This window comes from Novosphingobium cyanobacteriorum (genome assembly GCF_029436685.1).
GTDB lineage: Bacteria > Pseudomonadota > Alphaproteobacteria > Sphingomonadales > Sphingomonadaceae > Novosphingobium > Novosphingobium cyanobacteriorum.
Map to the genome: position 1 here is coordinate 113075 of NZ_JAROCY010000002.1, position 113413 is coordinate 226487.

The following is a 113413-nucleotide window of genomic DNA, read 5'->3' on the forward strand; positions in this document are numbered from 1 at the left end:
CCGCCTGCAGCGAACTGCCCAACAATGGTGCGGCATGGCCATAATCGATCAGCAGTGCTGCACCGCCCTGCGCCGCCAGCCGGCCGCACACTTCATACATCACCGCGGCCGACGCCGGACTGGTCTCGAGGATCGCGCCTTCGGGCGCATCGGCCAGATGGGCGGGGACGGCCGCATCCATCGGCCGGTCTCCCACCACCGGCAGCAGTCGCGCCGCCTCGCCCTGTCCTTCCACGCCCACCATCCGCTCGCGCCAGCCGCTTGCGGTGCGCACCAGCTGGCGCACGGGAAGGGCGTCAAGGAACTCGTTGCCCACGATCAGCACCGGCCCGTCGTGCGGCACGGTGGAAAGGTCGGCATGCCACTGCGCGCGCGGCAGGCGCTCCGCCTGCACCACCTTCAGCGCGGTGCTCGCTTCCACCAGGTGGATGCGCGGCTCCAGGCCATAGCGGCGCGCGGCGCGCAGCGCATCATGCGCCAGCGTGCCTCGGCCCGGACCCAACTCGACATAGTGGACCGGGGCAGGGCGGCCTGCGCGGATCCAGATGTCGGCCAGCCACAGGCCGATCAGTTCGCCGAACATCTGGCTGATCTCTGGCGCAGTGATGAAATCGCCCGCGCCGCCCAGCGGATCACGCGTGTTGTAGTAATGCGCGTTCGATTCCGCCATGAACTGGGCGATCGAGATCGGCCCGGTCGCCGCGATCAGCCGCGCGAAGGTGGCGCGCAGGTCCTTTTCCTCCATCGCCCCGGTCCGGTCCATTGCCTCAGGCGGGCATCGCCTTGACCGATACGGACTCGGGCGGCCGGGTCAGCGCGCGGATGATCAGGCCCAGTCCGATCGCCATCATCGGCAGGGTCAGCCACTGGCCCATCGACAGGCCTGAGCGGTGGGCAAAGTCCTGCAGCTGCGCATCGGGCTCGCGGAAGAATTCCACCGTGAAGCGCGAGATCGCATAGCCCAGCGTGAACACGCCGACGATCAGGCCTGTGCGCCACCGGGCCCTCGTCTTCCAGAACAGCAGCAGCAGCACCGTGCCCAGCACGATCCCTTCCAGCACCGCTTCATAGAGCTGGCTGGGGTGGCGCGGCATCGGGCCTGCGCCGGGAAACACCATCGCCCACGGCACGCCGGAATCGGTCACCCGGCCCCACAGCTCCCCGTTCACGAAGTTGGCGCAACGGCCGAAGAACAGGCCGAAGGGAACGCACGGTGCGATGTAGTCGCACACGCGCAGGAACTTCAGGCGGCCCTGCCACGATACCCAGGCGATGGCGATCACCGTGCCGATCAGCCCGCCGTGGAAGCTCATGCCCCCTTCCCACAGCTTCACCAGGTTCTGCGGGTGGGTCAGCAGTTCGGGCGCATAGAACACCGCATAGCCCAGTCGCCCCCCCAGGATGATGCCCAGCGTGGCATAGAAGAACAGGTCGTCGGCATGGCGTTGCGCCATCGGCGCGCCTGGCTGCTTCAGCATCTTGGTCAGGTGCCAGTATCCCAGCAGGATTCCGGCGAGATAGGCCAGCGAGTACCACTTGATGGTGAAGAAGCCGAGGTCGAGAGCGATCGGCGAGAGGTGGAGATCGGTCCAGCTAAGCGGTTGATGGATCGCCGCGGAAGCCGTAGCCAAGAGGGACAACAAAGTGCCGAACTCCCTGAAAGTTGCGGGATGATCTGATTTGACGCTACCGTGGCGGGGCGGCGTCATTGCGGGCCTTCTGGCACAGGGCGCACGTGCAAAGAAGCCCCAAAAGGGGCATGATGGAGAGAGACGCCACGATGCAGACCCAGCTCGACCGGGACCTAGCGCGGATCATGGATGGCCTCACCGGCCCGGACGGCATGTTCGCGCTGTCCAGCCAGCGCCGCTACGATCGCGACCTGCCGGTTATCGCCGCCGCACCGCCCAGCCTGCCCGCCTATTTCGCGCATTTCTGCGAACAGCACGGAGATCGCGAATTCGTCGTCGATGGCGCCTGCCGCCTCACCTTCCGCGATGCCTACCGGCAGGCGCGGATGGTCGCGGGCGGGCTTGTCGAAGGCCATGGCCTGCAGAAGGGGGAACGCGTCGGCATCGCGGCCCGCAATTCCGCCAGCTGGGTCATCGCCTACATGGCCGTGCTCATGGCCGGCGGCTGCGCCGTGCTGCTCAACGGCTTCTGGTCTGGCGAGGAACTGGTCCATGGCATCGACCTTGTCGGCTGCCGCTATGTGCTGGCGGACCGGGCCCGGGCCGATCGCATCGCCGGCCATCCGCATGGCGCGCAGATCCTGCCGCTGCTCCACGATTGCCCCCCGCTCGAAGGGCTGGCCTCGCTCCTTGCCAACGGCGGCGGCGCGGATACGCCACTGCCCGACATCGCGGGTGACGACATCGCTAACGTGCTGTTCACTTCGGGCTCCACCGGCGTGTCCAAGGGGGCATGGTCCGATCACCGCGCCGTGGTGCAGGGCACCTTCAACTATCTCGCGCAGAGCGTCATGGTGCTCACCCTGCTGACCATGCGGGGTGAAGGCCCGGCGGAAGGCTCGCAGCCGATCGCCCTCGTCAATGTGCCCCTGTTCCACGTCACGGGCGAGATTCCGGTCCTGCTCCAGTCCTTCGCTCTGGGGCGCAGGCTGGTGATCATGGGCAAATGGGACGCTGTCGAGGCGATGAGGCTCATCGAGCGCGAGAAGGTGACCTACTTCGTCGGCGTCCCGCTGATGAGCTTCGAGATCGCCACGCATCCCGATCGCGACAAGTTTGACCTGTCCAGCTGCGTCACTTTCGCCGCGGGCGGCGCGCCCCGTCCGGTGGAACATGTCGACCGCATCCGCAAGGCGCTGCCCCATGCCTTCCCCGTGCTCGGCTATGGGCTGACCGAAACGAATGCCGTCGGCTGCGGCAACTTCAATGAAAACTACCTTGCCAAGCCAGGCAGCACCGGCGCGCCTTCGCGCCCGCTGGTGGACATGGCCATTCTCGATGACGCCGGAAACCCGCTGCCCCAGGGGCAGGTGGGTGAAGTGGCGATCCGCTCTATCGCCAATTTCCAGGGATACTGGGACAATCCCGAAGCCACCGCCGCCGCGGTCACCCCGGATGGCTACTTCCGCACTGGTGATCTCGGCTATCTCGATCCCGAGAACTACCTGTTCATCGTCGATCGCAAGAAGGACATCATCATCCGCGGCGGCGAGAACATCTCGTGCATCGAGGTGGAGGACGCGATCTACACCCACCCCTGCGTGGCCGAGGCCAGCGTCTTCGGCCTGCCGCACGAACTCTATGGCGAAGTGCCCGTGGCGGTCTATCTCGCCAAGCCCGGCTGCAGCGCCACCGAGGACGAACTGCGCGCCTTTCTCAAGGAGCACATTGCCGCCTTCAAGGTGCCGGTGAAGCTGTGGGAAGTTGCCGATCCGCTGCCCCGCCTCGGCACCGAGAAGGTGGACAAGCGCAGTTTGCGCGAACGCTACGGCAAGCAGTGGCCGGCTGCGACCTGACAGCAAGCAGATAAACGCAGACGTTTGGAAACTGACGCGCAGGATTTCGTGTTGTAAGGGCCGCATCATGACTCTGCCCCGCATCACAAATCAGCGCGCCATCGTCGACCGTCGCGCCCTGTCAGACGCCATCGCCGCCGCCCATGCCGCGGGCGGCGAAAAGTCGCGCCCGCAGGTGGTTGAACTGCTGCGCGCCGCGCTGGCGCAGGGGCGGGCGGAGATCGCCCGGCGTCTGTCGGAAAAGCCGTCGCACGGCACCGATTGCGCGCAGGCGCAGTCTTTCCTGGTCGATCAGCTGGTCCGCGTGATCCACGATCACGTCGTCGGCCACGTCTATCGCGCCAGCAACCGCTCCACGGGCGAACGCATCGCCATCCTTGCCGTCGGCGGCTACGGCCGGGGTGAGATGGCCCCGCATTCCGACGTGGACATCGCCTTCGTCACCCCCACGCGCCCCACCTCCTGGTGCGAACAGGTGATCGAATCGATGCTCTATTTCCTGTGGGACCTGGGGCTGAAGGTCGGCCACTCCAGCCGCTCGCTCGATGATCTCGTGCGCATGGCCAAAAGCGACCTCACCATCCGCACCGCCCTGCTCGAAGGGCGCTTCGTCTGGGGTGACCAGCCGCTTTACGAGGAAGGCTCCCGCCGTTTCTGGGCCGAAGTCGCGGCCGGCACCGAACGCCAGTTCGTCGCCGAAAAGCTGGCCGAGCGCAACGAACGGCACAAGCGGCTGGGTGACAGCCGCTATGTCGTCGAACCCAATGTGAAGGAGGGCAAGGGCGGCCTGCGCGATCTGCACACCCTCTACTGGATCGGCAAGTATATCCACAAGGTGCGCGATGCCAGCGAACTGGTCGATGTCGGCCTGCTAACAGCCGCAGAATACCGCGCGTTCCGCCGCGCCGAAAACTTCTTCTGGGCGGTGCGCTGCCATCTCCACGCGCTGACCAACCGCGCCGAGGACCGCCTCACCTTCGACATGCAGCGCGAAGTCGCCATGCGCATGAACTTCGCCGATCGCCCGGGCAAGAGCGCGGTCGAACGCTTCATGCAGTTCTTCTTCCTCCAGGCGAAGCAGGTCGGCTCGCTCACCGGCGTGTTCCTTGCCCAGCTCGATGAACAGTTCGCCCGGCAGAAGACCGGCTTCTTCGCCAAGCTCAAGGCCCGGCGCAAGCGCCGCATCGGCGGCTTCCCCATCGTGGCGGAAAAGATCGGCGTGGATGGAGATGATTTCTTCACCGCCGATCCGGTGCGTCTGGTGGAAATCTTCACGCTGGCCGATCGCGAAGGACTGGAAATCCATCCTGACGCGCTGCGCCTCGCCCGCCGCGATTCCGGCCTTATCGATGCCGCCGTGCGCAAGGACCCGCGCGCCAACGCCCTGTTCATGGATCTGCTCACCAGCCGCCACGATCCCGAAACCGCGCTGCGCTGGATGGGCGAGGCCGGCGTCTTCGGCCGCTTCGTTCCCGATTTCGGCCGTGTCGTGGCGCAGATGCAGTTCGACATGTACCATCACTACACGGTGGACGAACACACCATCCGCGCCATCGGCCTGCTCGCGCGGATCGAGCGTGGCGAGGAGCGTGACCAGCACCCGCTGTCGAGCGATGTCTTCTCCAAGATCGCCTCGCGCCGCGTGCTCTATGTCGCCACCATGCTCCACGATATCGCCAAGGGGCGGCGAGGCGATCATTCGGTGCTCGGCGCGGAAGTGGCGATGAAGCTGTGCCCCCGTCTTGGCATGTCCGCGGCCGAGACCGAAGCCGTTGCCTGGCTGGTGCGCTGGCACCTCTTGATGAGCGACACCGCCTTCAAGCGCGACCTTGCCGATTACAAGACCATCGCCGATTTCGCCGCCAAGGTGCAGAGCGTCGAGCGCCTGCGCCTGCTGCTGATCCTCACCATCGTCGATATCCGCGCCGTCGGCCCCGGCATCTGGAACTCGTGGAAGCGCCAGCTGCTGGGCGATCTCTACCTCGCCACCGAAGAGGTGCTGCGTCTTGGCCACAAGCAGCATGGCCGCGCTGAACGCATCGCCGCCAAGAAGAAGGCGGTGGCGGAGATCCTGCGCGAACGCGACAGCCTGATCGGCACCGTCGGCCGCCAGCTTGGCGATGCCTACTGGATCGCCGAACCGGAAGACATCATCGCCCTCAACCTGCAGCAGATGGACAGCGCGTTGGGTGAACCGCTGGCGGTCGAGGCGCATTACTATCCCGCGCGCGGCGCCACGCTCCTCACCGTGCTCGCGGCAGACCATCCGGGGCTGTTCTACCGCATCGCCGGCGGCATCCACCTGGCCGGCGGCAACATCATCGACGCGCGCATCCACACCGCGCGCAATGGCACCGCGGTCGACAATTTCCTGGTGCAGGATCCATTGGGCCGCCCGCTGAATGAAGAAGCGCAGATTGCCCGGCTCAAGAACGCCATCGCCGATGCGCTGGCCAACCGGGTCAAGCTGCTGCCCCAGCTCGTCGCCCGTCCGCTTTCGCGCCCGCGCGCCGATGCGTTCGAAGTGCAGCCCGTGGTGATCTTCGACAACAAGGCCTCGAACCGCTTCACCGTGATCGAGGTGGGCGCGCGCGATCGCCCGGCGCTGCTCAACCGGCTGGCGCGCGCGCTGTTCGAAGCGCGGCTGATCGTCCATTCCGCCCACATCGCCACTTATGGCGAACGCGCGGTCGATACCTTCTACGTCACCGATCCGCTGGGTGAGAAGATCACCTCTGAAACCCGCATGCGCAGCATCGAGAAACGGCTGGTCGAAGCCTCGGAGGAAATGGCCGCGCCCGTCGCCGCCTGATGGTCCTCGCCTGACGGACCATGCCTGATGAACGGTGAACGGCCCCCAAGGGCAAAGCCGCTGCTTTCCCCGGCGCGCGCAAGCGCGTAGGCTGCATGGAATGACCGAAGCGCAATACCTCTCGGGCCGCCTGCTCCTTGCCATGCCGGGCATGGGGGATGATCGTTTCGACCATGCCGTCATCGCCATGTGCGTGCATGATGAACATGGCGCGCTCGGCATCGGCATCGGCGCCGTGCGTGAAGGCATCACCTTCCACGGCCTGCTGCAGGATGTCGGCATCGATCCCGGCGTCGCGCCCGATGTGCCCGTCCTGTCCGGCGGTCCGGTGGAAACGTCGCGTGGCTTCGTGCTCCATTCCACCGATTGGGGTGGCACCGGCACGCTGCAGGTCACCGGCCTCTGCGCGCTCTCCGCCTCGATGGACGTGCTGCGCGCCATTGCCGACGGGAAGGGCCCGTCGAAGTGGCTGATCGCGCTTGGCTATGCCGGGTGGGGTGCCGGCCAGTTGGAAGGTGAGATGCGCCGCCACGGCTGGTTCGCCGCGCAGGGGAGCCCGGCCATCCTCTTCGAAACCCCCGTGACCGCCCGCTGGGCTGCCACCTGGCGCGGCGAAGGCATCGATCCCTCGCACCTCGTCGCCCAGACCGGCAGCGCCTGACGTGACCTAAGCTCAGGTCCCTGCCACCGTTCGTGTCGAGCGAAGTCGAGACTCCGCGCGCCGATCAACGCATTCCATCGAGTCCCAGCCGCCGCACCGCCTCATCCTTGGCGATCAACGGCAGCAAGGCCTTCATGTCCGGCCCATGGTCCATGCCGGTCAGCGCCTGGCGCAGCGGCAGGAACAGCGCCTTGCCCTTGCGCCCGGTCGCATCCTTCAGTGCCGCCGTCAGCGCGCCCCAGGGGTCGGTGGTCCAATCAAGCAATGCCGCAACCGTGGCGGCCTGATCCAGATACTCCCGCGTCTCCGCATCGAACTCTGGCCCGGCAACCGGTCCGGTCACCACCTGCCACCACTGCGCTGCTTCGCCCACATGGTTCAGGTTGGGCCTGATCGCTTCCCATGCCGCTTCGCCCATCCCGCCGGGCAGGCGGTCTGCCACCTCGGCAAAGGGCAGGGCGTGCACTACCGCAGCGTTCACCCGCTCCAGTTCCGCCTCGTCGAACCGCGCCGGCGCCCGGCCAAAGCGCGACAGGTCGAAGCTTGCAGCCAGCGCCGCCGCATCCAGCGAGGCGTCCACCGGGTCTGCCGTGCCCAGCCGCGCCAGCAGCGCCACCAGCGCCTGCGGCTCGATCCCGCTATCGCGCAGGTCCGCCACGCCCAGCGAACCCAGCCGCTTGCTCAGCTTGCCCTCGGTCCCGGTCAGCAGCGCCTCGTGCGCAAAGCGCGGGGCCTGCGCGCCCAGTGCTGCGAACATCTGCACCTGCGTGGCGGTGTTGGAAACGTGGTCCTCCCCGCGCAGCACATCGGTCACGCCCATGTCCACGTCGTCGATCGCCGAGGGCAGCATATACAGCCACGATCCGTCCGCCCGCCGCACCACCGGGTCCGACATCTGCTTCGGGTCGAAGTGCTGTGGCCCGCGAATGCCATCCACCCATTCGATTGGCGTGTCGTGGTCCAGCAGGAAGCGCCAGTGCGGCTGCTCCCCCGCCGCTGCCTTCGCCGCGTGGTCCTCGTCGGTCAGCTTCAACGCGCTGCGGTCATAGATCGGCGGCAGTCCCCGGCCCAGCAGCACCTTGCGCTTCAGCTCCAGCTCCTGCGCGGTTTCATAGCAGCGATAGAGCCTGCCGGCCGCCACCAGCCGTTCGAACGCCGCTTCATATATGGCAAAGCGCGCCGATTGCCGTTCCTCGCGTTCAGGCGTCAGGCCCAGCCATTGCAGGTCCGCGCGGATCGCCTCGACATGCTCCTCGCGGCTGCGCGCGGCGTCGGTATCGTCGATCCGCAGCAGGAACCGCCCTCCGCTGCGCCTGGCCAGCAGCCAGTTGTGCAGCGCCGTGCGGATATTGCCGACATGCAGGCGGCCGGTGGGCGAGGGCGCAAAGCGGGTAACAACCGTCATGCAGGCCCTATAGCGCGCCCGGTATGTCCGGCAAGCGGGGGTTGATGTGGACCATTCAATGGTCCATATCTGGCATTGGAGGTTCTCCGATGCAGATATCCCTCACTGAGGCAAAAGCGCAACTGACTGAACTTGTCCGCCGCGCCATGGCGGGTGACGAAGTCGTGTTGACCCGGCACGGACATGCTACCGTGCGCCTCGTGCCGGTACGGCAACCCGTCAGCGCAGATTCGCGCGCTGCGCTGATTGCAAGTGTGCGAGCCAGTGCCGCAGCGAAGGCTTCGGAAGGGCCGGATGCAGCCCGGAGCCAGGACTTTCTCTACGATGACGCGGACGGCCTGCCCAAGTGACCGTCGTCGATACATCGGCATTGATGGCGATACTTTTGGGTGAGGCAGCTGCGGATGCATGTGCCGCCGCAATCGAGGCGGATGAAGATCTGCTCATATCTGCCGCCACAGTTGCCGAAGCTTCGATCGTGGCGCGCAGACGCGGGCTTGGCGAACAAATGGGGTGCCTTCTCGATGGCCTTGGCATGGAAGTCGCGCCCGTGACCCCGGCTGATGCCCACGCCGTCGCCAGTGCCTACGAACGTTGGGGCAAAGGCATCCACCCAGCGGGTTTGAACTTTGGCGATTGCTTTGCCTATGCGCTGGCAAAGCGGGAAGGTGCACCGCTTCTGTTCGTAGGCGACGATTTTGCGCGCACGGATATCGTACCCCGCCTGGCTGGTTGACGTGCCACTAACCGAGCAAGGCCACCGCATGCACGCAGGCGTTCCACAGCGCCTCGTGCCGGTCCGCGCGGACGAAGCCCTGCAGCACCGCGCCAAAGCCCTTGCGGTCTCGCCCGCGCGCGGTGCGCACCATTGCCGCCAGCGTCGCCTCGTCCGGGGTCAGCCGCAGGCAGCAGGCGCGGCCCACCATGAACGGTTCGGGCCAGGTCCGCGTCACCGTGCGCACCATGTCCTGCAGCGCAAAGGCGGCTTCCAGGTTGCGGTGCCGCCGCGCCAGCTCGGGCACCGCGTCAATCCCGTCGCGCCCCGCCACCGCGCACAGCCGGATTGCGGATACCACCTGCACCCCCGCCAATGACAGCGATCGCAGGTCGCGCAGCTCGGCCAGCGCGGCAATCACGGCTTCGGCATTCGATGTGGTGGCAGGCATCGCAGGCGCTCCTTTAATTGCGAACGATTCGCAACTTACCCAAACACACGCCGCCGTCAATGCGAATGGTTCGCAATAAGATCGCTCAGGTCACGCCGTCCGGAATCCGTGCGTAATCGGATACCGCCGATCGCGGCCAAAGTTCCGCATGCCCAGCTTCACCCCCGGCGGGGCCTGCCGCCGCTTGTATTCGGCCAGGTGCAACAGCCGCTCGACCCGTTCCACGGTGGCCCGGTCATGCCCCTCGGCCACCACCTGGTTTACGCTCTTCTCGTTCTCGACCAGGCCCGTCAGGATCGCGTCGAGCACCGGATAGTCGGGCAGGCTGTCCGAATCCTTCTGGTCCGGGCGCAGTTCCGCGCTAGGCGGCTTGGTGATGATCCGCTGCGGCATCACCGGCCCCTGCGGCCCCAGCCCGATCTTGGGCCGCGCCCCATTGCGCCATTCGGAAATCGCGAAGACCGTGGTCTTGTAAGCATCCTTCAGCGGATTGTACCCGCCGTTCATGTCACCATAGATCGTGGCATAGCCAACGCTCATCTCGCTCTTGTTGCCCGTGGTCACCAGCATCGGGCCAAACTTGTTGGACAGCGCCATCAGCGTCGTGCCGCGGATGCGCGATTGCAGGTTCTCTTCGGTCAGGTCCGGCTCGCGCCCGGTAAAGGCGGGGGCCAGCATCTCGGCAAAGGCATCCACCGCCGGCGCGATGGGAATCGTGTCCAGCCGTACCCCCAGCATCCGCGCGCAGCCCTCTGCATCCTCAAGGCTCTCGTTGCTGGTATAGCGGCTGGGCATCATCACGCACCACACCCGCTCCGCGCCCAGCGCATCCACCGCGATCGCGGCGCAGATCGCGCTGTCGATCCCGCCCGAAAGGCCCAGCATCACGCCGGGAAAGCGGTTCTTGTTCACATAATCGCGCAGGGCGAGCACCATCGCGCAATATATGTCCTCGGGGTGCTCGGCCAGGTCCGCCACGTCGCCCGCGTCGCAGCGCCAGCGGTGCCCGGTGCCCGAAGCCACGCGGTTCCACGTGGTGTGGACCACTGCCTCTTCCCAGTCCGGCATCTGCACCCACAGTGCGCCTTCGGGGCCAACGACGAAGCTCGCCCCGTCGAACACCACCTCGTCCTGCCCGCCCACGCGGTTGACATAGGCCAGCGGGATGCCCGTATCGATCGCCCGGCGCTTTGCCACGCCGTCGATGCGCAGCACGTCCTTGTCGATCTCATAGGGGCTGCCGTTCACGCAGATGAAGATCTCCGCGCCCAGCTCGGCCAGATGGCGGCACACGTCCGGGTGCCAGATGTCCTCGCAGATCGGCAGGCCCAGCATCGCGCCCTTGAACAGCACCGGTTCGGGCAGGGGGCCGGGCAGGAAATAGCGTTTCTCGTCGAAGGTGCCATAGTTCGGCAGCTCGTACTTGAAGCGCACCGCCGCGATCTTGCCCCCTTCCAGCAGCGCCACCCCGTTGTGCAGCGCTCCGTCACGCACGAACACGCTGCCCACCAGCATCGCCGGCCCACCGTCGCGCGTCTTCGCCGCCAGCTTCTCCAGCTCCACCGCCGCCCGCTCGATCAGCGCGGGCTTCTGGATCAGGTCCTCGGGTGGATACCCGATCAGCTGCATTTCCGGGAAAACGATCAGGTCGCTCTGCGGCGATTGGGCGCGCACCGCCAGCATCGCCTCCACGTTCGCGGCAAGATCGCCCACCTTCTGGTTAAGCTGGGCGAGGGTGATGATCAGTGTGTCTGCCATATCCTCTCCCTAGGGGCCAACTCTCCCCGCGCGCAAGAGTTGCGGATAGCCACCGTAGAATCGTTGCAATAGTGTCATCATGGGCTAAGGGCGCGCCAAGGGATAAGAGCAGAGGGACTCGCCATCCGATGAAGATCATGTCCGGCAACGGCAATCTGCCGCTCGCGCGCGCGATTGCCGCCTACCTCGAACTGCCGCTGACTGACGCCAGCGTGCGCCGTTTCGCGGACGAGGAAGTCTTCGTCGAAATTCACGAGAACGTGCGTGGCGAGGACGTCTTCCTCGTCCAGTCTACCAGCTACCCGGCGAACGACAACCTGATGGAACTGCTGATCTGCATCGATGCGCTGCGCCGCGCCTCGGCCAAGCGGATCACCGCGGTGGTGCCCTATTTCGGCTATGCCCGGCAGGATCGCAAGCCTGGCCCGCGCACGCCGATCTCGGCAAAGCTGGTGGCGAACCTGATCACCCAGGCCGGGGCTGACCGTGTGCTCTCGGTCGATCTCCACGCCGGGCAGATCCAGGGCTTCTTCGATATCCCCACCGACAACCTCTTCGCTGCGCCGGTCATGGCGGCAGACATCCAGACGCGCTACGGCGGGCAGTCGCTGATGGTCGTTTCGCCCGACGTGGGCGGCGTGGTCCGCGCCCGTGCGCTGGCCAAGCGGCTCGACAACGCCCCGCTCGCCATCGTGGACAAGCGGCGTGACAAGCCCGGCCAGTCCGAAGTGATGAACATCATCGGTGACGTGAAGGGCCGCATGTGCATCCTGATCGACGATATCATCGATTCCGGTGGCACCCTGTGCAACGCGGCGCAGGCGCTGATGGATGCCGGCGCTTCCGGCGTCGCCGCCTACATCACCCACGGCGTGCTCTCGGGCGGCGCGGTCGCCCGCGTCGGCAATTCGGCGCTCAAGGAGCTGGTGATCACCGACACCATCCTGCCGACCGACGCCACCAAGGAATGCAACCGCATCCGCGTCCTCACCATCGCGCCGCTGATCGGTGAGGCGGTGCGCCGCATCGCCGATGAAAGTTCGGTCAGCTCGCTGTTCGACTGAACCCTCGCGCTGCGGTTTTCCGCAGGGTGCGATGGTTACCCTGCCGTTACCTTTCGCGGGCCTAGGCAAAGGCCCGTGGCTGCGGCTTAACGCCAAATTGCTCCCGGTTGCGGCTCATGAGGCCGCAGCCTCACGGAGCAATCGATGTTCGCCGCGTTCTTCGGGTCCTTCTTCCCGTCCCCCGAATCCCGCCTGTCCGATCGCTGGGTCGCGCCGGTCGTCGCTTCCCAGCCCGATCCCGATGATCTCGATCATGATGGCCGCCCTGACGATATCCTCGTCGGCACCTCGGCCTCGGATGTCTGGCACGCCGGCCTCGGCAACGATCAGCTGCGCGGGCGTGATGGCAATGACAGGATCTTTGGCGATGACGGCAATGATGTGATCGCCGGCGACGAAGGCAATGATCAGCTCGAAGGCGGCGCCGGGAACGATACCGTGCTTGGCGGCAGCGGCAACGATATCGTGCGCGGCGATGATGGCACCGATCGCCTCTCGGGCGAATCCGGCAACGACATCGTCGATGGCGGCGCGGGCAACGATCGCATCAGCGGCGGATCGGGCAACGACATCATCACCGGCGGCGCGGGGCGCGATGTCGTCTCTGGCGAGGCCGGGGCCGACATCTTCGTCTTCAATGAAGGCGATTTCGCCTCCGCCAGCCCCGACCGGGCCGATTGCATCACCGATTTCAACCACGGCCAGGCCGATACCATCGATCTCACCGATATCGACGCCAACACGCGCGCTGCGGGCGAACAGTGGTTCACCTTCCTCGGTGACAAGGCCTTTACCGGCCGCCCCGGCCAGCTCCGCTATGAAGCGTTCGGCAACGGCGTGGTCGTGCTGGCTGACACGAATGGCGACCGCCTGGCCGATTTCGCCATCCGGCTCGACAACGTCACCAAGCTCGTGGAAACCGACTTCATCCTCTGATCGCAGGAAGCTGCGACTCGCTCGGCCGGGCGCGCTCACGCAGCGTGCAATGCCCGCAGCTGCGCACGGCTTGAGGTGACTGCCGTAAATTGCCTTTCCGGCCACCACATTGCGGCAATCAAGGCGGTACAACAGCCACGCTGGTTAACAGCTTGGTGATCCCGCGCCGTATAGGTGCGTTTTCACCTTCGCCTTAACCCGTCCTTCACTCCCTGCCTCCTTGCTTTTCCGGGGACTAGCAAAAGGCAGGGTCATGACGCTTCATCACACATTCCACGCGATCGATTCGAATGATCAGGGTCAGGATACCGACGGTGACGACCTGATCTCCGGCGGCATTGGCGACGATATCGAAAACGGCGGCCTCGGCAACGACGACATCAGCGGCGGTGACGGCAACGACGATCTCAACGGCGACGATGGCGACGACAATCTCGACGGCGGCACCGGTGACGACACGCTCGATGGCGGCAAGGGCAGCGACACCATGTTCGGTGGCATCGGGCACGATACTCTCCACGGCGGCGGCGGCATCGATCACCTTCACGGCGATGATGGTGACGATGACCTCAACGGCGGCGGCAACGACGACGATCTTGACGGCGGCACCGGCAACGACCACCTCGCCGGTGGTGGCGGGCATGATGTCCTCCACGGCGATGGCGGTGACGACAATCTTGCCGGTGGCAGCGGCGATGACGACCTGAACGGCGATGACGGCACCGACAAGCTTTCGGGTGGCACTGGCGACGACGATCTCAACGGCGGCGCCGGCAACGATGTGGTCAGGGGCGGCGATGGCGCCGACACTGTCGATGGCGGCACCGGCAAGGACAAGCTGGCCGGTGGTCTCGGTGCCGATACATTCGTCTTCGTCGATGGCGATTTTTCGGGGGCGACCCGTGGCGGCGCGGATCGCATCCAGGATTTCAGCCACGCCGATGGTGACAGGATCGATCTCACCGGCGTCGATGCCGACACCCTCACCGACGGGCACCAAGGCTTCACCTTCATCGGTGCAGATGCCTTCGGCAACCATGCGGGCGAACTGCGCTTCGAAGTGATCAAGGGAGATGGCGTGGTCTTTGGCGACACCGATGGCGATGGCGTGGCCGACTTCGCCATCCGCCTCGATGACGTCACCACGCTGGATGCGACCGACTTCATCCTCTGATCGACCAGTGCCCTGATCGCGCGCCTCGCGCTTTGGCTGGTTGACGGCCGGAGCCCAGGCGCGGACCTTGCCGTCCTTTCGCGGCAAGGGAGAGGCTGGCGATGCACTATCTGACGGTTGCCGAGGCGCAGGCCCTGCCGGGTCTGCGCCTCGTGCTCACGGCCGGCGTGCCTGGTCCCTGGGGCGAGGCGGCCAAGGCCGTGCTGGCCTTTCGCAAAGTCCCTTTCACGCCCGTGGCGCAGCAGGCCATGGCCCCGAACGAAGACCTGCTGGCCTGGACCGGCCACCGCAACGCCCCGATCGTGTGCCTCGATGATGAACCGCCGCTCACCGGCTGGCACGATATCCTGCTTCTGGCCGAACGGCTGGGGCAGGGGCCTTCGCTGCTCCCGGCCGATCCCGTGCAGCGCGCGCTCTGCCTCGGCCTCTGCCTTGAGATCGCCGGGCGCGACGGGCTGGGCTGGAACCGCCGGCATCAGATCATGGCCGCCTCCCTTTCGGCCGGCCCCGATCCCGCGCTCGATGCATTGGCTCGCACCTACCATGTCACGCCCGCCACCATCGCCGCCGCGCCCGCGCGCCTTGCGCAGATCCTCTCGGGCCTCGCTGCACAGTTGCGGCAACAGGCGGATCGGGGGTCCGGCTATCTCGTCGGCGATATGGTCAGCGCGGCAGACCTTTTCTGGGCCTGCTTCTCGATGATGCTCGCGCCCCTGCCGCAGGATGTGAACCCGATGCCGGACTGGCTGCGCGGGCCCTATGCCGATTGCGATCCGGTCACCATGGCCGCGCTCGATCCGCTGCTGATCGCGCACCGCGATCGCATCTATGCCCGCCACATCGGCCTGCCACTGGATTACTGATGATCGACTTCCACTTCTTCCCGTCGCCCAACACCTGGAAGGTGGCGATCATGCTGGAGGAATGCGGCCTCCCCTATCGCCTCGTGCCCGTGGACATCACCGCCGATGCCCAGTTCGCGCCCGAATTCCTGCGCATCAGCCCCAACAACCGCGTCCCCGCCATCGTCGATCACACTGCGCCGGATGGTTCGCAGCCGGTCTTCGAATCCGGCGCCATCCTGCTCTACCTTGCCGAAAAGACCGGGCGTTTCCTCAGTCCCTCCGGCCCGGCGCGCGTCGCCGCGCAGGAATGGCTGATGTGGCAGATGGGCGGGTTGGGGCCAATGGCCGGGCAGGCGCACCATTTCCGCCGCTATGCCCCGGCGGGCAACGATTACGCCGTCGATCGCTACACGCGGGAATGCGCGCGGCTCTATCGCGTGCTTGATGCGCGACTCGCCGGGCGAAGCTGGATCGCGGATGATTATTCCGTTGCCGACATGGCCTGCTGGGGCTGGGTCTGGTTCCACCGCCTCCACGGGCAGGACCTCGGCGATTTCCCCCAGATCGGCCGCTGGTTCACCGCGATGTCCGCCCGCCCCGCGGTGCAGCGCGCGCAGGCCCTCGGCCACGATCTCGTCAGCCCCGCCTTCGCCCGCGTGCTGCAGCAGCCCGCCTATGATGAAGACCCCCTGTTTGCGGCGGACACGACAAGGGTGAAATGACCCGCGGCCACGCGGCAATCCGGCACCATCCCTTGCCAGCAGCCCTGTGCGCGTTAGACCGTTGCCAGAGTCACTCGAACCCGGAAGATCCGCCGATGCCGTCAGCACCTCCACCCCGCGGCAAATGGCGCCCCTTCACCGGCACCCCGCGTTCGCGCCAACAGGACCGCGCCGCCACCAGCCTGCCCGGCCTGCTGCTCTTCGTGCTGATCATCGGCCTCGGCCTCAGCGCCCTCTTCACAGCCTTCACCCATGCGCGTGCCGTCCACGCCTTCACCGGCGCAGACCGCCCCCTGGCCCTGGCCGGCGCGGCGATGGTCCTGATCGGCCTGCTCCAGGCCCGCAAGCTGATCCGGGGGTAGCTCAGCACTGCCTGATTTCGCCTGGCGAATTTGAATGGAGCTATCCGTTGCCGGCTTGGCCCGACAGCGGGCAATTGCCCGGAATCGTTGGCAAATGGCTGCCCCTCATGGATGCCTTGCCTCGTGAAGGGGCGGGGCGCTTACCCCGTCACAGCACGAAGTCCGCCGCCTGCAGCACCGCGTCGGCACGTACCGAGATCACCATGTCGGCCAGCTTGTCGCCATCGGCGTCGATCTGCACGATCTGCCCGCCGGCCGCGCCGGTAACGCGCACCTCGCCCGCCGTGCCGGCAAACGCCGTGCTGCCGATGAAGCTCAGCGCATTGTCCACGCCGCCGGGCACGGGATCGAAGGCGGAAAGGTCGATGCGGTCGCCCTGCGCATGGCGGAAATCCAGCACGCGGTCGGCGGTGGCGGCGCTGGCGCCGCTCTCTCCGGCGGCGAACACAAAGGTGTCGGCCCCGGCGCCGCCGCTCAGCTTGTCGATACCCGCGCCGCCGGAAACGACATCGTTGCCGCCGTTGCCCACCAGCGTATTGTCCAGCGCGTTGCCGATCAGCACGTTATCCAGCGCATTGCCCTTGCCCGCCTTGGCCGCGCCCACCAGGATCAGGTTCTCGAGGTTCGCGCCCAGCACGTAGTTGATGCTGCTGACCACCGTATCCGTGCCCTGGTCGGCCTTCTCCACCACCACGTCGGCCAGGTTGTCCACGCCAAAGGCGTCGTCGCCCGATCCGCCTTCCATGCGGTCTGCGCCCTTGCCCCCGTCGATCAGGTCCTTGCCCGCGCCGCCAAGCAGCACGTCGTCGCCCGCGCCGCCGTCAAGGCTGTCGTCGTCGTTGCCGCCGTCCATCGTGTCATTGCCGATGCCGCCTTCCAGCAGATCGCGCCCTGCCCCGCCGGCCAGGCTGTCGTTGCCGCCCAGCCCGCGCAGGGTGTCGTCGCCGCGCCCGCCGTCCAGCGCGTTGGCGGCCTCGTTGCCGATCAGCAGGTTGGCCCCATCGTTACCATTGCCGCCGATCGCCGCATTGCCGCCGATCTGCAGGATCTCCACGTTCGCGGCCAAGGTATAGCCCTTCAGCGTGGAGATCACCTTGTCCACCCCGCTGGTGGCGATTTCGATGATCACATCTCCGGCGTTGTCGATGGTATAGGTGTCGTCGCCATAGCCGCCGGTCATGCGGTCGGCCCCGGTCCCACCGTCCAGCCTGTCGTCATACAGGCTGCCGGTCAGGCTGTCGTCGCCGCCCTTGCCCAGCAGGGTCCAGTTGGCCGTGGTCGGCGCGGTCAGGGTGTTGGCCGTGGCATTGCCGGCCAGCTGGTGCACCGTGTTGTCGATCGAGACGACGGCGGAATAGACGCCCCACGAATTGCCGTCGGCGCCGCTCACGTCGCTCCACGTCACGATGAAGCCGCCATCGGTCGCCGGCACCACGGTCGCCGCCCCGGCGCTCTGGCCTTGCGGGCTCAGCGTCATCATCCCGCCGAACTTCGTGCCATCGGGGTTGAACACCTGGGCCACAACCCGGTTCGATCCGTCCTGCGCCACGATCACGAACTTGCCCGATTTCAGCAGGGCGATGGAGGGTTCGTAATAGTTGTCGTACTTGTCGTTGTACTGAATGTCGGGCGTCACAGCTTCGCCGTTCTTGTCGAAGATGCGCACCTGGATGCCGCGCACCGGGGTGTCGCGCGCTTCATAGGCCGCCACGAAGCCGCCGCCCGGCAGGCCCAGCACATCCGCCTGCCCGCCGCTGGCGATATGCTCGGCAATGTCGATCGGCAGGGCAAAGGCCTTGGTCCCGTCGCTCGATATGATCTGCGCCCCGGTGCCCGCACCGTCTCGACTGTTGACCCAGGTCACCAGCACGCGCCCGTCGCTCAGCGCGGTGATTTCCGGCTGCTCGTCGGCCGAACGGTCCGGGTGGTCATACACCGCGATGTCGGCGCTCGTCGGCTTGCCCTTCGCATCGAAGAACTGCACGTGCAGGCGCGGATAGAAGACCCCCTTGAACTCCGCATTGCTCAGCCACACCGCCGCAAAGCCGCCGTTGGACAACGCCGTCAGCTGTGACTGGTACTGGTTGTATTCGGGCGCGGTGTTCAGCGTCAGCTCGGCCCGGATCGCCTCGCCCGCGGCGTTGAACATCTGCGCGCGCACTTCCACCGCCGGGCTGGTCTTGGCACCGCCCGCGTCGGTCCACGAGATCACGAACTCGCCCGATTTCAGCACCGCGATCGCCGGCTGCACCTGGTCGCCCGCCAGCGAGGTGTTGACCTGGATCTCGCCGCCCACTTTCGCGCCCTTGGCATCGAACACCTGCGCCATGATGCCGGCGCCGCTGTTGTCGCCATTCAGGCCGCTGGCGTCCACCCACGCCACCACATAGCCGCCATCGGCAAGCCGTCCGATCGCCGATTGGAACTGCTTGCCCGTCGTGGTGGTGTTCACCAGAACCGGGTCTTTCGCCACAAACGCCGTCATGTCTGCTCCTGCCTTTGGTGCGGGCAGGTTAAGGCACTGATGTGAAACGGTTCAACTGGGCATCGCCCCGTCTTTCCGTGATTGAATCCGTTTCCGCACTGTCCCGATCATCAGCAGCAATAATGGATCGTGATCGGAGGCAGTTGCGGAGCGCGCTTCGCCTCAATTGGCTTGCCAAACCTGCTTGCTTTGCTTTGCCCGCCACCGGATTTCTGAAGAACATTACTTTGCCTGCATGCCTCCGGCATCCAGCGCTGTTCTTGTTCTGCCAGCAGCGGAAGAACAGCGGAAGAACAGCCTGCTTCTCAGCAGGGCGGGGCCATTCGGCGGCACACGCCTGCGCCTGAATCCAACACAATAAATAACATACGCGTCTGTTATTATAATTATCCCTTTCCTACATGTCGAAAGGGACGTAAATTCGGCCACGATGGCTCCCTGAAATCGTCAACGCTTCCGCCAAGTGCCGGGTATCGCGGCGTTTTTCCGCCTCGCCACGGGACTCGCTCCGAGCGCCAAAGGGCCGGCGCGGCGCGAATTTGGATTCACCCCATTGGACAGTGTCAACTGTGTCAACCTCGCGCCCAGTGAGCCTGCGTCGCCACCGGCAACTTGGCGGGCCGGATCACTCCCAGGGGCGGATCTCGCCCGGGGCTATGCGGGCCATCATTTCCAGCCGGCGGGCCTGCCGCGTTTCCAGCGCTAGCGTCATCAGCGGCTGTGGCGTTTCCACGAACTGGCGCGGGCTCATCCCGAACAGTTCGGAGAACTCGCGGATCAGGTGGCTCTGGTCGTAATACCGCAGCGCCAGCGCCTCGGCCTCGTCCTTGTCGGCCACGCCGCGCAGGTGGCTGGCCATGTCGAGCGCGCGGGCGCGGCGCAGCACCTGCTTGGGCGGCATGCCGAAGTCGCGCCGGATGATCCGCTCCAGCCGCCGCTGCTCGATCGCGGCGCGTTCGGCAAACTGCTTGATGCTGATCGTCGGGTCGGCAAAAGCCGCGGCTTCGAACCGGGTGGTCGCCGGATCAGGCTCCGGCGCATCCAGAACGGCAATCCGTGTGCGCAGCCGGTCCTCCATCGCCAGGCACCAGGCTTCGGGCTCGGCATCGGGCGCGAACAGGCTGAACCATTCGTCCGGGTTGCCGCCGGCGTCCGCCATCGGCACGATCCAGTCCACGATCTCGGGCACTTTCGGCCCTTTCAGCACGTGGCACGCGCCGGGGCGCAGCATCGCTCCCACGCTGATGAAGCTGCCGGTCACGCTGATCGGCATGCGCCGAGATTGCGGGCCGAAGAACAGCGCGGACTTGCCCATTTCCATGCGCCCGTCCGCGGTATCGGCCGTCCATTGCCCGCGCAGCTGGATGCGGATGCAGGCGGCATCGTTGAACAGCCCGCAGTTCAGGCGGTATTCCGCCGGCATGTCCACCTTCGTTACATAAAGCCGGGCGATCCACGGGGCGAGGTCGTCGGCAGGCGCGCGGTTATAGCTGATCGGCTGGCCGTCGCGGGTCACCCCCCCGCCCGATGCGATCGACCTGTCCACCGCCGGTCGCTGCTTGCGCGTCACGTCATGCCCCCGTTGCCACACCTTGCCATGCCGCTCCCCTTAGCGGCCACCTTGCGGCGCGGCTGTGCCATATGTCACGCCCCATACAGCTTTGTGACGAACACGGCCAATACCCTGTATGCGGTAGACCCAACCCTTCTTGACCCGGGGTGGCGCATCGGGCCAAGGCTGCGGGCATGACCAGCACCGCACAGCTCGATGCCGATATCGCCCTTGCCCTGCGCCTTGCCGATGCGGCGGGCGAGGCGATCCGCCCCCATTTCCGCACCGTGACCGCCGAGCGCAAGGGCGATTCGACGCCCGTCACCCTGGCCGATACCGCGGCCGAAGAAGCCATGCGGGCCATCCTGCGGGCAGAGGTTCCGGCCGACACCATCATCGGCGAGGAGTTCGGCTCCACCGCAGGCACTTCCCGCCGCAGCTGGGTGCTCGATCCCATCGACGGCACTGCCGGTTTCCTTGCCGGGCGGCCGCTGTTCGGCACGCTGATCGCGCTGGTGGTGGAAGGCTTTCCGGTGCTGGGCGTGATCGACCAGCCGATCCTGGGCGAACGCTGGATCGGCGCGATCGGGCGGCCAACCACGCTGAACGGCCAGCCGGTGCGCACCCGCCCTTGCCGCGAACTGGCCAATGCCACCATCGCCACCACCGGTCCGCACTATTTCGACGATCACGAAGGCGCCCACTTCATGGCCCTGGCCGCCAAGACCGACCACAAGCGCATGGTCATGGGTGGAGACTGCTACAACTACGCCATGCTGGCCACGGGGCAGCTCGACATCGTGTGCGAGGCGAACCTGAAGCTGCATGACTGGGCCGCGCTGGTCCCGGTGGTGGAAGGCGCGGGCGGCACCATGGCGGACTGGAACGGTGAGCCGCTCCACGCCGGGTCCGATGGCCACGTGCTGGCGCTGGGTGATCCGGCGCGGCTGGATGACGTGGTGGAAGCGCTGGCCTGCGGGCACTGATCTTGCATCGCCCCGGCCCGCGTTCTACCATCTAACAAATGGTAGAATGGAGAGGCGGGCATGAAAGTGGCAGTTTTGGGCGCCAGCGGTCGCGCCGGGTCGGAAATCACACGGGAAGTGGCGGCGCGCGGGCATGAGGTGATCGCCATCGCGCGCAAGCCGGAGGCGATCCCGGCCGCACCGGGGGTCAGCGCCGTGGCGGGCGACGCCACCGATCCGCAGGCGCTGGCCGGGCTGATCCGGGGCGCAGACGCGGTGATCAGCGCGCTGCACTTTGACGTGAAGGCCGAGACGCTGCTGTCCGCGCTCAAGGCGGCGGGCGTGCCGCGCCTGCTGGTGACGGGCGGCGCGGCCAGCCTGGAAGTGGCGCCGGGCAAGAAGCTGTGGGACGTGATGGGCGCGACCCTGCCCGAGGAATGGAAGCCCGCGATCCTGGGCGGCATGGCGTTCCTGGACGACATTCGCAAGGAGCAGGAGATCGACTGGACGTTCTTCAGCCCCGCCGCCTTCATCGAGGTGGGCCCGCGCACCGGCACGTTCCGGCTGGGCACCGACCAGCTGGTGACCGACGAGAAGGGCGAGAGCCGGATCAGCTTTGCCGACTATGCCATCGCCATGGTCGATGAACTGGAACAGCACCGCCACCCACGGGCGCGGTTCACGGCTGCCTATTGACGAGGGCGCAAAGCCAGGCCGGGGCCACGGCCCCGGCGCCCTTACCGGTCAGCCCTCGGCCGCCTCGCTGTTCAGCTGCACGTAGTTCTGCAGGCCCATGCGCGCGATCATGTCGAACTGCTTTTCGATCACGTCGACATGCTCCTCCTCGCTTTCGAGGATCTCGGCGAAGAGATCGCGGCTGACGTAGTCACGCACGGATTCGCAGTGGGCGATGGCGTCCTTGAGCAGGGGGATCGCGTCCATCTCCAGCTCGAGATCGGCCTTGAGGATTTCCTCCACCGATTCGCCGATGCGCAGGCGGCCCAGCGCCTGGAAATTGGGCAGGCCATCCAGGAACAGGATGCGGTCGGCCAGCTTGTCGGCGTGTTTCATCTCGTCGATGGATTCGTGCCGTTCGTATTCGGCCAGCTTCTTCACGCCCCAGTTGGCCAGCAGGCGATAATGCAGCCAGTACTGGTTGATGGCGGTCAGTTCGTTGAACAGGGCCTTGTTCAGGAACTCGATGACCTTGGCGTCACCCTTCATGGCGCGTCTCCTGCTGGGGTTCTGGCGCAAGGATGCGCTGAGGCCGCGTCGCTGGCAAGCGGCCCGGAAAGGAAATGTCGGGGAAGATCAGGCGGGCTGGCAGGCGCGTTCGTCGGCCACGATCTCGTCGGCGTCTTCCAGGCACTGGCCGCACTGCGGCTTGAACCCCAGCCTGCCATAGAGTGCTTCGGCATCGCTGCGCGGGCAGCTGCGCGCCGCGCCACGCAGGTCCTTTTCACGAATGGCATTGCAGATGCAGACGTACATCGGCGCAGGCTCCCGTCGAGTCCTTCGCATTTGTAATGCGAGGCATTCGCAATAGCAAGTCCCCTTCGTCCAGGGTTCTTGCGCGATTGCATGCTGGGGCAGGAGGATCGCCCCGCATTGCAATTGCCGCATCGCGCGGCTACATGCCTTGATCAGCATCAAGAGTTGGGGAAGTCGCCCCGACGCCAACCTGCCTCTCCCGGCAAGGTGGCGCCTCCTGCACGGAGGGATGTGGCCGGTCCGGCAACGAAGCGGAGCCAAGCCCCATCTCGTAAAGCGCCTGTCCCCGCCCATGCCGAGGGAATTGAAGACGTGCCGATCCGCATTGCCGACAACCTGCCCGCCCGCCGCACGCTGGAAGCCGAAGGCGTGATCGTGATGGCCGAGACCGAGGCCGCGCGGCAGGACATCCGGCCCATGCGCATCGCGCTGCTGAACCTGATGCCCGACAAGATCACCACCGAGACGCAGATCGCCCGCGTGCTGGGCGCAACGCCGCTGCAGGTGGAGCTGGAACTGCTGCGCATTTCCGACCACGTGAGCAAGAACACCTCGGCCGGGCACATCTCGGAGTTCTACCGCCCCTGGGCCGACGTGGCGCAGGAGAAGTATGACGGCCTGATCGTGACCGGCGCGCCGGTGGAGACGATGCCGTTCGAGGACGTGACATACTGGGACGAGCTGCGCCGCATCTTCGACTGGAGCCAGACCAACGTGCACCGCACGCTGAGCGTGTGCTGGGGCGCGATGGCGGCGCTGCACCATTTCCACGGTGTGGAAAAGCATGTGCTGGAAGAGAAGGCATCGGGCGTGTTCCCGCACTTCAACCGCCAGCCGGCCAGCGTGTGGATGCGCGGGCTGCCCGATGTCTTCGACGTGCCGGTGAGCCGATGGAGCGAGGTGCGGCGCGAGGACCTGCCCGAAGGGCGCGGCCTGACCGTGCTGGCGGAAAGCGACGCCACCGGCCTGTGCCTGATCGACGACCCGGCCCACGCCGCGCTGCACATGTTCAACCACCTGGAGTACGACACGCTGACCCTGGCGGGCGAATACGCGCGGGATGAAGGCAAGTACCTGCCGCGCAACTACTTCCCCGGCGACGACCCGCACGCGCACCCGGTCAATTCATGGCGCGGCCATGGGCACCTGCTCTATGGCAACTGGATCAACGAGACATACCAGACGACGCCGTATGAGCTGGGGGATATCGGGCGGGGGTGAGGACGACCCAACGTGGAGTGACATGGGCCGTTTGGTCGGCGCTAACCCACAGCAGGAAGTGCCGGCACGCTTCTGCTTCTGTTTCGAAACGCTTGAAACCATTCTCATGGCCTCGTTCCGAATAGAAGGTTACCCAGTAGTCCGGGTTGCCGATCCGGCCAGCGCGCCTTCTGCGAAGGACGTATACTTCTGTTGCGTCAAGCGGGGCGTCAGCGACGGGCGAAATGCTGTATGCATCGGGGCGTACGCCGACCTCGACCAATTCTGCGTTAAGTGAAGACAGATTCATCAGGCTTTGCCGATTGCGGCTTCCAGAGTTTGGCGGATGAAGCGTTGGTAGGACATGCCTTGCGCGGCTGCCTTGGCCTTCACGGCATCGAGCAGAGCTTCTGGGAAGCGCATGTTCACTTGGCGGGACTTCGGCGCGAATTCGAAGCTGTGCGCCTTGAATGCGGAAAGGTCGAACTGCGAAAGATCGGCCTCCTCAACGAAACGCTCGGCGTCCTCGTCAGTGGTCAGATGGGGGAGCGGCTTGTTCATAGTGCTCGATTTCCTTGCGATGCATGTAACGGGCGCTGATCGGCCGTATGTGGGTTGCGCCGTCGACTTGGCGCAGAGTGAACGCCAGGAAGACCGGGCGTGGCCCGCCGCCTGATCCGACGGCGAGAAAGCGGGTTTCCGCATCGGAGTGCGCCGTGTCTGGCATGATCCGGTGCGGATGGCGGAACACCGCCTCGATCTCCGCAAGGGTAACGCCATGCTTCTGGCACTTCGTGCGGTTGCCTTCGTCCCAGTCAAATCCGGCAATCTGGCTTCGCTGCATTGAGTTGTATATAAGGTTGTATATACGTTTGAGCAAGGGCATGAGCCATCGACCACCCACTCCATGTGCGATCCCCCTCCCGTTTGTGCCTGCGGCAAAAACAGGGAGGATCTTGGGAAGTCCCCGTCTCCGCTTGCCTTTCGCGCCCGCTTCCCCTAACGGCGCCGCTTCCGTTTGCGCGGATTCGCTGACTCGCCTGGCTAACTAGGGCTGCCATGGCGGGTTTTCCGCGCACAAGTCGAGGAGACGAAAATGCCCAAGATGAAGACCAAGAGCGGCGTCAAGAAGCGCTTCAAGCTCACCGCCACGGGCAAGGTCAAGCACGGCGTGGCCGGCAAGCGCCACCGCCTGATCAGCCACAACGCCAAGTACATCCGCCAGAACCGCGGCATGGACGTGATCTCCGACGCCGATGCGAAGGTGATCAAGAAGTGGGCGCCCTACGGGCTGAACTGAGGAGCGCTGACTTATGAGCCGTATCAAGCGTGGTGTTACCACCCGTGCCAAGCACAAGCGGATTCTGGATCAGGCGAAGGGCTATCGCGGCCGTCGCAAGAATACCATCCGCGTCGCCCGCCAGGCCGTCGAAAAGGCCGGCCAGTATGCCTATCGCGACCGCAAGGTTAAGAAGCGCACCTTCCGCGCCCTGTGGATCCAGCGCATCAACGCCGCCGTGCGCGCCGAAGGCCTCAGCTATTCGCAGTTCATCCACGGCGTGAAGCTCGCCGGGATCGAACTGGACCGCAAGGCCATGGCCGACCTCGCCATGAACGAAGGTGGCGTGTTCACCGCCGTCATCGCGCAGGCGAAAGCCGCGCTGCCGGCGTAAGCCAAGGCAAGCGAACCCAACAAAAGGGCGTCCGTCGCAAGACGGGCGCCTTTTTTGTTGCCTTGCGAAAGGCAAAGTCTCCCCGAAATCCAATACTTGCAAGAAACGCAATCTGCGTTATGCAACGGCCAAGGGTATAAAACGGGGCGCACATGTTGGCCGGGGATTGCACAGTCCGGGTCCGATTCCATTTGCCGCCTGCGGCATTGCAGCCCTATTTCACCACCTTCTACGTGCTGGAAATGGACGTGCCGGGGGGCGGGACCGTGACCGACTGGCTCCACCCGGAATGGGCCAACCTGCGCCTGTTCCAGGGCGGGCTGCCGGATTCGGACCTGGGCGGGCGCGATCATGTTTCGGGCGTGCCGGCGACGTTTACCGGGCCGAGCAGCCGCGCGGTGCGCTTCACCATCGGGTCCACGCGGATGTGGGGCATCGGCCTGCTGCCGCTGGGCTGGGCGCGCTTTGCCGGGCTGCCGGCCAGCGAGATGGCCGACCGCCTGCTCAACCCGCTGCCCGCGCCGGCGCTGGCGCCGTTCATCCCGCTGATCCAAAGCGTGTTCCGCGATGGCGAGGCGGACGAGGCGGCGGAGCTGGCGCGGATCGTGGCCTATTTCACCGCGCGCGACGTGGGCGAGGTGCCCGACCGCGCCCGCATCCAGGCGGTGCATGCGGCGCTGCTGGAGCCGGATGTGGGCAGCGTGGCCGAAATGGCCGAGCTGGCGCGCCTGCCCGCGCACACGGTGGAGCGCATCTGCAGCCGCCACTTCGGCTTTACGCCGCGCCTGCTGCTGCGGCGGCAGCGCTTCATGCGCAGCCTTTCGCAATACATGCTCGACCCCTCGCTGAAATGGATCGGCGCGATCGACGGGCACTATCATGACCAGGCGCAGTTCGTGCGCGATTTCCACCGCTTCATGGGCATGAGCCCGCGCGCCTATGCTGCGCAGCCGCACCCGGTGCTGGCGGCGGTGATGCAGGCGCGGCAGGCGGCGGCGGGCGCGGCGGTGCAGGCGCTGCATAATCCCCTGAAAGCCGGCCGATCAAGCGCCGCTGTCTGAACGCGTCGCGCCGCTTGGATTCCGCGCCGATTCCCGCTAGCGGCACCGGCGATGGAACAGCTTGAACAGACCCTGGCGGCGATTGCCGCGGCCGATACCGCCGATGCGGTGGAGGCGATCCGCGTGTCCGCGCTTGGCAAGCAGGGGTGGGTTTCCGCCCTGCTCAAGACGCTGGGCGCGATGAGCCCGGAACAGCGCCAGAGCGAAGGCCCGAAGATCCACGCCGCGCGCGAGGCGGTGACCGCGGCGCTGGGCGAGCGCAAGGGCGCGCTGGAAAGCGCGGCGCTGGAAGCACGGCTGGCGGCCGAGACGGTGGACCTGTCGTTGCCCGCGCCGGAAACCCCGCGCGGCTCGGTGCACCCCGTATCACAGGTGATGGACGAGCTGGCCGAGATCTTTGCCGACATGGGCTTTGCCGTGGCCAGCGGGCCGGAGATCGAGGACGACTGGCACAACTTCACCGCGCTCAACATGCCCGAAACGCACCCGGCGCGGGCGATGCACGATACCTTCTACTTCCCGGACAAGGATGCCGAAGGCCGTTCGATGCTGCTGCGCACGCATACCAGCCCGGTGCAGATCCGCACCATGCTGGCGCAGGGGGCACCCTTGCGCATCATCGCACCGGGCCGCGTCTATCGCAGCGACAGCGACGCCACGCACACCCCGATGTTCCACCAGATCGAAGGCCTGGTGATCGACAAGGGCATCCACCTCGGCCACCTGAAGTGGACGCTGGAAACGTTCCTCAAGGCGTTCTTCGAGCGCGACGACATCGTGCTGCGCCTGCGTCCCAGCTATTTCCCGTTCACCGAGCCTTCGGTGGAAGTGGACGTGGGCTACACCGTGATCAACGGCAAGCGCGTGGTCGGCGGCGGCGGCGATGTGGAGAACGGCGGCTGGATGGAAGTGCTGGGCAGTGGCATGGTCAACCGCAAGGTCATCGAATTCGGCGGGCTGGACCCCGATGAATGGCAGGGCTTCGCCTTTGGCACAGGCGTGGATCGGCTTGCCATGCTGAAATACGGGATGGATGACCTGCGCGCCTTCTTCGATGGCGATGCGCGGTGGCTGGGCCACTATGGCTTCGGGGCGCTCGACGTGCCGACCCTTTCCGGCGGTGTGGGAGTGCGGCCATGAAGTTTTCGCTGTCCTGGCTGAAGACCTTCCTCGACACCAAGGCCGATGCCGCCACCATCGCGCGCACGCTGACCGCGCTGGGGCTGGAGATCGAAGGGGTGGAGGATGCCTCTGCCGCGCTGACCCGGTTCCGCGTGGCGCGCGTGCTGACCGCGGACAAGCATCCGCAGGCGGACAAGCTGCAGGTGCTGTCGGTGGATCTGGGAGATGGCAACCCGCTGCAGGTCGTCTGCGGTGCGCCCAATGCGCGCGCAGGGCTGGTTGGCGTGCTGGGCCTGCCCGGTGCGGTGGTGCCCGCCAACGGCATGGAACTGCGCAAGAGCGCGATCCGCGGCGTGGAATCCAATGGCATGATGTGCTCCACGCGCGAACTGGGGCTGGGCGAGGAGCACGACGGCATCATCGAACTGCCGGCGGATGCGCCGCTGGGCACCAGCTTTGCCGATTACCTGGGCAGCGACCCGGTGTTCGACGTTTCGATCACGCCCAACCGGCCGGACTGCATGGGCGTTTATGGCATTGCGCGGGATCTGGCGGCGGCCGGCATCGGCACGCTGCAGCCGATCGAGGTGGCGCACGTGCCCGGCGCCTATCCCTGCCCGGTGGAGATCCGCACCGACGATCCCGAGGGCTGCCCCGCGTTCCACGGCCGGGTGATCCGCGGCGTGAAGAACGGGCCGAGCCCGCAGTGGCTGCAGGATGCGCTGAAGAGCGCCGGGCAGCGGCCGATCTCGGCGCTGGTGGACATCACCAACTATGTGATGCTGGGCTATGGCCGCCCGGCGCACGCCTATGACCTCGCCAAGCTGACCGGCGCGGTGGTCGCCCGCCGCGCGGTGGACGGAGAGGGCGTGACCGCGCTGAACGGCAAGCACTATATCCTCGACCACGAGATGACCGTGATCGCCGACGATGCCGGCGTGCACGACGTGGCCGGGATCATGGGTGGCGAACATTCCGGCTGCAGCGAGACTACCACCGACGTGCTGCTGGAAGTGGCCTACTTCAATCCGCAGCGCATCGCCCGCACCGGGCAGGCGCTGGCGCTGACGTCTGACGCGCGCGGCCGGTTCGAACGCGGGGTGGACCCGGCGTTCCTCGATACCGGGCTGGACCTGCTGACCGACCTGATCGTGAAGATCTGCGGCGGCGAGGCGAGCGAGGTGGTGCGCGCGGGCGCGGCGCCTTCCGGCCAGAAGACCGTGGCCTATGATCCGGCGCTGGCCGGGCAGCTGGGCGGCGTGACCATGAGCGCCAGCGAACAGCAGCGCATCCTGGCCGCGCTCGGCTTTGGCGTGGTGGAAACGGGCGAGCACTGGGCGGTTTCGGTGCCCACATGGCGCCCCGACGTGGATGGCGCGCCCGACATCGTGGAAGAAGTGATCCGCGTGCACGGGCTGGATGCGGTGCCTTCAACCCCGCTGCCGCGGGCTGATGGTGTGGCCAAGCCGACCGCGACGCCGGTGCAGGCGCTGGAACGCCGCGTGCGCCGCGCGGCGGCTGCGCGCGGGCTGCACGAGGCGGTGACCTGGTCATTCCTGCCCGAAGCTGAGGCGACGGCCTTTGCCGATGGGCAGTTCGCGTGGACGCTGGCCAACCCGATTTCGGAAGACCTGAAGGCGATGCGGCCTTCGCTGCTGCCGGGTCTGCTCGGCGCGGCCAAGCGCAACCTTGATCGCGGCGCATCGTCGGTGCGTCTGTTCGAGATCGGCCGCCGTTACCTGCGCGCCGAGAACGGATCGAGCGACGAGAAGCTGAGCCTTGCGGTGGTGCTGGCGGGCGAGCGCACCCAGCGCGGCTGGGCGACGGGCAAGGCGGTGGCGTTCGACGCGTTCGACGCCAAGGCCGAGGCGCTGGCGCTGCTGGCCGAAGCGGGCGCGCCGGTGGAGAACCTGCAGGTGATGGGTGAGGCGGGGGCGCAGTTCCACCCCGGCCAGTCCGCCACGCTGCGGCTGGGGCCCAAGCAGGTGCTGGCGCGCTTCGGCATGCTGCACCCCGCCACGGCCAAGGCCTTTGACCTGGATGGCCCGGTGGCGGCGGTCGAGCTGTTCCTCGACCGCATCCCCGCGAAGAAGGCGGCCAGCGGCTTTGCCCGCACCCACTTCGCCCCGCCCGCGCTGCAGGCGGTGACGCGCGATTTCGCCTTCCTCGCGCCGTTGGGCGTGCCGGCGGGTGATCTGCTTCGTGCGGTGAAGGGGGCTGACAAGCAGGCGATCGTTGCCGCGCGGGTGTTCGACGATTTCCGTGGCGCGGGCGTGCCCGAAGGGCACAAGAGCATCGCCATCGAGGTGACGCTGCAGCCGGTGGACAAGAGCTTCGACGAAGCCGCGCTGAAGGCGATTGCCGACAAGGTGGTGGCCGCCGCCGCCAAGCAGGGCGGCGTGCTGCGCGGTTGACGCCGCGCATCGCCGATAGGATCTCACCCCTCTCTGGCAGGGAGGGGCAGCGAGACTTCCCCCGCGAAAGCGGGGGTTGGTCGCAGCGGGGTGGGCTACAACGCCAGCGCAGACGCCTGGCCTTGCGGGCGCTTTCCCCACCCCAACCCCTCCCCGCAGGGGAGGGCTTATCTGCATTCCAGCTATTGCATCTGGCATTTGCAGGGGGCGCTTATTCGTCCGATCCGTCCATCGGCTCCCCGTATTTGGTGTCAGGCCCGCTTTCGCCGCCCGAGCCCCAGCCGTGGGCATCGGCTTCATAGGCGCGCTGGATATTGGCGCGGTCCTGCTTCTGCGCTTCGCTGGCGGCCTTCATCGCCTGCTGCTGGATCTGCGGCATCGTGACCAGTGCGGCGCTCATCATCGCCGGGGTAATGCTGGCCATGTTGAAATCGCGCTGGTTCAGCACGGCATTCACCTGCTCATTGGCGATGGTGCGATAAAGCCCGGCAATCTGGGGATTGGCGGCAATGCCCTTTTCCGCGCGGGCCTTGTTCGGTCCTTCGGGCGGCAGCACGTCGGTGACGATGCGGCTGCCTTCGCCATCGGGCTGGACCTGTGCGGACAGGCGCAGCAGTTCGTTGTCGTCCATGTCCAGCACGCGCCAGACCACGGTATCGCCACGGCGGATCACGGCCTCGGTGCCACCTGCCTGGCTGCCGAACAGCATCACCGGGATTTCAGACGCCAACAGCGCGCTGCGCGCCTCGCTGGGCGGAACGGGATAATAGGTGCCCTTGCCGCATGCCGAAAGCAGCAGCGCAGCAACCAGGGCAAGAACGGAACGCATCATCAATCTCCCATCGCCTTGTCCATGGGCGCGGCATAGTCTTCAGGTGTTGAGGCACGGTTCGCAGCGGCGCGGTCTCGCGCGGTTTCGGCGCTGTCCTTGCCGGGATCGTCATTGACAGAGAAGTGGAAGGCGCCGCTTTCCAATCCGCCACGCTGGATCGAACAGACACGGTCGGTATTGTTCAGCCCTTCGCCATTGAACGTGCGCCCTTCCATCGCGGCGTTGACCAGTTCCTCCACGGCCGGGCGCAATGGTTGTTTGAGCGCGGGGCGGGGGTAGAACTTGTCGCCATCGTAGATCTCCCCGCCGTGCGGGTCTGCCGGGATGTCGATGATCGCGCGGGTGCCGTCGCCCTGCGGCTCCAGCCGCACGGCAAAGCGGGCCACGATCTGTCCGCTGCTGGTCACGATCCAGCGGATCGCCTTGCCTGGTGTCTTCACCGGCGAGAAGTAGATCAGGATGCCGCATTGGCGCGACATGCGGAAACCGGCGATATCGGCGTGCTCAAGCCGGGCATAGGCTTCTTCGGGGGATAGGCTCCAGGTCAGGGGAGGCCTTGAACATCCTGCCAGAAAAAGGCAGGCCGCGACCGCTGCAATCCTGATACGCATCGGTGGCCCCCGCCGTTTCCGTTACGGAATGCGCACGCTGTGCCACGGCTGGCCCAACAAATGGTAAATGATCGAAGGGAATCGTGTGAGACCGCTGGAGGATGACGACGCGCCGGGCCTTGTCCGCATCGCCAGCGAAGGGCTGACCGTCGCGATCAACCCGTTCGGGGCAGAGCTGTGGTCGCTCACGGATGCCGAAGGTCGGGAATACATGACCGACGCCGACCCGGCGTTCTGGTCCGGCCGCGCACCGGTGCTGTTTCCGATCGTCGGCGCGCTGGCTGAGGACCGGTTGCGGCTGGACGGGAAGGACTACACGCTGCCCAAGCACGGCTTCGCCCGCCGCAGCGCCTTCGCGCCAGTTGAGGTGGCCGCGGCCCATGCGCGTTTCCGCCTCACGGATTCGCCCGATACGCGCGCGGCCTATCCCTTCGGCTTCGTGCTGGACCTGCTGTTCCGGGTGGAGGGGATGACGCTGTGCATGGAAGCCAGCGTGTTCAACCCGAACCCGGTGGACCTGCCTTTCAGCTTCGGCTTCCATCCCGCCTTCGCCTGGCCGCTGCCCGGCGGGGCTGACAAGGCGGCGCACCGGCTGGTGTTCGACCGGCCCGAGCCGCAGCCGATCCGCCGCATCGACAAGGCGAGTGGCCTGCTCCTGCCCGATGGCGCGCCCACGCCGGTGCAGGGGCGCGATGTGGCCTTGGATGCCGACCTGTTCCGCGCCGATGCGGTGATCTGGACCGACCTCGCCAGCCGCGCCGCATCCTATGGCGCGGACGGCGGCGCCTGGCTCGACGTGGCGTTTCCGGACATGCACATGTTCGGCCTGTGGCAGGTGCCCGGCGCGCGCTACATCTGCCTGGAACCGTGGGCGGGCCATTCCGATCCGCTGGGCTTCGACGGCGACTTCCGCGAAAAGCCCGGCGTGGTCCTGCTCCCGCCGGGCGAGACGGCACGGTTCCGCATGGATGTGACGGTGCGCCCGGCATGAGCGAGACGGTTGCCGCCCCCCCGCCGCGATGGGCAGCGATTACGTGGGCGCTGCTCATTCTTGCGCTGATCGGACTGCTGGCCTTTGCCGCAGACTACAGCAACAGGAAGGCGGCACGCGAACTTCGGCACCTCCTCTTCGCCAATTCGGCGTTGCCCGCAAATGGCCTTGCGCATTGCATGGCTGATCGGTTTCCGCTGACGCGGAGATGGAGCGCCGTGAACGGCAATGAGAAACACATCCGTGGTTGGAACAGCGCACGTGGCGTTATGATCGACATATTCGATTATCCGCGCGGACGAAGGTTAGAGATTTCTACGCCGGGCGGTCGCCCGCTGCGCGACCAGGAAGCCGAAGCCCTGCGGACCTGCCTCTCGGGACGCTGATGCGTGGCTGATGCGTGACAGGGCCGCGCCCCTCGGCTAGGGGCGCTCCCCATGTCCAATCGCCGCACCTTCGCCATCATTTCCCACCCCGACGCTGGTAAGACGACCCTTACCGAAAAGCTGCTGCTGCAAGGCGGCGCGATCCACCTTGCCGGTGAGGTGAAGGCGCGCGGCGCGGCGCGGCGCGCGCGGTCCGACTGGATGAAGATCGAGCAGCAGCGCGGGATTTCCGTGACCAGCTCGGTGATGACGTTCCAGAAGGACGGCATCGTCTTCAACCTGCTGGATACGCCGGGGCACGAGGACTTTTCCGAGGACACCTATCGCACGCTGACCGCGGTCGATTCGGCGATCATGGTGATCGACGCGGCCAAGGGCATCGAGCCGCAGACGCGCAAGCTGTTCGAGGTCTGCCGCATGCGGTCGGTGCCGATCATCACCTTCGTCAACAAGGTGGATCGCGAAGGGCGCAGCGTGTTCGAGACGCTGGACGAAGTGGCCGATGCGCTGGCGCTCGACGTGGTGCCGATGTCATGGCCGATCGGCATGGGCGGGGTGTTCCAGGGCGTACTCGATTTCGCCAGCAACACAATCGCCCGGCCCGAGGGCGACAGCCGCGAGTTCCTGGGCCGTCGTGATGCGCCGGGCGAGGGCGCGCCGGTCCCCGACGACATCGCCGAGGAGATCGAGCTGGCGCAGGCGGGCTACCCGGAATTCGACCTGACCGCCTATCGCCACGGCGACATGACCCCGGTCTATTTCGGATCGGCGCTGAAGAATTTCGGCGTGGCAGAGCTGATCGACGCGATCGCCCGCTTCGCCCCGCCGCCGCGGCCGCAGTCATCCGAACAGGGCACGATCGATCCCGAGCGGGCGGACGTGACCGGCTTCATCTTCAAGGTGCAGGCCAACATGGACCCGCAGCACCGGGACCGGATCGCCTTCATGCGCATGGTTTCGGGCACGTTCAAGCGCGGCATGAAGCTGACGCCATCTGGCCTTGGCAAGCCGATCGCGGTGCATTCTCCCATCCTGTTCTTCGCGCAGGACCGCGAGATCGCCGATACGGCCGAGGCGGGCGACATCATCGGCATTCCCAACCACGGCACGCTGCGCGTGGGCGATACCCTGTCGGAACGCAACGACGTGCGTTTCACCGGTCTGCCCAACTTTGCGCCGGAAATCCTGCGCCGGGTGGCGTTGAAGGACCCGACCAAGACCAAGCAGCTGCGCAAGGCGCTGGACGATCTTTCGGAAGAAGGCGTGATCCAGGTGTTCTACCCTGAGATCGGCAGCCAGTGGATCGTCGGCGTGGTGGGGCAACTGCAGCTCGACGTGCTGATCTCGCGGCTCGAGGCGGAGTACAAGGTGGAGGCGGTGCTGGAACCTTCGCCCTTCGACACCGCGCGCTGGCTGAAGGGTACCGACGCCGCGCTGCGCGATTTTGCCGATTTCAACAAGAGCAACCTTGCCAAGGACCGCGACGGCGACCCGGTGTTCATGGCACGGTCGTCCTGGGACGTGGGCTACCAGCAGGAGCGCAACCCCGAGCTTACCTTCAGCGCGACGAAGGAAAGGTAGTCGCCCCTAGCAGGCGAAGGGGTTGAAAGCGGATCGCAACAAGGGCACCTAGCGGCCCATGAACCTGCTTGGCCCCACTTCGAACACCTTCATCTCGCAACGCCTGCGCCTGCATTATGTGGACTGGGGCAACGCGGACAAGCCGCCGCTGCTGCTGGTCCACGGCGGGCGTGACCACTGCCGCAGCTGGGACTGGACGGCCGAGGCGCTGCGCGAGGACTGGCACGTCATCGCCATGGATCACCGCGGCCATGGCGACAGCGAATGGGCCAGCGACGGCAACTATCGCATCATGGACATGGTCTATGACGTGGCGCAGCTGGTGCATCAGCTGAACCTTGCCCCCGTCACCATCGTCTCGCATTCGATGGGGGCCAATGTCTCGCTCCGCTATGCCGGGCTGTTTCCCGAAGACGTGCGCAAGCTGGTGGCGATCGAGGGCATCTTTCCCAACGCGGAATGGGAAATGCGGATGAAGGACGTGCCCTTCAGCCGCCGCATCCGGGATTACATCGCAGAAAAGCGCAAGGCCGCCGGCCGCCTGCCACGCCGCTATCCCACGCTGGCCGATGCCTATTCGCGCATGAAGACGGAGAACCCGTACCTGACCGACGAGCAGGCGCGGCACCTGACGATCCACGGGATCAACCGCAACGAGGACGGGACCTTCACCTGGAAGTTCGATCCCTATGTCCACATCGACCACCCCTATGACATCTCCAGCGAGCGCAAGCACGAGCTGTGGGAGGCGATCAGCTGCCCCACGCTGCTGCTCAACGGGGCGGATTCGTGGGCGGGCAATCCGGAAACCGATGGACAGATCAAGCATTTCCGCAATGCCAAGGTCGTCGAGTTCGAAAACGCCGGGCACTGGCTGCACCATGACCAGTTCGACCGCTTTGTTTCCACGCTGAAGGATTTCCTCTGAGTTCCGGCCTGCGCCTGACCTTCGCCAGCTACAACATCCACAAGGGCGTGGGGCTGGACCGGCGGCGCGACCCGGACCGCATCCTGGCCGTGCTGCGTGAAATCGATGCCGACGTCATCGCGCTGCAGGAGGCGGACCGCCGCTTTGGCGCGCGGGCGGCGGTGATCCCGCGCCAGACGCTGGATGATCACAGTCCGTGGAAGCCGGTGGCACCCGGCCTGCGCCCCGCCAGCATCGGCTGGCACGGCAATGTCCTGCTGGTGCGGCGCGAGATCGAGGTGGTGGACGTCAACCCCGTTCGCCTGCCCACGCTGGAACCGCGCGGCGCGGTGTGCGCCTCCCTGCGCAAGGACGATCGCTGCTTCCGCGTGATCGGCATGCATCTCGACCTGTCGGGCCTGCGCCGCCGGCAGCAGGTGCAGGCTGTCTGCGCGCATCTGGATCAGTGCGGCGATCCGGCCCCGGCGGTGCTGATGGGCGATCTCAACGAATGGTCGGTGCAGGGCGGGGCGCTGGCGGCGTTTCCGGGTGGGTTCCGCGTGCTGGCGCCGGGGCGCAGCTTTCCGGCGCGGCGGCCACTGGCGCAGCTGGATCGCATCGTCGTGACGGAAGAATGGCAGGCCGAACGGCTCGGCGTGCATCACAGTCCACTGGCCGCAGTGGCATCGGACCACCTGCCCGTTTTTGCGCACCTCATGCTGTGACTGCTGCCTAAAAATTGTGCACTGCAAGATTCCTGCCCAAGATTCGGGCGCGGTGCCCCGGCAGATGAAGTTCCCCCTGCAGCGTTAACCAAGGAATCCGTGGATTCACGGATTTGGCACGCCCTTTGCAAAGTATCCCGAGCCGGCGGGTCGCCCGGTGAAGGATTGGCCGAGAAAAGGGGGCATGAATGAAATTCATCATTGCCATCATCAAGCCGTTCAAGCTCGACGAGGTGCGTGAAGCACTTTCGGGCCTGGGCGTTGCCGGGATGACGGTGTCGGAAGTGAAGGGTTTCGGGCGGCAGAAAGGCCAGACCGAAATCTATCGCGGCGCCGAATATTCGACCAACATGCTGCCCAAGGTGAAGATCGAGATCGCCGCCAGCGACGACCTGGCTCCGCAGATCATCGAGACGATCCAGCAGACCGCTTCGACCGAAGCGATCGGTGACGGCAAGATCTTCGTCCTCGACCTCGCCTCCGCCACGCGCATCCGTACCGGTGAAACCGGCGATACGGCGCTCTGAACCGACATGAGGGGTAACCATATGATCCGCAAGATGATCAGTGGCGCAGCGGGGCTGGGGCTTTCGCTCGCCGTCTCCACCGCCGCTTTCGCGCAGGCCGCCGGGCCGATCAAGGCGCCGACGCCTGAACAGATGGCCACCATGGTCAACAAGGGCGACACCACCTGGATGTTGCTCTCCTCCACCCTCGTGCTGCTGATGAGCATTCCTGCGCTGGCGCTGTTCTACGGCGGCCTGGTGCGCACCAAGAACATGCTGTCGGTGCTGATGCAGGTCTTCATGATCGTGTCGGTTGCCGCGCTGTGCTGGGTCAGCTGGGGCTATTCGATGGCCTTCACCGGCGGTTCGCCCTACTTTGGCGGCCTGTCGAAGGCTTTCCTGCAGGGCGTGAGCGCCACCACCTACGCCGCCACGTTCTCCAACAACGTCTACATTCCCGAATACGCCTACGTCATCTTCCAGATGACCTTCGCCTGCATCACGCCGGCGCTGATCGTCGGCGCTTTCGCGGAACGCGTGAAGTTCACCCCGCTGATGATCTTCACCGTGCTGTGGCTGACGCTGGTCTATTTCCCGATGGCCCACATGGTGTGGTACTTCGCCGGTCCTGACTTCCTGTCGGACAACACCGCCGATGCCGGCCTGCTCTATGGCTGGGGCGCGCTGGACTTCGCCGGCGGCACCGTGGTGCACATCAACGCCGGTATCGCCGGCCTGGTCGGCTGCCTCGTGATCGGCAAGCGTGTCGGCTTCGGCAAGGAAAACACCCCGCCGCACTCGCTGACCATGACCATGATCGGCGCCTCGCTGCTGTGGGTGGGCTGGTTCGGCTTCAACGCCGGTTCCAACCTTGAAGCCAATGGCCTTGCTGCCCTGGCGTTCATCAACACCTTCGTCGCCACCGCTGCCGCCGCCGTCTCCTGGGCGATCGTCGAGCAGATCAAGCACGGCAAGCCGTCGATGCTCGGTGCCGCTTCGGGTGCCGTCGCCGGCCTCGTCGCGATCACTCCTGCTTCGGGCTACGCCTCGCCGATGACCTCGATCGTCCTTGGCCTGATCGTCTCGCCGATCTGCTTCTTCTTCGTCTCCACGGTGAAGAACAAGCTGAAGTACGACGATACGCTCGACGTCTTCGGCGTCCACTGCATCGGCGGTATCGTCGGCGCGCTGGGCACCGCGATCTGCGCCGATCCGGCTCTCGGCGGCCAGGGCTGGGTGGACTACACCGTGTTCCCCGCCACTGCCGGCGCCTATGACATGGCTGGCCAGTTCGTCACGCAGCTCAAGGCGGTGATCCTCACCCTCGTCCTCTCGGGCGGCGTCTCGGCCATCCTGTTCTTCGTCCTCGACAAGACCATCGGCCTGCGTCCGACCGAAGAAGCCGAACGTGAAGGTCTCGACCTCACCGAGCACGGCGAACGCGCCTACAACTACTGATCCTACCGAATTGGCGGGGTGGGGGGCCAGATCCTCTCCCTCTCTCCCCCACTCCGCCAGACCATGTTCCTCCTGCGAACAGACTAAGGCCGGAAGCGCTAGCCCGCTTCCGGCCCTTTTTTATGTTTGAAATCAGTGTGATATCGGATTCTTGCGGTTTGGGTGCTGTCGTTAACCGTCCGGGAAGACGCACTACGTAGAACGTTCGAGAAGGACAGCGGCTGGTGGAGTGACGCAGGCGTGCTTGCAAAAGGGCGTTCGATACTGGGCATGGGGCGCGCTGGAGGCGATCGTGCCGCCGTGCTCGATACGTCCGAAGCCGCCGCGCTTGCCCGCGCCTATGAAGCGATCGGCCTTGGCTGCTTCTGGACTACTGACGCGGATGGCCGCGTCACCTACATGTCGCCTTCGGCCCAGGCTGCGCTCGGCGGTGATGACGGTGCCGTCGGCCGCCCGCTGCTCGACCTGTTCCTGCGGCCGGATGGGGAGGGCGAGCGCACCCTGCCGTTCGTGATGGCGCGCAAGGGCCGGTTCGAACGCGTGCTGGTCCGCTCCGAGCGCGACGGCAAGACGCGCTGGTGGTCGCTCGCCGGCGAACCGCGCCAGGCCGGCCGCGGCTTCACCGGCTTCCTCGGCCATTGCGAGGACGTGACCGAGGAGCGCCTCTCCGCCGAGGAAAGCAGCCACCAGGCGCTGCACGATCCGCTCACCGGCCTGCTCAACCGCCGGCACATGAGCCAGCTGCTCGACAAGACGCTGACCGGCTTTGCCGTGCAGCAGCGCTCCTGCGCGATCATGCTGATCGACCTCGATCGCTTCAAGCAGGTTAACGACACCATGGGCCATGCGGCGGGCGACGCCCTGCTCAAGCAGGTGGCCGATCGCATGGTCCGCGTGATCGGCGACAAGGAGCGGGTCAGCCGCCTGGGTGGCGACGAGTTCCAGATCATCCTGCCGGACGAGGACGATCGCGGCGTGCTGGGCGATATCGCCACCGCGCTGATCACCTCGATCTCGCAGCCCTATACCATCGAAGGCAGCCGCTGCATGATCGGCGCCTCGGTCGGCGTCGCCATCTCGCCCTATGATGGCGATGACAAGGACTCGCTCGTCCGCAACGCCGATCTGGCGCTCTATGCAGCCAAGGGCGGCGGGCGCGGTCGCTTCCGCTTCTTCGCGCCTGATCTGCTCAAGGCGGCCGAGGATCGCCGCCTGCTGGAGGAAGACCTCCACGATGCGCTCGAAAAGGGCGAGATCGAGGTGCATTACCAGCCGGTGGTGAAGGCGCAGACCAACGTGGTCACCGGGGTGGAGGCGCTGGTGCGCTGGAACCACCCCGAACACGGCATGATCAGCCCGGCCCGGTTCATTCCGATTGCCGAGGAATCGAACCTGATCAAGGTTATCGGCGAATGGGTGCTGCGCCAGGCCTGTGCCGATGCCGCCGCCTGGCCGGGCAACCTACGGGTGGCGGTCAACGTCTCGCCCGTGCAGTTCGCGGATGAAAGCTTCCCCGCCATCGTCGCCAGCGCGCTCGCCTCAACCGGGCTTGATCCCGATCGGCTTGAGCTTGAGATCACCGAGGGTGTGTTCCTGCAGGAAGGCTGCACCACCGATGCCCGCTTCAACGCGCTGAAAGGGCTGGGCGTGCGGCTGGCGCTTGATGATTTCGGCACCGGCTATTCCTCGCTCGCCTATCTGAAGACGGCGCCGTTCGACAAGATCAAGATCGACCAGTCCTTTGTCCGCGGCGCCACCGGGGCGGATTCGCGCAACCGGGCGATCATCGCCGCCATCGTGGCGCTGGCCGATGCGCTGGGCATGGACACCACGGCGGAGGGCATCGAAAGCTTCGACCAGTTCGAGCTGATGAAGCAGTTGAAGGTCACGCTGGTCCAGGGCTTCATCTACAGCCGCCCGATTCCCAACGCGGCCTTCGTCGACAACATCGCCAACGGCGAATGGGTGATCGAACCGGCCGGCCCCGCGCGCCAGCGGCACGAACGCTTTGCCATGTTCCGCCGTGTCGGCGTGGTGCACGACAATCACTACTATCCCGTGGTGCTGCGCAACCTTTCCGCCACCGGCGCGCTGATCGAAGGGCTGGTGGATGTGCCCGTCGGCACCGACTTCGTGCTTGATCTGGGCGATGGCCAGCTCTGCGTGTGCAAGGTGCGCCGCAGCCGCAAGAGCCAGCAGGGGCTGGAGTTCGAGACGATGCTGGTGTCCGATGGCAACGGCGGCCTGTGCACCCGCGCCCGCGTCTCGCCCTATCAGCTTGCCGCCGCCGGCGTGCCGCAGAGCGTGCGCGGCGATGGCCCGCACCTGATCGGCCGCAGCGAGGACGGCAAGGTCTCCATGCCGATGTTCGGCATGTCGAGCGACTGGAAGAGCCGGCTGGACGCGGCCTAGCGTGCTTCCGCAAGGCTGAGCCATCGGCGGCCGGTGCCGCCAGCCTTCCACGCAGCCTGAACGCGCACGCCAAGGTGGTTTCCTTGGCGCACCAACCCGGCTAAGGGCCGCCGATCATGGCCAGCGCAACAGACACTCCCGCCCGCCCGACCCCCAAGGACTGGATCCTGGGCATCCATGCCTATGTCCCGGGCAAGTCGACCGGTGCCGACGGGCAGGTGCTGACCAAGCTTTCCGCCAACGAAAACCCGCTTGGCACCAGCCCGCTGGCGCTGGCCGCGCGCGGAGAGGCGGCGGGTGATCCCTCGCGCTACCCGGATCCAGACAGCACCGCGCTGCGCCAGGCGCTCGGTCGCCTGCATGGCCTGCCCGCCGATCGCATCGTCATGGGCACGGGCTCCGACGAACTGCTGAACCTCGCGGCGCAGGCCTTCGCCGGGCCGGGGGATGAAGTGCTTTATGTGCGCTTCGGCTTTTCGGTCTATGACATCGCCGCCCGCCGCTGTGGCGCCACGCCGGTGGTCGCGCCCGATCGCGATTACGGCACCGATGTCGATGCCCTGCTCGCCCATGTCACCGATCGTACGCGGGTCGTGTTCCTCGCCAACCCGAACAACCCCACTGGCAGCTACATCGGCCGCAGCGAAGTGGCGCGCCTGCACGCGGGCCTGCGCCCCGATATCCTGCTGGTGATCGACCAGGCCTATGGCGAATACGTGGAAGCGGGCGAGGATGACGGCGCCTTCGAACTTGCCGCCACCACGCACAACGTGCTGGTCACGCGCACCTTCTCCAAGATCTATGGCCTTGCCGGTGAACGCATCGGCTGGGCCACCGGCGATGCCGCGCTGGTCGACATGCTCAACCGCATCCGCGGGCCGTTCAACATCGCGCTCACCGGGCAGGCCACCGCGCTTGCCGCGCTGGAGGACCAGGCCTTCGTTTCCGCCAGCCGCGAACACAACCTGGCCGAACGCGCCCGTTTTGAAGCGGCGGTCAACGCGCTGGGCAATCACGGGCTGCGCCCGCTGCCCAGCAAGGCCAACTTCGTGCTGATCGAATTCACCGGCGCGTTGACGGCAGAGGCTGCCTACAACGGGCTGATGCAGCACGGCTATATCACGCGCTGGCTGCCGGGGCAGGGCCTGCCGCAGTGCCTGCGCATCACCATCGGCACGGCCGCGCAGATGGACGATATCGCCGCCGCGCTGCGCCAGATGGCGGAAGCCGCACGGTGACCGCGCCGTTCCGGCATGTCGCCGTGATCGGCCTCGGCCTGCTCGGCGGTTCGGTGCTGCATGCGGTGCGCGCCAACCTGCCCGGTACGGCCACCAGCGGGTATGACGCCGATCCCGTGGTCCGCGCCCGCGCCCGTGAACTGGGGCTTGCCGATACGATCGCCGACAGCGCGGCACAGGCGGCGCAGGGCGCCGATCTGGTGGTGCTGTGCGTGCCCGTGGGCGCGATGGAGGCCGCCGCGCGCGAACTCGCCCCCGGCCTTGCCCCCGATTGCATCGTCACCGATGTCGGATCGAGCAAGGCCAGCGTCGCCCGTGCGCTGGCAGAGGCGCTGCCCGGCGCCTGCGTGATCCCCTCGCACCCCGTTGCCGGCACCGAACAGAGCGGGCCGGACGCCGGTTTCGCCACGCTGTTCCGCAACCGCTGGTGCATCGTCACCCCGCCGGCCGATGCCGATGCCGCCGCGGTGGCCCGCGTCGTTTCGCTGTGGGAAGCCTTCGGCGCGATGGTGGAGATGATGGATGCCGAACACCATGACATGGTGCTCGCCGTCACCAGCCACCTGCCGCACCTGATCGCCTACACCATCGTCGGCACCGCCTCGGACCTTGAAAAGGTGACCGAGAGCGAGGTGATCAAGTTCTCCGCCGGCGGTTTCCGCGATTTCACCCGCATCGCCGCGTCCGATCCCACGATGTGGCGTGACGTGTTCCTGAACAACCGTGATGCCGTGCTGCAGATGCTGCAGCGCTTCACCGAGGACCTGACCGAGCTGCAGAAGGCGATCCGCAAGGGCGATGGGCAGTTCCTGTTCGATCACTTCGCCCGCACCCGCGCCATCCGCCGCGGCATCATCGAAATGGGCCAGGACGATGCCCGGCCGGATTTCGGCCGCAGCGATCATAATGGGGCGAAGGGGTAGGGGGCGGTTGCTGCGTTGGGCAGGAAGCCGGTCGCACCCTCTCAATCAGGACCCCCGGCACCTACCCCGCTCACCCGGAGTTCATCCTGAGCCTGCCGAAGGACGAAGGGTACTCGCGCTGGCGGTGGGGTGGCACTGCGGTGGTTCGACAAGCTCACCACGAGCGGGTTTGCGGAATATTCCAGCGAACAAACCACCCGTCATCCCGGGCTCGACCCGGGATCCCGCTTCTTCTGGCGCGTGTTATGCTGGCGCGGCCAGAGCGACCCCGGGGTTAAGCCCGGGCGACGTCGGATTCTGGGTGGGGAGGGGAAAGTCGGCTATTCAGTGCGAGATGGAAAGAGCAGACGCTTCAACTCTATTCCGAAGCGGGAATTTCTCCCTGCCAATCCCAGAAGCGCTTGGTAGGCGTGCTGCCAAGAAAATTTTCACTTTTTCGCAGAGATTTCGGAGTCATAGAATAACTGCTCGGTTTCCCGGCTTGATCATATGAAATGCTGAAGGTTCTCTCGCTGCGAAAAATCGCAAGTATCTCGTCAATGGCAGCGCGAACAATCGCAATTGGAATGTGATCATCAGATGGATTTTGTATCCTCACCTCGTAGCAATGCTGATCAATGTGCTTGTGAAAAACATTTGAAGACAGCATGATCTCGTGATCGAGGATTATTGCGTGAAGACTTCCTATAGCCTTGCAGGGACTCCCCAGCTATATGATATCGTGCCTGTAACACTGCGATTTGCTACAGCAGTTTCCATCGGCAGAATTGACGCTGCCTCTGATGCAAAAGCTTGCTCCAAACAAAAAGCAGATAACATAACTTCATCGAGTCCATGGTGGTGCCAATGCCTTTATCATGGCCGAACCTTACATGTTCGCTAACAGGCGCCTCTTCGAGCCGCTCAAACGTCAGCAATTGGGCGCTATCCGTCATTCAACCCAGCCCCCGCTAAACCACCAGATACATCACCGCCACCGCCGTCATCACCGCCGTTGACAGCCAGCCCCCGATGGCCAGTCCGCGTGAGATCGTCAGGTGGCCCATCACACGCGGGTTCTGGGCGATCAGCATGGTCACCACCATCAGCGGCGGGGCCAGCAGGCCGTTGACCACGGCGGCCCAATAGAGCGCCTGCATCGGGCTGATCGGCAGGAAGTTGATGCCCAGCCCGCACAGCGTGGCGAGCGCGATCGCGGCATAGAAGGCCTTGGCCTCGCGCGGGCGGCGGTCCAGCCCCTCGGTCCAGTGGAACGCCTCGCTCAGCGCATAGGCGGCGCTGCCGGCCAGCACGGGCACCGCCAGCAGGCCCGTGCCGATGATGCCCAGCGCGAACAGCGCGAAGGCGAGGTCGCCCGCCAGCGGGCGCAGCGCGCTCGCCGCCTCGTCGGCGCTGGTGATCTGGGTCAGCCCGGCGGCGTGCAGCGTGGCGGCGGTGGCGATCACGATGGCCTGTGCCGTCAGGTTGGAAAAGCCCATGCCCACCAGCGTATCGGTGCGGATGCGGCGCAGTTCCGGCCCGGCATCGCGCGGGGCCACGTGCAGCGGCTTGGTGTGGCGGCGGTGCTGCTCTTCCACTTCCTGCCCCGCCTGCCAGAAGAACAGGTAGGGGCTGATCGTGGTGCCGAACAGCGCGACCAGGCCCATCGCATGGTCGCTGTCGAAGCGGAACTGCGGCACCAGCACGCCGTGCGCCACCTCGCCCCACGGCACCTTGGCCACGAACAGCACCGCGATATAGGAAAACAGCGAAAGCGTGGTCCATTTGAGCACGCTGGCATAGCGGTTGTAGGGCAGGAACACCTCGGCCACGATGCTCAGCACCGCGAACCCCACGGTGAACAGCGGGATCGGGCCAGGCACCAGCAGGTTCAGCGCCGCCGCCATCGCGCCCAGATCCGCCCCCAGGTTGATCACGTTGGCGGTCAGCAGCAGCACCACCACGCCACGCAGCAGCCACGGGTTGTAATGGCGGCGCAGGTTGTGCGCGATGCCGCGCCCGGTGGTGGCGCCGATGCGCGCGCAGATCGCCTGGATCGAGGCGAGCAGGGGGAAGCCGAACAGCATCGCCCACGCCATCGAATAGCCGAACTGCGCGCCGACCTGGCTGTAGGTGCCGATGCCGCTGGGATCGTCGTCGGCGGCTCCGGTAACAAGGCCCGGGCCCAGCACTTCAAGGGGCCCTCTGCGGGCCTCAACCCCCTCTCTGTCGGTTTCAACCATGGTTCAGCGCGTTTATGTGCGCTGCAACACGGGCCTCGATTTCCTCACGCGGAAGGCCGGCGGGAATCTCCTCGCCAAAGACATAGTGGACCGTGCCCGAACGCTTCCAGCGGCGGTGGTAAAGCCGCCCGCTGTCCACCGCGACGGGGATGACCGGCAGGTTCAACAGCTTGTAAATGCCCGCAAATCCTGCCTGCAGCGGGCCCGGCTGGCCATGCGGCACGCGCGTTCCTTCTGGAAAGATCACCAGCGGCCGACCGTCGGCCACCAGCGCGCGAGCCTGCTTGATCATCGTGCGCAGGGTCTTCGCCCCCGCCTCGCGGTCCACCCCGATCAGGCCGTACCGCTGCCCGGCGCGGCCCCACAGCGGGATCCGCATCAGCTCCTGCTTGGCGAAAACCACCGGCAGGCGATACTGCTGCGTCAGGTCTATCGCCTCGAAAAAGGCTTCGTGGCGAATGGCATAGAGCACGCCGCCGCGCGGCTCATACCCTTGCGCTTCCACCCGGATGCCCAGCAGCACGGCGCAGCACCAGCGGTGGTATCCGCTCCACACATGCACCAGCTTCACCAGCACTCCCGGCTGCGGCAGCAGCAGCGACAGCGCAGCGAGCACCACGATCGGCACGCTGCCGCCATAGAACGCCACGTAGAACGCCAGGCTGCGCAGCACTTCGCCCGGCGTGGCGGCGCGATCATTCCCGGATTGCTGCAATGTCAAAGTCCCACGGCCCATGCCACCATGCGCGCCAGCAGCTTGTTGTATTCGATGAACAGCGTCTTCAGGCTGGGGCGCGATCGCACCGCATCCTCCACGATCACCAGCCCATTCGGGCCGGCCAGCCACAGGTCGAACACCGCGCGGCGCATGTGCCAGTCGGTGGTGACCAGCCGCACCGACTGGATGCGCTGCGCGGCGATCCAGCGCGCGGTTTCCTGCGCATTGCTGCGCGTGTCCACGGATTCATAGCCCAGCGTGACGCAGCACGAGAGCAGGTCCGGCCCCACGCCGTATTCCGCGGCAAATTCGCCGGGGCGCACTTCGCTGTCCACGCCCGCCACCAGCATCTTCCGCGCCTGCCCGGCGCGCAGCACCTCTATCGCGCGGGGAATGCGCCCGCCGGCCCCGGTCAGCGCCACCACCCCGTCGGTGCGGGTGCTGCCGGCCGGCTGCGGCAGGGTGAGCGCGAACCACAGGAAACCCAGCACCCACGCCAGCAGCAGGAACGATGCGATGCGGCGCATCAAGCCCGGCGGTTTGCGAAGGGAGCGCACCATCACAGCATTCGCCTCAACGCCGCCAGAACGGTCAGCCGCGCGGTCACCACCGCCAGCAGCACGCCTGCGACCGGGATCGCCACGATCGTCAGCCAGTCCAGCCAGCCAAGGCCTGCCTGCCCCACCATGCCCGAACCCAGCCCGGCAAACTGCCGCGCCAGCACGAGCAGGATGGTGGATCCCGCCAGCAGCCCGGCAATGCCGCCCGCCGCCGCGTCGATCGCCATGGTGCGCTGGAACACGCGGGCGATCTGCTGGTCGGTGCCGCCCAGCATGTGCACGATCTCGATCGTTTCGCGATGGTTGCCCAGCGCATTGCGCGATGCCAGCAGCACAGCCGCCACCGTGGCAAAGGCCAGCAGCGCGATCAGGCCCCCGGCCAGCCATTGCAGCGTATCGATGGCGCGGAACACGGGTGTCAGCCACGCCGCCTGCGCATCCACCCGCGCAGCCGGGGCCACCGGCACGACGCGCGCGCGCAGCGCGGCGATGCGGTCTGGCGTGGCAGAGCCCGACAGGCGCACGTCGATCAGCGCCGGAATGGGCAGCGCCTCCACGTCGTCGCCCGGCCGGGTGCCCAGCCACGGTTCGACCAGCGTGTTCAGGTCATCCTGCGCCACGCGCTGCGCGCTCGCCACGCCGGGCGCGCCGGCCAGCGCCTTCAGCGCGGCGTCGGCCTGCGCGTTGCGCTGCCTGGGCGCTGCGGACACGATCTGCACCGTCACCCCGCCTTCCAGATCTGCGCTGGCCGCATGGGCGGCATTGCGCAGGGCCAGGCCACTGGCCGCCGCCACCACCGTCAACGCGATCATGATCGCGATCACCCAGGGCATCGGGCCGGAAAGCTCGCCCTCGGGCAGCAGGCGCGCTTCGCCCGTGCCCTCACGGTCGCGCCAGCGCGCCAGCAGGATGGCCAGTGGGTTCAAAGCGATGCCGGCGCTTCTATGGGTGCAGAACGGCGCGGCGGATAGCGCAGCGCGCCGGTGGGGTCGCTCAGCCGCCCCTTGTCCAGCCGCATGATCAGCGAATCCGGCACTTTCTGGATCAGGTGCAGATCGTGCGTTGCCACCACCACCGTGGTGCCCAGCCGGTTCAGGCTTTCGAACAGGCGCATCAGCTTCAGCGCCATTTCCGGGTCAACGTTGCCGGTCGGTTCGTCCGCCACCAGCATGTCGGGCCGGGCGATCACCGCGCGGGCGATGGCCACGCGCTGCTGCTCCCCGCCGGAAAGCGTGGCCGGGCGCGCGTGCATCCGGTCACCCAGGCCCACCCATTCCAGCATGTCGGCCACGGGGCGGGTCACTTCCTTCTCGCTCACCCCGCCCACGCGAAGCGGCAGGGCCACGTTGTCGAAGGCGGACATGTGCGAAACCAGGCGGAAATCCTGGAACACTACGCCGATCCGGCGGCGCAGCGCCGGCAGCCGTTCCCGCGGCAGGGTGATCGCGTCGGTCCCGAACATGCGGATCAGCCCGCGTGAGGGGCGCTGCGAAAGATAGAGCAGTTTCAGCAGGCTGGTCTTGCCCGCACCCGATGCCCCGGTGAGGAAATAGAAGCACCCTGGATAGAGCGTGAAGCTCACATCGCTCAGCACCTCCTTGCCGGTGCCGTAACGCAGCCCGACATTGTCGAACTGCACGATTTCGGCGTCAGGCTGGCTCATGGAAGGTGAGGGCGTCCCGTTCGGTTGGTGGCGCATGCATGCACCCAAGGGGCTATACGCGTCTATGCATGTGGAAAAAAGGGTCGTGGATGCACTTCTCCCCGCCTGCGCCTATTGTTTCGATCATGAACGGCGTGCTTAACCGCAGGGCATGATCATCGCCTGTCCAGCCTGTGCGACGCGCTACGTGGTTCCCGATAGTGCGATCGGTGTGGACGGGCGTACCGTCCGTTGCGCCAAGTGCCGCCACAGCTGGTTCCAGCACGGGCCCGAACTGCCCGCGCGCGCCGAGCCCGCGCCGCAGCCTGCGCCTGCCCCCGCGCCAGTCGCCCCGCCAGTCGCCGCACCGGCACAACCCGTTGCCGCGCCGCAGACCCCTGCGACCGAAGCGCCCGTTGCCGCGCCGGTTGACGCACCCGTCGCCACGCCCGAACCGCGTCCCGTTCCTGCCCCGGCCGCTGCCGCAGCGGATGACGAGGACCTGCCCGCAGCCCCCCGCATCCCGCGCGGCGTGAACCGACCGGCGGACGACGATTTCGCCTCGATGCCCTCCAGCTTCGAGCACGAGCCGCCGTTCCGCCCGCGTCGCAACCCGTTGAAGCTGTGGACCGCCGCCGCCGCGATCTTTGCGCTGCTGGTGGCCGGGCTGATTGCCGCGGTGTCCTATTTCGGCCTGCCCGACTGGCTGCCCGTGGCGCATCCCACTTTCGGCCCCACCCGGCCTGACCTGCAGCTGTCGTTCCCGCCCGAACGGCAGGACCGGCGCACCCTGCCCAACGGCACCGAATACTTCGGCGCCAGCGGCACGGTGACCAATGTGGGCAAGGACGTGCGCGACGTGCCGCCGATCCTGATCGTGCTGCGCGATGCCCAGAACCGCGTGGTCTATACCTGGGATGTCGCCCCCCCGAAGGATTCGCTCAAGCCCGGTGAAAGCGTTTCGGTGAACGAAGCCGTCACCGACGTGCCCAAGAGCGCGAAGTTCGCGGAAATCGGCTGGAAGCCTGAGTAGGCGAAAATTCCTGCGATCCTTGTTGCGCCCCGTGGAGTCGTTTGCTAGGGGCGCCCTCCTACCCCGACGGGGCGCTGCCGAAAGGCCGCATTCCCGGAGCGATATGCGGTCGTGGCGGAATTGGTAGACGCGCAACGTTGAGGTCGTTGTGGGCGAAAGCCCGTGGAAGTTCGAGTCTTCTCGACCGCACCAGACATCCAGACAATCGAAATGGATTTTGCCTTCGGGCACCTCGGCGGCAGGCCAGGCTCCTGCTTTCGCGCGCGGCATCCTGTCCGACGCCTTGTCTCGGGTGGCTCCCGTTTCCCGGTTTCGGCCTTTGGTGCCAAGCCCGCTTTTCCCGCGAATCGATAGGAACCCGGTTCAGCGCCCTGCGTTAACCTACCATTGACGAGCGCATGACGTGAACCTCCTGAGGGCGCTGCCGGATACCGGCGGCGCCCTCTTTCTTGTGCGCGCCAAAAAAGGGGGGCGGATCACTCCACCCCCCCCTTTGTCGGGTCTGCAATATGGTGGGCCGGGAAGGCAGCCGGATTACAGAAGCTTCCAGGTGATCGGTACGGTCACCGAGGTGGCGCCGCCCGGAGGGGCGGGCAGCGTGCCGGCGCGGGTCGGCAGGGCCAGTGCTTCCTTGTCCAGCGTGGCCGATCCCGACGGGCCGACCAGTTCGGTGCGTTCCACCGCGCCGCTGGCGGAGATATAGACCTTCACCTTCGCGGTGCCTTCCTCGCCGCGCATCTGCGCCGTGCGGGGATAGGTCTGCTTGGCGGCGATCGCGCGGGCGACCGACTTCACCCAATCGGCCGACTGCGCCATGGCGGGCGTGGCGGAAAGGGCCAGCGCGGCAAGGCCGACGCCGATGGAACCGAAAAGCTTGGTGGGGGACTTGCTCATTGTCTTTTCCCTGTTGTTATCTGGAAGACCGGGCGGGGCCGCGCTGGCTCCGGTCCTGTCTTGCCGGGGTTGGGTTTAGAGTATTGAAAAATAATGATAAGTATCTGATACGGACTTAAAATTCAGACCAATCGTCGTCTTGCAGGGCCACTGCCGCATTGCCGTGGAACACGGGCGCCGGGGCCACGGCGTGAACCGGCGGTGGCAACGGCGCAGGCTCCGATGTGCGGGCAGCGGGGGCTGCGGCGGGGCGGGGCGTTGCCACGGGTGCTGGTGCGGCCACGGTGCGCGCCGGGGCCGATCCAAGGCCACCCGCCGTCCGGCCCAGCCTGAAGCGTGAAAGCTGGTCGACCAGGCTTTCGGTTTCGACCGAGAGATTGCGGGTGCCGGCCGATGTCTCTTCCACCATCGCCGCGTTCTGCTGGGTGAACTGGTCCATCGACGCGACCATCCCGGAAATCTCGGAAATGCCGGTGGCCTGCTTTTCCGCTGCTTCGGCGATTTCCTCCACCAGTCCGGACACGGCGCTCACTTCGCCCACGATCTGGCGCAGCGCCTCACCGCTCGATTCCACCAGGCTCACGCCGCCGCCGACCTGCTCGGTGCTGGTCGAGATCAGCGCCTTGATGTCCTTGGCCGCATCGGCACTGCGCTGTGCCAGCGCGCGCACCTCGTTGGCCACCACGGCAAAGCCCTTGCCGGATTCACCCGCGCGGGCGGCCTCGACACCGGCGTTCAGCGCCAGCAGGTTGGTCTGGAAGGCGATACCGTCGATCACGTTGACGATGTCGGCCATCTCGCGCGATGATCCTTCGATCGATCGCATGGCCTCCACCGCACGACGGGCGATGTCTTCCACCTTGTCGGCGGTTTCGCGCGCCACGCTCAGGCGGCCACTGGTCTGGCGGGCGTTGTCGGCGGTGATCTTCACCGATCCGGTGAACTCGGCCAGGGTGCGCGCGGTTTCAGCCAGCGAGCTGGCCTGCTGTTCGCTGCGTTCCGAAAGGTCGGATGCAGCGGCGGCAATCTCGTGTGTGCCCAGCTTGATGGTGGTGCAGCCGTCGACGATCTTGGCCAGGACGTTGGAGAGCTCGCTGACGGCGGCGTTGTAGTCCACGTGCAGCTTGCCCAGTTCGCCGCTGCCGTTTTCGGGCACGCGATGGGTCAGGTTGCCTTCGGCCAGCGCGGCCAGGCCGCCGCCGATGGCCTCGATCGTCACCAGCGTGTCCTGCGCGCGGCGCTTTTCCGCCTCGGCGCGCTGGTGGTCTTCGGCAAACAGGTCGCGGAACCGTTCCAGCGCGCGGGCCAGCGAGCCGATTTCGTCGCTGCGGCCGGTGCCGGGCACCATCACGTCATGCTCCCCGCTGACCAGCCGCTTCACCGTCTCGCTCATGCGGTTCAGCGGGCGGGCAACGGTATGCATCAGCACCACCAGCAGCATCACCGCCACCAGCAGGCCGGCAATCGCCGCGCCGATCAGGAAGTTGCGTGCATCGAGATAGATCTTGGCGCTTTGCGACGAAACGGCGTTTGCGGCCTTGCCGTCATTGTCGATCATCGTCAGCACGGTGTCTTCGATATTGTAGAAGCCGTCCAGCGCCTCGCCCTCGAAGGCTTCCTTCGCGGCCGGATCGTTGGCCAGGGCCTGCCCTTCGATGCGCTTTGCCAGATCGACATAGGCGGTCCACTGCTGGCGCAGCTGATCCAGCGAAGCCTTCTGCTCCTTCGACTGGGCAACCTTGGCATAATCGTCGATCAGGCCGTCGATCACCGCCTGGGCATTGCGCTCCAGCTTGGCCGTGCGTTCGCTCGGCATGGCGACATGGTCACCCTGCTTGATGCGGAACTGAGACAGATAGGCATGGATATCGCCCAGTGATTGCGCCGCCGGCAGCCAGCGGCTGCGCAGCTGGGCGGACAGGTCGTTGACCTCGCCGATCTTGACCACGGCAAACAGGCTCATCGCCGCCATCACCGCCAGCAGCAGCGAAAAGGCGGTGACAAATTTCGCCGAGATATTGAACCTCACCATGCTTTCTCCCGCGTGCCCTCAGAAGACAGATTGCGAGAGTGGGATAGCGGGAGGCTCTGGCGGAAGGGTAAGCCCCCCCCTTGGTATGTGCCCTAGTGATTCATTAACCCGGCAAGCTTTTGCCGTTTACCGACCTTGCGCAATAATGACCGATTTTCCGTAAACCGCTGGATATCCAAGGCTCTGCGGTCAGAACCAGGTGGCAAGGCCGATCACTGCCGCACCCTCTGCGCGCGGCTCGCCCGCTGCCGTGGCATAGCGCCCGGTACGGCCGGTCTTGTGGGTCCAGCTCCACCCCACATAGGGCATCAGCTCGGGCCGGATCAGGGCATGCAGCCGCAGGCCCAGCCCCACTTCGGTCACGCCCGGGCCGGTCCGCAGATCGGGCATGTCCTGCGCCGAAAGCGCCAGCTCCACGCGCGGACGCAGGATCAGCCGGTTGGTCAGCCGCTGGTCCACTGTCGCTTCGATCCGCCCGGTCAGTTCACCCCTGGTGGAAAGATAGGCCTGCGCCCGCACGTCCCACATATAGCGGGCCAGCCCTTCGATCGCGACCGCCGCATGGGTCCGGCGCGGCCCCGGCTGCAGGTCCTGCCTGACCCCGGCCTCGAGATTCCACCACGCATCCAGCGCCCGGCGATACAGTACCTGCACTTCGGCATGTTCGATGCCGCCGCCGTACCGGCCTTCGCCTTCGCTGCGCAGGGCAAGGCGGTCCACGTCGCCACCGATCCACGCCAGACCTTCCCAGCGATATCCCTCGCGGCCCTGTCTCACCTGCACTTCGGCCAGATCGAAGCGCACTTGCGAATAGGTGCCGCCGCCATGCCCTTCCATCATCGCCTGGTGCGCGCGCGCCATGGCATCTGCGCCAAAATATCGTGCGGCGGCAATATCATGCGTCACTGGCGGCGCTTCGGCGCTGCCCGGCGGCTGATCGGTGCCGCGCGGTTCCTCGCCCGCTTCGCTCCGCGTTGCCGCCGATCCATCCGGGGCAGGGGGGCTGGCCGTGGCGGTTGGCGCAGCGGCTGGCATATGCATGCCGTGCATCGAATGGTCCTGCGCCATGGCAGGTGAAGCACCGGCCATCAGCAGGGCGAATGCGGCATGGCGGATCATGCCGGGCGCACCTGCACCACCCGCATCATGCCCATCGCCATGTGCAGGAACATATGGCAGTGGAACGCCCAGTCGCCGGCCTCGGCCGTGGTGTCGAAGCTCACCTTGCCGCCGGGCAGCACCGAAACCGTGTGCTTGCGCGGGGATCGCTCGCCATGGCCGGTCACCAGTTCGAAGTAGTGCCCGTGCAGGTGGATCGGGTGGGCCATCATCGTGTCGTTCACCAGCGTGAAGCGTACCCGTTCGCCATTGCGCAGCGGGATCGGTTCGTGCGCCTCGGACATCGTCTTCCCGTCCATTGACCACATGTAGCGGTCCATGCTGCCGGTCAGGTGCACTTCGATCTCGCGCTCGGCCGGGCGCACGTCCGGGTTCGGCACTGGGCTCACCAGATCGCGATAGGTCAGCACGCGGTGCCCGGCGGGCACGTATCGCGCGTCCAGCCCCAGCCCCGGATCGCCAGTGCGGTCAACCGGCATCGGCGCGATCATCTCCACGCCCGGTCCAAGCCTGACCTGCGGCGCATTGTTTCCGTCGCGCATGGCCATGGAATGGCCCATGGCCGCCATGTCCATGCCGCCGCCGTGGCTCATGCCCGTTCCACCCATATCCATCCCCATGTCGCGCATGGTCAGGATTGGCCGCTGACGCAGCGCGGGCACTGGCGCGCGCAGGCCTTCGCGCGGGGCGATCATCCCCACCGCCATGCCCGATCGGTCCACGCTTTCGCACACCAGCGCGTGGGCGCCATCGCCGGGGCGGATCACCACGTCGCAGGTTTCGCCGGGGGACAGTTGCAGCTCGTCCACGTCCACCGGCACCACCGGCTGGCCGTCCATTGCCACCACCTGCAGCGGCAGGCCGGGGATGCGCACGTTGAAGATGGTCATCGCGCCCGCGTTGATCAGCCGCAGCGTCACCGCTTCGCCCGGCGTGTACAGGCCGGTCCATGGCGCATCGGGATCGCGCCCGTTGACCAGGTAGGTCAGTACCCGCCCGGTCACATCAGCGATGTCGGTGGGGTCCATGCGCATCCGCGCCCATTCCAGACGGTCGGCCGCCGGCTGGTCCTTGCCCGCCAGCAGGCCGCCCAGCGTCTGCCGGTTGCGGTTGTAGTAGCCCGGGTCCAGCTTCAGGTTGCGCAGGATCCGGGCCGGGGCAACGAAGCTGTGGTCCGAAAGCACCACCACATGTTCGCGCCCCTGCGCGGCCCCCCCTGCCGGCTCGATCACCAGCGGGCCATACATGCCGGAAAACTCCTGCAGGCCCGAATGGCTGTGGTACCAGTACGTGCCCGATTGGCGCGGGACGAAGTCATAGGTGAAGCTTTCGCCCGGCCCGATCCCCGGGAAGGACAGCCCCGGCACCCCGTCCATCTGGAACGGCACCAGCAACCCGTGCCAGTGGATCGACGTCGGCTCGTCCAGCGTGTTGCGCACGGTGATCCGCACCCTTCGGCCTTCGCGCAGGCGCAGCAGCGGGCCGGGCACGGTGCCGTTGATCGTCACCGCCTGCGCCCGCCCGCCCTTCATCGCCACGGTGCCGCGCGCGATGGTCAGCACGATCTCTTCGCCGCCCAGTTCGCCATAGGTCACATTCGCGGCCCGCGCGGGCAGGGCGGAAACCAGTGCCACCACCCCTGCGCCCGCCAGCAGCTCGCGCCGGCGAAGCCCCGCCATTTTGGCACTGTTCATCGCAGCGACACTATCCATGGGCTTCAACATGCACTGCCATATGGGCAGGGCCTTGTCCCACCGCAATTGCCCAAGGAGCTGTTTGATGAAGACGCTGCATCGCCTTCTGCCCGTTTTCGTGGTCCTGGCGGCCACGCCGGCGCTGGCCGCGGTCTCGCTCACCGGCTCCACCCCTGCCGCCGGGGCCAAGGCTGCGGGCGTGCGCACGGTCACCGTGTCGTTCAGCGAGCCGGTCCAGCCCGCTCTGTCTGGCATGGAGGTGGTGATGACCGAGATGCCCGGCATGGAGGGCATGCACCACGAAATGAAGATCCCCGGCGTCTCGGTAAAGGTTGCGCCCGATGGCCGCGCGCTGGTGGCCACGATGGCGCGCCCGCTGCCTGCGGGGGGCTATACCGTGAACTGGCGCACCGCCGGCGCCGATGGCCAGCGCATGACCGGAAAGGTGACCTTTGCGGTGACGAAATAGGCGCGATGCGGCACCATCCCCGCATGAACCGCCGATTCGTCCTCGCCGCCGCGCTGCCCGCGCTCCTTGCGCTCACGCAGGCTTTCCCGGCCACCGCCGCACCCCGCAAGCCTCCCATGCCTGCGCCAAAGCCCATCCCGCTGGCCGATACCGTGCGCGTCACCATGACCACCGAACTCGGCACCATCGAGCTGGAGCTGGATGGCAAGCACGCGCCGATCACCACCGCCAATTTTCTGCGCTATGTCGATGCCCGCCGGTTTGACGGGATCACGTTCTATCGCTCGATGCACCTCGATTGGGGCACCCCGCCCAACGGCCTGATCCAGGGCGGGCAGCGCGATCCGCGCAAGCTCTTCCCGCCGATCGCGCATGAACCCACCAGCCAGACCGGCGTGCTGCACAAGGCCGGCGCCATATCCATGGCGCGCAACGCACCTGGCACCGCCGCCGCCGATTTCTCGATAATGCTGTCCGATATGCAGGGGCTGGACGCGATGCCCGATTCGTCCAACCCTGATGTCCAGGCGGGCTTCGCGGCCTTCGGGCATGTCGTCTCGGGCATGGACGTGGTCCGCGCCATCTGGGACGCCCCCCGCTCTGAAACGCTGGGCGAAGGCGCGATGAAGGGACAGATGATCGCAAAGCCGGTGAAGGTGCTCACCGTGCGGCGCAGCGTGATTCCCTGATTGGTGCGCCTTCCGCCTCCGCGGAAGGCTGGCGGCACCTGCCCAATCCCCCGCCCGGCCACCCAACGGAATTGTCCGCTTTGGGTGGCCGGGCGGGAGGAATGGACCGGTACCGCCCTGCTTCAACCCCGCTGAAACACTATTTGAAGCACGTCACCGCCGTGCTCGCCCCGCGGCGGAACAGCACCGCGCGATAGACGAAGGCGTCGCCGCCCGATGTCAGGTTGGGGCCCGCCACGATGTCCAGCTTGTCCCCCGCCATCAGGTCCACCGGCAGCGGTCCCGGCGTCAGGCTTGTGGTCAGGATGCCGGTCCACAGCGGCTTGCCGTTCTTCATCACGCTCAGGTCCACGCCGTCGCCGTTCAGCGTCTTGTTGAAGCAGGCGCGCAGGTCCAGCGATTGGGCTTCGGGCGCGGTGTAGCGCCACATCGCCTTGGTCGGGCTGGTGCCGTTCCCCGCTACCGCCGCCGTTGTGCCGTTGATCCGCAGCGGGCGATACCAGCGATCGCCGAAGTACCCGGTAAAGGCATCGTCGAACATCGGCAGCGCGTTTTCCTTCAGCGTCGTCGTGCCGGTCCGCGCGAAGTAGCGCCACTGCGCGCTGCCCCAACCCATCAGCGTGTCAGCCACCCAGGCGGACTGGCCCACGCTGATCGCGGTCGTGCCGGTGATCACCAGCGGCCGCTCGTCCAGCGTCGTCCCGGCCGAAGGCAGCCCGATGGCATCGCGCACCGTCCCGCCGCTCACGCTCAGGCTGCGCGGGGCGCCCCAGATCACCGTGGTGTCCGCGCCAAAGCGATAGGCGAAGACCAGCGGGTCCCCCATGTCGATGCGCTGCGGCTGGCCCTGCGCCAGCACCTGCTGCATCATCGTGGCGGCCTTGGCCTGCTCCTTGGGCAGGCCGTTGTTGTAAAGGCCCATGTTGGGGAAATACTTCTGGTCGACCAGGGCATACCACGATGCCGCAGCCACGCCGGACGCGGCCATCAGCGTCGTTTCCTTCACCAGCTCGTTCGCGGCAAAGGCGCGGTCGGGTGTGTCGATGCTGAATTCCGTCGCCCAGATCGGCACCCGTCTGCCAAACTTGTCCATCACCGCATTGAGCCGGTCGATTTCCAGATCGATGCCCTCTGCGCGCAGGCGATAGGGGTGCACGGTCAGCCCGTCGACCGTCTGCAGCAGCCCGGCCGCGAAGAACGGGGTGAGGAAGCCGGTGCCCACCTGGTTGGTGGACCCTGCCAGCACCGTAAACCGGCCGCCCACCTTGGCCTTCACCACCTGCGCCATCTTGACATAGGTCGCCGCGGCATTGGTCCCCGCCGGATAGGCCAGCACCTTGTTGCCATTGATCTCGTTGCCCATTTCCACCGCCGTCAGGCAGGTGCCGAACCTGTCGGCCAGCGCGGAAAGATAGGCGGCATAGGCGGCGCGCCCTTCGTCCGACCAGACGAAGAGGCCGCTGTCATAGGCGGGGTTGCGAGGCACGATCGTCAGGATCAGCTTCTTGCCCTGCGCGCAGGCCAGAGACAGCGCCTGGGCAGTCGTGCCATTCAGGGTATAGACGCCCTTGGTCGCCTCGCCGGTTGACCAGGCCAGGCTGTCGCGCAGCAGCGTCACCCCCGCCTGATCGGCCAGCGGCAGCACCGATGTTGGCCATCCCTGGCTGAAATGGGTCTGTGCGCCCAGCAGCATCGGCGCACCGGTGCCCGACATCGCCGTGGTCTTGCGCAGCATTCCCGCCGTGGTCGCCGCCGGCGCCGGCGCGCCGCCTGCCGGTGGCAGGGTGGCATTGGCCATGCCCAGCGTGACCATCGGCATACCGGCAACGCCTTCCGACCCGTCGCCGCACCCGTTCAGCAGCGCCAGCATCGCCAGCAACATCGGACCCATTGCAGCCCTCGACTTCATTTTCAGCGGTCCCTCACGTTCTATCACGATCGGGACAGTGCTGCCGAAGGATTTAACACCCTCCGGACCGAATGGTTTAACGCGCCATTTTTCTGTGTTGAGCGAACATGATCGCGGAATAAGAGCTGGTACTTATCCAAGCGCGCCAATGTCGTGACGGCACCTTTTGCAGCAAGTTCTCCTCCAGCCCCGGTTCAATCGGCGCCCATCCGCAGGCTTCCGGCTGATTGGGCAATGTGCTGCCGACGATCTGAAGATGCCCTTCCTCTTAACGCGTTTGCAACAATTGCTGCTATTCTCGCAATTGCAATTGCAATGATGGCACGGGTAAGGCTTTCTGGCGTTACGCACAAATTGCGTAAGGGGCCTGGCGTCCCGATGGGGATTTTTTGATCTAGATGTCAGTAGTTTCGCCTAAGGTCTCACCGCGTGTTGAATGGATGAAGGCGCGGGCGCGGGGTGATTCTGGCACGGCCGAAGCGTTTGCTACGCGGATTCTTGCCAAGGTTCCGGATGATCTTGTGCTGCGGCGCAGCCTCGCGCGCATCCTAGATCTGCAGGGGAGGACTGCCGAGGCGCAGGATCACTGGCTGTATCTGCGCAATGCGGATGAAGGCGATTTTGAAGCGGCGTTCCAGGTTTTCATGCGGCTGGTTGCAGCTGGCCAAAATCCCGTCGCCGCCGTGATCGATGCAGCGCCCGGTGGAACGCCTGCATTCCGCGATTCCCTTGTTGCCGCGCTGGCCGAACCGGCCCCCATGCTTGAAGGCGAATTCCTCCACATCGCCATTTGCGGCACCGCCTATTGTGGCAGCACCCTGCTCGATCGCTTGTTGGGCGGGTTGCCCGGGGTGCGCAGCATTGGCGAATCGCACTGGCTCACCAAGGTACGGCACGATAACCGCTATTGCGATGCGATCATGAGCGCGCCGCTCGACGGCGTCCGCTGGGTTCCCTGCACGGTCTGCGGCCAGAAGTGCGAGGTGCTCACGCCTGATTGGCGCCGTTCGCTCGTGGCGGACCAGACGCATTGGTATCGCAAGGTTGCCCATCGGCTCGGCACCTCCATGCTGGTCTCGGCAGACAAGAACCTGCCCAAGCTGGTGGAAAAGGATCCCCTGCTTGAAATGGGCGCCCTGGTAGTCTTCAAATCGCCAGCTCAGGCCTGGTGCTCGCATCTGGACAAGCTGGCCAAGGACCGCGACGCCGAATGGTACCTTGCGGAATGCTCGCGCTATCTCGACAACTGGGCGCGCAGCTATCGCGGGTTTGTCGATAATTTCCGGCCGCAAGGTCCGGTCGTCTTCCTCAGTTTCGAAGCTTTCACGCAAGATCCTGCTTCGCTCCTGCCTGCGGTCTGCTCCCGGCTTGGCCTGCCTTACGATGCCGGTGTGCTCGCGCGCACGCTTCCCGGTCATGCCATCGGTGGCAACGCGGGTTCGATGCGGCGCCTTCGCGAACTTGATTATGGCGTTTCCGTCCGCCCGTTGCCCGATCCCTCGCTCGATGCCGCTCAGTCAGCGGCTGTCGCCTCGCACGCAGAGGCACAGCGCACCTGGACCGACATGATGGCTGCCCATCACACCCTCACCTCCCCGATAGCGGCATGACTGATGCCCAGCAGGAATTGCCGATTATGATCCGCTACCGTGTCGAACCCAAGCCATTGCCGAAGGTCAAGGCAGAGCATCTTCCGGGCGTATTCGGTGAATTCTTGGATGTCGTCGATTCTTCCATCGCCCGGTTCGAAGCCTCGCGTAACCGCTTCGATCAGGAAAAGGCGCGCTTTTATCGCTATCTGCGCGAACGGGTCGATCCGGTCCGGTTCGGCGAGATGCAGGAGGCACAGCTTGCGGACGCAAAGCTGCGGCCGAACTCGGATATCGTCAAGTACATCGATCCGACGCTGTGGTTCGAAAGCAAGCTCAAATCGGCCCGGCAGTTGAATCTGGCTGATCGCGCGACAACGGAAATCCTCGATATCGGCACCGGTCCTGCGCATTTTCCTGTGGTCGCGGAATTCTATGGCCACACGGTAATCGGCTCCGATGTGCCCTATCGCACCACCGGCCAGCTTGAGCGCGGGCACCTCTACGATGCGCTCGCGGAGATCTACAAGGTTCGCCGCATTCCCCTGAAGGTTGAACAGTTCGTGCCGCTGCCGGCGTTCGAAAAGCGCTTTGGCCTCGTCACCGCGTTCCTCGCCGCGTTCAACATGGATGCCGATCGCAAGCCCTGGACAATTGAGGCGTGGAACTTCTTCCTGAACGATCTGCGAGACAACGTATTGACCCAAAATGGTGAGGTTTACATGAGCCTTGCCGACGACAAGCTTACACCGGAAGTATGGACCTATCTCTCTGAACGCGCGGACTTCGCGACACATGTTTCGAAGAACATCCACATCACCGATTTCTCGCGTTTCGGATGATCCGTGCATTCATCGTGACGGATTAAGCTTTTGCCACTCACGCCCAAACGTTAGATTGCAGCGGTCAAACGTCGGTCCGATCCAGTCCGGTCTCCAGCAAGGTGAAGGTTTTTGAGCAAGATTTCGATTACTCCGGTCGGCACCTGTCGCATCAACACGCCCCTTCGCCGCGGTGCGACCCGCTATCCCGTCCAGCTCGATCTCGCACGTATCTACGGCTTCATCCACACCAGCCGCGAAGCGGTGCAGCAGTTGCAGTTCCGGGCGGGCGAATTGGAATTTCCGGCTGATGTCGCGCCCATCCTGCTGCGTCCGGGCTATGATCCGGCAACTGAACCGCCGCAGGGCAACGCCGACATCACGATTGTCGAGATCAGCACGCACAAGTCGTACACGATCGACGGGATCGCGGTTCAGTCGAACTATCTGTCGCGTCATTTTTCCGATTTCCTCGCTTCGCCCCAGCGCGCGCGCGCCTTCTGGAACCTGGCCATGCGTGGCGACCGGATGGAGATAGAGGCCTATCTGAACCAGCCCAACATTGCCCGGTTCGTAAGTGCAGCAGACCGTTCGCTGTTGGAGCGGATGAGCTACCGCCTGCAGACGGCCGACGAAGTGACGGCGGACATGGCCACGATCACCGACATGCTCGGCAAGGACAAGGTCCTGTTCGTCACCCATATCAACGCACGCACCGCTGATGGTGATCTGATCGCCTCGCGTGACAAGGTGATCCGCTGGGTCAAGAAGGCGGCGCAGCACATCGGCGTGGAATGCTTTGATCCCACCGACCTGATGCTCGAATTCGGGCAGGAACGTGCGCTCGAACGTGAAGGCGCCGATCTGATGCACGGCACCAACCCGTTCTATGACCGCTGGTATTCGCACGTGCAGCGCACCTACCTGCTGCCGCAGTTCGATCTCGATGCGGGCGCAGACGCAGGTGGCCAGTCGCTCCACAGCGCCCACCTTACCGAAACGATTTCTGCCGCGATGGAATTCGACGATTTCTTCGGCGGCACGCGCCAACTCTTCTCCGCGCTGCGCGCCTATCCGGACTATGTCCCGCTCAAGCTGCTGCACGGCCGCGTGCTCGAGCAAATCGGTGATTATGATGGTGCGCGGGCCGTGCTGGGCCCCCTCTCCGATTCCGAGGAAATGACCGCCGAAGTGCGCCAGTCTCTGATGCGGGCCCTGCTCGAAACCGGCGACAATGCGGGCGCGTTGGCTCTTGCGCGGCAGATGCTGGCCGATGAATACGAGAACGAGCACATCTACGAAGCCGCAGGCCGGGCGGCCGAGGGGCTGGGTGAGCTGGACGAGGCGATCCGCTACCGCAAGCTGGCCTTCCGCCTTGATCCCACCAACCACGCCGCCGGCCTCGCCGTGCTGAACGCATACCGCACACGGGCAAACCTCGAAAACTTCCAGCCCTGGCTCGAAGAACTCATAACCCTCACCGAAGCCGCCGGAAACGCGGCGTCCGCCAAGGCTCTGGCGGAGTGGGCGCTGGGGCAGCGGGAAAGGGATGTGCTGGGGCGTGCGCTGCTGGTGCTGGCGCGCAAGGACATGGCGTACCTGCCCTCGCTGATCGAGGACATTGTGGCTTCGGGCATGGAGGAGGCGATGGTCTCCACCGCCGCGGCGATCGGCGCGCTGCCGAACCTGACCGACAAGACGAGCAAGACGCTGGGCCAGCTGGCGGTCGTCTGGGCGGAGAAGGCGGTGGCGCACCTTGCCGAAGAGCGGTTCCTGGATGCACACACCTTTTCTTCGGCCTGCCTATCGATGCAGCCGCGCAACACCACCGCGATCAAGGTGCAACGTGCGGTTGTGAACGAACTGCGGACGCAGGTGCGCGCGGCGCGCGGTGACGGGGCGAAGATCCTGGCGCTGGTGGAGGACGCGGGAGAACTGGTGTTGCAGCACAAGTCGCTGGCCATGCCCTTTGCGGCTGCGCTGGTGGACCAGCAGCGCCTGGCCGAAGCCGAGGACGTCTACCTGCGCTTGCTGCGCAATGCGCCCGACGATCACGAGATCGCCACGAGCTATGCGCAGACCGCCAGCCTGAACGGCAATTACCACATCGCGCTGGAAACGTTCGGCCGCCTGTCTGAGCTGACCGAGGATCCGGGCCTGTGGGTGACCAAGCGGGTACAGCGGTTCATGGACATTGCCCGCACCAGGGGGCTGCGTCAGGTGAAGCTTCTGACGGGCGAGGAGCGCTTTGCCGAAGCGATCAAGGTCGCTCGCCTGCTGCAGAGGTATGCCGGCGCGGGGGAAAGGGCCGAGGAGGAACTGGGCCGCGTCCGCAAGACGTTGCGCGCATACCTGCGCCGGCTTGAGGACGACGGTCTGACGCCTGAAACTGCGTTGCGCGTGCTGGAAATGATGCTGTCGATCGAGCCGAACGACGCGTCTGCACTGCGGCGTGCCGCGCTGGAGGCGATGAAGGTGCAGGACTATGCCAAGGCGCTGGACTTCTGGGAGCGGCTCGACGTGCTGATGCCCGATAATGCCACTGTTCAGCAAAGCATCAAGCGCTGCCACATCTACCTGCACCGGCAGGGCAAGGGGGCCCGCAACGCAGCCGTTCTTGCTGCTTGACGTAAACACCAAGCTATTGAACTGAAAATCGAATAATCGTTGTTCCGGGGCGGGGCCGCATCCCGGAGCGGCGATCGGCCGGGGCGCAAGCTCCGGCCCGGTTGCTTGTAACAGTCATGCATCTGGCCTAGTCAACGCGGGCTGGCCGCTACGGAGGGAATCAGCTTGTCCGCCAATACTAGTCCTGACCAGGTGGCTGCCGGCCCGCTGCCCCGCCGCCGGCCGATTGCCCGGATTGTGCTGTCCTTGATGCCGGCGCTGGCGCTTGCCGCGTGCGCGCTGCCGCGCAGCGGCCCTTCCGCCGGCGAATTCCGCCAGGCGGGCGAAGCGAACGCCATCCAGCTGGTGACCCCGACGCTCGACCTCGCCAAGGCCACGCGCGAGGAAATGCCACGCAGCTTCGGCCCGGAATGGCAGGACGCGGCCCCTGCCGGGCCGATCACGATAGGCACGTCTGACGTGCTTTCGGTGACGATCTTCGAAAGAGACGGCCTGAACATGTTTCCCGCAGGGCCGAACGGCGGATCGATGATCGAGGGACTGTCTGTGGACGCCAATGGTGCGATCCAGCTGCCCTATATCGGTTCGGTGCGGGTCGCCGGAATGGTCCCGAACGAGGCGCGAGCAACGATTGTCGGCCGTCTGCGCCGCCTGTCACTGAGCCCGGACGTGCTGGTGGCCGTGACCGAGCATCGCAGCCAGATGGTGGCGGTGCAGGGCGACGTGATGCGTGCCGGGATGGTGCCGCTGTCACCGGGGACAAGCAGGCTTTCCGCCTTGCTGAGCACCGCCGCGCCGACACCGGCCAACCTGGAACTGGCGACGGTGACCGTGCGACGTGGGATTCAGAGCGCGACCGTACGGCTGGCCGACATCTTTGAAGAGCCGGCCGACGATATCCAGTTGCGCCGTGGCGACGTGGTGATCGTGCGATCGGCGCCGGGCACGGTGAATGTGCTGGGGGCGGCCGGGCTTCAGGGCCGCGTGAAGATCGCGCGCCGCAACTACAGCGTGTTGGACGCGGTCGCGGACGCGCGCGGGCTGAACGACAACCTTGCCAATCCGCGCGCGGTCTTCGTCATGCGATTGAGCGAGGTTGCCAGCGGTGTGCAGACGACGCCGCGAGTCTACAACTTCGACTTTTCCAACCCCGCGCAGATGGCGATCGCTTCGGTCTTCGCGCTGCGTGACGGTGATGCGATCATGATCTCGAACAACGGCTTTGCGCAGACCCACAAGGTGCTGAGCGCGTTCAGCGGCGTGATGTCGACCGCGCGCAGCGCCGAACTCGTGATCCCCTAAGCCGTGCGATGAGCCCGAACGACGATCGCATTGCGCGCTGGCGTGCGCGGCGGGAGGCCGAGAAGACCTCGCGCGAGGCGCACCCGGACCTGCCGACCGACCTTGCCGTCATCGCCTCGCGGGCCGAGGCGCTGGGGCGGGGCGGTGAGGAAGATGCCGGGCCGATCCTTGTCCTGATCACCGAGAGCCTGCGGCTGCTGCCGCGTGAATCGGTGGGCGACCGGCGCAAGATCTACGACGCGATCGCGCGTGGTATCGAAAAGGGCGTCGAGGAAGCAGGCGACCCGCAATCCGACTATGCCGAACTGCGGCGGCGCCAACTGCGCACGCTGATCCGCGTGGTGGAAGTGGATGCCCGGGCCGGCATGGACCCGGTGGCGGATGGATACCGGCCAAGCGGCTATGACGAGGCGCTGGGCGCGCTTGCCGAAAGCTATGCCAAGCGCAAGGCCCGGAGCGAAACACTGGCCCGCCGGTCGGCGATGGATGGCGGTGAAGCCTATGAGCTGACCGTGCCGGTGGAAGACGAGGGCGACCTGCTCTACTTGCGTGACCGGCTGGCGGTCATCGACGGTGCGCGCCGCTTTGCCGCCCATGACGCGCTGCTGCCGGGCCTGAGCGCGTGGCGCGCGCTGCTGCGCCTCCAGTTCGCATTCCTGCGCTCTGAAAGCCGGATCGCGCTGCTGTGGTCGTTCATCGGCCCCGCGATGCTGATCGCGATCCTTTCCGCCGGGTACTTCTTCCTGGGTGCGCGCAACATCCTGAACATGGACGTGCCAACCTTTGCGATGATTGGCGGCACCACCTGGTATATGCTGCGCAACGCGATGTTCCGCACCAGCGCCGCATTCCACAGCAAGCGCGCACTGCTCAACTTCCGCCAGCTGACGCCAGTGATGACCGGCCTTTCGGCAGGTTTGATCTACATGTTCTCTTATATCTTCGTATTCCCGGTGCTGATCATCGGAGGGTACCTGCTGCACTTCTTCACGTTGCCGCATGATGTGATAGGCGTGGCGTTCTGGGTTGCCATCACCGGGATAACCGGGTTGGCGATCGGGGCGAACTTCGGCGTGATTTCCACGATCTGGCCGTTCTTCCGCAACCTGGGGCCGGTGATCCAGCGATCGATGATGGCGGTTTCCGGCACCTTCCTGGTTTCAGAGCAGCTGCCAGTTGAACACCGCGATCTCATCCTGTGGTCGCCGCTGACGCACGCCGTGCAGCTTGTCCGCCAGTCCTATTTCGAAGGCTATGTGTCGGATGACGCGAACCCGGAATACCTGTTCACCTGCATCGGAGTGCTGTGCGTGACGGCGGCCATCGGGCAGCGGCTGGTGCGCCACCGCACCTTCCCAGCATAGGAGCCGGAGGATGATCGATTTCTTCGGCGTATCTGACGAAGCGGACGTCTTCGGACAGACCGTGCAGCTGCTGGACCAACAGGATTTTCATCTGCCACCGGGGCGCTATGCGCTGCTCTCGCCCGTGCCGGAGTACAAGCGGCTGGTGATCGATCTTCTGGCGGGGATCCGCCCGCCCAAGCATGGCCAGATCGCAATCACCGGATCGATCTCGTGGCCGCTGGGCCGGCCATCGGTGATGCGCGGCCAGGTGAGTGGCCTGGACCTGATCACGATGGTGGCCGATCTTTATGGCGTTGATGCGGACCAGGCAGGCGATTTCGTGTCCTTGCTGGTTTCACGCCCTGATTTGATGGACACGCCGGTCGATTCCTGGCCGCCCTATGTGCGGTCGGAGTTCAACTTCGCGCTCGGGCTGGTTCCCGATTTCGATATCTACATCATCGATGCACCCGTGCCGTTCGAGCAGACCCGCTTTACCCGCATGTGGAAGGTGCTGTTCGAAGACCGGCTGGTGGGCAAGACGTTGATCCTCTCGTCCTACCGACCTAAGAATCTGCTCGACTATTGCGACAAGGGCCTCGTCTATACCGATGGCCGCTTCATCATCGAAACCGACCTCGAAGAATGCATAGAGCGCTATCCGGCCCGGCAGGCGCGCGAAGAACTTGGATTTGCGAACAATGCAGACAGCAGCAAATACTCCGAACTCGACTTCTGAGGGCGGTGAGGCGACCGCAGCGGCGCCGGGCAACGGTGCACGCGGCGAAACCCCCGAGCAGGTGTCGGGCGCAGAACCCGAGCCGGCGACCGAGCGGGCAGAATCGCGCGCGCTGGTTCTTGCGCGCGATGTGCGGGAACGCACGCTGCGGCGCCAGCGGGTGCGGCGCGCGGTGTTCATCGGCGTGGTCTTCTCAACTCTGGCGGCTGTGCTGGCGTGGGGCCTGTGGCTGGCACCGCACCGCTATGCCGCGGAAACCCGTTTTTCGGTGCGTGGCACGGCGGTGACTGCGGTTTCGGGCGCGGCAAGCCTGCTGGGCGGCACCGGTGGCGGCCCGACCGCCGGATTTGTGGATGGGTTTGCAGTCAACGACTTCCTGAAATCGCGTGACTGCATGAAGATGCTGGCGGCGAAGGTGGACCTGGCGGCGCTGCTCGATGTGGACCCGCAGGCGGGCGGTGATGCGCTGTACAAGGCCTATCGCAGCGCGGTTTCGACCAAGTTCAACATGATAGAGCAGGAAAACGTGCTGGTTGTCAGCGCCTTTTCCCCGCAGGCTTCGGAAAAGATCGCCACCAACCTGGTCGCGATGTCGCAGGACTTCGTGAACCGCATGGACGCACAGGGCGTGCAGAACATGCTGGACGTGGACGCGGCGCAACTGCGCAAGGCGGAGGACGAAGCGGCCAAGGCGACCAATGCGGTGGCCAACTGGCGCGCATCCAACCGCAATCTGGACCCGGAGGCCGAAACCGCGCTGGTCATGACCATGATCGGGCAGATCGAGCAGGAGCTGAACACCGCCAAGATCAACTATGAAAAGATCAGGGCTTTCGGCAATCCGCAGCACCCGATGCTGGAAAGCGCGCAGATGCAGGTGGCGGCGCTGCAGCGCCAGCTGGACGCGGCGCGGGGACGGCTGACCAACGGCGTCAATTCGCAGGCCTCGCAGCTGCGCACCTATACCCAGCTGAAGGCGGCGGAGACGTTCGCCATGAACAACCTCACCGCCGCGCGCGAGGCCTATCAGCGGGCCTATCTGGAAACCTCGCGCTTGCGTCGGTACCTCTCGGTGATCTCGCGCCCGGTGGCGCAGGACGTGCCAAGCACGCCGGACCTGTGGCTGCTGTTGCTGGAAGGATCGCTGGGCGGAATTCTGCTGGCGTTGGTGGTGATGGCGCTGCTCGATTTCCGGCGGCCAGCTTCGGACTGATGCAGTAAAATCCTGGCGATGCGGTGTTAGTGTCACCGCCTTGCCGGGATGGAACCCGGGGCCTGAGCCACGCGGGCCCATCTGGAGTAAGCGATTTGGCAGCGGATTTTCAATCGACCACTTTGGTGTACGGCATCGGCGCGCCGCGCACGGGCACCAAGTGGATGTCGAAGTACTTCACGGATCACCCGCAGATCCTGATGTCGCCGATCCGCATCCTGCACTATTTCGATGCGAGGTACGAATGGCACCCGACGCTGGATTTCGACCAGCTTTACCGGGACCGGCTGGCGACGATGGAGGCTAAGGGCGCCGAGAACGAGATGGTCGACGCGATCCGCGATCGCGTGCGGATGATCGAGGATCCGGCTGCATACATCGAGTATTTCCGCAAGCGCTGGACCGGCGAGCGGGCGGTGGCCGATATCACCCCGCGATACTGCGACCTGCCGGCCGAGGCCTTTGCCGAGATGGTTGGCAAGCATCCACAGGTGCGCTTCCTGTTCGTGATGCGCAACCCGATCGACCGGATGTGGTCTGGCGCAAGACTGGCCTGGACGCGCGATCGCAGCTATGACCTGTTCGAGCGGTTCGACCGGCAGATTTCCCCGAACAAGCGGGTGAACTGGGCCGATACCAATTACATGCGGACGATCAACCGGCTGGAAGCGTCGGTGCCGCGCGAGCTGATACGGTACTTCTTCTTCGAGACACTGTTCACCGAAAGCTCAGTGCGCGGGCTGTGTGATTTCGTTGGCGTGGACTATGTGCCGGCCGAAGTGGACGTGCCGCAGAACCGCAGCGATCCGCACCCGTTGGGCGAGGAGCGTCGGGTGCGCGCGGCACAGTACTTCAAGCCGCTGTTCGAGATCATGGCTGAACGGTTCGGCGATGAATTCCCCAAGGCATGGGCCGAAGACCTGGCGCAGGCGGGCTGACCGGTGGTGGACGCGGGGGGCAGCGACGCCAGGGCCGAAGTGCGCGAAAGCGGCGTGCGTGACATGCCGTTCGGCTTTGCCAGTGCGATGTCGATCGTCAGCGACGTGGATGCCGCGAACCAGCCGCTCTACGCTGCCTATGTTGGCCAGATCGTGGGGCGATACGGGCTGGATTTCGGCGATTCGTGCTGGTTGCGCTGGCACGGGGTGGAAGCGCGCAGTGGCGCGGTGTTGGCGCACAGCCTGGCTTTCTTCACCGACAGCTTCACCGACGGCAGCGAACGGCCTGCGGCGGAATTCCGGCAAGTGCGCACGCTGAACCACAATGTGAACGAATACCTTTCAGGCAACCTGGAGCATTTCCACTCCTACCTGCCTTATGGCCCACGCGTGGTGTGGATGCGCGCGATCGAGCGCGACGGGGACCGGCTGCGCGCGCCCGCTGCGCAGTATGCCCGCCGGGGCGCGTACCACTGCCGCGATTTCCAGGTGATGGCCGCGTGCCTGCGCCCGGCGGAGGGGCAGGCGCTTGACGGCGCGCGGGTTACACTGGTGGCGCGGACGCGGCGGCTTGAGCTTGCCCCGGCCGAGGTCGTGGTGGCGCGGCAGGATGCCGAGCAGCGCTTCTACACCGTGCCCGAGCGCGAGCGGTTCGCGTTGTCGGAGCTGGAGGCGGTGGAGATCGAGGGGTGCCCGGCAGACGCGGTGGGCTCGATCATGCTGCTCGACGGATATAGCGACATCGTGCTCGATCGGCTGCACCGGCTACGGCGCGATTACGGGATCAGCCCGTCGCTGGTGACTGAGCATTCTGGCGTTCATTTCCGCAGCGACGCGCGCGCCCTGGTGCAGGATCAGGAGATGGCCCGCTATCTGGAAGCGGATACGGGGGCGACCACCGGTGCCTTGAACGGCAGGTATCGCGCGGCTGACGGGCGGCTGGTGTTTTCGACCGAGGCGGACGTGGATGGCTCGTTTGGTCGCACGTTGCCTGAGGTGGTGCGCGATCTGGACGTGCGGTTCATGGTGCCGGTGGCGGGCGGCAGGGGTGATGGCTGGCCGCGTGACGAGGTAGTGGGGCCGCTGACCGCGCGCAACGGGGCCACCGTCTACCAGGCACGACGGACGATGCCGGCGCTCGATCCGGTGCAGTATCCGCATCTGAACTCCGGCCGGACCTGGCAGGACAGCTTCGCTGTACGGCTTTCGCAGGCGCTGGACGGGGCGGAAAGCGCGCCGGGCGATTACTGGCCACTCTACACCCATCTGGGCGCGGTGCCGCAAGAGACACGGACCGCGTTGATGGCGGCGGAACCGGCCAACGTGCACGGCATTCCCTCACCCTATCTCGACGAGAGCGTGATCGGACGGCTTTCAGCCTCGGTGTTTGGAAAGGGCGAGGCCGGGGCGCGGATCTGGCTTGCTTCGGCGAGCATGGTCTATGACCACGCGTTGATCCGCCAGTCGATCGAACGGCACGTGACGCGCAGTGGTGCCAACCGGATCGACATCGCCAGCTGGGACGATCCTGTCCTCGGGCGGCGGCTGCCGGTAGCGCCGACGCAGCTTTATGGCCAGACGTTCTACGTGGACGATGCGGCAGTGGCGGAAGTGCGGCTGGATGGCGTGGTGCTGGACCAGATCGTGCGCAACCGGCCGGATGAAACGGGCAGGCCTTCGGTGACGGTGGCCGCCTGCGGGGTCGAGGTCGCGGTGTTCCACCGGCTCGATCCTTTCGCCCGATCGGCGGACGTGTGCGTGGATGGCGGGGCGTGGCGCTGGCTGGATGGTGATGAACCCATGGGCGAGCTGACCCTTGGCGCGGCTGGGCGCGCCGAGATGGTCATCCCGATGCATGGCTGGGCCCTGATGGGGGCCCAGTTGCTGCGCTACTCCCTGCTGCGCGATGCCGGGGTTCAGGCTGCGGTGGTACTGGAGACGCTGGACGGCGCACGTTTCCTGTTCGGTGACCTTGCTGTCGACGGGAGCCCAACCGCGTCGCGTGCGCTGACGCATCCGGCCGGCCTGCGCGAGATCGCGCCGTTCCATGACCTGGTGTGGCACGATGCAGCGAGCACCGCATTGCCCAGCCATCCGCTTCAATCCGTGCGGCTGATCGCAACGGGTGCGCCGGGTGCCGTGGTGCGCTTTGCCGATATGGCGCTGCTGCGGCCACAATCCCGAACCACCGTCGGGCGTGCGCCGGGCTGGGTGGTCGTGGGATCGCTGGGCGCGCGATGGAAGGATTGCGTGGTTCGCCTGCACCCTGTCGATGGTGCGGCGCAGGAAGCGTTGCCCGATCAGAACGGCTGGTTCTGCTTCACCGGCGTTCCCGATGGAATCTATCGCCTCTGCGCTGTCGGTCCCACCGGAGAACGGGTGGACCGCCGTGGCGCGTTGATCGAGGTAGGCCGCGATGTGTTCGATCTGCTCCTCGACCGCGAGGCCTGATCGGGATTCAGTGTTGGTTCAGCGCTCTTGGCGTGTCACTTGGCCGTTCGCGCTTCTGGGGACCGAATTTCTGGGGTGAATGGTCATGGTACTGCCGATCAAGTTGACAATGCTGTTCCTTGCCGCCCCTGCGCTGGTGTTCGGTTCGCAGGCGATCCTGAAGAATGAAAAGGCGGGTATCGGCCCGGTTGCGCCAACCGCCAACGCGACGCAGGGTGGTTCGTGGACGCCTGCGGCCGACACCCGCTGTTCGATCGCATCGGAACTTGTCACCCAGGGCGGCCTTGCGCATGGTTCGCCGCTGCTCGGGCGGATCGAGGGCTTCGCCAAGGTGGCGGGTGTGACCGGCGGGCTGGGCAAGCGCGTGATCGAGGTGACCAGCGCCGACGATTTTGCGGGGCGTGGCCAGAATGGCGGCACATTGCGCGCGGCGTTGGCGCGGGCTGAGGCCGAAGGCGGCGGCTGGATCATCTTCTCGCCCGCGCTCGGCGCTTCCCCCCGGATCGAGCTGGCCAAGAGCCTGATCGTGCCGTCCAACGTGACCATCGACGGCGGCTGTTCCGGGGTGACGATCAGCTCATCCCCGCCGTTCAGCGTGCTGAAAGTGATGGGCCCGACGCGCAACGTGATGATCGCGCGGCTGAACCTGACGCAGCGCGATGCCGCAGGCGTGCGCGAAGGCGGCGATTGCGTGACCGTGGCGCGTGGCGCGGATGCGGTGTGGGTGGGCTTCAATGCGATGAGCGCCTGTTCCGACGGCATGGTGGATATCACGCAAGGGCTGGAAGACAGCGGGCCGACCCGCGCAACCGTGGCGTTCAACCGCTTCTTCGATCACGACAAGGACATGCTGATCGGATCGAACGAGTGCATCGAGAACCACCCCGGGGTCTGCGATGCGCCGGCGTCCCAGCCGTTCCGCTTCGATCGCGGCGTGCAGGTGACGATCCAGGGCAACCTGTTCGACGGCACTGCGCAACGCCATCCGCGGATCAGCGGGCTGAGCTACGTCGATCTTTCAGGCAACGTGGTTTCGGCCAAGGGCAGGCTGCGCGACAACGGCAAGACCAGCGGCGTCTATGGCTCCTATGTCGGCGGTGGCGGACGCCTGCTGGCGCGCGACAACCTGTTCCTCGGGCTGGAAAGCGAGCGCCAGATGCGCGCCATCGTTTCGGCCGACATGGAAGAGCCGCGCGAGCGTGAGGATGGCAAGCGCAAGGGTGCGCTGGAAGGCAAGTCGATGATCGGCGTTGAGCGCAACGTGCTGGTCAACGCCGGGTTCGTCTTCAACAGCGCGGGCCAGCCCGAAGCGCCGCCCTATACGCTTTCGGCCGGTCCGCGCCTTACATCGGGCGATTGGAAGGGCTTTGCCGCGTGCATCGCCACGCGGGTTGGCCCCGGCGGATTGGCGGCGGTGAGCGCGAACCGCGCCTGCCCGTAGCTCAGGCGAAGTCGGCGCGGTTGAAGTTGCTGCTGAACGCGGCGGCCAGAGACCGGGCATCGAGCGAGGGCATCATCGGCAGGCGGCCAAGGCGGCGCACGTTGCCCATGGCGGCGATGGTCGCCTCGCTGTCTTCGTTGGCATCGCCCACGAATGCCACGCCATGGATGGAAACGCCCCGCGCGCGCAGCGCTTCGAACGTGAGCAGGCTGTGGTTGATCGTGCCCAGCGCGGTGCGCGCGACGACGATCACGGGCAGGCCCCACCACGCGAAGACATCGGCATAGGTCGTGCTGCGGGTGATCGGCACCAGAGCGCCACCTGCGCCTTCCACCACCAGCGGTCGCTGCGGCGGCAGGGCCAGGCGCGCAGGTTCGATGGTCACTCCATCGATCTCGGCCGCGCGATGGGGCGAACAGGGCGTGTTGAGGAAATAGGCTTCCGGCAGGCTCTTTTCCGGCGCGATGCCGGCCAGGCGGACAACCGCGTCGCGGTCAGCGCCGTCCTCGATTCCCGATTGCACCGGCTTCCAGTAGAATGCGTCCAGCGCGCCGGTAAGCGCGGCCGAAAACACCGTCTTGCCGATTCCCGTATCGGTGCCGGTCACGACGAAAGCGGTCATCCCATTACCTCCGCAAGCGTGGCGGCCAGTGCATCGACATCGGCGGCCGTGGCGTTGAGCGTCAAGGAGATGCGCAGCCGGCTGGTGCCCTGCGGCACGGTGGGCGGACGAATGCCACGCACGTCGAAGCCTTTGATCTGAAGCCCTGCGGCAACGGCCATGGTGCGCGCATCTTCGTGCAGAACCAGCGGCAGGATCTGCGATCCGGTGGCCTGCGCACCAAGCGGCGCAAGCACGCGTTCGGCATGATCGACCAGGCGATGCAGGTCATCGCGGCGCTGCGGCTCGTCTGCCAGCATGCGGATGGATTCCCGCACCGCCGCTGCCACCAGCGGGCTGGGCGCGGTGGAAAAGATGAACGGGCGGCCGCGGTTGACCAGGAAATCGCGCACGATGCGGGGTGCAATCACCAGTGCGCCTTCGCAGCCCAGCGCCTTGCCGCAGGTGCGCAGCACGATGGTGTCGGCGCGGCCATCGAGCGTGGCGGCAAGGCCCCGGCCCTGTGGCCCGAACACGCCGGTGGCATGGGCCTCGTCGATCAGCATGATCGCATCGTGGCGTTCGGCCACCTGCGCCATGGCGGCAACCGGCGCCATGTCTCCATCCATCGAATAGAGCGTTTCGAACGCCAGCCACACGCGGCCGGTGTTGCCCTTGGCCCGCCATTCGCGCGCGGCGTCGTCAAAGCTTTGCGGATCGTTGTGGTGCGCGCTGACCGAGGCGGCCCGGGTCAGCCGCAGGCCTTCGTGCATCGAAGCGTGGACGAGTTCGTCATAAACGATGAGGTCGCCCCGCTGCGGCAGGGTGGAAAGCAGGGCCACGTTGGCGGCATAGCCGGCAGAAAAGAACAGCGCGCTTTCGGCGCCGAAGAAGCGCGCGGCTTCCTCTTCCAGCAGTTCATGCTCGGGATCGTTGCCGCGCAGCAGGCGCGATCCGCCCGAGCCGAGCGGCACGCCGCGCGCGATCGCATCCTGCACCGCCGCTGCAAGGCGCGCGCTTGAGGACATGGCCAGGTAATCGTTCGAAGCGAAATCCGCGCCCCTGCGCGGGGCAAGCGCACGCATCCGCGCCTTTTCGCCCAGCGCGGCAAGATCGGCGGTGTGCGCCGACCACAGCGAGCCGCTGCGCGTGGTTGCGTCGGCCATCAGGCGGCGCAGCCCCCGCTGCAGCCCCCCACTGCCTTTTGCGCGCGCATCGGCTCTTCACCCTCCATTGGCTTCAGGCCGAGGCGGGCAAACATCGCGGCGTCGGCATCGTCGCCGGCGTTGGCAGCCGTCAGCAGCTTGTCGCCGGTGAAGATCGAGTTGGCGCCGGCCATGAAGCACAGCGCCTGCGTGGCCTCGCTCATGCTTTCGCGGCCTGCGGAAAGGCGGACCATCGACAGTGGCATGGTGATGCGCGCCACGGCGATGGTGCGCACGAATTCGATGTCGTCGATCTTGGCGAGCGGCGTATCGGCCAGCATGTTGCCCAGCACGGTGCCCTTGATCGGCACCAGCGCGTTCACCGGCACGCTTTCGGGATGCTGTTCCAGCGTGGCGAGGGCATGGACGAAGCCGACGCGATCGGCGCGGGTTTCACCCATGCCGACGATGCCGCCCGAACATACGTTGATCCCGGCGTTGCGCACGGCGTCCAGCGTCTGCAGCCTATCGGCGAAGGTGCGCGTGGTGATCACTTCCTCATATCGCTCGGGCGAGGTGTCGATGTTGTGGTTGTAGTAATCCAGCCCGGCTTCGGCCAGCTGCGCCGCCTGCGAAGGGGTGAGCATGCCCAGCGTCATGCAGGTTTCCATGCCCATTTCGCGCACGCCCTTCACCATGGCGATGATCGCGGGCATGTCGCGCTCCTTGGGATTGCGCCACGCGGCGCCCATGCAGAAACGCTTGGACCCGGCATCGCGGGCCTGGGCCGCGCTTTGCAGCACGGCCTGCACTTCCATCAGCTTGGTCGCCTCCACGCCGCTGTCGGCCTTGATTGATTGCGAGCAGTAGCCGCAGTCCTCGGGGCAGCCGCCGGTCTTGATGGAAAGCAGGGTGCACAACTGCACCTCGCCCGCGCGATGGTGCGCGCGGTGCAATTCGGCGGCGCGAAATACCAGTTCGGTGAAGGGCAGGTCGAACAGCGCGGCGATCTCCTCGCGCGTCCAGTCGGTGCGGATATCGGCGCGGAGTCCGGCGGTGTCACCGCGGACGGTGGCAGTCCGGTCCATCGTGGCAACGTCGTTCATTGTTCTGCTCCATTCCCGTGATGCTGCATTTGCGATGCAGCCGTTGCACTGCCCCATAGACCAGAGTCGCGGGACTTGGCTGCTGAAAAATTCCTTTGTTTCATCAAGCGATGTGTCTGTGCAGGGCTTCGATGGGGTGAGCGAGAAACGAAGATTCGCTCCGGCGATCGCACAAGCGAGGCACTCTGTCGCTGCTTTGCACAAACTTTGTTCAATGCAGGACAACCCCTATCGACCGATAATCGCGAATTGTTCATAGCCTTGCCGCATGAGGACGGACGGCGAAGCAATTCACCAGCATGGTGTGGTGACAGCAATGCCGAATGCAATTCCGGATTGGTCTTACGGGATGCCGGTTTTATCGAATTCCAAGCGGATTTCGATTGCGTTTGCGAGAGTTTCCGGCCGCACTCTTTCCGTTCGGATCTGGAGGGAACCGGCGTCCGGCAGCGGTGTTGGCTTGCGTGGCGTTACGTCACTATCTACTGATTTGGGCGCAGGTAGGGGTGTTCGCAGCGTGCGTTTCGTCACTCCGGAATTGTATTTGAACTGACATGGTCAGGTGTAACAGCGGGTTTTATGACAGCATTCGGTAAGATTGGGATTGTTGGGCTGGGTTATGTGGGCTTGCCTCTCGCAGTCGCGTTCGCGCGCAAGTTCGAGGTCGTGGGCTTCGATGTCAGCCAGTCGCGGGTGCAAACGCTGCGGCAGGGCGTGGACTTCACCAACGAGATTTCGACCGAGGACCTCACCGCCTCTACGCTGACGGTCACGTCGGATGCCGAGGACCTGCGTGGCTGCGAAATCATTATCGTCACCGTCCCTACGCCGGTGGACGATAGCCGCCGACCGGACTTCTCGCACCTTGTCGATGCCTGTGGCGTGATCGGCAGGGTTATCTCCCCCGGCACGATCGTGGTGTTCGAAAGCACCGTCTATCCCGGTGCGACCGAGGAAGTCTGCGCTCCTGCTCTTGAAAAGGCCTCCGGCCTGAAGAGCGGCGAGGGCTTCAAGCTGGGCTACAGTCCCGAGCGCATCAATCCGGGCGACAAGGCGCACCCGCTGGAGAAGATCGTCAAGGTCGTCTCCGGGCAGGACGAGGAATCGCTCGAAAGGCTGGCTGCGCTATATGGCTCGATCATCGAGGCTGGGGTGCACAAGGCGTCGTCGATCAAGGTGGCCGAGGCGGCCAAGGTGATCGAGAACACCCAGCGCGACATCAACATCGCGCTGATGAACGAAATCTCGAAGATCTGCGATCTCGTCGGCATCCGGTCGAGCGAGGTGCTGGAGGCGGCGGGGACCAAGTGGAACTTCCTGAAGTTCTATCCCGGCCTGGTCGGCGGGCACTGCATCGGCGTCGATCCCTACTACCTCACTGCCAAAGCAGAGCAACTCGGCTATCACCCGCAGGTAATCCTGGCGGGGCGGCGGATCAACGACGGCATGGGCAGCTATCTTGCCCAGCGCGCGGTGAAGATGATGGCCACGCAAGGCCGGTCGCTGGCCGGGGCGCGGGTTGGCATCCTGGGACTGACCTTCAAGGAAAACGTGCCCGATATCCGCAATTCCAAGGTCGAGGACATCTACCGCGAACTGGCCGAGTTCGGCATCGTGCCGCACGTCCACGATCCGCTGGCCGATGCTGGCGCCGCCCGTCATGAATTCGGCATAGAGCTGTGCGAGCTGGACCGGATGGCCGAGCTCGACGTGCTGGTCTATGCCGTCAGCCACTCGTTCTATTCGCAGCTTGGCGCGGACGCCATCCAGGCGATGGTTGCCCCGGGAGGTATCGTTATCGATGTCCGCTCGGCACTCAGCCCGGCCAGTCTGCGCCCTGACATTTCGTACTGGAGCCTTTGATCCTAAACATCTGATCGCAAACCATCACGATAGTTAACAGAGTATAGCCCATCCAGTAGGTGTTCGACCGATTGTCGTCATGTGCGGGGTGAGTGTAACAAATCTGGACTGGCACGTTGCCAACCACCCGGACCGCTTGTTGAGGGGGCTGCCGGATGGAGGCGGAAATGGATTGCAGCCGGTTCCGTCTCCTTTGCGACGATCTTCGCAAGGGGGATACCGCAGAAGGAAGTTCTGATGGCCTACAGGGGGATTAAAGATTCGCTCGCGCCCGTCGTCGTCGATGCGCCGCAGCCCCCTGTGAAGGGAAATGTGGTGTCAATCGCCGAGGTGGAGGCCCAAAGGCAGGAGCGCAAGGCGTTCAAGCTGGCGCCCGAGCCGGGGCTTTCGCCCGAGGAACGCGTGGCACTGGCGCTTCAGGAGATCGAAAACCGCAATATGCCGGCTGCCGTGGCGCTGCTGGATCCTGCTCTGCTGCCCGACGATGCCGCGCTTGTCACCAAGGTTGATTGGGCCGAGGCGCTGTCCCGCGCGCAGGAGCATGAGCTTTCGGACGCGCTGTTCGAAGACCTGATGCGCAAGTATCCGCGCAACGGCAAGGTTCACTTCAACTATGCCCGGCGCGTGAACATGCGCGGGCTGGCGATGAAGAGCCTGCGCCTGCTGCAGACGACCAAGACCTTTGCCGAAGGCACGAACCAGCACCAGTTCGTGATGAAGATGTGGCATTTGTGCGATCTGTTGGAAGCGCGCGAGGGCCGCACGATCCCGCTGGACGAGGACTGCCGCCTGCTGGCGATGAAACACGCCATCGGGGCCTATGCGAACCGAGTGCCGCGCGAGCTGCCAAAGGACCGGCTGGGCCGCCTGACCATGGTGACCGGCAGCCTCGGCCCCGGCGGTGCCGAACGCCAGCTGACCCGCGCCGCAGCACAGCTTGAACTGGCGCGCCGCGCGGTGGGCGAAGTGGGCGGCATTCCCATCGAACGACCCGTGGAAGTCCTGGTGCGCGCGCACGATTCCGGCCAGCAGCGTGACTTCTTCCTGGCAGACCTTCAGACAGCGCAGGTCGAACTGCACCAGATCAACCTGATGAAGCCGGAGCCGATCTCGTCCTATGGAATCGGGGACGAGGACCTTGAGGCGCTGCTCGACTACCTGCCGCTGAAGGTCAATTTCGGCATCCGTCGGCTGGTCCGGCATTTCCGGGAATCGCAGCCCGACGTGGTTTCGCTGTGGCAGGACGGTGCCTGCCTGTTTGCGGGTCTGGCGGCGCTGGTGGCGGGTGTTCCGCGCATCCAGCTGATGATCCGCGGGCTGCCGCCGGTGATCCGCCGGCACATGTTCCAGCCCGATTACGAAGTGATGTATCGTGCGCTTGCGGCTGTGCCCGGCGTAGAGTTCATCAGCAATTCGCGCGGTGCGGCGCAGGCCTATGCCGACTGGCTCGATCTGCCGATCGAACGCTTCGCGATCCTTTACAACGGCGTGCAGCAGATGGATTGCCAGCCGACCGAAGCGCTCGACACAGTGTGGCAGGACTTCGAGGAGCGGACAAAGGGCGCAACGCAGACCATCGGCGGAGTCTTCCGCTTCGATACCGACAAGCGGCCGATAACATGGGTGCGCTTTGCCGCGCGCTATGCCAAGCGCCACCCCGAGGCGCGCTTCGTGCTGGTGGGCCATGGCCGGCTGTTCGCCGATGCCGTGCGGGTGGCCACCGAACTGGGCGTGGCGGACAAGATCCTGTTCGTCGGGCGGTCGACCGAGGTCGGCTACTGGATGAAGAAGATGGACGTACTTGTGCTGATGTCCAGCTTTGAAGGGCTGCCCAACGTGCTGATCGAGGCCCAGTTCCTTGGCGTTCCGGTCGTTTCCACTCCCGCCGGCGGCGCGGCGGAATGCTTCATTGAAGGCGTGACCGGGCATATCCTGAACTGCGCGGACAAGACCGACCTTGATGAGGCATGCGAAAAGGTCCATGCCCTGCTCGGCCGGGCGCAGGATCCGGACATTTTCGGCCCGGCCACGCGCGATTTCCTGGAGCCGAACTTCGCGGTTCCGCGCATGCTGGAAAACTTCGTCCGCTTGTGCTGCCACGCTGACCCGGCGTAGGGTAACGGCGCCAGCCCGACTGACTGCTAACTTCCGGAGACCACTGTGGCAATCCTCGTAACCGGCAACGCCGGCTTTATCGGCTTTCACACCGCCAAGACCCTGCTCGAACGCGGCGACGACGTGGTCGGCATCGATGTGGTCAACGACTACTACGATCCGGCCGTCAAGGAAGCGCGACTGACGATCCTTGAGGAAACGGCGCGGCGCACCAACGCCAGCTACACGTTCGTGCGCGGCAACCTGGCTGACCGCGCCCTCGTGGAAAAGACGTTTGAGGACAACGACATTCGCCGGGTGATCAACCTCGCGGCGCAGGCCGGGGTGCGCTATTCGATCGAAAATCCGCACGCCTATGTCGAAAGCAACATCGTCGGCTTCACCAATATCCTCGAAGCCTGCCGCCACGGCGGGGTCGAGCACCTGGTCTATGCCTCGACCAGTTCGGTCTATGGCGCGAACAAGGCGATGCCGTTCAGCGAGCACGTGGGCGTTGACCACCCGCTGCAATTCTACGCCGCCACCAAGAAGGCGAACGAGCTGATGGCGCACAGCTACAGCCATCTCTATCGCCTGCCCACCACCGGCCTGCGCTTCTTCACCGTCTATGGCCCATGGGGCCGGCCCGACATGGCGCTGTTCCTGTTTGCCAGGAACATCATCGAGGGCAAGCCCATCGACGTGTTCAACTATGGCAACCACACGCGCGATTTCACCTATGTGACCGACATCGTGGAAGGCGTGATCCGCGCCTGTGACAAGCCGGCCGCGCCCAACCCGGCATGGGATGCGCGCAACCCCGATCCGGCCACCAGCGATGCGCCCTATCGCATCTTCAACATCGGCAACAACAACCCGGTGAAGCTGACCGAATATATCGAGGCGCTGGAAGAAGCGATCGGCCGCAAGGCAGAGCGCAACCTGCTGCCGCTGCAGCCGGGCGATGTGCCCGATACCTTTGCCGATGTTTCCGACCTTGAGCGGGAGCTTGGGTACAAGCCGCGCACCAGCGTCCGCGATGGCGTGGCCGCGTTCGTGAAGTGGTATCAGGAATACATGCAGGTCAGCCCTGCCTGACGGCGATGGAAAGGCGTGACGACATGGCGGCAGAAGCCCTACCGATCGACGAAGCTCCTGAAGCGGTAGACGCCCCTGCGCCATTTTCCGAAGCGATCGAAGCCATCCGCGCCGGTCGGTGGGCCGAAGGCCTGGAGAAGGCGGACGAAGGCATCGCCGCCTGCCACGAACAGCCGGCACACCTGCCGCTGTTGGTGGCCATTGCCCGGGTCCGTGCCGGGCAGGCAGGCGTTCAAACCATCGACGAAGGCGTGATCGAAGCCGCCGGGTCATCCATCGACCTGCGCAAGCTGCTGGTCAGCCCGCTGCTTCTGGAGCAGCGTTTCGACGAGGCGCTGGTCCTGCTTGACCGGATCGTTGCGAAGCTGCCCCCGGCCGATGTCGAGCAGCAGCAGCGTGCCCGCGTGTTGGGCAAGCTGCACCGCTGGGACGAGGCGATCGCCGCCGTCGATGCACTGCACGCGCGTGAGCCCGCTAACGAGGCCCTGCTGGCCCAGCGCATCCAGTATCGCATATCCGCGAGCAGGGTTGACGAGGCCTACGACATCGTCCGCGCGATCAGCGCCGCGCCTGAGACCGAGCGCCTTGCCAACCTGATGATGCTCACCCTAATGCGCAAGCAGGACTATGACGGCGCGGGCGCACTGGCTGAACGCATCCCGCGCGAAGGCATGAAGGACCCCGTCCTCGCCGGCAACATTGTGCAATCGCTGTTCCGCACCAGCCGCTATGACGCGGCGATCGAGGCGGGCGAGGAACTGATCGCCTCGGGCCTCGACGGCAGCACTTTGCGCAGCCATCTGGCGCAGGCGTGGTACCAGGGGGGCAAGGGCGAAGAGCGCTTCGCCAGGGCGATTGCCCATCTCGAAGCCGGGGTGGAATTCCAGCCCGACAACCTGCGCATGGTTTCCCTGCTGGGGCAGCTGCTGCTGCGCAATGGCAAGACGCAACGGGCCATTCCTTTCCTCAAGCAGGCGGTGGAAATGGAACCGCAGCTCAGCGAGATCCGGGCGCTTTATGCGCGCGCGCTGAAGCAGGTCGGTGATTATGAAGCCGCTGCTGACCAGTTTGCCACCATGCTTGAAAAGGGCCAGTCCACCGGCGGGCGCTGGCAGCGCTATGCTGCGGGTGCTTTGGCTCAGGCGGGCCGCCGTGATGAGGCGATGGAAATCTTCGACGCCTGGGTGGCCCAACGGGCGCAGAACCTGCCCGACAAGTTCGGCGCAGGGTTGGAAGCGCTGTGGAACAAGATCGACGAAGTCCGCATTCCCGATGCCCGGCTGAATTGGGCGTGGAGCCTGCGTTCGCCCGATTATCCCCATGATCGCGCCGAATTCGATCGGCGGGCCAAGTGGGGGCACCTGGCCGATCACTACCTGCTCGATTGGCTGGAGTGCCGCGACGACAAGGTGGAAGAGGCGATGTACCACTTCGCCGACGAGCTGGACAAGGTCGAGGAATTCTGCGCCGAAGCGCGCGCGCGGGCACCCGGCAAGGGCGTCGTCTTCGCCTCCGCGCACGTCGGCGCCATGTATTTCGGTCCGCTGGCGCTGGAACTGATCGGGGAGCGTTCGCGCTGGATCGCCTCGACGCCCAGCGTGGCGCGCACCTCCTATGCCGAAACCCTGATCTCCACCAGCGACCAGACCGATACCCAGGTCGCGCGCAGCTTCATGCAATCGCTGAAGCAGGACTATGTGGTCGTCGTCGTGGTCGATGGCGCGATCAACCTCGCCGCACCGCGCATCCCGTTCGAAGGGCAGGAGATCACTTACTCCGAATTCGCCTCGCGCACCGCGCACCGCATGGGTTCGTCCTCGGCCTTCGTCGCGCCGGTCTGGCTGGATGATGGCCACCTCGGCTTCGTGCTGGAACACCTGCCGATGCCGGAAGAAGGCGAAAGCGCAGATAATTATGCCGTGCGCTGGCGCGATGCCTACCTCGGCCACCTGCGTGCATTTCTCGCCACCAAGCCGGAGAACCTGCGCCTGTCGGGCGGGATCTGGCGGCACGTGCGCTGAGCACGGCCATTGCGCATCGCCCTGCTCACGCGGTCTTATCCGGCCGATGGTGACCTCTATAAGTACCCGTTCGTCCATCGGCGGGTGAAGGCCTATGTCGCCGCCGGGCACGATGTGCGGGTGTTGCGGCTGGGCGAGGTGCAAGGTTCGCACCTGTTCGACGGGATCGAGTGTCGTACCGTCAATGCGGCAAGGTTCGCGGGCGAAGTTGCGGCTTTCGCGCCTGATGTCATCGCGGCGCATGGGCCTGACGATGTGCAGTGGCCCGCGCTCATGGCCCTGCAGGGGCGCTGGCCCATCTGCGCGTGGCTGCACGGATCTGAGATACCGGGGATTCAACGGGTCAAGGCTTCACTGGTGACAGATCCGGAAGAGCGCGCCGTGGCGGAAGCGCTGACTGAGCGCCGGGCCGCGTTCTGGCGCGGGACGCTGGCAGACTGGCCTGCCGCGCTCTGGCTGGCCTTTCCTTCGCACAATGCCGCGTTGCTGATGCGGCAGGATATTGGCGCAGGCGTGGGGGAAGGGCGCATGGCCGTGCTGCCCAACCCCATCGACACAGACCTGTTCCGCACGCGGGATAAGCAGGCCGAAGACGCATTGCACGTGCTGTCGATCCGCCCGCACGATTCCTGGCTCTATGCCAATGATCTTGCGGTGCAGGCGGTGCTGCACCTGCAGGCACATCCCCGTTTTGCCGAGATGCGCTTCACCTTCATCGGTGATGGGCCGCTTTTTGACGAGACCTTCGCGCCCGTCCGGCACCTGCCCAACGTGAACGTCCGCCGCACCTTCCTGCGGCAGGAGGAGATTGCCCGCGAACATGCGCGGCATGGCGTGTTCCTCGTGCCTTCGCGGCTGGATACGCAGGGCGTCTCGCGCGATGAGGCGATGGCCTCGGGCCTCGCTCCGGTCACCACCCGGGTCTTCGCCGTGCCGGAATTCGTCGATGGGAACTGCGCCGGGTTGGTGGAGCCGGAAGACGCGGCGGGCCTGGCGTCAGAAATCGCCCGCATGGTTGATGATCCGACGCTGTTCCTCGCGCGCAGCCGGGCGGCGGCGGCGCGGGTGCGGGCGCAGTCGGCGCATGACCATGTCATCCCGCGCGAATTGGCGTGGATGCAGGGTGCGGTCGATGCTGCCCGCTGATCTTCCCCGTCCCGATTTCCACATCGCCGCCATGGGCCGCAGCGGCAGCACGATGATCGCCAACTGGCTCACCGTCCCGCCGGGGCAGGTGGTGCTGGTCGAACCCTTCCTGTTCGCGCTGCGCAATCCCGACATGGTGCGCGTTCAGCTTGAAGGGCTGGGGCTCGCGCCCAGCGATGCGGAATGGACCCACCCTGACGCCACCTGGCAGGACCGCTTCGCCCGCCTCTTCGCACCGCGCCTGGCGGGACGGCGTTGGGCGCTGAAGGAAGTGCTGGCGAGCGAACATGCCCGTGTGCTCGAAGCATTCGCCCCGCCGCGCGTGGTGGTGACGGTGCGGGATCTGCGAGACATTGCCGCCAGCTTCTTCGAAAAGCACCGCATCCAGGACAACCTGCACCGTTTCGACCACCAGTGGGTGCATGACTATTGCCTGCGCGAGGCGGCCGAGATGGTCGCGCTGTGTGACAGGCTGGAGCGCGAGGGCACGCCTTGGCGCGCCGTGCGCTATGAAGACTTCACCGCCTCTGCGGCCGAGCGGCAGGCGCTGGCGAACTTCGTCGGCTGGCAGGCCGGCGGCGACGTGACCCGCCATCTCGATCGTCTCAATCGCGGCTTCGAGGCCGAGCGCCATGGCTCCGGCATCAGTGCCACGCGCCGCGCCTGGGCGGATCGCGACCTCCTGCCCCAGGAACGTGCGCTGGCCGAGGCCATCGCCGCCGAAAGCCCCGCCTACCAATCCCGCTTCGGCTACTGACGCGGGCGTGCCGGTCTGATAGGGTTTTCCTTTCAGGAGGACCGGCAGGCCGATGCAACTGCGCCATCTGCGCTATTTCACCACGCTCGCCCGGGTGCGCCACTTCGCCAAGGCGGCGGCCGAGTGCGGCGTTTCGCAGCCCACGCTTTCGGCCGGGCTGCTGGCGCTGGAGCAGGAATTCGGCCGCCGTCTGGTGGAGCGCGACCGCCGCTTCGTCGGCCTGACCGAACAGGGTGAAGCGATGCTGCCCTGGGCGGAGCAGATCCTTGGCGCGGTGAACGGCATGGCCCACGCCGTGTCCGCCACCGCCGCCCCGGTCAGCGGCGAATTCGGCCTCGCCGCCATCCCTGCCGCGCTGCCGCTGGTCGGCCTGTTCGGAGAGGCGCTGCTGCAGCAATTCCCCGGTCTCACGCTCAATGTCCGCTCCGCCACCTCGCGCGAGATCGAGCGCTCGCTCCACGCCTTCGAATGCGATGCCGGGCTGACCTATCTCGATCACGAACCGCCTGCCAACGTCCTTTCCGTCCCGCTCTATGCCGAACGTTACCTGTTCGTGGCGCGGCGGGGCGAGGGCTTTGACGACCGCGCCAGCATCACTTGGGCCGAAGCCGCCGCCCAGCCGCTGTGCCTGTTGCACCAGGGCATGCAGTACCGTCGCATCCTCGATGCCCGGCTCAGCGCGCGCGGGCTCGCCATCGCGCCGCGCGTGGTGGCGGACAGCTATGTCGCACTGCTCGCCATGGTGCGCGCGGGCGGCTTCGCCACCGTCGTGCCCGATGGCTATGCCGCGCTGATGGCGGGCCTCGAATGGGCGCACTTCCTGCCCTTCGATGAAGCGGAGGAAACGCGCCGCATCGGGCTGGTCGTGGTCAACCGCGATCCCATGGGGCCACTCGCCAGCGCCGGCCTGGCAACCGCCCGCCTGCTGGAAAGTGCTGCTGTGATAGATAAACCCTATCAACCTTCATCCAAATCGATTTGACGCGCGCGTGCGAAAGGCCAAGGCAGGGACCATGATGGAGAGGCTGAACCAGATCATCGCCGCGCACGCCGGGCGCGAAGGCCCGCTGTTGCCGATCCTGCACGATGTGCAGGCGGAATTCGGCCACGTGTCCGAAGACGCGATCCGCCAGATCGCGCAGGGCCTGAACCTCAGCCGCGCCGAAGTGCACGGCGTGGTCAGCTTCTATCACGATTTCCACGATCATGCCGATCCGCGCCCGGTGCTGAAGCTGTGCCGCGCCGAAGCCTGCCAGGCTCGTGGGGTCGAAGCGCTGGCCGCCGCGCTCCCGGCGCAGGATCGGGTCAAGGTCGAGACGGTCTATTGCCTCGGCCTGTGCAGCGTCGGCCCCAGCGCGCTGGTGGATGGAAAGCCCCATGCCCGGCTGAACAGCGCGAAGCTGAACGCCCTGGTGGAGGCACTGGCATGACTGCCCAAGAAACTCTTGGCGTCCGCATCAGCGACGACGCCCTCGCCATCGCCTGTGGTGCCGACGATGTCGCCGCCGCCTTCGCCAGGGCCGGCTGCACCGTGGAGCGCGTGTCGAGCTGGGGCATGCACTGGCTGGAGCCCTTGGCCGAGATCGACGGCATGGGGTTCGGCCCGCTCGAACCAGACGATATCGCCGCCGTGCTGGCGGGCACGTCGCCCAAGGCGATCGGCCGGATCGAGGACCACCCCTTCATCGCCCGGCAGCAGCGTTTCACCTTCGCCCGCGCCGGCAAGACGCGTCCGCTCAGCCTTGATGACTATGCCGCCACCGGCGGCTGGCAGGGGCTGGAAAAGGCCCGCCTGCTTGGCCCCGAGGCGACCATTGCCGAAGTCACCCAGTCCGGCCTGCGCGGGCGCGGCGGCGCGGGCTTCCCCGCCGGGATCAAGTGGACCACCGTGGCCAGGGCCGGCGCCGCGCAGAAATACGTGGTCTGCAATGCCGATGAAGGTGACAGCGCCACCTTTGCCGATCGCATGGTGATGGAAGGCGATCCCTTCATGCTGATCGAAGGCATGGCCATCGCCGCGCTCGCGGTCGGTGCCACGCGCGGCTATGTCTACATCCGCAGCGAATATCCGCACGCCATTGCCAAGATGCAGGCCGCCATCCGCGCCAGCGCGCATCTGGTCCAGCCATTCGTGCTCGAAGTGCGCGTGGGCGCAGGGGCCTATGTCTGTGGCGAGGAGACCTCGCTGCTCAACAGCCTTGAGGGCAAGCGCGGCGAAGTGCGCGCCAAGCCGCCGCTGCCCGCGCTGGAAGGGCTGTTCGGCAAACCCACCGTGGTCAACAACGTGCTCACGCTGGCGGCGGTGCCGTGGATTCTCGCCAACGGGGCGCAGGCCTATGCCGATGTCGGCTTCGGCCGTTCGCGCGGCACCATGCCGGTCCAGCTGGCCGGCAATGTCCGGCACGGCGGCCTGTTCGAAGTCGGCTTCGGCATCACGCTGGGCGAGCTGGTCAACGAGATCGGGGGCGGCACCGCCTCCGGCCGTCCGGTCCGCGCGGTGCAGGTCGGCGGGCCGCTCGGCGCCTATCATCCGCCTGCCGATTTCCACCTGCCCTTCGATTACGAAGCCTTCGCCGCCGCCGATGGCCTGATCGGCCACGCCGGGCTCACCGTGTTTGACGACAGCGCCGACATGAGCGCGCAGGCGCGCTTCGCCATGTCGTTCTGCGCCGCCGAATCCTGCGGCAAGTGCACCCCCTGCCGCATCGGCAGCACGCGCGGTGTGGAACTGATTGATCGCATCCGCGCCCGCAGCGGTCGTGGGGCAGACCGGGTAGAAACGCTCCCCCAGATGCACAACGCGCGCAAGGGCCCGCGCAGCCTGGCCGAAGAGATCACCCTGCTCGAAGACCTGTGCGAAACGATGAAGTTCGGCTCGCTCTGCGCGCTGGGCGGCTTCACGCCCTATCCGGTTCTGTCCGCGCTGAAGCACTGGCCCCAGGATTTCGGCGCAGCCGGCCAGGCTCAGGAAGCGGCGGAGTGAGTGGTATGCAGCAGATCCTCCCCCTTTGGGGGAGGTGGCAGTCCGCAGGACTGACGGAGGGGGCTGTCTTGCAAAGCCCCCTCTGCCTGCGCTTCGCTCCGGCACCTCCCCCAGTGGGGGAGGATTGTCTGCCATGATCCTCGGCGCCGTCCTTGCCGGGGGCCAGTCCACCCGCTTTGGCAGTGACAAGGCGCTGGCCGAACTCGGCGGGCGCACCCTGCTGGCGCGCGCGGTGGAAATCTTGCAGGCGCAATGCGATGCGGTGGTCGTGGTCGGCCGTGATGATGCACCCGCACCCACGTTGGCCGATTGGCCCCGCCCCGGCATGGGCCCCTTGGGCGGGATCGCCGCCGCGCTCCACCATGCCGCGCTCACCGGTTGCGAAGCCGTGCTGACCTGCTCGGTCGACAGCATCGGCCTGTCCGAAGCAATCCTCGGCGAACTCGGCCCCGCACCGGCCTATTGCGAAAGCCAGCCCGTCATCGGCCTCTGGCCCGCCTCGGCCTCGGCCACGCTCGATGCCCTGCTCGCCAGCGATGATCGCCATTCGGTGAAGGCCTTTGCCGCACGCATCGGCGCGCGGCCAGTGGCGCTTTCCCGCAATCCTGCCAATATCAACACCCCGGCGGATCTCTTGGCCGCACAGGAGCAGCACCATGGGCTATGAACGCCAGATCGACCTCGGCACCCCTGAGGTCCGCAGCGACAGCACCGTCACCTGCACCATCGACGGTCGCGATGTCACCGTGCCCGCAGGCACCACGGTGATGCGTGCCGCCGCGCTGTCGGGCGGCTCGATCCCCAAGCTCTGCGCCACCGACAATCTCAAGCAGTTCGGCTCTTGCCGCCTCTGCCTTGTCGAGATCGACGGAATGCGCGGCACGCCGGCCAGCTGCACCACCCCGGTGGCCCAAGGGATGCAGGTCCACACCCATACGCCACGGCTGGAAAAGCTGCGTCGCGGGGTGATGGAGCTCTACATCTCCGATCACCCGCTCGATTGCCTGACCTGCAGCGCCAACAACGATTGCGAGCTGCAGGACCAGGCCGCCGCAGTCGGCCTGCGCGATGTGCGCTTCGGTTATGAGGGCGACAACCACCTCGGCGCTGCCACCGACACCTCGAACCCCTATTTCGATTTCGACCCCAGCAAATGCATCGTCTGCTCGCGCTGCGTGCGCGCTTGCGATGAAGTGCAGGGCACCTTTGCGCTGACCATCGACGGTCGCGGCTTCGCGTCAAAGGTTTCGGCGGGCCTGGGCGGCGACGATTACCTCTCGTCCGAATGCGTCTCGTGCGGCGCCTGCGTGCAGGCCTGCCCCACCGCCACGCTGCAGGAAAAGACCGTGAAGGCCATCGGCAAGCCAGAGCGCGCCGTGGTCACCACCTGTGCCTATTGCGGCGTCGGCTGCACCTTCCGCGCGGAAATGCGCGGGGAACAGATCGTGCGCATGGTGCCGTGGAAGGATGGCAAGGCCAACCATGGCCATTCCTGCGTAAAGGGCCGCTTCGCCTGGGGCTATGCCCAGCATCAGGAACGCATCCTCTCGCCGATGATCCGTGAAAGCATCGATCAGCCCTGGCGCGAAGTGAGCTGGGACGAGGCGCTGACTTACACCGCGGCGAAGCTCAACCAGATCCGCGACCGCCACGGTCGCAACGCGCTGGGCGGCATCACCTCCAGCCGCTGCACCAATGAAGAGACGTTCCTTGTCCAGAAGCTGGTCCGTGCCGGCTTCGGCACCAACAACGTCGATACCTGCGCCCGCGTGTGCCATTCACCCACCGGCTATGGCCTGAAGACCACCTTCGGCACTTCGGCCGGCACGCAGGACTTCGACAGCGTGGAGGACAGCGACGTCATCCTGGTGATCGGCGCCAATCCCACCGATGCGCACCCCGTGTTCGGCAGCCGGATGAAGCAGCGCCTGCGCAAGGGTGCGAAGCTGATCGTGATCGATCCGCGCAAGACCGATCTCGTGCGTTCGCCGCACATCACCGCCGATTTCCACCTGCCGCTGCGCCCCGGCACCAACGTGGCAGTGCTGACCGCGATGGCGCACGTGATCGTTACCGAAGGCCTCGCCAACGAAGCCTTTATCCGCGAACGCTGCGATTGGGACGAATACAGCCACTGGGCCGAATTCGTTTCGCAGGAGCGCAACAGTCCCGAATTTCTCTCGCCCGTCATCGGCGTCGACGCCTCGGCCATTCGCGGTGCTGCCCGGCTCTATGCCACCGGCGGTAACGGAGCCATTTACTATGGCCTCGGCGTGACCGAACATTCGCAGGGCTCGTCCACCGTGATGGCCATCGCCAACCTTGCCATGGCCACCGGCAACATCGGCCGCCGTGGCGTGGGCGTGAACCCCTTGCGCGGGCAGAACAACGTGCAGGGCGCGTGTGACATGGGCTCGTTTCCGCACGAACTTTCCGGTTACCGCCACGTGTCCGATGGCGCGGCGCGCGCGCTGTTCGAGGCGGAATGGGGCGTGAAGATCGATCCGGAACCGGGCATGCGCATTCCCAACATGCTCGATGCCGCGGTCGATGGCGCGTTCAAGGCGATCTACATCCAGGGCGAGGACATCCTGCAGTCCGACCCGGATACCAGGCACGTCGCCGCGGGCCTTGCCGCGATGGAATGCGTGATCGTGCATGACCTGTTCCTCAACGAAACCGCCAACTACGCGCATGTTTTCCTGCCGGGATCGACCTTCCTCGAAAAGAACGGCACCTTCACCAATGCCGAACGCCGCATCCAGCCGGTGCGCAAGGTGATGGAACCGCTCAATGGGTACGAGGACTGGCAGGTTACCCAGCGGCTGGCGCAGGCCATGGGACTCGATTGGAACTATACCCATCCGTCCGAGATCATGGACGAAATCGCACGGCTGACGCCTACCTTCTCCGGCGTGAACTATGCCCGGCTCGATGCTGAAGGCTCGCTGCAGTGGCCGGTGAATGACAAGGCGCCCGATGGTTCGCCGATCATGCACATCGATGGCTTCGTGCGCGGAAAGGGCAAGTTCGTGGTGACGGACTATGTGCCCACCGACGAACGCACCGGCCCGCGCTTCCCGCTGTTGCTCACCACCGGGCGCATCCTCAGCCAGTACAACGTCGGCGCGCAGACCCGGCGCACCGCCAACGTCGCGTGGCATGCCGAGGATCTGCTGGAAATCCACCCGACCGACGCGGAAAACCGGGGGCTCAAGTCGGGCGATTGGGTCCGCCTCGCCAGCCGTTCGGGTGAAACGACGCTGCGGGCGCAAGTGACCGACCGGGTTGCACCCGGCGTGGTCTACACCACGTTCCATCACCCTGAAACGCAAGCGAATGTGGTGACCACCGACTATTCCGACTGGGCCACCAACTGCCCGGAATACAAGGTGACGGCGGTGCAGGTGACCCCGTCAAACGGCCCCAGCGAATGGCAGGAAGACTATGCCGCGCAGGCCACGCAATCGCGCCGGATCGTGGCGGAGCCCGCCGAATGAGCGCGATGACGACCGACAAGCTGGTCTACATGGCCAACCAGATCGCGCGGAACATGGCGCTGGATGCCGATCCGGTGGCGGTGGTGGCAGACCACATCGCCGCGTTCTGGACGCCGCGGATGAAAGAACTAATCTTTGCCCACGGCAGCGATGGGCTCGATCCGATAGCGGCCAAGGCCTTGGCGCGATTGGAAAAAGGGCGCGAGCCTGCGCCGCAGACGCGCGCCACCGATCCCCACGCGCACGGCGCCGATGCCGGTTGAAGGCGCACAGCCGCACCCGTTCCGCGAAGTCCATGAAGATGGCCGCGCGCCCGCCGAGCGCACCCGGCCATTGGCGATCGAGACGCCGATTGCGTTGGAAATCAATGGCATAGGCTATGCCGTGATGATGGCCACGCCCATTGACCTGACCGACTATGCGCTGGGCTTCTGCATTTCCGAGCAGCTGATCGCATCGAAGCAGCAGTTTCTCTCGGCCGATGCGGTGGAAGTGCCCTCTGGCGGGTGGATGCTGCGCATCCAGCTTGAGGCTGCGGCGGGGGCACCGTTGATGGAGCGGGCGCGGCTGCGGCTGGCCGAAGGGAGCTGCGGTCTGTGCGGGATCGAAAGCCTTCAGCAGGTTCTCAAGCCGCTTCAGTCGATCTCAACCCCCTCTCAACCCGTCTCAACTCACGTCTTTTCGGCCCTGCGCGCCCTGCCTGAACACCAGCCGCTGGGCCGCGAGACGCGCGCCGTTCACGCCGCCGCGTTCTGCACGCCCGAAGGGGAGATCGTGTTGGCGCGCGAGGACGTGGGCCGACACAATGCCTTCGACAAGCTGATCGGCGCGCTGGCCCATGCCGGGATCGACCCATCCACCGGCTTCGCACTGCTGACGGCGCGGTGCAGTTTCGAACTGGTGCAGAAGGCGATCATCGCCGGAATGCCGGCGCTTGCCACGCTGTCGGCAGCCTCTACCATGGCGGTGGAGCAGGCGCGGCGGCATGGCCTGCACCTGATCACCTTGCTGCGCGACGACAGTTACCTGGAGAGCTAGGCCGCGGCCCGGCGCTGCATGGTGGAAAGCGCGGTCTTCAGCGCTTCCAGCGAGACCGGCTTGGTCAGCAACGGCGCTTCGGGCGCATCGTCGGCCGCTTCGAGCGAGGTGTGCCCGCTGAGGTAATAGAACGGCGTGCCTTCTTCGGCGAGGCGGCGGGCGATGGGCGCGGAATTGGCATCGTGCCCCAGTGAGAAATCGAGGAGCGCGGCATCGATCGGCGCTTCGTCGAGCAGGGCAAGCGCCTGTTCGACCGTAGCGGCTGTGCCCACGGCTTCATGGCCCAGATCGGCCAGGTTCTCTTCCAGCAGCATGGCCAGAAGCGGTTCGTCTTCGACGACCAGAATTCGCATATCATTTCCTTGCCCGGCTGATCGCCGGACTTGCACCTTAGCCAATGTGGCGTTCGTGCGTTACATCACTGTACACGATGTATGGCCCCCTGGAGTGTAGCTTGTCCCGCATGAGACACGATCTGGCGCTAATCCAGCCAAGTTTATGCCAGTTTTCTGCGGGCCGGCTCTGCATGGCGCAAACCGGGCGAGTGGCATGACCGAGCCGAGTCCGCACCGGTTCGTCGATTCCCCGGCGCTTGATCCGCGCCGCCGGATGGTGGCCATCGCGCTGGTGGTGCTGGTCCACATCGCCCTGGCGGTGGTGGTGGTGCGCGGGCTGGGCGGCGTGCAGGCGGCGCTGCGCGAGACCGGGCTGGACGCCATCCTGACGGCGGAAAACGTGCCGCTCGATCCGCCAAGCCCCACTCCGACGCCCAGCGCAACCGCCACCACGCGCGAGGCTGAAGGCGCGGAAGGCGCGGCCGGGCGCAAGGCGGAGGCGACGCAGATCGTGGCCCCGCCGGCGCGCATCCCGGTGAAGAGCGTCAACGCCGCGCCAGCCGCGTCGACCGGCAACGCCAGCCAATCGGGCGCAAGCGCATCCGGCAACGGCACGGGCGGCGGGACGGCCGGCAACGGCACCGGCAGCGGTGGCAGCGGCAATGGCGCGGGTGGCCGCTATGTGGCGCACAAGGCGGTGAAGATCGCCGGGGACATCACATCCGAGCGCGATTACCCCAAGGCGACGCGGCAGGCCCGGCTGGGCACCAGTGTGATCGTGGCGCTTACGGTCGGAACCGACGGGCGGGTGAAGGATTGCAGGGTTCACAAACCCAGTGGCGATCCACAGGCGGACGCCATCACCTGCAAGCTTGCGACCGATCGCTTCCGCTTCCGCCCCGCCTTGGACCAGACGGGCGAACCGGTGGAATCGGTGTTCGGCTGGCAGCAGCGCTTCTTTGCGCCCAATGCTGCAAATGCGAGTAATCCCTTATCTGCCGCAGGGCCTTGAAACGAGACGTTTTCGCGCCGAAATACCTGTCCGTGCATTAGGTATTGCTGCACTGCGGTGCAACCAATCGACCTGCTGCGCGTTGGTTCATCGTACGGACAGCTTCTTGAAACGCGGGAATTCCATCGATGTCGATCCAACCCCCTCATCGCCCGCTTGGCCGGGCACGGATTAGCCCCGGCGGCGCGCGAACCGGCGCGGTGCTGGACTTCTTCGGCAATGAAACCGGAGCCGACAGGCACCGCCCGATTCCGACAGCGGCGCGCCAGGTGCGCGTTGCGCTGATCGGCGGCTTCCGCCCACGCAAGTGCGGCATCGCCACGTTCACCACCGATCTGTTCGAACAGCTGGGTTGCCACAACCCCGAGGTGCAGGTGGACCTGCACGTGATCGACAGCCCCAATGAATCGCACGCCTATCCCGAGGCGCGCAGCGTGATCCGCGCCGATCAGGCCGAGGATTATCGCATCGCCGCCCGCCGCATCAATGAAGACGGCGTGGACGCGGTGTGGCTGCAGCACGAATACGGCATCTTCGGCGGGCCCGAGGGCGAGATGGTGCTCGACCTGGTGGACCGCGTGGCCGCGCCGCTGATCGTGACGCTGCACACCGTGCTGGCCGAGCCGGACGAGCGCCAGCGTGCGATCCTCCAGCATATCCTGCGCCGCGCCAGCCGGGTGATGGTGATGAGCCAGCATTCGCAGGGGCTGCTGGCCAGCCTGTATGGCGTGCCTGCAGAACGCGTGGCGGTGATCGCACATGGTGCGCCAGACCGCCCGTTTGGCCGCAGCGCCATGTTCAAGGCGGCCGCCGGGCACAGTGGCAAGAACGTGCTGATGACCTTCGGCCTGCTCGGCCCGGGCAAGGGGCTGGAGACGATGATCGAGGCCCTGCCCGCCATCGTGGCGCGCCATCCCGATACCATCTACCGCATCGTGGGGGCCACGCACCCGAACCTGGTGGCGCGCGAGGGCGAAGCCTATCGTGACAGCCTGATGGCGCGGGCGGCATCGCTGGGCGTTTCGGCCAACATCGAGTGGGACAATCGCTTCCTCGATACCGAGGAACTGCTCGACAGCCTGGAAGAGTGCGACATCTATGTCACACCCTATCCCAACCTGCAGCAGTCCACATCGGGCACGCTGAGCTATGCCGTGGCGACGGGCAAGGCGGTGGTCGCCACCCCCTATGTCCACGCGCGTGAGCTGCTGGCCGAAGACGTGGGCGTGCTGGTGCCGCCGCGTTCGGCTCAGGCGTTGGCCGATGCGATCGTCGGCCTGCTTGACGATCCCGAGGCGCTGGATGCAATGCAGCGCCGCGCCTATGCCAAGGGCCGTGAAACGATCTGGCCGCGCTTTGCCGCCGCCAGCGCGGACCTGGTGCAAAGCGCCGTGGCCAGCGCACCGCGCCAGCCGCCGCTGCTGGCAACGCCTGGCTTTGCCGGGGTGGTGGCGATGAGCGATTCGACCGGGATGCTGCAGCATTCGATCCTGACCGTGCCCGATCGCCGCCATGGCTATTGCCTGGACGACAACGTGCGCGCGCTGATGCTGATGGGCGTTGCCGATGCCGTGCCGCTGGCCGAACGGCAGCGCTGGGCCACGGTCTATGCCTCGTTCATCCAGTACGCATGGAACCCCGACGAGCGCCGCTTCCGCAACTTCATGGCCTTTGACCGTACCTGGTGCGAGGACGTGGGCAGCGAGGATTCGAACGGGCGCACGCTGTGGGCGCTGGGCCACGCCATGCGCCATGCGCCCGATGCGGGCCTGCGCCGCTGGGCGCGATTGTGGTTCGACATCGCGGTGGAGCCGCTGGCCGAGTGCCACTATCCGCGCGCCATGGCCTTTGCCATGCTGGGCGCGATGGAGGCCCTGCGCGTGGAGCCCGATCATGCCGCGGCGCGTGCGCTGGTGGTGCGGGGCGGTGACATGCTGCATCGCCTGCTTGAGGAAGAGCGGCGCCCGGACTGGGCCTGGTTCGAGGCGATGCTGGGGTACGACAACCCGCGCATGCCGCAGGCGCTGATCGAGGCGGCGGTGATGATGGGCCGCAACGATTGGCTGGACAGCGGCCTTGCCGCCATGCGCTTCATCTGTGGGCAGCAGGTTTCGTCCACGGGGCTGTTCCGGGCGATCGGTTCGGAAACCTTCCACCGCCGGTATGAGGCGCTGCCCTTTGACCAGCAGCCGCTGGAAGCCTGGGCCGCGATCGATGCTGCCGCAGCCGCCTTTGCCGCCAGCGGGGACCGGGCATGGCTTGATCATGCCGAGGCGGCCTATCGCTGGTTCCTGGGCGCCAATGATCGTGGCGTGGTGCTGGGCGATATCGCCAGCGGCCGCTGCCGCGACGGGGTGACCCCGCAGGGTGCGAACGAGAACTGCGGAGCGGAATCGATCCTTGCGTTCCAGCTTTCGCACTATGCGATGCAGGCGCTTGCGCGTGAGGCGGGCACAATTTTGCCGGCGGTCGAGGAACGACAGGTGGCCGGAGCGGTTGTGCGCACGAACCCGCTGACAGACCGAGACCAACAGGGCGCCCTTGCGAATACTTGACGAACGATTGCACGCCGATCCGTCGCGGGTGGTCCTGCGGCCCTTTCACCTGGGCTGGCAGGGACCATCCGCGCACGGATCGCGCGCTGCGCGCCTCGTGGCCGATGTCCTCGCGCTTCCGGAAACGGAAGCGGAAGAGGAATATGGCCGCGTCCTTTTCGACTTCCAGGAACGGCACTGGCAGACAGAGCAGCTGTTTGAGACCCGCTATCGCGAGGTGGAGACCATGCTGGGGCTGGACGGCAGCAGTTTGACCGATACGCGGCGCAAGCTGATCGGCGCCTATTTCTGCCATGAATACACCTATGCCGCGGCGGCGCTGATGAACCCCAGCATCGTGCCGCATCCCGATCAATCGGGCATGTCGGGCGGTGCGGTGCGCTTCGTGATGAGCCTGCGCGCGGTGGGCGAGGGGCACATCAGCTCCATCGTGTTCCGCGAAGGCATCGCCCATCCCGACGGCACGTTCCAGCTGTGGCCGCAAAGCGCCTTTGCCACGGCGATGGTGCCCGACGATTCGACCCTGATCGATGCCGATGCCGGGGTCACGGTGCATCGCCATGCCGAAAGCAGCCTGTCCAACTCGGTGATCTTCCCGATCACCGAACAGCAGCGTGGCGGGCTGGAAGACCTGCGGCTGGTGCGCTTCGACCACGGCGACGATGCCGGGTGCGATGGCCGCTATGAATGGGTCGGCACCTATACCGCCTATTCCGGCAGCTCGATCCGGTCGGAACTGATGCGCACCTGCGATTTCCGCCGGTTCGTGCTGGAACCGGTGGAGGGCGTGGCCGGACGCAACAAGGGCATGGCGCTGTTTCCTGAAAAGGTGAACGGCAGGTTCTGCATGGTCGGCCGGCAGGACGGCAAGAACCTGTTCCTGATGTATTCGGACCGCCTGAACCACTGGGACGACGATGGCGTGCTGCTGATGGAGCCCAAGTACCCGTGGGAATTCATCCAGATCGGCAATTGTGGCAGCCCCATCCTGACCGATGCGGGATGGCTTTTGCTGACGCATGGCGTTGGTGCAATGCGGAAATATGCGCTGGGATGCGCGCTGCTGGACCGCGACGATCCCTCCAAAGTGATTGCGCGGTGCAGCAAACCGCTGTTGACCGCACTTGATGCCGACCGTTACGGATATGTCCCGAACGTGGTCTATACGTGCGGTGCGATGAAAGTGGGGGGCAACCTGTTCGTCCCCTATGGCATCTCGGACTCCGCGGTAGGCTTCGCCACGACGTCGATCGAGGACATACTGGCCCTGATGGACTAGGTTTCGGCCGGGTCCGACACGAACTTGGAAGCTGACGGGATACCATGAGCGATATCATTCCGGTTGTTTTGTGCGGTGGCTCCGGCACCCGTCTTTGGCCCCGTTCGCGCAAGACGATGCCCAAGCCGTTCCTGCCCCTGGTGGGGGACAGCACGCTGTTCACCGCCACCGTGCTGCGCTGCGACAAGGGTGAGGGCTTTGGCGATCCGGTGATCGTGACCGGGGCGGCGCATCTGGACCACGTGGAGGCGCAGCTGCCCGACCGGGAGCACACGCAGATCATCGTGGAGCCCGAAGGCAAGAACACCGCTGCGGCCATTGCGCTGGCGGCGCTGCGCCTGCCCGAAGACGCGGTGATGCTGGTGTGCCCCAGCGACCACCACATCGGCGATTGCGCGGCCTTCCAGGCAGCGGCGCGTGCGGCGGCCTCGCTCGCCTCTCAGGGCTGGCTGGTCTCGTTCGGCATCGCGCCGACCGCGCCCGAAACCGGCTTCGGCTACCTCCGCCATGGCGAGGCGATCGAGGGCACGGGCGGCATGAAGGTGGCCCAGTTCGTGGAAAAGCCGAACCTGGAACGCGCCATCGAATTCCTGGCCAGCGGGGACTATTCGTGGAACGGGGGCATCTTCGCCTTCCGCGCCGGCACGTTCCTCGATGAGCTGAAGGCGCATCGCCCGGCGATTCACGACGCGGTGAAGGCTTCGGTGGACAAGGGTGCGGCCGATGGCATGCGCTTCCACCCCGATGCGGGGGCGTTCGCGCTGATCGAAAGCGAAAGCGTGGACTATGCGGTGATGGAAAACACCAGCCGCGCGGCGATGGTGCCGGCGGTGATGGCCTGGTCCGACATCGGCAACTGGCAGGCGCTGCACGATGCGCTGGACCGCGATGAGGATGGCAACGCGGTGATGGGCCGGGCCGAGCTGAAGGATTGCCGCAACGTGCTGGTCCACACCGATGGGCCGCGCGTGAACGTGGTTGGCGCATCGAACCTGATCGTGGTGGTGGACAAGGACGAAGTGCTGGTCTGCACCCCCGAAGGCGCGCAGCTGGTGGGCAAGCTTTCCGGCGCGGCCAATCAGTGACAGGGGGCCGGTAATGGGCAAGCTGCCGATCCGCACCGTGGAAAAGCCGTGGGGCAAGGCGGTGTTGCCTGCGCCGTTCACGGACACGCCGGGCGAACGGATCGGCGAGATCTGGTTCGAGCCACCGGCGGAACTGCCGACGATCCTGATCAAGTACATCTTCACCAGCGAAAAGCTCTCGGTGCAGGTCCACCCGTCCGACGCGCAGGCCGAAGCTTCGGGCGAGACGGCGCGCACCGGCTATGGCGGCAAGGAGGAATGCTGGCTGGTGATCGATGCCGAGCCGGGCGCCACGCTGGGCGTGGGCTTCCACGGGGATGTCGACGCCGAAACCATGCGCAAGGCCGCGCTCGATGGCAGCATCGAGGACATGCTGGTGTGGCACGCGGTGAAGCCGGGTGATTTCTTCTATATCGCGGCCAATACCGTCCATGCCATCGGCGCGGGGGTTTCGCTGATCGAGATCCAGCAGAACAGCGACATCACCTATCGCCTCTATGACTACGGCCGCCCGCGTGAACTGCACCTGGAACAGGGCATCGCGGTGTCAAAGGGCGCGCCGCTCGATCCGGCGGACCGGCGGCACATTCCCGATGCCGGCACCGTGGAACTGGCGCGCGGGCCCTATTTCACCGCGCACCGGCTCGATGGGCTGCCCGATGCCGCGCTGCTGGCAGAATATGCCGGGCCGCTGCTGGTGATCCCGCGGGTGGGCGAAGTGCTGCTGGATGGCGGGGCGCTGAAGGCCGGCGACTGCGCCAGCGCGCCTTCCATCGCGGCGCTGACCTTCCCGGCGGATGGGCAGTGCATCCTGGTGAAGCCGCCCGCCTGACGCCGCATTCGTATCCCGCTTGCGCCCCAGGCGCGCAGGCGCGAAGGATTGGCCATGATCGCGCAGACCATCCAACTCGCGCTGGCGCCGGTGTTCGTGCTGGTGGCCATCGGCAACATCATGAACATCCTCACGACGCGGCTCGGCCGCATAGTCGACCGGTCACGCACCCTGCAGGAACTGCACAGGCAGACCACTGGCGCCGCGCACGACGCCGTGGTGGTGGAGATCCGCTATGTCGACCGGCGCATCCAGCTGATCGGTAATGCGCTGCTGCTGCTGGTCTGTTCGGGCCTGCTCATCGGGGTGACCGTGGGCATGCTGTTCCTGGGCGAAATGGCCGGGACCGAGTTCCGCATCGCGACCGAAGTCAGCTTCTTCATCGCCATCGCGCTGCTGATGATCGCGCTGGTCTACCTGCTGCTGGAAACCCGGCTGGTGGCGCAGACGCTGCGCCTGCCGCGCGAGCTGCTGGAGCTGGAGCGGCGGGATCTGTGAGCGAGCAGCCCACCCCCAACTCCTCCCGCATGCGGGAGGGGAGCGAGACTTGCCTCACGTGGTGAGGCATAGTCGCAGCGGGGTGGGCAGGCCCAGCCTCAGGCCAGCAGCTTCGTGCCCTTTTCGGTGATCGCCTGTTCGATCATCTTGCGCGCGAAACCCAGCATGGCGGGCACTTCCACGTCGAACACGATCTGGCTGTCCTCGATGGCCAAGGCGGTCGGCACCTCGAAGCCCATGGCGGAAACGTCCATCTGCAGGTGATCGGCGTCGACCCAGCTGGTCTCCACCGTCACCATCGCGCCCAGCGTCTCGCTGGCCTTCTCGCCCACGCGGCCAACCTTCGTCTCGATCCGGCGGCGGACCTCGTCCTTGCCAAGGGTGTGGGGAATGGCAATGCGCATCAGGCGTCCTTCGGGGCTTCGATCAGGGGCGGCTCGTCAAGCCCGTTGCCATAGCGATAGTCAAGGTAGCGCCCGCGCACGGCCAGCGCATCAAGGTCGCCCGCGGCCAGCTGGCGGGTGATCGCGTCGATCTCGGCGCTGATCTTGCCAAGGCCGTCGGACAGCTGCTCGTCGGCATTGCGCCCGCCGCGCTCCTCGCGCCGCAGGTGCGGGGGAATCTTGCGCCAGCTCTCGACCATGCCGGGCAGGTGCTCGCCCACCAGCTTGCGCACTTCGGCCACGGCGGGCTCGCTCTGGTCGATCCCTTCCAGCTGCTGCCCCAGCCCATCAAGCTGCACGCCGATCTGGTCCACCAGCCGCACCGCCGGCGCGGGCAGCGCAGGGCGCTGCGCCTCAAGCCACAATTCGGTGCGGCCAACCATGGTGCGCACATCGCCACTGTTGAGCGAGGGCAGCGAGGGCACCTTCATCCGTGGGAACGTGGTGAAGAAGGCCAGCGCGGCCACCACCGCCAGCGCCATCACGAACAGGCCGGTGATGCCGATGCCGTTCAGGATCAGACCCGCCACCATCCCGCCCAGCAGGATCACCGCCACCGCCATCGCCGCACGGGTCAGCTTGCCCAGGTAATGCCGCCGCTTCATCTCGGCAGAACGCTGCCCGATCGAACGCCGCCGCCCACCCGCGCGCTGCACCTGCAGCGATTGCCGGGCAGAGGCGAGAATCCGCTCGCTCTCGTGCGCTTCCCCGGCCATCCTATGCCTCTGCCGTTGTCTGTGCAGGCGGGAGTCGAACCCCCGCCCCCAACCCCTCCCCATCGGGGAGGGGAGCGAGATTTGCTTTGCCAAAGGCGAAGCTAGTCGCAGCGGGGTGGGGGCTCGACCTTTCGGGAATCACAAACATCGTCCCGCTCAGCCCTCCAGGCTCAGCAGCGGCGAGGTCTCTGGTCCGGCCACCTTGCCCTGCGCCGCGCCTTCGGCCCGGGCGATATAGCCCTTGGACTTCTCCACCTCGCCCGAAAGCGTGTCCACCGTCTGCTTCATCGCATCCAGCGCCTTCAGCTTGAAGGTGTCGATGGTGTCCATCGTGTCATAGATGTTCTGGAACGCGCGCTGCAGCGTTTCCAGCGGGATGGTGCTCGATGCCGCCATCTCGTGGATCTTGCCGGTGTTCTCGCGCAGCAGCTTTCCGGTGGAATCGATGATGTTGGCGGTGGTGGTGTTCAGCTCGGTGATCTGCTGCAGCACCAGCCGCTGGTTGGTCATCGCCTGCGCCACGGTCACGGCGGTGCGCAGCGCCGCCACGGTGGTGGTGCTGGCGCGGTCCACGCCCTTCACCAGTTCGACGTTGTTCTTCTTGACGAGGTCCAGCGCGAGGTAGCCCTGCACCGACACCGCCATCTGCGTCAGCAGGTCCTGCGTGCGCTGGCGGGTATAGAACAGCGCGGATTCGCGGATCGCCTTGGCCTTTGCCGGGTCGGTATGGTCAAGGTCCGCCGCCGCATCCTCAAGCCGCTGGTCCAGCACCTTGGAGATGTGGATCATCTGCTCCAGCTTGCCCATCGCCTCCCACAGCTTGCCGCGCTCAACATCGATCGCGGCGTTGTCCATCAGCAGCTCGTCCTTGCCCGAGGCGAGCCGGTCGAGGATCGCCTTGATATGGCCCTGCGCCGATGTGTAGCCGTCGAAATAGCGCTTCACGCTGTTGCCGAAGGGGATGATGCCCAGGAACTTGCGCCCGCTTGAAAGCTTGCCCTGCCGGCCGGGATCAAGCTCTTCCACTGTGCGGCGCAGCTGGGCGAGGTCCGCGCCCACGCCGCTGTCCTTGTCCATCGCGCGGATCGGCCGGTCGAGAAAGCGGTTGGACATGCCCGCCGCCGACACGATCTCCTTGCGGCCCATGTTGGTCAGCTGGTCCACCCGCTTGCCGAATTCCGGGCTCTGCGCGTCCTGCGCCACAAGATCGGCGACAAACGCGTCGACCTTCGCTTCCAGCTTGCCCTTGGTGCCATCGTCAACCGGCACCAGCCCGGCGGCCTGCGTCGGCGCCACCACCGGCACCGGATCGGGCGGGGTGAGGGTGATCGCGGGTGCGGCTTGGGTAACGGGTGCTTCGCTGGCCATGTCGGTTCCTGCCTTGCGGGACTGACGGCGAAGATGGCGATGCACCTGCGCCGCTGCAAGCTGTATTGTCGACGCAATACAGCCGTTGGTCGATCAGCGTGTGCCGCCGGTCGGTGCCCGCAAGTGAGGCTTTGACATCGCCCGTCCCCCCGATAGCGTGCCGTTGATGGACCGCCGCCTGTTCCTCTCCGCCCTGGCGGCCACCGCCGCGACCACCGCCTTCGCGGCCTCGAAACCCCGCCGCTTTGCCGGCGAGATTGCGCTGCAGAAGCTTGAGGCCAAGGCCGGCGGGCGGCTGGGCGCGTGGGTGTTCGAGCCGGCTTCCGGGCGCGGTTATGGCTGGCGCGGTGGTGAACGCTTCGCCCACTGTTCCACCTTCAAACTGAGCCTCGCCGCCTTCGTCCTGCGCGAGGTTGACGCCGGTCGGCTGAATCCGGCCGAGGTGCTGCCCTATTCCGTGCTGGACCTGCTGCCCAATTCCCCGGTGGCAGAGGCGCACGCGGGGAAGGCGGACCTGACCGTGCTGGGCATGGCCGAAGGCGCGCAGGCGACCAGCGACAACCTCTGCGCCAACCTGCTAATGCGGCGGCTGGGCGGGCCGGCCGCGCTTACGCAGTTCTGGCGCGATCTGGGCGACGTCACCAGCCGGCTGGACCGCTATGAGACCGCGCTCAACCGGGTAGGGCCGGGCGAGCAGCAGGACACCACCACGCCCGAGGCGATGGCCCGCTGCACCGCGGCCTTCGTGCTCGGCCCGGTGCTCTCGCCCTCGGCGCGCGCAACCCTGCTCGGCTGGACCCGCGCGACGGCCACGGGGCTGAAGCGCATCCGCGCGGGCCTGCCGATGGGCTGGCAGGCGGGGGACAAGACCGGCACCGCCCTGTTCGACGATCTGCCGGCCAAGGTGAACGACGTGGCAGTGGCCTTTCCACCTGGCGGCAACCCGCTGGTGATCACCGCCTATTACGAAACGCCGGGCGCAGTTGCGACCATACGCGCCCAGGATGAGGCCGTTCTGGCGCAAGTCGGCCGCATCGCCGCCGATCCGAAGTCATGGAAGCTGCGGCGGTGATGCGCTGCGCGGTATTCGGGGCATCGGGCGGGATCGGCGCGGCGCTGGTGCAGGCGCTGGCCGCGCGGGGCGACGTGGCGGAAGTCCACGCCGGATCGCGATCGGGCACCGCGCCCGTCCATGTCAAGGTGCGCCCCTTCGCCTTCGACCTTGCCGACGAGGCCTCCATCGCAGCCGCCTGTGCTGCCATCGGCGCACCGCTGGACATGGTGCTGGTCGCCACCGGGCGTCTGACCCGCGCCGATGGCACCGGCCCGGAAAAATCGTATCGCGCGGTGACGGCAGAGGGGCTGGCCGAACTCTTCGCGATCAACGCCATCGGCCCCGCGCTGATCGCCAAGCATGCCCTGCCGCTGCTGCCGCGTGATCGGCGCGCGGTGTTCGCGGCGCTCTCCGCCCGCGTCGGCTCGATTTCCGACAACCGCCTCGGCGGCTGGCACGCCTACCGCGCCGCCAAGGCCGCGCTCAACATGCTGGTGCGCAACCTGGCGATCGAACTGTCGCGCAGCCACCCACAGGCGATAGCCGTGGCGCTGCACCCCGGCACGGTCGACACCGGCCTGTCCGCCCCGTTCCAGCGCGGCGTGGCGGAGGGCAAGCTGTTCACGCCGGACTATGCGGCAGGGCGGCTGCTGGCGGTGCTGGACGGGCTTTTCCCCGCGCAGAGCGGCAGGCTCTACGCGTGGGACGGAGCGGAAATTTCCTTCTGACCCGGTTTACGCCGCCAGCGCGTAAGGCTCGATCTCGCCCGCGAGGTACAGCTTCTTCGCCTTGGCGCGGCTCAGCTTGCCGCTGCTGGTGCGGGGCAGGGTGCGCGGGGGCACGAGTTCGACCACGCAGTTCATGCCGGTGATCGAGCGCACCTTGTCGCGGATCTGGTCGCGCAGCTTCACGCGCTCTTCGGGGTCTGACACGCGGCAGTGGACGAGCACGGCGGGGGTTTCCTCGCCGGTTTCGGTCTCTACCGAGAAGGCGGCGATATCACCCTGGTGGAAGCCGGGCAGCTGCTCCACCGCCCATTCGATATCCTGCGGCCAGTGGTTCTTGCCGTTGATGATGATCATGTCCTTGGCGCGGCCGACGATGAACAGGTAGCCCTGTTCGTTGACGTAGCCCATGTCGCCGGTGTCCAGCCAGCCATCGACCATGCAGGCTGCGGTCGATTCCGGATCGCGGAAGTAGGAGTGCATGACCGAGGAGCCGCGGCACCACACCTTGCCGATGTGGTGGTGGGCCAGTTCCTCGCCATTTTCGCCGCGCACGGCCACTTCCATGCCGCGGATCGGCACGCCGCAGTTGACGATGGCGCGATAGCGCGCGGGGCGCGAAAGGTCGCGGGGACTGCCGGAAAGGCGCTCTTCCTCCACCAGCTCCACGCGGATGCCCTCGCCCGGCGGCATCACGGTGACGGCCAGCGTCGCCTCGGCCAGGCCATAGCTCGGCAGGAAGGCGCTGGCCTTGAACCCGGCGTCGGCGAATGCGTTGACGAAGCCCTGCATCACATCGGGCCGGATCATGTCCGCGCCGTTGCCGGCGATGCGCCAGCGTGACAGGTCAAAGCGTTCGGCCACGTTGGTCTGGCTGGAAATGCGGCGGGCGCAGATGTCATAGCCGAAGGTGGGCGAATAGGAGAGCGAGGCGCCCTTGTTGCGGCTGATCAGATCGAGCCAGGCGAGCGGGCGGCGGGCGAAATCCTCGGTCCGCAGGTAATCCACCGACATCTGGTTGGCGATGGGCGAGAGGAAGCAGCCGACCAGCCCCATGTCGTGATACCACGGCAGCCAGCTGACGCAGCGATCGCCATCGACGAAGCCCATGCCGTGCGCGTGGCCGGCCAGGTTGGCCATCAGCGCGCGGTGCGTCACCGCCACGCCATGGGGGAAGCGGGTGGAGCCGCTGGAATACTGCAGGTAGCTGATCGCCTCGGGATCGGGCGCGGGCAGCGGCGCGTCCGAAGGCGCGACTTCGGCAAACTGGTCCCAGGTCAGGCCCTTGCAGCCCTGCCGCGCAGCCGCTTCGCCACACATCTCGGCCAGTTCCACCGGATAGGCGAGCATCACCGGGTCCGAGCTGGAGAGCTGCACCGCCAGCTGGTCGATATAGTTTTCCTTGCCGCCGAAGCTGGTCGGCAGCGGCAGCGGCACCGGCCAGGTACCGGCATACATCGCGCCGCAGAACAGCGCGGCGAAATCGGGGCCGGTCTCGGCGATCAGGGCCACACGGTCGCCCGGCTTCACGCCATGCGCGGCCAGGCGGCGCGCGGCGGCCAGCGCATCCACGCGCAGTTCGGCAAAGGGATAGACGCGGGTCAGTTGTCCGCGCGGATCGTGAAAGTTGAAGCCGCGCTCGCCCTGCGCGGCATAGTCCAGCGCATCGCAGAACGTGGCGAAATCCGAGAAACGGCGCGGCTGGGCGTCGTCGTTTGGCGTGGGCACAAGCACCGCCTTCTCCCGAACGGCATCCGAAATAGTCATGCGAAACCCCGAATTGCTTTTCTTTTCAAACGCGAACCGTCGCAGTTCCCTTTCGCGGCGCGCGGTTGAACGGCTCATGACTCATTTTTCAATGCCCGCAAGGGGGCACGAAATGCGGACGTTCTCATTTAGCGGCGACTGTGGCACGAATGTGGCGGCATGGATGATGTGTCCACAGATCGGCGCGCGCGCCGGGTTCCCAAACCGCTCGACGCCGCCCGGCTGGAAGAGATGGCGCTCGCCTATGTCGCCCGCTTCGCCACCAGCGCGGGCAAGCTTTCCGCCTATCTGAAGCGCAAGCTGCGCGAGCGGGGGTGGGAAGGGGATGCGCCGCATGATGTGCCGGCGCTGGTCGCCCGCTTCGTGGCCCGCGGCTATGTCGACGATGCAGGCTACGCGAAGGCGAAGGCGCAGGGGCTGCTGCGGCGCGGCTATGGCGCGCGGCGCATAGACCAGGCGCTGGGCGCAGCAGGCATTGCCGAGAACGTGCGCGAAGAGGCGCGGGGCACGCGGCGCGATGCCCGCGCCGCCGCGCTGGCCTTTGCGCGCAAGCGGCGGCTGGGCCCGTTCGGCCATGGTTCACACGAACATGGCGAGAGCGTCCGTCTCGATCCTGTCACACGCGAAAAGCAGGTGGCGGCAATGCTGCGCGCCGGGCATCCCCTTGCCAGCGCGCGCGCACTGGTGAATGCGGGCAGCATCACGCAAGCGGAAGAATGGGCCGATGAAGATGTGGACTAGGATTGCCAGACGTTCGGGCGCCATCGCCTGCGCCATCGGCCTCGTCGCCTGCTCGCCGGTTGCCGCCGATGCGGGCACGAAGGCTCCGGCAAAGGCGGCCGCTGCTGCCGTCCATCCGGTTTCCGGCCTCAAGGTCATCCCGCTCAGTGTGGCCACGGCTTCGGGCGTGCATCGCTTCAAGGTGGAAGTAGCCGCCACGTTTGAAGAGCAGGAAAAAGGCCTGATGTTCCGCACCGCAATGGGCGCGGACGAAGGCATGATCTTCCCGATGGACCCGCCGCGCCGCACCGCCTTCTGGATGCGCAACACGGTGATCGGGCTGGACATCATCTTCATCGGCGCGGACCACCGCGTGCTCAACGTGGCCGCCAATGCCGTACCTTATGATGAAACGCCGCTCCCTTCGGCGGGCAATGCCGCGGGGGTGCTGGAACTGAACGCGGGCCGCGCGGCGCAGATCGGGCTGAAGCCGGGGGATAAGGTGGAGTGGTGACCCAACAACAATTCTTGCCGACTCCCCCCTTCAGCGGCTAAGCGCCCGAACCATGAGCATCCTCGGCAAGATCTTCACCTGGTGGGACGGCGCCACCTTCGGCACCATGCTCGACAGCGCGCGCAATGGCGTGCAGGTCGGCACCGATGCGCAGGGCAACACATACTACCGCGCGAAGAAACCCTATCCCAAGGGCCATCCCTTTGCCGGGCGCGAACGCCGCTGGGTGATCTACAACGGCGCCAACGATGCCAGCCGCGTGCCGGCCGAATGGCACGGCTGGCTGCATGGCAATTTTGATGGCACGCCGGAAAGCAACCTGCCGCCGCCGCGCATCTGGGAAGTGGACTACACCCCCAACGCCACCGGCACCTCGGCCGCCTATCGTCCGCAGGGCGCGCTGGAGCGCGGGGGCAAGCGCGCCGCCGCCACCGGCGACTACGAAGCCTGGTCGCCCGAGGCCTGATGCCCCGCACCGCATCGCGGGCGCTGCTGCTGCTGGCCGCCACCGCGGCGCTGGCGGGATGCAAGCGCGATGCCGAAGCGCCTCCGCCGCCTGAAGCGACGGCCAGCGACGGCCCCGTCGCCATGGCCAGCGGCGTGATCGAAAGCGATTACGGCACCCCGGTGAAAGACCGCGTCGCCACACTGGGCTTCCTCAACAAGCGCAACAACATCACGCAGGACATCGTGCTGAAGACCGGCGAATCGCGCCGGATCGGCAACGCCATCGTGAAGCTGGCCACGTGCGAAAAGACCGCGCCGTGGGAAGATCCGCCCGAAACCGGCGCCTTCGTGCAGCTGTTCGTGGAAGAACGCGCCTCCACTCAGGAAAAGCTGGCCTGGCACAAGGTGTTCTCGGGCTGGCTGTTCCGCAATTCGCCGTCGCTCAACGTGGTGCAGCACCCGGTCTATGACGTGTGGGTCAAAGACTGCGCGATGAAGTTCCCGGGCGAGGAAGACAGCCCGGCTTCCTCCGCATCGGCCAGCAGCGCGGCAAAGCCGGCGGGCAAGCCGTCGCCTGCCCCGGCCCCGGCAGCCGCGGCCCCTGCGGAAGAACCGGCCCCGGCCGGAGAATCCCCGCCCCAGTAGGGCCGCCGCGAATCGGTCGCGCGGTCCAGCAGCCGCAGGTATTGCGCCTGCGGGATTTCCACCGCGCCCATCGAGGCGAGGTGCGGTGTGGTGAACTGGCAATCCAGCAGCTCCGCCCCGCCACGGCGCATCGCCGCCACCAGCCAGGCCAGCGCCACCTTGGACGCGTCGTTTTCCCGGCTGAACATCGATTCGCCGCAGAACACCCGGTCGAACCCCACGCCATAGAGCCCGCCGACCAGCCGCAGGCGACCGTTCTCGTCACTGGCCCACGTCTCGATCGAATGGGCGTGCCCATCGCGATGCAGCGCCCGATAGGATTCGCGGATTCGCGCGCTGATCCAGCTTTCCTCGGCCCCCGGACGCGGCGCGGCGCACGAATCGATCACCGCATCGAAGGCGGTATTGCACGTCACGTGGAAGCGCCCCCGGCGCAGCGTGCGCGCCAGCGATTTGGAAAGGTGGAAGCCGTCCAGCGGCAGGATCGCGCGCATCCGCGGCTCCACCCAATACACTTCCGGGTCGTCACGGCTGTCCGCCATGGGAAAAATCCCGGCGCGATAGGCCCGCAAAAGCAGGTCTGGCGGGATGGTCTGGGGGTCTTCGCGGGCCATGATTTGCAAAATGCAGTTTCGGTCGGTTGCATCCTCCGCGTCAACCCACTAAGGGCCCTTCCTCTGGCAGCGATGCCGGCTGCGGTCCAAGGCGGTAACGCCGGCTGCTGCAGGAGTGTAGCTCAGTTGGTAGAGCATCGGTCTCCAAAACCGAGGGCCGTGGGTTCGAGTCCCTCCACTCCTGCCATTTTCTCCCGGATTGATTTGACCCCTGGGGCGGGCGCGCCCATCATGGCGCGGGCTGGCATGGGGTGACGATGGACGCGGCGGGCGATTGGGCCGAACGGCTCGACCACATGGAGCAATGGTACCGCGATCTGCTGGCATCGGGCACGGCCGAGGCCTTTCTCCACAATGATTATGCCCCGCACCGGGCGTTTCTGTCCGGTCTGCATGGGCGGGTGATCGATGTTGGCGGCGGAGCAGGGGTCGCCGGGCGCTATCTGCCGCCGTCCTGCACGCATGTGGTGGTCGATCCGGCAGCCGTCTGGCAGGATCCGGCGTGGAAGCAGTTTTCGGCAAGCTTTGCCGCAGGCCGCTCGGCCGAGTTCGTCCAGGGCACGGGCGAGGCGCTGCCGTTCGCCACGGCCGAGTTCGATGCCGGGCTGGCGTTCTGGAGCCTGAACCATGCGGGAGATCCGGCCCGTTGCGTCGCCGAACTGGCGCGCGTGGTAAGGCCTGCTGGCAAGGTCCTGCTGGTGCTGGAAGACATGGAGCCGACTTGGGGTGATTGCATTTTGGCCGCCCTGCGACGAACGGGTTACCGCCTTGGCCTGCCGCGCAAGGACCATGGCGGGCTCGGCGCCTTGCCGCCCGTCATCCGGGAAAAGCTTTCGCGCAACCCTTGGCCCCTGCAGGATGATCATTGCCGGATCGACGAGCGTGACCTGATGCGTTGGGCAGCACCCGCCTTCCGCCTCACCCGCCGTGAATGGCTCGGCGGTTTTCTTGCGTTTGAATTCGTTCGCCGCTGAATCGGGCAGAACTTCAGCCGCAGAAAAGGGGCAGGCATCGCTGCCCGCCCCTTCCGGTGATGTCGTAAAAGGTCAGAGGCCGCCGGTAACCGCCCCGGTCGCCCCGCCCGCAACGCCAGCGGTCGCGCCCGAAACGGTGGAACCGACCGTGCCGGAAGCGCCTCCGGCGGCGCCGCCCATCGGGTCGGTCGCGGTGCGGCCCGTGGCCTCGCCCGATGCGCCCAGATCGCCGCCAGCCTTGGCCGCGCGGTCATGCCCCTTCAGCTTGGCATGGGCATTGGAATGTTCGGTGGCGGTGGCGCTGCCCTTGGCGGTCGAATCGGCTGCGGGGGGCGTTGTCGTGGTCGTCGTGCCGGTGCTGGCGGTTCCGTTCACGTCAGCGCCGGCTGGCGGAGTCGCGGTCTGGGCCGATGCACCCGCGCTGGTGCTGCCCGCAACCTGCGCTTCCACCGGTCCATCAATCGGGCGGGCCTGCGCGGCGCCGGCCATCAGCAGGGCGGCGGCGGGAATGATCAGATGCTTCACAGGTATTCTCCTTGGCTTGTTCTTGCCCCATCCCCTTGTTGCGCTGACCAATCCTTGCCCCTTGGTGCAGTTCCCCCGCCATGCGGCGAACGGAGCGCTGGACGGGCGGAGCCGCCCATCGCAGCGCCATCCCCTTGCCATCGGCGGCCCCTTCGCCTAAATGCGTGCAACTTCCGCACATGGAAAAATCGCCAGCCCCTCCCGGACCTGCTCCGGGGCGGCGATGTCCCCTAGGCGGAAGCGACGCAATTCTTGAGGCGAACGAGCGATGGCCAAGGTCACCCCCGGCGAATTCATCAACCAGGTCCGCGCCGAAGCGCGCAAGGTGGTGTGGCCCACCCGGCAGGAAACCACCACCACGGCCATCTTCGTGGCGGTGATGATGCTGCTGCTCTCGGTCTTCTTCCTCGGCATCGACACCGTGTTCGGTTTTGTCGTGCAGTGGCTGCTGAAGCTCGCCTGACCTTTTTCAGATTCAAGGAACGATCATGGCCCGCTGGTACATCATCCACGCCTATTCCGGCTTTGAGAACAAGGTGCGCGAATCCATCATCTCCGAAGCGGAGCGCATGGGTCTGTCGCAGCTGGTCGAAGCTGTCGAGGTGCCGACCGAGACCGTCACCGAGGTGAAGCGCGGCAAGAAGGTCGCCGTCGAGCGCAAGTTCATGCCGGGCTACGTGCTGGCCAAGCTGGCGATGAACGACGACATCTACCACCTCGTCAAGAACACGCCCAAGGTCACTGGCTTCCTCGGCCACAATGGCAAGCCGCAGCCGATTTCCGAAAAGGAAGCCGCGCGCTATTTCGGCGCGCGCGAACAGGCCGCTGCCGAGCCGCGCAAGCACGTGGCGGTGGATTACGAGATCGGCGATTCGGTCAAGGTCAACGCCGGCCCGTTCGCATCGTTCAACGGCACCGTGGAAGAGCTGGACTTCGAAAAGCAGCGCGTGAAGGTTGCCGTCTCGATCTTCGGCCGCGCCACGCCGGTCGAACTGGCGTTCGAAGAGGTCGAACTGGTCAAGTAAGGGGCAGCGGGGCCCATTGCGGGTCCCATGCTTGCCTTTGCGCCCCGCACCCGCTATCGGCGCGCCCTTCACGAACGGGATTCGTCCCGCTCGCGATTCCGTGCGGAAGAGGATTCGCCCCTCGTGGGCGTATCTTTGCCTGACCGCTCACTCTGCGGGGGGCCATCCCCCAACAGGAAGAAAGGAGGCCATCCGTGGCCAAGAAGATCGAAGGCTATATCAAGCTGCAGGTTTCTGCAGGCGAAGCCAAGCCCGCGCCGCCGATCGGCCCGGCGCTGGGTCAGCGCGGCGTCAACATCATGGAATTCTGCAAGCAGTTCAACGCTGCCACGCAGGAAATTGAAAAGGGCACGCCGCTCCCCACCGTGATCACGGTCTATGCCGACCGTTCGTTCACCTTCGTCACCAAGACGCCGCCCGCCACCTTCTTCATCAAGAAGGCCGTGGGCATCAAGTCGGGCTCGAAGACCCCCGGCAAGGCGTCGGCCGGCACCATCAAGCGCTCGCAGCTTGAAGAGATCGCCCAGGCCAAGATGAAGGACCTGAACGCGAACAGCATCGAACAGGCCGCCAAGATCATCGAAGGCTCTGCCCGTTCGATGGGCCTGCAGGTTGTGGAGGGCTGAACCGATGGCAAACCTGACCAAGAAGAAGAAGGCTCTCACCGAGAAGCTGGGCGACAACCAGAAGCTCTATGGCGTCGATGAAGCCATCCAGCTGCTGAAGGACCTGCAGTCGGCCAAGTTCGACCAGACCCTCGAAGTCGCGCTGAACCTGGGCGTCGATCCGCGCCACGCCGACCAGATGGTCCGTGGCATGGTCACCCTGCCTTCGGGCACGGGCAAGGACGTGAAGGTCGCCGTGTTCGCCCGTGGCGACAAGGCTGAGGCCGCTCTCGCCGCCGGTGCCGACAAGGTCGGTGCGGAAGACCTGCTGGAAGACATGCAGGCCGGCAACCTCGATTATGGCCGCGTGATCGCCACGCCGGACATGATGGGCATCGTCGGCCGTCTGGGCAAGGTGCTGGGTCCCAAGGGCCTGATGCCGAACCCGAAGCTGGGCACCGTCACCCCGAACGTGGCCGATGCGGTCAAGGCCGCCAAGAGCGGCCAGATCGAATTCCGCGTTGAAAAGGCCGGCATCATCCACGGCGGCATCGGCAAGCTCTCGTTCTCGAACGAAGCGCTGCGCGCCAACTTCGACGCCTTCGTCGACGCCATCGTCAAGGCGAAGCCGGCTGGCGCCAAGGGCAAGTACGTCCGCAAGGTCGGCCTGTCCTCGTCGATGGGCCCCGGCATCAAGATCGACGTGGCGCAGGTCCACGGCGGCTGATCCAGCCTGAAGGCAAATCAAAAAGGCCGGGAGGGTTCACGCCTTCCCGGCCTTTTTGCGTTGAAGCCAAAGCGTCGATAAGTCTCCCCTCCCGCTTGCGAGAGGGGCCGGGGGTGGGCAAAGCGCAGGGCCACGTGCCGAGGACCCGATGACCGACGAAGCCCATCCAGAAGACTTGGTCACCGAGGAAAGCCCTGTCCCGGTAAACCCGGTGACGGCGGCGCGCCTGCAGGTCGAAGCGCAGATCCCGCCCGAAAAGCGCGGCCCCGGCTGGGACCGTCACTGGCGCGAACTGGAGCACTATGCCGAAGCCGCGCTGGAATGGACTGCCCCGCCACCCGCGCCCCCGGCGAAGTCCAAGCGCCGTCGCAGGCGCTGAAGGGGCTCGCCTACCCGCGCAGGTTCGCCTGCGTATAGCATTCCACCACCAGGCTGATCGCGCGCCCGTCGGCCAGCTTCAGCACGGCCCTGTGCGACAGCACGGTGCCCGCCGGGCACTCCGCCGCCCGCCCGCGCCGCTGCTCCAGCCGCTCGCGATGGAAGCCCAGCGGCGCCACCACCTTGCCGAACGGCGTGTCGCTCGTTTCCAGTGTGGCGTTCATCGCCGTGGTCAGGCGGCCGGGCACGTACCAGTTCTTCGCATCCGAAAGCACCGTGTCGCCGCAGGTCAGCCGCACATGGCGAAAGGCGATTGGCTCATCGGCACCCACGCCCAACGCGCTCCGCACGGCCGCACTGGCGGGTTCCCCTGCCTGCCTGTCCGCCAGCGCCCGGATGACGGGCGGCTCGGCGATTTTGCGCGTCGAACACCATTCACCCAGCGCCTGCGTGGCGCTGTCACGCGCAGCCAGCGTTCGCTCGAAGCGCTCGAGCGCAGGAGAGCACCCCGCGCTTGCGAGCATCCCCGCCACCATCCCGGCCAGGGCGGCGTGTTTCACGATCCCGGCTTGGCAGTGGCAGGGCGTGGCGGCGGTGCAGGCGGAGGGGCATAGACAACCGGTGCAGGTGGCGCAGCGGCCTTGCCCGCGCTGGTCGAGACCGGCGGGGCCATGCAGGGATTGTCCGGCGCGGTCCAATCCGTGGCGTCGGTAAAGGGCAGGGGCTTGTCGGGCCAGCGGGCCGCACCCTTGAACAGCGCCTGCCGCCGCACGGCGAGGGGGTAAGCGTCGAAATCGGCCACTTGCGCGTTCGAGGCGATGGCATCGGCGGCGCTGATCTCCGG

General features: G+C 66.1%; 108 protein-coding genes, 2 tRNA genes, 1 pseudogene and 1 riboswitch (2 of these 112 cut by a window edge). Of the genes and pseudogenes, 75 read left to right on the forward strand and 36 right to left on the reverse strand.

From position 1 onward, the window contains the following. On the reverse strand, positions 1 to 763 hold the 5' portion of the coding sequence (locus POM99_RS02325) for a class I SAM-dependent methyltransferase (RefSeq protein WP_277275188.1). Its footprint begins 314 nt before the window's first position; only the first 763 of its 1077 coding nucleotides appear in the window; its start codon is at positions 761 to 763; its stop codon lies off the left edge, out of view. 4 nt (positions 764 to 767) lie between these two features. Beyond that, on the reverse strand, positions 768 to 1631 hold the full coding sequence (gene lgt, locus POM99_RS02330; protein WP_277275190.1) for a prolipoprotein diacylglyceryl transferase: 864 nt from the start codon (positions 1629 to 1631) through the stop codon (positions 768 to 770). A gap of 149 nt (positions 1632 to 1780) precedes the next feature. On the opposite strand from lgt, the gene POM99_RS02335 reads away from it, so the two are divergent. The 3 genes from POM99_RS02335 to POM99_RS02345 all read left to right on the forward strand — a co-directional run bounded on the left by POM99_RS02335 (position 1781) and on the right by POM99_RS02345 (position 6960). Then, entirely contained in the window at positions 1781 to 3487 is a 1707-nt protein-coding gene (locus tag POM99_RS02335; protein ID WP_277275377.1) for a class I adenylate-forming enzyme family protein, read from the forward strand. 67 nt (positions 3488 to 3554) lie between these two features. Continuing rightward, complete coding sequence (locus POM99_RS02340; protein WP_277275192.1) at positions 3555 to 6299, forward strand: [protein-PII] uridylyltransferase; 2745 nt, start codon at positions 3555 to 3557, stop codon at positions 6297 to 6299. A 100-nt stretch (positions 6300 to 6399) separates the two neighbouring features. Next, on the forward strand, positions 6400 to 6960 hold the full coding sequence (locus POM99_RS02345; RefSeq protein ID WP_277275194.1) for a YqgE/AlgH family protein: 561 nt from the start codon (positions 6400 to 6402) through the stop codon (positions 6958 to 6960). A gap of 64 nt (positions 6961 to 7024) precedes the next feature. Here POM99_RS02345 and gltX read toward each other — a convergent pair whose 3' ends face one another. Then, the gene (gene gltX / locus POM99_RS02350) at positions 7025 to 8365 is read right to left on the reverse strand and encodes a glutamate--tRNA ligase (RefSeq protein WP_277275195.1); all 1341 of its coding nucleotides are present in this window, start codon (positions 8363 to 8365) and stop codon (positions 7025 to 7027) included. 89 nt (positions 8366 to 8454) lie between these two features. Here gltX and POM99_RS02355 point away from each other — a divergent pair, with 89 nt between their 5' ends. Together POM99_RS02355 and POM99_RS02360 are read left to right on the forward strand one after the other, a co-directional pair. Beyond that, positions 8455 to 8715 (forward strand): type II toxin-antitoxin system Phd/YefM family antitoxin, encoded by a 261-nt coding sequence (locus POM99_RS02355; protein ID WP_277275196.1) that lies wholly within the window; start codon positions 8455 to 8457, stop codon positions 8713 to 8715. Next, positions 8712 to 9101 carry a type II toxin-antitoxin system VapC family toxin gene (locus POM99_RS02360; RefSeq protein ID WP_277275197.1) on the forward strand — a complete coding sequence of 130 codons (390 nt, stop codon included), beginning with the start codon at positions 8712 to 8714 and terminating at the stop codon, positions 9099 to 9101. The genes POM99_RS02355 and POM99_RS02360 overlap by 4 nt, the downstream gene beginning before the upstream one ends. Positions 9102 to 9108: 7 nt before the next feature. Here POM99_RS02360 and POM99_RS02365 read toward each other — a convergent pair whose 3' ends face one another. Beyond that, positions 9109 to 9531 carry a hypothetical protein gene (locus tag POM99_RS02365; protein ID WP_277275198.1) on the reverse strand — a complete coding sequence of 141 codons (423 nt, stop codon included), beginning with the start codon at positions 9529 to 9531 and terminating at the stop codon, positions 9109 to 9111. 90 nt (positions 9532 to 9621) lie between these two features. Then, positions 9622 to 11289 (reverse strand): NAD+ synthase, encoded by a 1668-nt coding sequence (locus tag POM99_RS02370; protein WP_277275199.1) that lies wholly within the window; start codon positions 11287 to 11289, stop codon positions 9622 to 9624. A 128-nt stretch (positions 11290 to 11417) separates the two neighbouring features. On the opposite strand from POM99_RS02370, the gene POM99_RS02375 reads away from it, so the two are divergent. The 6 genes from POM99_RS02375 (at position 11418) to POM99_RS02400 (ending at position 16392) form a co-directional block, all read left to right on the forward strand. After that, entirely contained in the window at positions 11418 to 12353 is a 936-nt protein-coding gene (locus POM99_RS02375; RefSeq protein WP_277275200.1) for a ribose-phosphate pyrophosphokinase, read from the forward strand. A 144-nt stretch (positions 12354 to 12497) separates the two neighbouring features. Continuing rightward, positions 12498 to 13289, forward strand: a complete 792-nt coding sequence (locus POM99_RS02380) for a calcium-binding protein (protein ID WP_277275201.1) — start codon at positions 12498 to 12500, stop codon at positions 13287 to 13289. A 253-nt stretch (positions 13290 to 13542) separates the two neighbouring features. Next, a complete protein-coding gene (locus POM99_RS02385; RefSeq protein ID WP_277275202.1) occupies positions 13543 to 14463 on the forward strand; it encodes a calcium-binding protein in 921 nt (306 codons plus the stop codon). Positions 14464 to 14564: 101 nt separating this feature from the next. Continuing rightward, the gene (locus POM99_RS02390) at positions 14565 to 15326 is read left to right on the forward strand and encodes a glutathione S-transferase family protein (RefSeq protein WP_277275203.1); all 762 of its coding nucleotides are present in this window, start codon (positions 14565 to 14567) and stop codon (positions 15324 to 15326) included. Further along, positions 15326 to 16030 carry a glutathione S-transferase N-terminal domain-containing protein gene (locus POM99_RS02395; protein ID WP_277275204.1) on the forward strand — a complete coding sequence of 235 codons (705 nt, stop codon included), beginning with the start codon at positions 15326 to 15328 and terminating at the stop codon, positions 16028 to 16030. Before POM99_RS02390 ends, POM99_RS02395 begins: the two co-directional genes overlap by 1 nt. A 95-nt stretch (positions 16031 to 16125) precedes the next feature. After that, a complete protein-coding gene (locus POM99_RS02400) occupies positions 16126 to 16392 on the forward strand; it encodes a hypothetical protein (protein ID WP_277275205.1) in 267 nt (88 codons plus the stop codon). Between the two features lie 148 nt (positions 16393 to 16540). Here POM99_RS02400 and POM99_RS02405 read toward each other — a convergent pair whose 3' ends face one another. After that, positions 16541 to 18877: a calcium-binding protein gene (locus tag POM99_RS02405; RefSeq protein WP_277275206.1), complete on the reverse strand. Its 2337-nt coding sequence runs from the start codon at positions 18875 to 18877 to the stop codon at positions 16541 to 16543. Between the two features lie 625 nt (positions 18878 to 19502). After that, positions 19503 to 20447: a helix-turn-helix domain-containing protein gene (locus POM99_RS02410; RefSeq protein ID WP_277275207.1), complete on the reverse strand. Its 945-nt coding sequence runs from the start codon at positions 20445 to 20447 to the stop codon at positions 19503 to 19505. 176 nt (positions 20448 to 20623) lie between these two features. On the opposite strand from POM99_RS02410, the gene POM99_RS02415 reads away from it, so the two are divergent. Both POM99_RS02415 and POM99_RS02420 read left to right on the forward strand, forming a co-directional pair. After that, positions 20624 to 21415: an inositol monophosphatase family protein gene (locus POM99_RS02415; RefSeq protein ID WP_277275208.1), complete on the forward strand. Its 792-nt coding sequence runs from the start codon at positions 20624 to 20626 to the stop codon at positions 21413 to 21415. 60 nt (positions 21416 to 21475) lie between these two features. Further along, positions 21476 to 22090 (forward strand): NAD(P)-dependent oxidoreductase, encoded by a 615-nt coding sequence (locus POM99_RS02420; protein ID WP_277275209.1) that lies wholly within the window; start codon positions 21476 to 21478, stop codon positions 22088 to 22090. Between the two features lie 48 nt (positions 22091 to 22138). Here POM99_RS02420 and bfr read toward each other — a convergent pair whose 3' ends face one another. Next, positions 22139 to 22618, reverse strand: a complete 480-nt coding sequence (bfr, locus tag POM99_RS02425) for a bacterioferritin (RefSeq protein ID WP_277275210.1) — start codon at positions 22616 to 22618, stop codon at positions 22139 to 22141. 87 nt (positions 22619 to 22705) lie between these two features. Continuing rightward, on the reverse strand, positions 22706 to 22885 hold the full coding sequence (locus POM99_RS02430) for a (2Fe-2S)-binding protein (RefSeq protein WP_277275211.1): 180 nt from the start codon (positions 22883 to 22885) through the stop codon (positions 22706 to 22708). A 150-nt stretch (positions 22886 to 23035) separates the two neighbouring features. After that, positions 23036 to 23146: riboswitch (SAM-I-IV-variant riboswitch) on the forward strand. A gap of 51 nt (positions 23147 to 23197) precedes the next feature. Between POM99_RS02430 and POM99_RS02435 the strand changes: the two genes are divergently transcribed. Next, complete coding sequence (locus POM99_RS02435; protein WP_277275212.1) at positions 23198 to 24106, forward strand: homoserine O-succinyltransferase; 909 nt, start codon at positions 23198 to 23200, stop codon at positions 24104 to 24106. Positions 24107 to 24394: 288 nt separating this feature from the next. Here the strand turns inward: POM99_RS02435 and POM99_RS02440 are convergent, their stop codons facing one another. Together POM99_RS02440 and POM99_RS02445 are read right to left on the reverse strand one after the other, a co-directional pair. After that, on the reverse strand, positions 24395 to 24646 hold the full coding sequence (locus POM99_RS02440) for a CopG family antitoxin (protein ID WP_277275213.1): 252 nt from the start codon (positions 24644 to 24646) through the stop codon (positions 24395 to 24397). Next, complete coding sequence (locus tag POM99_RS02445) at positions 24615 to 24929, reverse strand: BrnT family toxin (protein WP_277275214.1); 315 nt, start codon at positions 24927 to 24929, stop codon at positions 24615 to 24617. The genes POM99_RS02440 and POM99_RS02445 overlap by 32 nt, the downstream gene beginning before the upstream one ends. Before the next feature lie 252 nt (positions 24930 to 25181). Between POM99_RS02445 and rpmI the strand changes: the two genes are divergently transcribed. From rpmI to pheT, 5 genes are all read left to right on the forward strand, one after another. Further along, on the forward strand, positions 25182 to 25385 hold the full coding sequence (rpmI, locus tag POM99_RS02450; protein WP_225008372.1) for a 50S ribosomal protein L35: 204 nt from the start codon (positions 25182 to 25184) through the stop codon (positions 25383 to 25385). Between the two features lie 13 nt (positions 25386 to 25398). Continuing rightward, on the forward strand, positions 25399 to 25758 hold the full coding sequence (rplT, locus tag POM99_RS02455) for a 50S ribosomal protein L20 (RefSeq protein ID WP_277275215.1): 360 nt from the start codon (positions 25399 to 25401) through the stop codon (positions 25756 to 25758). Positions 25759 to 25964: 206 nt separating this feature from the next. Beyond that, on the forward strand, positions 25965 to 26819 hold the full coding sequence (locus POM99_RS02460) for a helix-turn-helix domain-containing protein (RefSeq protein WP_277275216.1): 855 nt from the start codon (positions 25965 to 25967) through the stop codon (positions 26817 to 26819). A 51-nt stretch (positions 26820 to 26870) separates the two neighbouring features. After that, positions 26871 to 27959, forward strand: a complete 1089-nt coding sequence (gene pheS / locus POM99_RS02465; protein WP_277275217.1) for a phenylalanine--tRNA ligase subunit alpha — start codon at positions 26871 to 26873, stop codon at positions 27957 to 27959. Continuing rightward, on the forward strand, positions 27956 to 30355 hold the full coding sequence (pheT, locus tag POM99_RS02470) for a phenylalanine--tRNA ligase subunit beta (protein WP_277275218.1): 2400 nt from the start codon (positions 27956 to 27958) through the stop codon (positions 30353 to 30355). The genes pheS and pheT overlap by 4 nt, the downstream gene beginning before the upstream one ends. 211 nt (positions 30356 to 30566) lie before the next feature. On the opposite strand, the gene POM99_RS02475 is transcribed toward pheT, so the two are convergent. Next, positions 30567 to 31187, reverse strand: a complete 621-nt coding sequence (locus tag POM99_RS02475) for a hypothetical protein (protein WP_277275219.1) — start codon at positions 31185 to 31187, stop codon at positions 30567 to 30569. Then, the gene (locus POM99_RS02480; RefSeq protein WP_277275220.1) at positions 31187 to 31798 is read right to left on the reverse strand and encodes a hypothetical protein; all 612 of its coding nucleotides are present in this window, start codon (positions 31796 to 31798) and stop codon (positions 31187 to 31189) included. The genes POM99_RS02475 and POM99_RS02480 overlap by 1 nt, the downstream gene beginning before the upstream one ends. Positions 31799 to 31865: 67 nt before the next feature. On the opposite strand from POM99_RS02480, the gene POM99_RS02485 reads away from it, so the two are divergent. The 10 genes from POM99_RS02485 (at position 31866) to POM99_RS02530 (ending at position 42925) form a co-directional block, all read left to right on the forward strand. Beyond that, positions 31866 to 32789 carry an aldose 1-epimerase family protein gene (locus POM99_RS02485; protein WP_277275221.1) on the forward strand — a complete coding sequence of 308 codons (924 nt, stop codon included), beginning with the start codon at positions 31866 to 31868 and terminating at the stop codon, positions 32787 to 32789. After that, entirely contained in the window at positions 32786 to 33175 is a 390-nt protein-coding gene (locus tag POM99_RS02490; protein ID WP_277275222.1) for a hypothetical protein, read from the forward strand. Before POM99_RS02485 ends, POM99_RS02490 begins: the two co-directional genes overlap by 4 nt. Positions 33176 to 33226: 51 nt before the next feature. After that, on the forward strand, positions 33227 to 34756 hold the full coding sequence (locus POM99_RS02495; RefSeq protein ID WP_277275223.1) for a peptide chain release factor 3: 1530 nt from the start codon (positions 33227 to 33229) through the stop codon (positions 34754 to 34756). 58 nt (positions 34757 to 34814) lie between these two features. Continuing rightward, complete coding sequence (locus tag POM99_RS02500) at positions 34815 to 35684, forward strand: alpha/beta fold hydrolase (protein ID WP_277275224.1); 870 nt, start codon at positions 34815 to 34817, stop codon at positions 35682 to 35684. Positions 35685 to 35692: 8 nt separating this feature from the next. Beyond that, positions 35693 to 36388: an endonuclease/exonuclease/phosphatase family protein gene (locus POM99_RS02505; RefSeq protein ID WP_277275378.1), complete on the forward strand. Its 696-nt coding sequence runs from the start codon at positions 35693 to 35695 to the stop codon at positions 36386 to 36388. 188 nt (positions 36389 to 36576) lie between these two features. Then, positions 36577 to 36915: a P-II family nitrogen regulator gene (locus POM99_RS02510; RefSeq protein WP_225008382.1), complete on the forward strand. Its 339-nt coding sequence runs from the start codon at positions 36577 to 36579 to the stop codon at positions 36913 to 36915. Positions 36916 to 36936: 21 nt separating this feature from the next. Next, on the forward strand, positions 36937 to 38352 hold the full coding sequence (locus tag POM99_RS02515; RefSeq protein WP_277275225.1) for an ammonium transporter: 1416 nt from the start codon (positions 36937 to 36939) through the stop codon (positions 38350 to 38352). A gap of 270 nt (positions 38353 to 38622) precedes the next feature. Beyond that, positions 38623 to 40764: an EAL domain-containing protein gene (locus POM99_RS02520; protein ID WP_277275226.1), complete on the forward strand. Its 2142-nt coding sequence runs from the start codon at positions 38623 to 38625 to the stop codon at positions 40762 to 40764. Positions 40765 to 40880: 116 nt separating this feature from the next. Beyond that, a complete protein-coding gene (gene hisC, locus POM99_RS02525; protein ID WP_277275227.1) occupies positions 40881 to 42002 on the forward strand; it encodes a histidinol-phosphate transaminase in 1122 nt (373 codons plus the stop codon). Then, positions 41999 to 42925, forward strand: a complete 927-nt coding sequence (locus POM99_RS02530; RefSeq protein ID WP_277275228.1) for a prephenate/arogenate dehydrogenase family protein — start codon at positions 41999 to 42001, stop codon at positions 42923 to 42925. Before hisC ends, POM99_RS02530 begins: the two co-directional genes overlap by 4 nt. Positions 42926 to 43283: 358 nt before the next feature. Here POM99_RS02530 and POM99_RS02535 read toward each other — a convergent pair whose 3' ends face one another. The 6 genes from POM99_RS02535 to ftsE form a co-directional block, all read right to left on the reverse strand. Next, positions 43284 to 43574 carry a hypothetical protein gene (locus POM99_RS02535; protein ID WP_277275229.1) on the reverse strand — a complete coding sequence of 97 codons (291 nt, stop codon included), beginning with the start codon at positions 43572 to 43574 and terminating at the stop codon, positions 43284 to 43286. Between the two features lie 301 nt (positions 43575 to 43875). Further along, the gene (locus tag POM99_RS02540) at positions 43876 to 45147 is read right to left on the reverse strand and encodes an NRAMP family divalent metal transporter (RefSeq protein WP_277275230.1); all 1272 of its coding nucleotides are present in this window, start codon (positions 45145 to 45147) and stop codon (positions 43876 to 43878) included. Continuing rightward, entirely contained in the window at positions 45140 to 45862 is a 723-nt protein-coding gene (locus POM99_RS02545; RefSeq protein WP_277275231.1) for a lysophospholipid acyltransferase family protein, read from the reverse strand. Before POM99_RS02545 ends, POM99_RS02540 begins: the two co-directional genes overlap by 8 nt. Positions 45863 to 45864: 2 nt before the next feature. After that, positions 45865 to 46425: a YdcF family protein gene (locus tag POM99_RS02550; protein WP_277275232.1), complete on the reverse strand. Its 561-nt coding sequence runs from the start codon at positions 46423 to 46425 to the stop codon at positions 45865 to 45867. Continuing rightward, positions 46425 to 47351 carry a cell division protein FtsX gene (locus POM99_RS02555; protein ID WP_277275233.1) on the reverse strand — a complete coding sequence of 309 codons (927 nt, stop codon included), beginning with the start codon at positions 47349 to 47351 and terminating at the stop codon, positions 46425 to 46427. Before POM99_RS02555 ends, POM99_RS02550 begins: the two co-directional genes overlap by 1 nt. After that, positions 47348 to 48088 carry a cell division ATP-binding protein FtsE gene (ftsE, locus tag POM99_RS02560; RefSeq protein WP_277275234.1) on the reverse strand — a complete coding sequence of 247 codons (741 nt, stop codon included), beginning with the start codon at positions 48086 to 48088 and terminating at the stop codon, positions 47348 to 47350. The genes POM99_RS02555 and ftsE overlap by 4 nt, the downstream gene beginning before the upstream one ends. A gap of 151 nt (positions 48089 to 48239) precedes the next feature. On the opposite strand from ftsE, the gene POM99_RS02565 reads away from it, so the two are divergent. Both POM99_RS02565 and POM99_RS02570 read left to right on the forward strand, forming a co-directional pair. After that, positions 48240 to 49100 carry an MJ0042-type zinc finger domain-containing protein gene (locus tag POM99_RS02565; protein ID WP_277275235.1) on the forward strand — a complete coding sequence of 287 codons (861 nt, stop codon included), beginning with the start codon at positions 48240 to 48242 and terminating at the stop codon, positions 49098 to 49100. A 105-nt stretch (positions 49101 to 49205) separates the two neighbouring features. Continuing rightward, a tRNA-Leu gene (locus POM99_RS02570) sits at positions 49206 to 49292 on the forward strand. A gap of 342 nt (positions 49293 to 49634) precedes the next feature. On the opposite strand, the gene POM99_RS02575 is transcribed toward POM99_RS02570, so the two are convergent. The 4 genes from POM99_RS02575 to POM99_RS02590 form a co-directional block, all read right to left on the reverse strand. Continuing rightward, entirely contained in the window at positions 49635 to 49994 is a 360-nt protein-coding gene (locus POM99_RS02575) for an energy transducer TonB (RefSeq protein WP_277275236.1), read from the reverse strand. Positions 49995 to 50109: 115 nt separating this feature from the next. After that, on the reverse strand, positions 50110 to 52026 hold the full coding sequence (locus POM99_RS02580; protein WP_277275237.1) for a methyl-accepting chemotaxis protein: 1917 nt from the start codon (positions 52024 to 52026) through the stop codon (positions 50110 to 50112). 189 nt (positions 52027 to 52215) lie between these two features. Continuing rightward, complete coding sequence (locus tag POM99_RS02585) at positions 52216 to 53145, reverse strand: copper resistance protein B (RefSeq protein WP_277275238.1); 930 nt, start codon at positions 53143 to 53145, stop codon at positions 52216 to 52218. Further along, positions 53142 to 54839 (reverse strand): copper resistance system multicopper oxidase, encoded by a 1698-nt coding sequence (locus POM99_RS02590; RefSeq protein ID WP_277275239.1) that lies wholly within the window; start codon positions 54837 to 54839, stop codon positions 53142 to 53144. The genes POM99_RS02585 and POM99_RS02590 overlap by 4 nt, the downstream gene beginning before the upstream one ends. Before the next feature lie 85 nt (positions 54840 to 54924). On the opposite strand from POM99_RS02590, the gene POM99_RS02595 reads away from it, so the two are divergent. Together POM99_RS02595 and POM99_RS02600 are read left to right on the forward strand one after the other, a co-directional pair. Further along, entirely contained in the window at positions 54925 to 55308 is a 384-nt protein-coding gene (locus tag POM99_RS02595; RefSeq protein WP_277275240.1) for a copper resistance protein CopC, read from the forward strand. A gap of 23 nt (positions 55309 to 55331) precedes the next feature. After that, positions 55332 to 55997, forward strand: a complete 666-nt coding sequence (locus POM99_RS02600; protein ID WP_277275241.1) for a peptidylprolyl isomerase — start codon at positions 55332 to 55334, stop codon at positions 55995 to 55997. Between the two features lie 139 nt (positions 55998 to 56136). Here POM99_RS02600 and POM99_RS02605 read toward each other — a convergent pair whose 3' ends face one another. Then, complete coding sequence (locus POM99_RS02605; RefSeq protein ID WP_277275242.1) at positions 56137 to 57906, reverse strand: glycosyl hydrolase; 1770 nt, start codon at positions 57904 to 57906, stop codon at positions 56137 to 56139. A 398-nt stretch (positions 57907 to 58304) separates the two neighbouring features. Here POM99_RS02605 and POM99_RS02610 point away from each other — a divergent pair, with 398 nt between their 5' ends. From POM99_RS02610 to POM99_RS02655, 10 genes are all read left to right on the forward strand, one after another. Beyond that, the gene (locus POM99_RS02610; protein ID WP_277275243.1) at positions 58305 to 59516 is read left to right on the forward strand and encodes a sulfotransferase family protein; all 1212 of its coding nucleotides are present in this window, start codon (positions 58305 to 58307) and stop codon (positions 59514 to 59516) included. A gap of 26 nt (positions 59517 to 59542) precedes the next feature. Beyond that, positions 59543 to 60337, forward strand: a complete 795-nt coding sequence (locus tag POM99_RS02615; RefSeq protein WP_277275244.1) for a hypothetical protein — start codon at positions 59543 to 59545, stop codon at positions 60335 to 60337. Between the two features lie 111 nt (positions 60338 to 60448). Beyond that, positions 60449 to 62944 (forward strand): hypothetical protein, encoded by a 2496-nt coding sequence (locus tag POM99_RS02620; protein ID WP_277275245.1) that lies wholly within the window; start codon positions 60449 to 60451, stop codon positions 62942 to 62944. 165 nt (positions 62945 to 63109) lie between these two features. Continuing rightward, positions 63110 to 64246, forward strand: a complete 1137-nt coding sequence (locus tag POM99_RS02625; RefSeq protein WP_277275246.1) for a polysaccharide biosynthesis/export family protein — start codon at positions 63110 to 63112, stop codon at positions 64244 to 64246. Positions 64247 to 64254: 8 nt separating this feature from the next. After that, entirely contained in the window at positions 64255 to 65610 is a 1356-nt protein-coding gene (locus POM99_RS02630) for an ABC transporter permease (RefSeq protein ID WP_277275247.1), read from the forward strand. A 10-nt stretch (positions 65611 to 65620) separates the two neighbouring features. Beyond that, positions 65621 to 66331 carry a P-loop NTPase family protein gene (locus tag POM99_RS02635; RefSeq protein WP_277275248.1) on the forward strand — a complete coding sequence of 237 codons (711 nt, stop codon included), beginning with the start codon at positions 65621 to 65623 and terminating at the stop codon, positions 66329 to 66331. After that, positions 66294 to 67544 carry a KpsE/RkpR family capsule polysaccharide export protein gene (locus POM99_RS02640; RefSeq protein ID WP_277275249.1) on the forward strand — a complete coding sequence of 417 codons (1251 nt, stop codon included), beginning with the start codon at positions 66294 to 66296 and terminating at the stop codon, positions 67542 to 67544. The genes POM99_RS02635 and POM99_RS02640 overlap by 38 nt, the downstream gene beginning before the upstream one ends. A 95-nt stretch (positions 67545 to 67639) precedes the next feature. Beyond that, entirely contained in the window at positions 67640 to 68482 is an 843-nt protein-coding gene (locus POM99_RS02645) for a sulfotransferase (RefSeq protein WP_277275250.1), read from the forward strand. Between the two features lie 3 nt (positions 68483 to 68485). Then, positions 68486 to 70933, forward strand: coding sequence for a hypothetical protein (locus tag POM99_RS02650; RefSeq protein WP_277275251.1), 2448 nt, complete (start codon positions 68486 to 68488; stop codon positions 70931 to 70933). 85 nt (positions 70934 to 71018) lie between these two features. Then, positions 71019 to 72374 (forward strand): hypothetical protein, encoded by a 1356-nt coding sequence (locus POM99_RS02655; protein WP_277275252.1) that lies wholly within the window; start codon positions 71019 to 71021, stop codon positions 72372 to 72374. Position 72375: 1 nt separating this feature from the next. Here POM99_RS02655 and bioD read toward each other — a convergent pair whose 3' ends face one another. From bioD to bioB, 3 genes are read right to left on the reverse strand one after another with little or no spacing between them, the layout of a single operon-like run. Next, on the reverse strand, positions 72376 to 72996 hold the full coding sequence (gene bioD / locus POM99_RS02660; protein WP_277275253.1) for a dethiobiotin synthase: 621 nt from the start codon (positions 72994 to 72996) through the stop codon (positions 72376 to 72378). Next, positions 72993 to 74141 (reverse strand): 8-amino-7-oxononanoate synthase, encoded by a 1149-nt coding sequence (locus POM99_RS02665; RefSeq protein WP_277275254.1) that lies wholly within the window; start codon positions 74139 to 74141, stop codon positions 72993 to 72995. Before POM99_RS02665 ends, bioD begins: the two co-directional genes overlap by 4 nt. Then, the gene (bioB, locus tag POM99_RS02670) at positions 74141 to 75208 is read right to left on the reverse strand and encodes a biotin synthase BioB (RefSeq protein WP_277275379.1); all 1068 of its coding nucleotides are present in this window, start codon (positions 75206 to 75208) and stop codon (positions 74141 to 74143) included. Before bioB ends, POM99_RS02665 begins: the two co-directional genes overlap by 1 nt. A 597-nt stretch (positions 75209 to 75805) precedes the next feature. Between bioB and POM99_RS02675 the strand changes: the two genes are divergently transcribed. The 13 genes from POM99_RS02675 to fdhD all read left to right on the forward strand — a co-directional run bounded on the left by POM99_RS02675 (position 75806) and on the right by fdhD (position 91726). Next, positions 75806 to 77089, forward strand: coding sequence for a nucleotide sugar dehydrogenase (locus POM99_RS02675; protein WP_277275255.1), 1284 nt, complete (start codon positions 75806 to 75808; stop codon positions 77087 to 77089). Between the two features lie 315 nt (positions 77090 to 77404). Continuing rightward, entirely contained in the window at positions 77405 to 79204 is a 1800-nt protein-coding gene (locus POM99_RS22375; protein WP_277275256.1) for a glycosyltransferase, read from the forward strand. Between the two features lie 45 nt (positions 79205 to 79249). After that, entirely contained in the window at positions 79250 to 80281 is a 1032-nt protein-coding gene (locus POM99_RS02685; protein ID WP_277275257.1) for an NAD-dependent epimerase, read from the forward strand. A 23-nt stretch (positions 80282 to 80304) separates the two neighbouring features. Next, a complete protein-coding gene (locus POM99_RS02690; RefSeq protein WP_277275258.1) occupies positions 80305 to 82302 on the forward strand; it encodes a tetratricopeptide repeat protein in 1998 nt (665 codons plus the stop codon). Between the two features lie 9 nt (positions 82303 to 82311). Next, positions 82312 to 83448 (forward strand): glycosyltransferase family 4 protein, encoded by a 1137-nt coding sequence (locus POM99_RS02695; protein ID WP_277275259.1) that lies wholly within the window; start codon positions 82312 to 82314, stop codon positions 83446 to 83448. Next, complete coding sequence (locus POM99_RS02700) at positions 83435 to 84205, forward strand: hypothetical protein (RefSeq protein ID WP_277275260.1); 771 nt, start codon at positions 83435 to 83437, stop codon at positions 84203 to 84205. Before POM99_RS02695 ends, POM99_RS02700 begins: the two co-directional genes overlap by 14 nt. A gap of 52 nt (positions 84206 to 84257) precedes the next feature. Further along, positions 84258 to 85187 carry a LysR family transcriptional regulator gene (locus POM99_RS02705; RefSeq protein ID WP_277275261.1) on the forward strand — a complete coding sequence of 310 codons (930 nt, stop codon included), beginning with the start codon at positions 84258 to 84260 and terminating at the stop codon, positions 85185 to 85187. Between the two features lie 34 nt (positions 85188 to 85221). Further along, positions 85222 to 85635 (forward strand): NAD(P)H-dependent oxidoreductase subunit E, encoded by a 414-nt coding sequence (locus POM99_RS02710; protein WP_277275380.1) that lies wholly within the window; start codon positions 85222 to 85224, stop codon positions 85633 to 85635. After that, positions 85632 to 87188, forward strand: coding sequence for an NADH-ubiquinone oxidoreductase-F iron-sulfur binding region domain-containing protein (locus POM99_RS02715; protein ID WP_277275262.1), 1557 nt, complete (start codon positions 85632 to 85634; stop codon positions 87186 to 87188). The genes POM99_RS02710 and POM99_RS02715 overlap by 4 nt, the downstream gene beginning before the upstream one ends. Before the next feature lie 133 nt (positions 87189 to 87321). After that, on the forward strand, positions 87322 to 87855 hold the full coding sequence (locus POM99_RS02720) for a molybdenum cofactor guanylyltransferase (RefSeq protein WP_277275263.1): 534 nt from the start codon (positions 87322 to 87324) through the stop codon (positions 87853 to 87855). Further along, complete coding sequence (gene fdhF, locus POM99_RS02725) at positions 87845 to 90688, forward strand: formate dehydrogenase subunit alpha (RefSeq protein ID WP_277275264.1); 2844 nt, start codon at positions 87845 to 87847, stop codon at positions 90686 to 90688. Before POM99_RS02720 ends, fdhF begins: the two co-directional genes overlap by 11 nt. Continuing rightward, positions 90685 to 90951, forward strand: coding sequence for a formate dehydrogenase subunit delta (locus POM99_RS02730; RefSeq protein WP_277275265.1), 267 nt, complete (start codon positions 90685 to 90687; stop codon positions 90949 to 90951). The genes fdhF and POM99_RS02730 overlap by 4 nt, the downstream gene beginning before the upstream one ends. Further along, a complete protein-coding gene (fdhD, locus tag POM99_RS02735; protein WP_277275266.1) occupies positions 90941 to 91726 on the forward strand; it encodes a formate dehydrogenase accessory sulfurtransferase FdhD in 786 nt (261 codons plus the stop codon). The genes POM99_RS02730 and fdhD overlap by 11 nt, the downstream gene beginning before the upstream one ends. On the opposite strand, the gene POM99_RS02740 is transcribed toward fdhD, so the two are convergent. Beyond that, the gene (locus POM99_RS02740; protein ID WP_277275267.1) at positions 91723 to 92079 is read right to left on the reverse strand and encodes a response regulator; all 357 of its coding nucleotides are present in this window, start codon (positions 92077 to 92079) and stop codon (positions 91723 to 91725) included. The two genes, fdhD and POM99_RS02740, sit on opposite strands and share 4 nt — an antisense overlap. Before the next feature lie 196 nt (positions 92080 to 92275). Between POM99_RS02740 and POM99_RS02745 the strand changes: the two genes are divergently transcribed. The 6 genes from POM99_RS02745 (at position 92276) to POM99_RS02770 (ending at position 99322) form a co-directional block, all read left to right on the forward strand. Further along, complete coding sequence (locus tag POM99_RS02745) at positions 92276 to 93073, forward strand: TonB family protein (RefSeq protein ID WP_277275268.1); 798 nt, start codon at positions 92276 to 92278, stop codon at positions 93071 to 93073. A gap of 128 nt (positions 93074 to 93201) precedes the next feature. Then, positions 93202 to 95628 carry a glycosyltransferase family 4 protein gene (locus POM99_RS02750; protein ID WP_277275269.1) on the forward strand — a complete coding sequence of 809 codons (2427 nt, stop codon included), beginning with the start codon at positions 93202 to 93204 and terminating at the stop codon, positions 95626 to 95628. A 7-nt stretch (positions 95629 to 95635) separates the two neighbouring features. After that, a complete protein-coding gene (locus POM99_RS02755) occupies positions 95636 to 96907 on the forward strand; it encodes a glycoside hydrolase family 130 protein (protein ID WP_277275270.1) in 1272 nt (423 codons plus the stop codon). 44 nt (positions 96908 to 96951) lie between these two features. Continuing rightward, positions 96952 to 97992: a mannose-1-phosphate guanylyltransferase gene (locus POM99_RS02760; RefSeq protein ID WP_277275271.1), complete on the forward strand. Its 1041-nt coding sequence runs from the start codon at positions 96952 to 96954 to the stop codon at positions 97990 to 97992. Positions 97993 to 98005: 13 nt separating this feature from the next. Next, the gene (locus tag POM99_RS02765; RefSeq protein ID WP_277275272.1) at positions 98006 to 98824 is read left to right on the forward strand and encodes a class I mannose-6-phosphate isomerase; all 819 of its coding nucleotides are present in this window, start codon (positions 98006 to 98008) and stop codon (positions 98822 to 98824) included. 54 nt (positions 98825 to 98878) lie between these two features. After that, on the forward strand, positions 98879 to 99322 hold the full coding sequence (locus POM99_RS02770; RefSeq protein WP_277275273.1) for a DUF2721 domain-containing protein: 444 nt from the start codon (positions 98879 to 98881) through the stop codon (positions 99320 to 99322). A 98-nt stretch (positions 99323 to 99420) separates the two neighbouring features. Here the strand turns inward: POM99_RS02770 and POM99_RS02775 are convergent, their stop codons facing one another. From POM99_RS02775 to POM99_RS02785, 3 genes are all read right to left on the reverse strand, one after another. Beyond that, the gene (locus POM99_RS02775; protein ID WP_277275274.1) at positions 99421 to 99726 is read right to left on the reverse strand and encodes a polyhydroxyalkanoic acid system family protein; all 306 of its coding nucleotides are present in this window, start codon (positions 99724 to 99726) and stop codon (positions 99421 to 99423) included. Then, positions 99726 to 100481: a hypothetical protein gene (locus POM99_RS02780; RefSeq protein ID WP_277275275.1), complete on the reverse strand. Its 756-nt coding sequence runs from the start codon at positions 100479 to 100481 to the stop codon at positions 99726 to 99728. Before POM99_RS02780 ends, POM99_RS02775 begins: the two co-directional genes overlap by 1 nt. 156 nt (positions 100482 to 100637) lie before the next feature. Further along, entirely contained in the window at positions 100638 to 101849 is a 1212-nt protein-coding gene (locus POM99_RS02785; RefSeq protein ID WP_277275276.1) for a toxic anion resistance protein, read from the reverse strand. 166 nt (positions 101850 to 102015) lie between these two features. Here POM99_RS02785 and bla point away from each other — a divergent pair, with 166 nt between their 5' ends. Together bla and POM99_RS02795 are read left to right on the forward strand one after the other, a co-directional pair. After that, positions 102016 to 102921 carry a class A beta-lactamase gene (gene bla, locus POM99_RS02790; protein ID WP_277275277.1) on the forward strand — a complete coding sequence of 302 codons (906 nt, stop codon included), beginning with the start codon at positions 102016 to 102018 and terminating at the stop codon, positions 102919 to 102921. Continuing rightward, positions 102903 to 103631: an SDR family NAD(P)-dependent oxidoreductase gene (locus tag POM99_RS02795; protein ID WP_277275278.1), complete on the forward strand. Its 729-nt coding sequence runs from the start codon at positions 102903 to 102905 to the stop codon at positions 103629 to 103631. The genes bla and POM99_RS02795 overlap by 19 nt, the downstream gene beginning before the upstream one ends. A 6-nt stretch (positions 103632 to 103637) precedes the next feature. On the opposite strand, the gene POM99_RS02800 is transcribed toward POM99_RS02795, so the two are convergent. Beyond that, positions 103638 to 105395 (reverse strand): fatty acyl-AMP ligase, encoded by a 1758-nt coding sequence (locus POM99_RS02800; RefSeq protein WP_277275279.1) that lies wholly within the window; start codon positions 105393 to 105395, stop codon positions 103638 to 103640. Positions 105396 to 105554: 159 nt separating this feature from the next. Between POM99_RS02800 and POM99_RS02805 the strand changes: the two genes are divergently transcribed. From POM99_RS02805 to POM99_RS02820, 4 genes and pseudogenes are all read left to right on the forward strand, one after another. Beyond that, entirely contained in the window at positions 105555 to 106136 is a 582-nt protein-coding gene (locus POM99_RS02805; RefSeq protein WP_277275280.1) for a regulatory protein RecX, read from the forward strand. Further along, complete coding sequence (locus tag POM99_RS02810) at positions 106120 to 106629, forward strand: DUF192 domain-containing protein (protein WP_277275281.1); 510 nt, start codon at positions 106120 to 106122, stop codon at positions 106627 to 106629. The genes POM99_RS02805 and POM99_RS02810 overlap by 17 nt, the downstream gene beginning before the upstream one ends. Positions 106630 to 106681: 52 nt before the next feature. Next, positions 106682 to 107095, forward strand: a complete 414-nt coding sequence (locus POM99_RS02815) for an NADH:ubiquinone oxidoreductase subunit NDUFA12 (RefSeq protein ID WP_277275282.1) — start codon at positions 106682 to 106684, stop codon at positions 107093 to 107095. 122 nt (positions 107096 to 107217) lie between these two features. Then, a pseudogene (locus POM99_RS02820) lies at positions 107218 to 107505 on the forward strand (DUF2155 domain-containing protein); the annotation flags it as partial. Positions 107506 to 107540: 35 nt separating this feature from the next. Here POM99_RS02820 and aat read toward each other — a convergent pair. Then, positions 107541 to 108335 (reverse strand): leucyl/phenylalanyl-tRNA--protein transferase, encoded by a 795-nt coding sequence (gene aat, locus POM99_RS02825; protein ID WP_277275283.1) that lies wholly within the window; start codon positions 108333 to 108335, stop codon positions 107541 to 107543. Between the two features lie 111 nt (positions 108336 to 108446). On the opposite strand from aat, the gene POM99_RS02830 reads away from it, so the two are divergent. Together POM99_RS02830 and POM99_RS02835 are read left to right on the forward strand one after the other, a co-directional pair. Continuing rightward, a tRNA-Trp gene (locus POM99_RS02830) sits at positions 108447 to 108522 on the forward strand. A 70-nt stretch (positions 108523 to 108592) separates the two neighbouring features. Continuing rightward, positions 108593 to 109309, forward strand: a complete 717-nt coding sequence (locus tag POM99_RS02835; RefSeq protein ID WP_277275284.1) for a class I SAM-dependent methyltransferase — start codon at positions 108593 to 108595, stop codon at positions 109307 to 109309. A 72-nt stretch (positions 109310 to 109381) separates the two neighbouring features. Here POM99_RS02835 and POM99_RS02840 read toward each other — a convergent pair whose 3' ends face one another. Then, the gene (locus POM99_RS02840) at positions 109382 to 109834 is read right to left on the reverse strand and encodes a hypothetical protein (RefSeq protein WP_277275285.1); all 453 of its coding nucleotides are present in this window, start codon (positions 109832 to 109834) and stop codon (positions 109382 to 109384) included. Between the two features lie 268 nt (positions 109835 to 110102). On the opposite strand from POM99_RS02840, the gene secE reads away from it, so the two are divergent. The 5 genes from secE to POM99_RS02865 all read left to right on the forward strand — a co-directional run bounded on the left by secE (position 110103) and on the right by POM99_RS02865 (position 112570). Next, the gene (gene secE / locus POM99_RS02845; RefSeq protein ID WP_277275286.1) at positions 110103 to 110297 is read left to right on the forward strand and encodes a preprotein translocase subunit SecE; all 195 of its coding nucleotides are present in this window, start codon (positions 110103 to 110105) and stop codon (positions 110295 to 110297) included. A 25-nt stretch (positions 110298 to 110322) separates the two neighbouring features. Then, positions 110323 to 110859: a transcription termination/antitermination protein NusG gene (gene nusG, locus POM99_RS02850; RefSeq protein WP_277275287.1), complete on the forward strand. Its 537-nt coding sequence runs from the start codon at positions 110323 to 110325 to the stop codon at positions 110857 to 110859. Positions 110860 to 111053: 194 nt separating this feature from the next. Then, a complete protein-coding gene (gene rplK, locus POM99_RS02855; protein WP_277275288.1) occupies positions 111054 to 111485 on the forward strand; it encodes a 50S ribosomal protein L11 in 432 nt (143 codons plus the stop codon). Between the two features lie 4 nt (positions 111486 to 111489). Continuing rightward, positions 111490 to 112191, forward strand: coding sequence for a 50S ribosomal protein L1 (gene rplA, locus POM99_RS02860; RefSeq protein ID WP_277275289.1), 702 nt, complete (start codon positions 111490 to 111492; stop codon positions 112189 to 112191). A 148-nt stretch (positions 112192 to 112339) separates the two neighbouring features. Beyond that, a complete protein-coding gene (locus tag POM99_RS02865) occupies positions 112340 to 112570 on the forward strand; it encodes a hypothetical protein (protein WP_277275290.1) in 231 nt (76 codons plus the stop codon). A 10-nt stretch (positions 112571 to 112580) separates the two neighbouring features. Here POM99_RS02865 and POM99_RS02870 read toward each other — a convergent pair whose 3' ends face one another. Beyond that, positions 112581 to 113129 carry a hypothetical protein gene (locus tag POM99_RS02870; protein ID WP_277275291.1) on the reverse strand — a complete coding sequence of 183 codons (549 nt, stop codon included), beginning with the start codon at positions 113127 to 113129 and terminating at the stop codon, positions 112581 to 112583. Continuing rightward, a protein-coding gene (locus POM99_RS02875; RefSeq protein ID WP_277275292.1) for a DUF3857 domain-containing transglutaminase family protein crosses the window boundary here: on the reverse strand, positions 113126 to 113413 show its end. 1902 nt of this gene lie beyond the right edge of the window; the window shows 288 of its 2190 coding nt (coding positions 1903–2190); its start codon lies beyond the right edge, outside the window — the gene reads right to left on this strand; it ends in the stop codon at positions 113126 to 113128. Before POM99_RS02875 ends, POM99_RS02870 begins: the two co-directional genes overlap by 4 nt.

Excerpts from the sequence above, each read along its gene's own strand:
- POM99_RS02335 (WP_277275377.1), top strand. The coding sequence starts at position 1,781 with ATGCAGACCCAGCTCGACCGGGACCTAGCGCGGATCATGGATGGCCTC.
- POM99_RS02340 (WP_277275192.1), top strand. The coding sequence starts at position 3,555 with ATGACTCTGCCCCGCATCACAAATCAGCGCGCCATCGTCGACCGTCGC.
- POM99_RS02345 (WP_277275194.1), top strand. The coding sequence starts at position 6,400 with ATGACCGAAGCGCAATACCTCTCGGGCCGCCTGCTCCTTGCCATGCCG.
- gltX (WP_277275195.1), bottom strand. The coding sequence starts at position 8,365 with ATGACGGTTGTTACCCGCTTTGCGCCCTCGCCCACCGGCCGCCTGCAT.
- POM99_RS02355 (WP_277275196.1), top strand. The coding sequence starts at position 8,455 with ATGCAGATATCCCTCACTGAGGCAAAAGCGCAACTGACTGAACTTGTC.
- POM99_RS02365 (WP_277275198.1), bottom strand. The coding sequence starts at position 9,531 with ATGCCTGCCACCACATCGAATGCCGAAGCCGTGATTGCCGCGCTGGCC.
- POM99_RS02370 (WP_277275199.1), bottom strand. The coding sequence starts at position 11,289 with ATGGCAGACACACTGATCATCACCCTCGCCCAGCTTAACCAGAAGGTG.
- POM99_RS02375 (WP_277275200.1), top strand. The coding sequence starts at position 11,418 with ATGAAGATCATGTCCGGCAACGGCAATCTGCCGCTCGCGCGCGCGATT.
- POM99_RS02380 (WP_277275201.1), top strand. The coding sequence starts at position 12,498 with ATGTTCGCCGCGTTCTTCGGGTCCTTCTTCCCGTCCCCCGAATCCCGC.
- POM99_RS02385 (WP_277275202.1), top strand. The coding sequence starts at position 13,543 with ATGACGCTTCATCACACATTCCACGCGATCGATTCGAATGATCAGGGT.
- POM99_RS02390 (WP_277275203.1), top strand. The coding sequence starts at position 14,565 with ATGCACTATCTGACGGTTGCCGAGGCGCAGGCCCTGCCGGGTCTGCGC.
- POM99_RS02395 (WP_277275204.1), top strand. The coding sequence starts at position 15,326 with ATGATCGACTTCCACTTCTTCCCGTCGCCCAACACCTGGAAGGTGGCG.
- POM99_RS02400 (WP_277275205.1), top strand. The coding sequence starts at position 16,126 with ATGCCGTCAGCACCTCCACCCCGCGGCAAATGGCGCCCCTTCACCGGC.
- POM99_RS02405 (WP_277275206.1), bottom strand. The coding sequence starts at position 18,877 with ATGACGGCGTTTGTGGCGAAAGACCCGGTTCTGGTGAACACCACCACG.
- POM99_RS02415 (WP_277275208.1), top strand. The coding sequence starts at position 20,624 with ATGACCAGCACCGCACAGCTCGATGCCGATATCGCCCTTGCCCTGCGC.
- POM99_RS02420 (WP_277275209.1), top strand. The coding sequence starts at position 21,476 with ATGAAAGTGGCAGTTTTGGGCGCCAGCGGTCGCGCCGGGTCGGAAATC.
- bfr (WP_277275210.1), bottom strand. The coding sequence starts at position 22,618 with ATGAAGGGTGACGCCAAGGTCATCGAGTTCCTGAACAAGGCCCTGTTC.
- POM99_RS02430 (WP_277275211.1), bottom strand. The coding sequence starts at position 22,885 with ATGTACGTCTGCATCTGCAATGCCATTCGTGAAAAGGACCTGCGTGGC.
- POM99_RS02440 (WP_277275213.1), bottom strand. The coding sequence starts at position 24,646 with ATGAACAAGCCGCTCCCCCATCTGACCACTGACGAGGACGCCGAGCGT.
- POM99_RS02445 (WP_277275214.1), bottom strand. The coding sequence starts at position 24,929 with ATGCAGCGAAGCCAGATTGCCGGATTTGACTGGGACGAAGGCAACCGC.
- rpmI (WP_225008372.1), top strand. The coding sequence starts at position 25,182 with ATGCCCAAGATGAAGACCAAGAGCGGCGTCAAGAAGCGCTTCAAGCTC.
- rplT (WP_277275215.1), top strand. The coding sequence starts at position 25,399 with ATGAGCCGTATCAAGCGTGGTGTTACCACCCGTGCCAAGCACAAGCGG.
- pheS (WP_277275217.1), top strand. The coding sequence starts at position 26,871 with ATGGAACAGCTTGAACAGACCCTGGCGGCGATTGCCGCGGCCGATACC.
- pheT (WP_277275218.1), top strand. The coding sequence starts at position 27,956 with ATGAAGTTTTCGCTGTCCTGGCTGAAGACCTTCCTCGACACCAAGGCC.
- POM99_RS02475 (WP_277275219.1), bottom strand. The coding sequence starts at position 31,187 with ATGATGCGTTCCGTTCTTGCCCTGGTTGCTGCGCTGCTGCTTTCGGCA.
- POM99_RS02480 (WP_277275220.1), bottom strand. The coding sequence starts at position 31,798 with ATGCGTATCAGGATTGCAGCGGTCGCGGCCTGCCTTTTTCTGGCAGGA.
- POM99_RS02485 (WP_277275221.1), top strand. The coding sequence starts at position 31,866 with ATGATCGAAGGGAATCGTGTGAGACCGCTGGAGGATGACGACGCGCCG.
- POM99_RS02490 (WP_277275222.1), top strand. The coding sequence starts at position 32,786 with ATGAGCGAGACGGTTGCCGCCCCCCCGCCGCGATGGGCAGCGATTACG.
- POM99_RS02495 (WP_277275223.1), top strand. The coding sequence starts at position 33,227 with ATGTCCAATCGCCGCACCTTCGCCATCATTTCCCACCCCGACGCTGGT.
- POM99_RS02500 (WP_277275224.1), top strand. The coding sequence starts at position 34,815 with ATGAACCTGCTTGGCCCCACTTCGAACACCTTCATCTCGCAACGCCTG.
- POM99_RS02510 (WP_225008382.1), top strand. The coding sequence starts at position 36,577 with ATGAAATTCATCATTGCCATCATCAAGCCGTTCAAGCTCGACGAGGTG.
- POM99_RS02515 (WP_277275225.1), top strand. The coding sequence starts at position 36,937 with ATGATCCGCAAGATGATCAGTGGCGCAGCGGGGCTGGGGCTTTCGCTC.
- POM99_RS02520 (WP_277275226.1), top strand. The coding sequence starts at position 38,623 with ATGGGGCGCGCTGGAGGCGATCGTGCCGCCGTGCTCGATACGTCCGAA.
- hisC (WP_277275227.1), top strand. The coding sequence starts at position 40,881 with ATGGCCAGCGCAACAGACACTCCCGCCCGCCCGACCCCCAAGGACTGG.
- POM99_RS02535 (WP_277275229.1), bottom strand. The coding sequence starts at position 43,574 with ATGCTGTCTTCAAATGTTTTTCACAAGCACATTGATCAGCATTGCTAC.
- POM99_RS02540 (WP_277275230.1), bottom strand. The coding sequence starts at position 45,147 with ATGGTTGAAACCGACAGAGAGGGGGTTGAGGCCCGCAGAGGGCCCCTT.
- POM99_RS02550 (WP_277275232.1), bottom strand. The coding sequence starts at position 46,425 with ATGGTGCGCTCCCTTCGCAAACCGCCGGGCTTGATGCGCCGCATCGCA.
- ftsE (WP_277275234.1), bottom strand. The coding sequence starts at position 48,088 with ATGAGCCAGCCTGACGCCGAAATCGTGCAGTTCGACAATGTCGGGCTG.
- POM99_RS02565 (WP_277275235.1), top strand. The coding sequence starts at position 48,240 with ATGATCATCGCCTGTCCAGCCTGTGCGACGCGCTACGTGGTTCCCGAT.
- POM99_RS02575 (WP_277275236.1), bottom strand. The coding sequence starts at position 49,994 with ATGAGCAAGTCCCCCACCAAGCTTTTCGGTTCCATCGGCGTCGGCCTT.
- POM99_RS02580 (WP_277275237.1), bottom strand. The coding sequence starts at position 52,026 with ATGGTGAGGTTCAATATCTCGGCGAAATTTGTCACCGCCTTTTCGCTG.
- POM99_RS02585 (WP_277275238.1), bottom strand. The coding sequence starts at position 53,145 with ATGATCCGCCATGCCGCATTCGCCCTGCTGATGGCCGGTGCTTCACCT.
- POM99_RS02590 (WP_277275239.1), bottom strand. The coding sequence starts at position 54,839 with ATGAACAGTGCCAAAATGGCGGGGCTTCGCCGGCGCGAGCTGCTGGCG.
- POM99_RS02595 (WP_277275240.1), top strand. The coding sequence starts at position 54,925 with ATGAAGACGCTGCATCGCCTTCTGCCCGTTTTCGTGGTCCTGGCGGCC.
- POM99_RS02600 (WP_277275241.1), top strand. The coding sequence starts at position 55,332 with ATGAACCGCCGATTCGTCCTCGCCGCCGCGCTGCCCGCGCTCCTTGCG.
- POM99_RS02605 (WP_277275242.1), bottom strand. The coding sequence starts at position 57,906 with ATGAAGTCGAGGGCTGCAATGGGTCCGATGTTGCTGGCGATGCTGGCG.
- POM99_RS02610 (WP_277275243.1), top strand. The coding sequence starts at position 58,305 with ATGTCAGTAGTTTCGCCTAAGGTCTCACCGCGTGTTGAATGGATGAAG.
- POM99_RS02615 (WP_277275244.1), top strand. The coding sequence starts at position 59,543 with ATGATCCGCTACCGTGTCGAACCCAAGCCATTGCCGAAGGTCAAGGCA.
- POM99_RS02630 (WP_277275247.1), top strand. The coding sequence starts at position 64,255 with ATGAGCCCGAACGACGATCGCATTGCGCGCTGGCGTGCGCGGCGGGAG.
- POM99_RS02635 (WP_277275248.1), top strand. The coding sequence starts at position 65,621 with ATGATCGATTTCTTCGGCGTATCTGACGAAGCGGACGTCTTCGGACAG.
- POM99_RS02640 (WP_277275249.1), top strand. The coding sequence starts at position 66,294 with ATGCAGACAGCAGCAAATACTCCGAACTCGACTTCTGAGGGCGGTGAG.
- POM99_RS02655 (WP_277275252.1), top strand. The coding sequence starts at position 71,019 with ATGGTACTGCCGATCAAGTTGACAATGCTGTTCCTTGCCGCCCCTGCG.
- bioD (WP_277275253.1), bottom strand. The coding sequence starts at position 72,996 with ATGACCGCTTTCGTCGTGACCGGCACCGATACGGGAATCGGCAAGACG.
- POM99_RS02665 (WP_277275254.1), bottom strand. The coding sequence starts at position 74,141 with ATGGCCGACGCAACCACGCGCAGCGGCTCGCTGTGGTCGGCGCACACC.
- bioB (WP_277275379.1), bottom strand. The coding sequence starts at position 75,208 with ATGGACCGGACTGCCACCGTCCGCGGTGACACCGCCGGACTCCGCGCC.
- POM99_RS02675 (WP_277275255.1), top strand. The coding sequence starts at position 75,806 with ATGACAGCATTCGGTAAGATTGGGATTGTTGGGCTGGGTTATGTGGGC.
- POM99_RS02690 (WP_277275258.1), top strand. The coding sequence starts at position 80,305 with ATGGCGGCAGAAGCCCTACCGATCGACGAAGCTCCTGAAGCGGTAGAC.
- POM99_RS02700 (WP_277275260.1), top strand. The coding sequence starts at position 83,435 with ATGCTGCCCGCTGATCTTCCCCGTCCCGATTTCCACATCGCCGCCATG.
- POM99_RS02705 (WP_277275261.1), top strand. The coding sequence starts at position 84,258 with ATGCAACTGCGCCATCTGCGCTATTTCACCACGCTCGCCCGGGTGCGC.
- POM99_RS02710 (WP_277275380.1), top strand. The coding sequence starts at position 85,222 with ATGGAGAGGCTGAACCAGATCATCGCCGCGCACGCCGGGCGCGAAGGC.
- POM99_RS02715 (WP_277275262.1), top strand. The coding sequence starts at position 85,632 with ATGACTGCCCAAGAAACTCTTGGCGTCCGCATCAGCGACGACGCCCTC.
- POM99_RS02720 (WP_277275263.1), top strand. The coding sequence starts at position 87,322 with ATGATCCTCGGCGCCGTCCTTGCCGGGGGCCAGTCCACCCGCTTTGGC.
- fdhF (WP_277275264.1), top strand. The coding sequence starts at position 87,845 with ATGGGCTATGAACGCCAGATCGACCTCGGCACCCCTGAGGTCCGCAGC.
- POM99_RS02730 (WP_277275265.1), top strand. The coding sequence starts at position 90,685 with ATGAGCGCGATGACGACCGACAAGCTGGTCTACATGGCCAACCAGATC.
- fdhD (WP_277275266.1), top strand. The coding sequence starts at position 90,941 with ATGCCGGTTGAAGGCGCACAGCCGCACCCGTTCCGCGAAGTCCATGAA.
- POM99_RS02740 (WP_277275267.1), bottom strand. The coding sequence starts at position 92,079 with ATGCGAATTCTGGTCGTCGAAGACGAACCGCTTCTGGCCATGCTGCTG.
- POM99_RS02745 (WP_277275268.1), top strand. The coding sequence starts at position 92,276 with ATGACCGAGCCGAGTCCGCACCGGTTCGTCGATTCCCCGGCGCTTGAT.
- POM99_RS02750 (WP_277275269.1), top strand. The coding sequence starts at position 93,202 with ATGTCGATCCAACCCCCTCATCGCCCGCTTGGCCGGGCACGGATTAGC.
- POM99_RS02760 (WP_277275271.1), top strand. The coding sequence starts at position 96,952 with ATGAGCGATATCATTCCGGTTGTTTTGTGCGGTGGCTCCGGCACCCGT.
- POM99_RS02765 (WP_277275272.1), top strand. The coding sequence starts at position 98,006 with ATGGGCAAGCTGCCGATCCGCACCGTGGAAAAGCCGTGGGGCAAGGCG.
- POM99_RS02770 (WP_277275273.1), top strand. The coding sequence starts at position 98,879 with ATGATCGCGCAGACCATCCAACTCGCGCTGGCGCCGGTGTTCGTGCTG.
- POM99_RS02775 (WP_277275274.1), bottom strand. The coding sequence starts at position 99,726 with ATGCGCATTGCCATTCCCCACACCCTTGGCAAGGACGAGGTCCGCCGC.
- POM99_RS02780 (WP_277275275.1), bottom strand. The coding sequence starts at position 100,481 with ATGGCCGGGGAAGCGCACGAGAGCGAGCGGATTCTCGCCTCTGCCCGG.
- POM99_RS02785 (WP_277275276.1), bottom strand. The coding sequence starts at position 101,849 with ATGGCCAGCGAAGCACCCGTTACCCAAGCCGCACCCGCGATCACCCTC.
- bla (WP_277275277.1), top strand. The coding sequence starts at position 102,016 with ATGGACCGCCGCCTGTTCCTCTCCGCCCTGGCGGCCACCGCCGCGACC.
- POM99_RS02795 (WP_277275278.1), top strand. The coding sequence starts at position 102,903 with ATGGAAGCTGCGGCGGTGATGCGCTGCGCGGTATTCGGGGCATCGGGC.
- POM99_RS02800 (WP_277275279.1), bottom strand. The coding sequence starts at position 105,395 with ATGACTATTTCGGATGCCGTTCGGGAGAAGGCGGTGCTTGTGCCCACG.
- POM99_RS02805 (WP_277275280.1), top strand. The coding sequence starts at position 105,555 with ATGGATGATGTGTCCACAGATCGGCGCGCGCGCCGGGTTCCCAAACCG.
- POM99_RS02810 (WP_277275281.1), top strand. The coding sequence starts at position 106,120 with ATGAAGATGTGGACTAGGATTGCCAGACGTTCGGGCGCCATCGCCTGC.
- POM99_RS02815 (WP_277275282.1), top strand. The coding sequence starts at position 106,682 with ATGAGCATCCTCGGCAAGATCTTCACCTGGTGGGACGGCGCCACCTTC.
- aat (WP_277275283.1), bottom strand. The coding sequence starts at position 108,335 with ATGGCCCGCGAAGACCCCCAGACCATCCCGCCAGACCTGCTTTTGCGG.
- POM99_RS02835 (WP_277275284.1), top strand. The coding sequence starts at position 108,593 with ATGGACGCGGCGGGCGATTGGGCCGAACGGCTCGACCACATGGAGCAA.
- secE (WP_277275286.1), top strand. The coding sequence starts at position 110,103 with ATGGCCAAGGTCACCCCCGGCGAATTCATCAACCAGGTCCGCGCCGAA.
- nusG (WP_277275287.1), top strand. The coding sequence starts at position 110,323 with ATGGCCCGCTGGTACATCATCCACGCCTATTCCGGCTTTGAGAACAAG.
- rplA (WP_277275289.1), top strand. The coding sequence starts at position 111,490 with ATGGCAAACCTGACCAAGAAGAAGAAGGCTCTCACCGAGAAGCTGGGC.
- POM99_RS02865 (WP_277275290.1), top strand. The coding sequence starts at position 112,340 with ATGACCGACGAAGCCCATCCAGAAGACTTGGTCACCGAGGAAAGCCCT.